Raw genomic sequence first — 113,264 nt, 5'->3', positions numbered from 1 at the left:
TGAGCTGGTTATCACTTATAAGAATATCAATATTGACCCAAACCTTACCAATATCGTTGCTAAAACCATGTTTAAAACTGTTCTCTACAAAAGGCAGGATCAGCAAAGGCGCAATCTGAATGTGGCTGATAGCATTGAAAACATTCAGCGAAACGTCCAGCCGGTCTTCGTAACGGATCTTTTCCAGTGTAATGTAGTTTTCAATGTAATCAATTTCCTTTTGCAGCGGCACAATCGTCTTGTTGCTGTCATGAAGCATATAGCTCAGCAGCTCTGAAAGCTTATGAACAATTTCAGGCGCCTTTTCCGACCTGGTAACCGTTAATGAGTACAGGTTGTTAAGTGTATTAAACAAAAAATGCGGATGGATCTGGGCCTTCAAAAGCTTCAATTCAGCTTCCAGTTTATCGTTTTTCAGCTGCTGTTTTTCCTGCTGGCTGCTGTACCACTGCTTTCCTACATGCAATACCACCACAATCGCCACCACCGAATAAACGCCAAACGTTTCGATAATGACTTTGGGCAGATACCAAACCGGCACGTCGAGCGCCTGCGGATAATATTTGGGGTAAATAAGGTGATAACTGACAACCCGCTGCATGAATCCAAAGAAAATGATAGACGCTAATAAATAGGCATAGAATCTGACCGGCCTGCTTTTGTCATGATACGCGGTCGTCATCAGATAGAGTGTAAAGTAGGTAGCCGCGATCTTGACCGGCATAGCAATGCCCGCGATCACAATGCGCGACAACGGATCAGCCTCGATGATGGAGGAGATTGGGCCGTCGTACAAATAGTAGGCGATCCAGAACAAAAGATGCCGTAACAACCTTTTGAATTGACCGTAACCTGTTGAGGAACTGAACATAGCCATATTACCCTTGAACCCTGCAAGATAACGCATTACGAAAATCCGTCAGGCTAAATTCGACGAACGACAATTTAGCCTGACGGAATCACAGCTATCACTGACTATTTCCTGCGACAGATAAATTCGCCGTTGCCAATCGGCACGGTGAGACAGTCAAACCTGGGATCTTTGAGCGCATTGTTGATCATGGGTTTCAAAGCCTGAAATTGGTCTGTTGCATTATCGGCCACGATCAAACCATTTCTGACCATCTTTCCCGCTATCGCATCGAAGCAGGGCTGATAGATTTTTTTCTCTGCGTCGAGGAAACAAAAAGCAATGTCGGCGAGGCGATCTACCTCTTTCAGGAAATCGTTGTGGATCAAATCAATGTGGTCTTCCAGCTGCGCAATCCGAAACGTCTCCCGGGCTAATGCGACTTTTTCCGCCGACACTTCGAATGTTTTTACTTTTCTGCCCGTTTCCTTCGCTGCAAAAGCCAGCCACAATGTGGAATAACCGGCGCTCGTACCAATTTCGATGATATCACCGGCGGGCGCATTGACCAGCAGCAACGATAAAAATTGTCCGGTTTCCCGTGTAATCTGCCTCAGACGCTGGTCCCGCCCGGTCCCGTCCGTGCGGTCTTGCCGGTCTATGGTTTCCAGCAAACGCATTCTTTCTTCAAGTTCCTCTGAAAATTCGCTGAACATACCCGATGTTATTGGTTTTGACAATATGCTTTAAATGCATTCAGAATTTTTGGCCAGCCCTGCTCCGAATCCATCGCCTCGGCATAGCCGGACGCACCGTCGCCGTGGTTTTCGAAATTACTGTGGATCAATGTAATATCGGTTGATTCATACGAGGACTCTGTAAAAAGGACGCTTACCAAACTCGCTTTGTCCGGATCCGGTTCAGGAATCCGCGTTGGGCTGATCTGCCAGGTGAAGCTTAATTTCACGCTTTGCTTAAATTCTGTGACCCTTCCCCAATCGCATCGAAAACCGAATGGTCCGATCTCGGTACACAAACCGTTGACCTGTGGGTTAATCCTGATCTCGACCAGCTTGTCCCCCGACCAGGTATATTGTTTGGGCCACCACGCATGGAGCTTGTAAATAAAATGCTCGAAGGCAGCATCAGGCCTTATGTCAACGGCGATTTTAGTTGTTATTTTCATGGTTTTATTGTCAAGTCTGTATATTCTTTATTTTGTGACAAATTATTTGATGAAGACACGATATTCTGGAAGGATTTGGAACTTCTGAAGTGATTCTTGTCAGCTGATGTTGAAGTGACCTTTCAAGAATGCGCATGTGCGTCCAGCAATTGCTGTTCTAGATTGCCTAATATGCATTGACCGAATTTACAGCCTGCTTTGCACCAGTAACTCTTCCGGCGACGGCATTCCACCGGCTGGGCTCGCATTCTCTTCCGGTCGTGAATTCTGCTCTTTTACTATCAACCATAATCCGTAAGTAAATCGGCACAGGCCCTTTTTGATAGTTTTTCGGCTTCTTCAAATAGAAAAGCAGACTGATCTTTGTTTTCATACCCTTTTTTAGGTTAAAAAGTTGAACAAAAGTAGTCTTGCAAGCCTAATCAGCACAAGATGTTTATGTGGTAAACAGGTTGTTATACTATACCAGGTTGTTATACAATGAGTTACAGCGATTCTGGTGAGTGAAATTTGCAGATTTGTTGAACTCACCGGATTACTCACCAAAAATTTGGGGAAAATTGAATATTTTGGGATAACCGGAAAAGAAAATAGCCTGCTAATCTGTTGATTAGCAGGCTTTTGATGCTCTTTGTTATTTCTTGAAGTGATCCCGCTGGGATTCGAACCGCCCGGCGGCCCGGCCAGGACCCATACATTAAAAGTGTAGGTCTAAAACAAAAAAAGCGCCCTTTTGAGGCGCCTTAGTGATCCCGCTGGGATTCGAACCCAGGACCCATACATTAAAAGTGTATTGCTCTACCAGCTGAGCTACGGAATCCTACTTGGTGATTTTTGACTGTTCAACCCCAGTTTTGCTTTTCTTGTAGAAGCCCCAGGACCCATACATTAAAAGCGGACGCCGCGCGGTGTCGGTTCGCCGACGCGATTGCTCTACCAGCTGAGCTACGGAATCGCTTTTGCAACTTTTTTAATTAATTGGATTTGCACGAGGCGTTTCCGTAATTGCGATGCAAAAGTAGAATTCTAAAAAGTATAATGCAAGCCCTGAGTAAGAAATACCTGTTATTTTGGATTTTTTTGGGAACCTTCCTGACTTCCAAAACAGCTTTATCAGCCAATAAAAAAGAGCTAAAAACGGCTGATTCTCTGTTCGCTATGGCCAGGTATCCGGAGTCGCTGGTGCTCTATAAAAAAAATTTCAGCGAGGACGAAAAAAATAACCAAAGCCTGCTGCTGAAACTTGCCTTTCTGGCCGAAAAGACCAATAACTACACGGACTGCCTCTTTTATCTTAGCAAACTTGCCCTCACAAATCCTTCCCGCCGACTTTTTGAAAAGATGGATAAGCTGGCGGCTGAGCAAAATCTAACCGGCTATGAATTCGATGATTACAACTATTTTATAATTTTTTATAGAAGATATGGTGATTACATTCCAATATTGCTTCTAACTTTGGGGACGTACATTGTCGTTATAATGGTGACAAAAGTTCGCAGGGGCGAGCCGATCCTGCAAATACATAAACTATCCATTGTCGTGTATCTGCTTGTATTACTGGGCATCCTCAATGTGCCTTCCCTTTACCGAACGTGCATCATTGTGAATGAAAACACATTTTTGAGGGACGAACCGTCGTCGGCGGCACTGGTAGTCGATCGGGTAGGAAAGGGGCATAAACTGACTATTGTGGGCTCCGTGGATCATTGGAACCGGGTGATATGGAACAACCGGATTGTGTATATACGCAAAAGTGACCTCTGGAATATTTAGCGAGGCGATGCGGGTATCATTTTTGTAACGAGATAAGTTTATATATATTTAAGGGTTAAATTTTTTTAAATTAATGATGTATGAAAAAGCCAATGAAACGTTTTTTACTATTGATCGCAGGAGTTGTAATGTTAGGTTTTGTGTCGTCTTGCAAAGAGGAAGGCCCTCACAAAGATGACATTGTGAAGTTCTCCGCAGTAATAAATAGTAGTGCTACTGTTCCAAAAGCTACTTCTGCTGGTCAGGGCACAGGTGTTTTTGAATACAACAAAAATACTATGGAGTTGAAATACAACATTAATTATCAAAATGTTACGCCAACTTCTGTGAATATTCACAGCGCTAACCCTTCCTGGGAAGCGGGTCCATTGTTGTTCACTTACCCGGCGACTGGTAACCAGGTTCAGGGAACGCAGAAGCTGAACACAGAACAACAAACCATGTTGATCCTGGGGATGCTTTATGTGAACATTCCTACTAAGGAGAACATTTACGGCGAAATTCGCGGACAGATCATCGCGGACAAATTTGAAGAGTAAAAATAGCATCAAGATCATATCAAAAAGGCTCGCAGCGAACACTGCGAGCCTTTTTTGTAATTTCTGCTAAGCTATTTCTTCTTCTTTTTCCTTTTTGCGGTCTCGTATTCCTCAACTTCTTTCATTAAGGATTTTAAATCGTCTTTCGTATCGGCTGTGAAGTCGATGGTTTGCGAGTAATCTGTTGAACTAATGTTGAGCACGTCGATAGGTTTGTCCAGGTAAGTTTGAATTTCTTCTAACATCGGCTTTTCTTCGGCGCTGCAAAATGAAACGGCGCGGCCTTTCTGTGTGCCACGACCTGTCCGCCCGACCCTGTGCACGTAATTTTCGGCCTGCTCGGGAAGGTCATAATTCACGACATAATCGACATTGGCGATGTCAATTCCCCTTGCGCTGACGTCCGTAGCGATCAGCACTTTTACATTGCCTTTCTTGAATTCGTTCAGTGCGGTGAGCCGGTCGGCTTGTTCCTTGTCTCCGTGAATGGTCAGGCTTTGGATCTCCATTCTTTCCAAAGCATTGAAAACCCTTTCGGCGCGCACTTTTGTACGAACGAAAACGAGGATCTTACTATCTGGATTTTCTTTGATAACACGTTCCAAAAAGAACCTTTTGTCATCCATCGCCACAAAAGCCACGGAATGCGTGATATTTTTTGCAACCCGGTCATTAGGAGAAATCTGAATGCGGATGGCATTTCTTACCAGCGAGTAGGCCAGTTTTTTGATCTTTTCATTGATCGTAGCTGAGAAAAACAGCGTTTGTCTGCTTTTTGGAAGAAACTTGATCAGGTCTTGAATGTCTTTGATAAATCCCAGATCCAGCATGTGATCCGCCTCATCGAGGATCAAAACTTCAATGCGATCGAGCTTAATGTGGCCCTGGCTTACCAGGTCAAACATTCTCCCTGGCGTGGAAACCAGCACGTCGATGCCTTTTTCCAATTGCGCGATCTGCGGACCTTGTTCTACGCCGCCGAAAACGCTGAATGCTTTTACCCTCGTATGCTGCGCAAGTTTGGCAAAAACCTCCGTAATCTGAATTGCCAGCTCACGGGTAGGAACCATTACTACACATTTAATACCTTCTGAGCGACTGGAAACCTTTTGTTTGTGTAGCTTATCAATAACCGGAATAGCAAACGCGGCAGTTTTTCCTGTGCCTGTCTGCGCAATAGCCAGCACATCCTCGCCCTTCATGATCGCAGGAATGGCCTTGAATTGAATGTCGGTCGGCTTTTTAAATCCGGCTGTGTCCAGGCTTCGTTTGATCTCAGGGGCAATGTGGTAATCTTCGAATTTCATAAAAATTGGATTGGTAAGGCGGCTAAAAACGGTCGCCGCCTTTTAAAAAACTCCTCAAAGATACGCCGTTATCCCAGACGTCACGATTAATTATTGTCGGGGCGGCGCACACGACGCACTCGCAAAGGGCCCGTCACAATTCCGTTTCCTCTTGCTTAAAGGCTTCCGCGATCAATTGTTTTTGTTGCTCGGTCAGATTTACAGGAATTTTTATGTCAAACGTAACATACAGATCTCCAAAGCTTTCTGCTTTTTTATAAACCGGAAAACCTTTGCCTTTTAATCTGACAACACTTCCGTTTTGCGTTTCCGGCTTGATCGGAAGCTTCACTTTCCCGCTCAGCGTTTCAATGACCAGCTCGCCACCCAGCAATGCTGTTTTAAGGTCCAGTTCCACTTTTTGATGAATATTATTGCCGTCCCGTCGTAATTTGTCGTCCGTGGCAATGTTGAATGTAATAAAAAGATCACCATTCTGACCTCCGTTTGAGCCCGGTCCGCCGTGGCCTGCTATCTTGATCGTTTGCCCGTTTTGAATGCCAGCCGGAACGGTAATGCGGATATTCTTGCCGTTTACAGTGATGGTTTTCTTTTGTGTCTGATAGGCTTCTTGTAGTGTCAGGTGTAATTCCGCCTGATAATCCTGCCCGCGCAATGTGCGTTGCCTTCCACCGCCAAAGCCACTTGCGGAGCCGAACATGGATTCGAAAAAGTCTGAAAAATCATTGCCGCCGGTTTGCCATTGTCCCTGCTGGCGTGCAGAATTGGCGCGGGACTGGCGCGCTCTTTCAAACTCATCACTATGCTGCCAGTCTTTTCCGTACTGGTCATATTTTTTCCGCTTTTCAGGATCACTCAGCACTTCATTTGCTTCATTCAGTTCCTGAAATTTTTTCTCGGCTTCCTTGTTGTCCGGATTGACATCGGGGTGATATTTCCTGGCCAGTTTCCGGTAAGCGTTCTTTATTTCCTTTTCCGGCGCATTTTTGTCTACGCCAAGGATCTGATAATAATCTACAAATGGCATAACTAAAAAATTAGATCGATTTAGGTTGATAGATACACATAAAAAATTGCGCTAACGTCATTTTCGTTCGAGCATTTTCAAATACAGGTCTTCTACTTTTTTTCTTGCCCATGGTGTTTTCCTTAAAAACTTCAAACTGGATTTTACACTCGGCTCAAATTGGAAACTATTAATATTTATGTGATAACCCATTTGTTCCCAGCCGTAATATTCAACCAGTTCATTCAAAATTGCTTCCAGGGTTTTGCCGTGAAGCGGATTATTGGGTTGTCCTTCCATGTTTTAAAAAGAATGTTGCCTTTGTTTTAAAGTAGATTTATCCAATTAAATAATTATTATGCTTGACGATTAGTTCAAACATTAAATCCTGCTTATGGATCAGATAAAATGGGGCATCATTGGCTGCGGCAATGTTACCGAAGTCAAAAGCGGCCCGGCTTTTAACAAAGTTGCCAATTCCAGCCTGGTTGCCGTGATGCGCCGTGATGCTGAAAAAGCGGCAGATTATGCACAGCGTCACAATGTTCCTAAGTGGTATGCCAATGCTGACGAGCTCATAAACGATCCGGAAATTAACGCGATATACATCGCAACGCCGCCAGACGCACATGAAGAACTGGCAGTAAAAGCTATGAAGGTAGGAAAGCCTGTTTACATCGAAAAACCCATGGCGCTTGATGGCGCGGAATGTGACCGGATCAATGCATTCAGCAGAGAAAGCGGCGTTCCGGTTTTCGTTGCATTTTACCGCCGGTCACTTGACTATTTTTTGAAAGTCAAAGAACTCGTTGAGAGTAACGTTATTGGCGACGTGAGATTTGTGAACATTTGCTTACAATGGCAGCCTTATGAAGAAGAAACCGGCCCTGATCCGAAGCCCCGCTGGCGGGTCGATCCCAAAATTTCAGGCGGCGGGCATTTTCATGATTTGGCTTCACATCAGTTCGACCTGCTTGAATTTGTGTTTGGCCCCGTAAAATATGCGTCGGGAATTGCGCGTAACCAGGCGGGATTGTATGAGGCCGACGACATTGTAGTGGCCAATTACGAGTTTGAATCGGGTGTTTTAGGCAACGGGAGCTGGTGCTACACCATTAATAAGGAACAACGCGAGGATCAGGCGCAGATCATCGGCTCCAAAGGCAGGATCACTTTTTCGTTTTTTGAAAAATTTGACATTAAAGTCGAAACGGAATCAGGAACCGAGACTTTCAACATTCCTTATCCGCAACATGTGCAACAGCCTTTAATCGATTCGATTGTGAAAGAGTTGCGTGGGGAAGGCAAATGTCCAAGCACCGGAGAGTCGGGCGCGAGAGCTAACCATATCATGGACTGGATTACAAAAAAGTAATTTTTTTATAGTTTTACAGTTATTCAATCATCTTAAACTCAAAAATTCAATAGTCATGGCCAAAGGTAAAAATCTTGATAAGGGAAGCACTAAAAAGGAGCCTGAAAAGAACCTGAAAGAGAAACGTGCTGAAAAAAAGGCAAAAAAAGATAGTAAGAAGGACTACTAGCAAAATGCTCCCTCACTTGTCAGCCTGACCGGACCGGGCCGCCGGGCGGTCGAAGGCGTGTTACCGGGGAGTAGCGCGCCTTCGACCGCCCGGCGGCCCGGTCCGCTCAGGCTGACTAGGTCTCAATAAATCTCCCGGATCGTCTTGTATTTGGCGAGCCTTTTTTTTCGATCGGACAATTTTAAAATTAAAAATATGAATATGTGAGTGCAGTCATTTTGCGCAAGTTTCAGGTTGGGCAACTGCGGATAGGAAGCCAATTTTGTATAACAAATTATTAATCCAATGAACCAGGAAACTTATAATTACGACAAAATTGCAAAAGCCATCGAATTTATCGTTGCCAACGCAAAAGACCAGCCTTCTTTATTCGAAGTAGCTGAGGAAGTGAGCATTAGCCAGTTTCATTTCCAGCGTGTTTTTACAGAATGGGCAGGTGTAAGCCCTAAAAAATTCCTTCAATTTATCACTGCGGGTTACCTTAAAGAAAAGATCCGGGAATCTTCAAATTTGGTTGAGCTGGCCGAACTCGCGGGTCTGTCGAGCCAGAGCAGGGTTTACGATCATTTTATCAGCATCGAGGCGGTCACACCACAGGAATTCAAAACTTCGGGCAAAGGACTGGATATCAGCTATGGCATTCACCCCTCACCATTCGGCGACTGTTTTATCGCGGTAACGGACCGCGGAATTTGCGCAATGGCGTTTATTGATGAGACCGGACGGGAAGCAGAACTGATCGCGTTGGCAAAGAAATGGCATTACGCCAACATCCGGCATGATCAGGTTTTAACTGAAAGTTTTGTGAACCGCATTTTCCAGCCCGCTTCGGGATCATTGGAAAAATTGCCCATTCTTGTTCAGGGGACCAATTTCCAGCTCAAAGTATGGGAAGCATTGCTCAGCATCCCAAAAGGCGCGGTGACCACTTACCAGCAAATTGCCCAAAGCATCGGACACCCGGCCGCCGTTAGGGCGGTAGGAAGTGCGGTTGGCGACAATCCGATCGCCTATCTCATCCCATGCCACCGCGTGATACGCAAGGAAGGTTTACTGGGAGAATATCGCTGGGGAAGTTTGCGTAAAAAAGCATTGATAGGGTGGGAGGCGGCCCGCTCAGCCTGATACGCCGTTTTTTGCCCTGTATTTTCCCGAAAATCACTCTTTTGAGGAATAATTTTCACAGTAATGAATGCATTGTAAATAGAATAATTGTGATGACGGCTAGTCGTAATTAACTAGTAATAAGTGAGGAAATGTGAATTACAATGCGATTTTTCTGCTATGGACTGATATTGGCAATGCAGATTGCATTATTAAATCAGTAACCATTATTAGTTATGAAAAAGCAAGTATTTAGATCGTTGGCTGCGGCGGCATTTTTCCTGACCATCAGCTCTGTGGGTTATGCCCAGTTTTCACTTGGTTTGCAAGGCGGCATCGCCAAGTCCAATGTGGAAGATTCTAAAACCGTCGCGGGCGGCGGCGTGAATTTAAGAGTTTTTACGTCTCCCAATTTTGCGTTTGGTGTTGCCGGGAAGATCTATGCCGATGGAAGTGATTATACAATAGCCGGGCAAACGCTCAGCTCAACCGGCCGGTTAATGCCTGTAACAGGAACGGTTGATTACTTTTTTACCGAAGGCGTGATCAGACCATACATTGGTGGGGACGCAGGTGTTTATTTCTCAAAGTATGACGCCAAATTCAACGGCAATACAATCGTTGAATCCTCCAAGCACAGCAACTTTGGTGCGGCGCCACGGGCAGGTTTGATCTTTGCTTTTGGAAACGTAGGTATTCAGGTTGAAGGGATTTACCACTTCGTTTTTGGTAATAAAAACCATGATACAACCACGGGATCTGCCAACAACATTGATTTTGAATCAACTTCTAATTTCGGTGGGGTTAATGTCGGTGTGATCTTCGGGTTGGGTGGAAAGTAAATTCCTGATCAATCAAATATGTCGCAAAACGCGCTCATTGAGCGCGTTTTTTTGTTACTAAGTAATTCTGCGGCTAACTTGCTGCCCTATGCCAACTCCGCTGCCACCGATCCAAATGTCTTCTTTTCAGGAACAGGTCTGTAAATGGCTGACTGAAACGCGATTGCAGTTCGAAGTGACGCATCTTGAATATTTTACAACGCGGATTGCTGTTTTAAGGGACAAGGCTCCGACATTGACCCTTGCGCTGATTTCGCTAGAAAACTGGCTTGAAGCGGGTTCTCCTGACAGGTGGCAAGATGAAATAAATGCGATGCGCGCAACGCGGGAAAAAAGTTTAAAATGTGTTGTAATATGGGAAGATTATTGGATTAGAAAGGAGTCAATCGTCAAATCCAGGCTGAATGCAATGCTCGGGAATTCGCAAAAGATAGCGGCCAGGTTAACGCAAGTCCGACGGATCGATCAGGAAAGTTCCGTGCAGTTTTTGGAGAAAAATCATCTCAATGGTTCTGTAACTTCAAAAACCAGATACGGGTTATTTTTACCAAAACGTTATTTCCGGGTTTTGAACGAGGCTTTTGAATATGACCGCCAATTGGAAGAGTTACTCGTAGCAGTTTCCACATTCAGTGCGCCGCGCGTATTCACTCGCGATGATGGACCATTCAGGTCTTTTGAAATGTTGCGTTTTGCGAGCTTACTGCATACCAATGTTTCCGGAGGTCTGGATAAATTGTTAACAGCATTTGCAAGAGAGAAAAATCCGGACGATATCATGACTTATGCCGATCTGGAATGGTCAGATGGAGCTGGTTATGCGAAGCTCGGGTTTGAAAGGATTTCAGAAACGCCGCCTATGCCAGTTTATTTGTCAAAAAATGAAATGATGAGGTCGACAAAGCGAACTGCTGATGACATCGCTATCTATAATGCAGGCAGTACTAAGTTTGTGAAGACGTATAAATCGCCGAACTGAATGTCTGACACGAAAGCCACCGTTCCGCTGCTCGTCATATTGGGGCCTACCGCTTCCGGCAAAACACATTTGGCGGTGAAAGTGGCGGCCATGTTAGGGGGTGAGATCATTAGCGCAGATTCCCGGCAGGTTTACCGTGATATGGACATCGGGACAGGAAAGGATCTTGCTGAGTATGAGTCGGATGGCAGAAAGATCCGATATCATTTGATAGACATTCGGGACGCGGGCGAACAATACAATGTAAATGAGTTTCAAAAGGATTTTGAAACCGCATATGAAAAGGTCGGAGCCCACGAAAATGTACCTATTCTCTGCGGAGGAACGGGTTTTTATATTCTTTCGTTGCTTAAAGGTCATGCATATGCATCCATTCCCGTGAATGTGACACTTCGCTCAGAGCTGGAAGACATTCCTAAAGAATTGTTACTGGCGCGATTTGGAAGTTATGATACGGCTTATCAGCACATCGCGGACACGTCAACTCGGAAAAGATTGATCAGGGCCATTGAAATATCGGAATTCCTCACGCATCAAGCAGGCACTGAAACATTCCCGAACAAGCAGCCTTATCCATACATTGTTTTTGGGTTGAATCCTGCGGTCGAAATCCGGCGCGAACGGATCAGTAACCGGCTGGCGACGAGATTAAAAAGTGGTCTGATTGATGAAGTAGAAGGTTTGCTGGCGCGCGGGCTTACAGCTGAGCAATTGATTTACTATGGTCTGGAATACAAATGGATCACCCTTTATCTCACTGGTGAGCTGCCATACGAGGAAATGGTCACACGCCTGGAAACGGAGATCCATCGGTTTGCAAAGCGGCAGATGACCTTTTTCAGGAAAATGGAAAAAGATGGAATTGATATCCATTGGCTTGATAATGAAAATAATGCTGAGCAACAGGCGCAGATGATAACATTGAAATATCAGCAGTTTTTACAAAACAACTCAGAGTAATTTACCCTAAAAGACGTCACATAAAATGAATAAAAAAGTTAGCAGCCTTTTGCTGCTTTTGGTCCTGAGTGTTACCGACGCCTATTTGCTTGCACATCCCAATCTTATCGGAAAGCTCGGTGTGATGGTGTATAAGCACGTTTACATACGCAATTTTCCACGAGCATTATTGACGGTCTTGCTTGTAGTAGGGATTTCGCTGGCTATCTGTGAACTGATCAGGCTATTTGCAGACCGCAAACCGGCAACCATATTTTACAGCTGGTTACTGGGGATCGCGGTGTTTTGGTTTGGCTATGTTTATCTCACATTTTCAACCTTCTCATACAGGATCACAGGGAAGGCATTTATTTACGGTGCGCATCTGTTGCCAGTCATTCTGGCGGGATTGTTTGGAAGATATCTGATCAAGCAAATACTTAGCAAACCGAGGTATGTGGAGGTTGATCCGAAAGAAAATGTGTCAAGGGACACACCGTCCTGAGGCGGGTCAAACGGAAGTTTTTTTACATTTTTTGCACTCAATAGAATATTATTATAATTACTTAAAATTGTGAAATATTATTGCCTGAGTCCCGATTTTTCACAAATAAAACATGGATAATAATAGAAAGTACACAGTTTTTTAGGATATTGCGGCTTGTGTCGAATCGGGAAATGGTTACTCTCGCGTTCAATTAACACAAAATTAATTTGTTGGATAAGTAAATCAGCAGCACAGAAAATCTTTGGATTGAATTGGCCTGATTTGTCTTTATCTTGTCATTAACCTTTTTAATTTTATTCTCATTAATATGTCCCAAATAGCTGAATTAACCCTTGAAGGTAAAAAGTACGAGTTCCCCATTATTGAAGGAAGTGAACAGGAGAAAGCGATAGATATTGCCAAGTTACGTGACCAGACAGGGTATATTACAATTGATGCAGGTTATAAAAATACAGGTGCTACAAAAAGCGCTATAACATTTCTGGATGGAGAAGAGGGGATACTGAATTACCGAGGTTATTCAATTGAGGATCTGGCTGAAAAGTCGTCATTTTTGGAAGTGGCTTACCTGCTTATTTACGGAGAGCTTCCTACTGAAAAACAATTTGCGGATTTCGAGCACGCGATCAGAACGCACACCCTTGTGAACGAGGACATGCGCAAGATATTTGAAGGGTTTCCCGTGAATGCGCATCCTATGGGCGTGCTTTCTTCACTGGTGAGCGCGATGAGTGCTTTTTATCCTGAAACTTTTGATACAAATACAGAGGAAATTACGGAACTTCATATCATTCGTTTGCTCTCCAAATTGCCAACTATTGCAACGTGGTCTTACAAAAAGTCGCAGGGGCATCCGGTAAATTATCCGCAGAATGACCTGGATTATTGTTCCAATTTCCTGAATATGATGTTTTCGTTACCCGTAGCGAAATACAATGTTGATCCCGTTGTTTCTGCAGCATTGAACAAATTACTGATTTTACATGCAGATCACGAACAAAACTGTTCTACTTCTACGGTAAGGCTTGTTGGTTCTTCTCACGCGAACATTTACTCTTCGATTTCATCCGGGATAAGCGCACTTTGGGGCCCGCTTCACGGTGGTGCAAACCAGGAAGTGATCGAAATGCTGGAAGCCATTAAAAACGACGGTGGCGACACGCAGAAATACATTAATATGGCCAAAGACAAATCAAGCGGCTTCCGTTTGTTTGGTTTTGGACACCGTGTTTACAAGAACTTCGATCCGCGCGCCCGCATTATCAAAAAGGCAGCAGACGATGTTTTGAACAAACTGGGAATTAATGATCCTGTTTTGGAAATTGCACAGAAACTGGAAAAAGCAGCTTTGGAAGATGAGTATTTTGTATCAAGAAAGCTTTATCCAAATGTGGATTTCTATTCCGGCATCATTTACCGTGCGCTGGGAATTCCGACCAACATGTTTACAGTAATGTTCGCTATTGGCCGTCTTCCCGGATGGATTGCACAGTGGAAAGAAATGCGCGCCAACAAAGAACCGATCGGTCGTCCGCGCCAGATTTATACAGGCGCTCCTAAGAGAGAGTTTGTTCCAATGAGCGAACGCTAGTCAATTTAAAAATAACACTTTCAATATCAAGAGATTGCTTGTAAATAGCAGTCTCTTTTTTGTTAAATAAAAAACAATGTTAATAAAGCAAAAACACCTCGAAGGCATCCTTTCCGGCAACATTACGCTGGCTTTTCGCAAATGGAAGAACTTGTCTGTTAAGAAGGACAGCCTGCTTAAAACGAGTATCGGGGTGGTGAAGATTACCGATATAACCGAGACTGACTTAGCTCAAATTTCCGAAGAAGACGCAAAGCAAGCCGGATATGATCATGTGCAGGCTTTGACCAGCGAATTAGAAAAAACGGTGAACGGTGTCGTTTACAAAATCCAGCTGAGTTACCACCAGCCGGATCCGCGCATTGACCTGCGACAAAAAAAGCAGATCAGCGAAGAGGAGCTGGGAGAGTTGAAAGACAAGTTATTGAAGCTGGATAAATTCAGCAACCAGGGAAAGTGGACTACGAAAGTGTTGAACGCCATCCAGGAGAACCCAAGATTGCCCGCGGCGGAGCTTGCGCCCAAGGTCAATAAGGAAAAGGAATGGCTCAAAGTGAATATCAGAAAGCTAAAAAACCTGGGTCTGACGATCAGTCATGAACCAGGTTATACACTTTCGCCACTTGGCGAATATGTTTTGAAGATGCTTCCTGAGAAGCCGCAAAAAAATTCAGGGATATAATCGCTCAATTTCCCAGCTGCCTTCATTCGATTGTTCATACACAAGCCGGTCGTGAAGGCGGCTTCGTCTTCCCTGCCAGAATTCGAAATAATGCGGAATTACCCGGTAACCACCCCAATGCGGAGGACGTGGCACTTCTGAACCTGCAAATTGCTCTTCCAATAGCCTGGTTCGTTCTTCCAGTTCGGCCCGGTTCTCCAGATGCCGGCTTTGCGCCGATGCCCACGCTCCGATTTGGCTTCCGCGCGGCCTTACCGCAAAGTATTCAGCTGATTCCTGATCGGTCGTTTTCTCTACTTTTCCCTCTATACGAACCTGCCTTTCCAGCTCTTTCCAAAGAAAAGTAAGCGCCACAAATGGATTTGATTCTAATTCCTTTGCTTTTTTGCTTTCGTAATTGGTAAAGAACGTAAATCCCGTCTGATCCAGGTCTTTCAGAAGCACAATTCTGCCGGATGGACGGCCGTTTGAAACTGTGCTTAAATGCATGGCATTTGGCTCAATTACAGATGCAGAAAGCGCTTCATCAAACCATAATTTAAACTGTGTGAATGGATTAGGGTTCAAATCTTGCTCATGTAAACCCTTCAAATTATAATCCTGTCGTAATTTGGCAATATTATGGTCCATTGGATGCTAATATGTTCAATGTTAAGAAACCAAAAGTAGCCATTTCAGAGGAAAGATTATTAGATTTGTAATCCATAAGAGACGTACGTACGAAACCAGAATCACGATGGCACAAGAACAACAAGAAGGGGTCAAAAGCGAGGAGCGGGAAGACCTGACACAAAAGACTATTGACACCCTTGAGATTGATCTTAACAATGAGTTGACGGAAGAACATGAGGAGGAAGTGCCAGACGTGGATTATAGCCAACTGTCTAAGGAACAGCTTGTCAATATTTTGGAAAATGAGTTGGCGTCTATCACTGCGGAAGGTTCTAAACCCGCTGCACTGAAAAAAGCGGAATCTGTTGCGAGAGAAATCCGTCCGGTCCTTGATTCGATCAAACAAAAGGAAAAAGAAACTGCCCTGGCAGCATTTGTCGCTGAAAACGGCGGTGAAGAGGGGTTTGAATATAAATATGATGCAGAAACCCAGAAAATAGACTCGTTAAGCCGCGAGATCCGTGGTTTGAAAAACAGCTATTACCAGGGTCAGGAAAAAGAGAAGGAAAAGAATTTCAATGTTAAAACGACCCTTCTGCAGCGTCTGCGTACATTACTGGAAGACGAAGGCAACCGGGAAACCGATGCTTCCGGGCTGAAATCGAGCTGGGAAGAGTTCAAGAAGATCCAGGACGAGTGGAAACAAGCCGGCAACATTGCTTCACCGCACAACGGCACGCTCTGGGCAACGTATAATGCGTTGATCGACCGCTATTTCAGCAACCGCAACATTTATTTTGAGTTAAAGGAGCTGGACAGACGCCGGAACTCGGAGCTTAAAGCGGAACTGTGTGAAAAAGTGGAGGAATTAGGCAAATCACTGGAAACGCGCCCGATGACGCGTGAGATCCTGAATGAGGCCAACCATATTTTTGAAGAATACAAACATCTTGGCCCTGCTCCGAAAGAAGACCAGGAAAAGTTGTGGCAGCGGTTTAAAGAGGCGTTGGATGTGCTTTATGACGCACAACGCGGTCAATTCGCCGAGCAGAAAAAGTCGATGCAGGAAAATTACGAGCAGAAGCTTAAAATCTACGAAGCAATAACGCCTTTCACTACCTACAATTCCGGCAGCATTAAGGAATGGAATGCCAAGACAAAGGAAATAATGGCTTTTCAGGACCAGTGGGTTGCATTGAAAGGCATCATGCCGCGTGAGGAAGGCAAGGACCTCAGCAAGAAATTCTGGGCAGCGCTGAAAACTTTCTTTAATAATAAAGGCGAGTTTTTCCGTCAGCTTGAATCGAAACGCGAACAGAACCTGGAAATGAAAAACCAGCTTTGTCTGGAAGCCGAGGCTATTTTGGAAACAGGCGAAGACAATCCTTCGACCACACAAAAGATCATTGAGCTGCAAAAAAGGTGGAAAGGCATTGGTCAGGTTCCTGAGAAATTTAAAGACACCATTTACGACCGTTTCAAAAAGGCCTGTGACGCATATTTTGACCAAAAACGCGCCAAAAACAAAGAGGTTGAAGAAGAATTTGAAAACAACCTGAAAAAGAAAACGGATCTGATCGAGAGGATCGAAGCCGCTGCGAACAATAAAGACGAGTCGACATTGAACCTGCTAAGCGCATTCAAGAGTGAATGGACGTCTGTCGGATTTGTTCCTAAAAAGGACATGCAGGCGATTCAGAAACGCTACATTGCCGCAATCAACACGTATGTGAGCGCGATTGGGCAGCTTTCAAGCAAGGAGAAAGAGCAGGCGGTTTTGGAAAGCGAGGTGGAATTGGTGCGGGACGGGGAGAGCAGTCGTAATTTGTATAGAAAAGAAAGCGATATCCGCCGGAAGATCACGCAACTGGAAAACGACATTGCGCTTTGGCAGAACAATATTGAGTTTTTTGCCAAATCAAAAACTTCGGATCGTTTGAAAGCAGAATTTGAAAGGAAGATAAATAGTGCGTTGAGCCAGCTGAATGACTTGAAACACCAACTATCTATCATTCAGGAAGCTATATAATTTTTGAAAAAAAGTTCAAAAATATTAGCGTCAAAACTTGCGCTGTATAGCCTTTCCTACTACTTTTGCACCATGATAACGGAATAACAAACGCTATCAGAAAGTAAAAAAGAGGCCTCCATAGCTCAGCTGGTAGAGCAACTGACTTGTAATCAGTAGGTCGTTGGTTCGATCCCGACTGGGGGCTCTTGAAAATCAAGCACTTATAAGGTAAAACTTGTAAGTGCTTTTTTATTTGCAAACAATTTGCAAACATTTTCATAGATGTAAGGATCTGCCTGAAACCCATATATAATCCATCACCATTCAACTAGTGCAGTTTAACCTGCCAGTTAAAGCATTAAAGGGAAGAGTAATCGGAGGAGCCCAGAGTTTTGAGTTACAACCGTTTTCACATACACCCAGAAAAAAAATGGGAAGAAAATGCAATATCCTACGGGCCTGTTACCTAATTGCTATAAGTAGAATATCTTGGGAATAAACCGACCTAGCTGAATTCTGCTTTCACTGTCAAAAGGCTATCATGTAGTATTTCGGACAACCCACTGATCTTGCAGCTAAGGTATGGGAGAATGTGTAAGTCTCTAAATCAGTTCATCATTCTAAACTCACTCGGAGTAATACCCACTTTTTGTTTAAAGAAGCGGGTAAAATGTTGCGGATATTTGAATCCAAGCTCGTAAGCGACTTCATTAACTGACTTATCGGGGTCAAACATCTTTTCTTTGGCTTCATCGATTAACCGCAACTGGATAAACTCTATGGCAGTTTTGCCAGTCTCTTTTTTTATTAGATCTCCAAAGTACTTCGTCGAAACATTCAGTCGTTGAGCGCAATAGCTGACTGTCGGCAGACCTGAGGCCGTTAACTGTTCGGATTGAAAATATGCATCCAGTACATTTTCAAATTTTGCGATGATTCCTGTGTTGACGTGCTGCCTTGTGATGAACTGACGATCATAAAACCGCATACAATAATCCAATAGCAGCTCAATTGTGCTTGCTATCAGCTTTTTGCTGTACCTATCAATGGGTCTGTGAAGTTCTATGTTGATCTTTGAAAAGCAATCCAGAACAACTTGCCGCTCAACTTCCGAAACATGTAAAGCCTCGTTGACATCATAGGAGAAAAACGTGTAATCCTTGATATGTTGGCCAATAGCAGTGCCGCGAATCAGGTCCGGATGAAATAACAAGGCATGGCCTGAGGGTTGATAATATTCGGGGTCTTCTTCAATACTTACGACTTGGCCGGGCGCAATAAATATCAATGTCCCCTCCTGGTAATCATACTGACGTCTTCCGTAACGGATCCTGCAACTCTGATCATTTTTAAAGAAAACAAGGTAAAACCCGAACTGTAAAGATGACACCTGCGTGTCCTTTTGTTTTGGAGTGCTGTTTGAAAAGTCAATTACACTTACCAGCGGATGAAGTGTAGGCTGGTCAGCAATCACATTGTATTCGCTGACGGTATCAAGAAACTTAACTGTTTTCATGTCAGGTGTCGTCTATATTCCTACTCAAAGCTATCATCTTCAAATACTAATTTCCAGCCATTCTAAATGAAACTGGAAAATGGGTAGTATTATCAGTAATCCAGGTAACCGCCTCATTTTCATATGTGGCTAATTTTGCACTGTCAACCCTGACTTAGGATTGACACTATCTACTTTATATAAAACCGCACCATGAAACAGATCATCCTGCTAATTACTCTCTTATCAATTTTTCAATTTTCTTCCAACGCACAAACCATGGACTATACAAACGAATTAAAAGAGCGGGCCTTGCTAAAAGAACTCGTCGATACATTCTCTAATCTGGCAGACACAAAGGAAGTTCATGCTCAGGTGCAGCTTTTCACGCCTAATGCAACATCAGAGACTTTTGTCAACGGCAGCTCGGTTTCCAAACTAACCGGCCGCGAAGAACTTGAAAAAGCATTTGGCGCTTTTCTAGCAAAATTTGAAACCGTTTACCATTTCAATGGCCAGCAAATATTCACCCTGAATGGTGATAAAGCATTAGGCACTTCTTACTGCATGGTGACATTGATCGGCACTGAAAATGGCAGAAAAATGAAAACGACGATTGGCGTAATCTATCAGGACGAATTTGTGCATGATAACGATAAATGGTTGATCGCTAAAAGGAAAGCAAACTTCAACTGGCAGGATAAGCAGCCTTTAAGTCAATAATTAGCCAGCACTAAGTTTAACACCTTTAATATCCTGATACGGTAAAATTGGTAGGGCTGGCAGTAATTGATATAATCTTTTAGAGATGTATAGTGCTGACTTTTGTACTATGAACAATATTTTTTGGATCGTGCTCTTGCTGGGTAGCATGGACGGTTCAACGCTTACTGAAAAAAAGATAATGCAGCAAAACACAACCAATGACCAAGCCGCGGTGCTTGATACAGTTAGGAAATTAGCTCAGCTTATGATTGCCCGAGATACGGCAGCAATGAACAATATTCTGGACGAGCATTATACACTGACCCACATGACAGGATATGTGCAGTCCAAATCAGAATGGTTCGGTGAAGTGCAGAAAGAAACCATGAAGTATTATTCTGCTCAGGAAGTCAGTCATAGTGTAAAAGTTACCGGAAACCAAGCCGAAGTAACGGTACAAAACAGGGTTGATGCCCGCATTTGGGGCAGCCGCAATACATGGCGTTTGCAGCAAAAAGTCCAACTGGAAAAGCGCAATGGAAAATGGATCATCTTGAAATCCGTTGCATCCACCTTTTAAAGGCGTAAAATTAATTTAATGACCTTTTTTTAAATCAGCAAGCTGGAAATGTTAATCCGGCTTGCTGATTCCCAGGTTTTCGTTTTGATGCAAAGCAGGATTCGCCACGATCTCTGCCACAAATGAAGCAATACTTTTTCGTGAAATAGCGCTGCCTGATTCAGGTTCGCCTTTTTGGGTTAGTGCATAGTCGATCTCATCACCAGTGGTAAACCAATCTGGTCTCAGGATAGTGTAGATAAGTCCCGAGTTTTCAACTAAGTCTGCTAATTTTCTATACGGCGCCAGAACCGGACGTAAAGGGTTTTGGTAAATGCCAATAGAGCTGATGGCGATAATGCGCTGTACCCCCGTTTCCTGCATTGCTTTAACAATATTGCCCCCCATCGTTTCCAGCTCACCTGCCAGGTTTACGTAGACAATGTCTTGTCCGCTGATTGCCTGGCGTACGCTGTGGAAATCCATAGCATCGCCTTCAATAACGGCCGTCCCTACTTCTGCACCTTTGTGCAATCTGCGCCGGTTTCTAACAAATAATGTCAGTCGGGTATCATCAAGCGCTTTAATCGCGTTGATTACAAACCGGGCCAAGCTTCCGCTTGCCCCGATTATGATTACTTTTTTCATTTTTGTTTGTTAAAAGTTGCTACTGCCTTGTATTGACGATGTATATTCCTATTTGTTCACCTGCTGCGCCGACTGACCGCTGTAACGGTCGCCTACGATCGTAATCTTATTGAGATCCGCAGTTAATTGACTGAGCTCGTCTGGCGTAAATTGATAATCCATTGCCCAAAGGTTCTCCTGCAAATGAGCAAGCTTGGTCGTTCCAGGAATGGGCACAATCCAGGGCTTTTGTGCCAGCAGCCACGCCAATGCAACTTGCGCAGCAGAAAGTCCCCGCTGGTCGCCGAAGGTTTTAAGCGTATCGATCATCACCCAGTTTGCTTTTATCGCATCGGCCTGATACCGTGGAAGCGTTGGACGGTTGTCATTGGCCGGGTTGTATTTGGTATGCTCTGTAACGTATCCGGAAAGAAAACCGCGGCTCAATGGGCTATAAGGAACAAAACCAATCCCAAGCTCCTGGCAAGTCTTGATCACATCTTGTTCCGGCTGGCGCGTCATCAGAGAATACTCGCTTTGCAGGGCGGTCAGTGGCTGCACGGCGTGGGCTTTACGGATGGTTTCTGCATTAGCCTCGCTCATCCCAAAATGCTTAACTTTCCCTTCCTTGATCAAATCTTTCACCGTTCCAGCCACATCTTCAATAGGCACTTTCGGGTCAACGCGGTGCTGGTAAAGCAGGTCTATATAATCCGTTTTCAGTCTTTTCAGCGATTGCTCGACCACCTGCCGGACGTGTTTTGGATCGCTATTGGTCCCGGCCAGCTTTCCATCCTGAATGTTGAAGCCGAATTTAGTGCAGAGCACAATGTCCTTGCGTCTGCCACCCAGCGCCTCACCCACCAATTCCTCATTTCGGTAAGGGCCATATGCTTCCGCTGTATCAAAGAAAGTCACGCCCATATCCAATGCTTTTTGAATCAGCGACACCATATATTTTTTGTCCGGAATAAAGCTCCGGTGATAGCTCATCCCCATACACCCCAAGCCAATTGACGATACCTCTAACTTATTCGTACCCGTACCTAGTGTCCGCACTTTAAGTTTGGTGGCATCATTGACCGGTTGTGCATTTGACTGAACCGACGGCACAAAAAGTCCAGCACTCAGCGCCGTGGTTGCTTTGATAAAATTTCTCCTGTTTTCCATTTGCTGCTTTCGATGAATTGATGATGCAAATTTCATCGTCCCGGGCGAATCCAATAGGATACATATTACGGTTTGAATTACCATTATTACCGATTTGAAGACCTGTGCTTTTTGATAGTAGATGGACTGCTTAACTTTATGTCAGTAAACAATAAAAGATTATGGAAGATATTGTTAAGCTTGACACCGTTGCCGCATATAATAATCTGCGTAGTGTAAAAACACAGCATCCGCTGGTCACCCTTTTGGACTTGTCCAAGGCAGAACCCATGCCGGCAAAGACCTTTAATTTTGGTCTTTATGCAGTGTATTTGAAAGAGCTGGATTGCGGAGAATTGAAATATGGCCGCAGTCACTACGATTATCAGGAAGGAACGCTGGTCTTTATTGCGCCAGGCCAGGTGATGGGTGTGCAGCCTGGCGTAAAAACCTTTGAGCCAAAAGGCTGGGCACTGCTTTTCCACCCTGATCTCATTAAGGGAACATCTCTGGGAAGGCACATTCAAGATTACTCGTTTTTTTCCTACGATGTCAATGAAGCCTTACACGTTTCTGACAAAGAGAGACAGATCATCCTCGATCTTTTCAGCAAAATCCAGCATGAGCTCGATCAGTCAATCGACAAACACAGCCGCAAGCTGATTTCTGCTAATATCGAGCTGCTCCTGGATTACTGCACACGCTTTTATGACCGTCAGTTTATTACCCGCGATCATTCAAACAACAGCATTATCGAGCGCTTCGAAAGCGTTTTGAATGGCTATTATTCCTCAGAAAAACCTTACGAAAACGGTCTGCCGTCGGTAGCTTGGTGTGCGGCCGAGCTGAACCTTTCGGCTAATTATTTTGGTGATGTCATCAAAAAAGAAACCGGCAAGACGGCCCAGGAATACATTCAAGCCAAAGTAATTGATATTGCCAAAGAACGGATCTTTGATTTGGAAAAATCCGTGGCACAGGTGGCTTATGACCTTGGCTTCAAGTATCCGCAGCATTTTACACGGCTTTTCAAGCAACGTGTGGGCTGCACGCCAAATGAGTACAGGGTGCTAAACTAAAAATAGAATGTGACACCGAAATGATATGAAAAGTTGTTTTTTAATGTCGATCATAGTGCTGTTAGCGGTGCTTTCATGTTCGAGTAGTGGACAGCCGGAAGTCATCAAAGAGCCGACAATCGCTTTATCTGCTGGTAAGATCCTGATCGTATACCTTTCCCGTACAAAAAACACAAAGGCAGTTGCTGAAATGATCCACCAGACGGTGGGCGGCGGGCTGGTTGCACTGGAATTGCAAAACCCGTATCCAGCAGATTACAGGACGACGGTCGATCAGGTTGCACGGGAAAACGCGTCTGGATTTTTGCCGCCACTGGCGACCAGGATGAGTGTACCACCTTCAGAGATCAGTTTAGTTACAAAGCTGTGACGCGCCACGTAGGTCGTTATCTCTTTTTCAATTTTAAGCTTCTCACCGATGCGCCGCATGTATTTGTTGATTTGCTTAACGAGCTGTTGCACCGCCCTTTTCACTTTTAATGAATCCATACTTTCGTCCAGCACGGGGAAAATATAATTTTCATCAATAGGTTCATTGCCCCATTCCTCGATAATCTGTTTCATTCTAGGCAACAAGTGCACTTCTATCAGCGTACTCTCCCGGTTGGTCCTTTTTGTTTTTTCACGTACAAAAACGACACGGTCAGACTTAAGATTGGCATATTTAAGCCGTGCCATATCGGTTGGGTTCATTCCGTTCCCCATGTACATGAAGAGCCAATATGCCAGGTACCGTTGTTCGAACTGGTCAGGTCGATAGTTGATGATTTTACGCAGATCTTCATTAGACAAAGCGCGTTTAGAATTCTTCTTCGTGGGGATTACATACCGGCGAGGGCCAAATGGATACTCCTCCATTTTTTGTTTGTCGCTATCGATCATAATATTGACCACAGCACGTAGGTTCCGCAAATAAAATCCCACCGTAGTCAACGTGGCCCCATTGTCAACCATCCACTTCTCGTAGGCCCGCAGAAAACGGACATTGATGCTTCCCAAAGAAAGCTTCTTTTTTGCGTGAAACTTCTTAAAACTAGTGAGGGCATTTTCGTAGGTGATCGCCGTTCCTATTCTGTCTTCGGATTTCAATGAAGCGATCTTTTCTTCGATCGCTTCGAATACATCGTCCGAATCAGTAGAAGGCCGGTGAGCCGCCCGGTCCTCAAAAAGATCGAAGCTAAAAACCTTCATCTGGGCGATGATTTGATTGGCGTCATTGACGTGCTTATTCAGATCCTTACTTACTGCTAAAAGCTGCGCGTACTCCTTTGTCCCAATGTATTTTTTCGCCCGCAGAAGCTCACAATCACGCTGTCTTACAAAATCTTCCTCAGTCATATCCTGACCTGTCGGGTAGTACTTGGATTCACGGCGGTACGTAATTCGAAGTTTTACCGGATACAATCCTTCTTTTTTTGCAAACCTTTTATCCAGGATGAGTGCCAATTTCGGGGCTGATGCTACCATACTGCAAGATTTTACCGTCAAAAATTTGCAAACAATTTGCAAACATTTTCAATAAATATAGGTAAACAGTAGTAAACTAAAAAATAAAAAACATTGAAATTAGCTCGTATGGGCACTTTAACTTATAGGCATTTACCGCCATTTACCACTTTTCGCTGACTTGTAATCAGTAGGTCGTTGGTTCGATCCCGACTGGGGGCTCTTGAAAATGCGGTCCGCCGCTCCGAAAGCACTTAGCATTAATTTGCTAGGTGCTTTTTGCTTTACTTGCAATGAAAGTTGCAATAGTTTTTTTTGGAAGCTGTCTCGGCGGAGCTAGTTGTACGCAAGGCAATACAATCACATTCCCGTTTGTGAGCTCGCCAAGGATCAGGTCAATGTTACGGTCGCGCTAGGAAACTTTTCCGGAGACTTTTTTCCGGACAAACTCAACTTTCCGTAAACTTTTATTGGTCAAGTGCAAGATGTTGGCTTTGTTCTTTCCCAAATCTTGGTGCAAGGTTGAGACACGTAAATAAGCACTATTTCGGGGCAATTTATATAATTAGGTGAAAACCTAATTTTCGAATTTAGTCTTGGCTTTGGAATGTAATCGAATCCTTATCAAGCAACAATATTTTAGCAAGTCATAAGGATTACAGTAAATTAATGCTGATATTCTAGAATATCACCTGGTTGACAATCAAGTTCTTTACATAGTGATTCAAGTGTCGAAAATCTGATGGCTTTTCCTTTTCCATTTTTTAGTATAGAAATATTTGCCATAGTTATTCCTATCCGCTCTGATAATTCAGTAACTGACATTTTTCTTTTAGCCAACATAACATCAACGTTTACTATGATTGGCAGCAGTATAAGGCTTTACTTATTACTGGTGATCCAGCAAGTGGCTGGTCTTGCTTTTATTACGCTACACCTCAAGAATTGAAAATGGTCGCGGACCGCAAGATATCATGCGATAGTATGAAGCCTCCCTTTCTTCCAGCTGCTGGTCTGCATCTGGCGCAGATTGGTCAATACCATAATCGTCTTCGGTATTTTGCTGAAAATTGTCGTTGGCATTTCTGCCAGATGCGAGCGCCTTCTTGACCGCTTCATCCTTTACAGGAGTAGGATCGTTTTGATTTTTCGTTTCCATGATGGCCATTTTTATTAATGATGCGCGATATACATAAATATCGTTCCTGCGATTTTGCAGGAAGAATTACTCTTACAAACGTCGATTATTATTTGTCTTGAACAATGGCCGGTTTTGATCAATACTTTGCCGGATCTGGTGAGGGTTAGGGTAGGAAACGTCCATGAGCAGGTCATACTTGTCTTGTGAAAACACGTGCCAGATGTCACGCATGAGCAATTCGCCGTTGGCATAGTTTTTATTAAACATAGCCGATTTTCAACTTAAACCTTTGTATTTATGAAACTGCGGTTATTACTATTCGTTTTTATGTTTTCGGCCGCCATCGTGGCTTTCTCCGACCGTTTTGAAAAGGATTCTCCCGATAAGGCATTTGTGCTTGCTGCTGCTGACGGTGGAATGCTGGAAGTAAAGCTGGGAGAGCTGGCGACGAAAAATGCTTCCATGGCCAAATGCAAAGAATTTGGGGAAATGATGATTAAGGACCATACCAAGGTAAACGATGAGCTTAAAGCATTAGCAAGCAAAAAACAGATAGCCATTCCTGGCAAGCTGACCACGGCCAAACAGCAGATGTACGATAGCCTGTCTGCCCAGACCGGTGAGAAGTTTGATATGCTGTATATGAACATGATGATTGCCTCTCACGAAGAAACGATCGGGCTTTTTCAGACTGAGTCAAATAAAGGCAAGGATCCGGACTTTAAAAAGTGGGCGGACGCCAAAATCCCCGCTTTGAAGCACCATTTGGAAATGGCTAAGGGGCTGTTCCCGGCAGCGTCAAAAGGCACAGGCAACTAAGCAGATTACATTTTTTGTACCAATCATTCCGCTGCATGAACAAGGGCAACGCACTTTATTCACTGATACTAATGCTCAATGTCTTCGCCTGTGGCGGACGCAATACCTCGTCCAACGTGGAAGCGCCCGGAGAGGAAAAAACTGCGAAAGACAAAATACTGACTGCCGGTGCTAATGTCATGCAATCAGAAGCGCCGCTGAAGCAGTTTAGCACCTACCTGGACGGTTTTCATTTTTACAATGGGAACATGAAGGCCCAAATGGAAGCACATCATTATGTGAGCCAGCTTAATGAGGACATCTACCAAGCCATCATTTTTGACGGAAACGGCAAAGACGCAAAGATCATGGGGATAGAATATATTGTTACGGCGCGAGTGTTCGAAACGCTGACTACGGAAGAAAAGCGGCTTTGGCACAGTCACGGATTCGAAGTAAGTTCCGGCTCACTCATTGCGCCGGGCATTCCTGAATTGGCTGAACATGAACTGATGGAAAAGCTGATATCAACTTATGGAAAAACGATTCATACGTGGCATACGGACCAGGAAAGGACATTACCCGTCGGCGCGCCGATGATCATGATGGGATTCACAAAACAAGGGCAGCTGCATCAAAGGTTGTTGACAGACCGGGACAAAAGGTTTGGCATTTCCACAGAGAAGAAAAAAGTGAACCGACAAGATATTGTTATGCCAAACCCCGACCCGGATGCCAATGCCTGGGAAAAAGGACAAGTACGGCAATTGGTAATTTCAAGCAAGCCAGATTCGGCAATGCACAAGCGTCACTAAATGGACTTTCCGAAATAGAAATCTTATGAAAATTGGAGAGAAGCTACTTAAAAAGCTCACAAAAAAATACGGGCCGGAGCAGATGGTACATCAGAAATTTGAGCGTTACGACATCAGCTTTAAAACCGATGAAGAAGGTAATCCGGTATTATTGTTTATAGGTACCCGGCGAGAGGACGGCCAGATTAAAGGTGAACGGTTCGGCCGTGTTCTGATCCGCGACAAGGATGGTAAAATTTTGAAAGATCACTGGGATAACAAGGGAAAAAGCTGAGAACCTGTATAAAATACTTTGGCAGTGCAGTTTGGCTCACAGCTCTGATTCATCCGCTGGCACGGTATTTAGAAAAACAGCCCGACCTCTAGAAACAATATTTATAATTCATGGCAACTCAAACCACATTACCCAAAGAAACCAGGCGCTTGAAAATTCTCGTAATTGACGACAACCGGGATGCTGCCGACACCATCTCTATGATGCTTAGGTTGAAAGGGTACGAGACCCAAGCACGATACGACAGCCGGGAAGCAGTTGCGGCGGGAGAAGGGTTTCTACCTGATATTGCGATACTGGACATCGAAATGCCCTGGCTCGATGGTTACCAAATATGTAGATTGATCCGTCAGCAGCCCTGGGGACATGGGATGAAGATAATCGCATTGACGGGCAACGACCGACCAGAGGATTTTCGCAGTAGTGCCGAGGCAGGATTTGACTACCATTTACTTAAGCCAGTTGACCTGGCCCAACTTATGGAGCACATCGGAAACACGGTTTGAACATTTAGGATCCAGGGAAAACATTATGTTAGCAAATTTTAAGTAAGTGTTACTGTTAAATCATAATATTCATTTTGTACCCATCACAATTCAATGAAAAATCTTGTTTTCTCTACCAAAGTTGTTCTGGATGGAATGCCTGACGGCTTCTCCGGCAGATTTAAAATGTTGCATCTCGAGACCGGTCAGTTGTACAACTATCGGGTCCACATTCCCAAGCACATATATGTAGGTACCCAGATACCAGGTATGGGTAGCCGTGAAGAAGACCTAAAATGGTGGCAGTGCATGTTTTATTCATTGACCCGTTTCATCGAGGCGTTTAATTCCGAATACGGACACCTTCCTACGGATATAAATAAATATCAGGATCGCCGTTCTTATACGTCTGACTGCGAACCTTTTGGCAAGAAAATCATCTTTGTTGTCGATCCTCGCAGGCTCAGATCGTTAGAAGACAGTCAACTGGTAATTATAGATCATGCAGATGCGGTTCTAAGCCAGGCCTACTCTAAAACCTATGGCAAGAACGCGGAGGATGTGAAATCGAGTGGCGATTTTAGATAAAAAGTTGGATTTCAAGCTACAAACCGGCTTGCCATGAATATTGCCAACATACCCACGATTACCGTAGAAAATTCCTTCGCAATCTCATCCTGCTTTCCGCTTTTGAAATGCTCTGCAACTTTGGCGAGCAACATGGTCGTTTTTTCCAATGGTGCTTGCGAGAGCGGCGTGGGTGACGGACACTTGCGGGGAATTATCCGGTTCAATTGTTGTCTCTATATTTATACTTTAAAAAAAGCATGGCCACATTCAGGCAGATCGTAAAAATGTTCGTCGCTATAATCGGGACGTCCTTTTTGTCAATGCCATAATAAACCCACAGCGCATTTCCAGTAAGCAATACGACAAACATAACCGTGGAAACCTCACTGGCCTTTTTCTTTTTGATCGTGGTCACCAGCTGGGGTACTACCGCTGAGGATGTGCATATCCCGGCAACCAGGCCGAGCCCTTCTATAAAGTCCATTGGGTGATGTTTTTGAATGCTGAAACGAGTTGACTTTCAATTGGCAAATGGGTAGTAAATTCTCTTTAATCAATGATAAACGGATTGGCCTTTGGAAACCTGCTTCAACTGGTTGAATGCATCCACCAGCGCTTCGTAGGGCCGGAAGCCGGTCATAATCAAGCCTTTCCCTGATTTGGTAAAGGTTAAGGTAGGAAACCGGCCAATGCGGTTATAAGCAACCTGCCGCAGATCGCTACGAAATGCTTCGCGGCTCTGAGAGGCATCATAATCACCAACGAACCGGTCATAATCTAAAATTCCAGGATGAAGCAGGCTGGTGCCACGGGCCACTTCAAGCAACACATCTTTTTTTGAAATATTCAATGCGTCCACCATGACTGCTTTCCATACCGCCTGCATATAGCGTTCCGATGCTTCAAAACTTTGCAGACACGCTGTTTTAATAGCGATGCAGGCAGGATAGGAGGAGGATGGGGGTTCTTCCTGGCTCCATATCATATCATTTATTTTAGCGCCTGTCCGATGCTGCGCTTCCATCCAAATTGGGCCCATTTGCGCAGGCCTGCTCACGGCGTTGAACGGATCACTGTATTTAGTCCAGTCCGGGATCATTCCGCTGAGGCAATAGGAATAGGTGATCTGGTCTTTAAATTCTTCAATAAAGCGTTGCCAGTGGGGTTGAAGCGCCCAGCTCCAGCAACAGAGCGGATCGGTGTAAAAAACTATTTTTACCCGATCCGCCTGATGGTTTGATAATTCCAATTCAGCGATGATTATAGTTCATTGATAATTCCTCCTGATTTGTCATAAGTGCTCCATTGCGCATCGATCTCGGCGGTAGCACTCATAATTTCCTCACTGCGCTGCTTGCCAAGTTGCTCGTTCAGCGTTTGTACAGATTTTTGAGTACGGTCTGTTCCGGTTGGCTCCAGTGTGGTCAGTCCGTTTGTGTCTAGTACTTGCTGCAACGGATCTTCAATGTACTGCCATGTCTCACCCAGCTGTGTACTGTTGCCTTCGTTCCACGGTCCGCGCGCCTCCATTCCGCTGGACATGTTGTAATAAAGATTGCTGAAACGTGGGTCGCCTTGCAGGATACCAGGGGGAAAATTAGGCTGGATGGTTGCCAAAGCAGCCTCGAACATTTGATAATGAGCAATTTCGCGGGTCATCAGAAAGCTGAGCGTTTCCTTTACAGAAGGATCGTCCGTGAATTTCATCAGATACTCATAGACAATTTTTGCCCTGGACTCAGCAGCAATGTTTGAGCGCAGGTCAACGGTCAAATCGCCGTTTGCAGTTACGTAAGCAGCTGTCCAGGGTATACCGTTACTGTCTGTAAGTGCGGGGCTTCCTCCGGTCAATACACCAAAATGCGGATTGACGATGGCTTCATGGATGAAATCTTCCTTAGCGGCCTTGCCGTCCAGCAATTTCATGATCTCGGATTCCTCTGAGGCGTTTTTCAATTCGCCATTAACGCCGCCCAGCAGCATTTGAATGGTGGCGCCTACGATTTCAAGGTGGCTGAATTCTTCGGTAGCAATGTCCATGAGCAGGTCATACTTGTCGGGGTACGGATTCCTTGCGCTGAATGCCTGCACAAAATACTGCATGGCTGCTTTGAGCTCTCCATTGCTTCCGCCGAATTGTTCCAGCAGCAATCTTGCAAACTTAGGGTCGGGTTTGGAAACCCTGGCGTTGAATTGTAATTCCTTAACGTGGTAGAACATAGTATTTCTGGTTTAGTTGTTGAAATTTAAAAGCCGAGCCATCGTAAAAACACGTGCCAGAAGTCATGCATGGCAGTTCGCTGTTGGCATAATTTTTACTAGCCATAGCCGATTTTCAACTTAAACCTCTGTAATTTATTAAAGTGCAGTTCTTACTATTCACGTTTATGCTGCCGGCCGCCACCGTGGCTTTTGGGAATAATGTCCGATCGGATTGCAATAACATGGCATACTTGCAGCACCCAAGGAGAAATTTGGGGTAGCCTGGTTGGATTATATTTTGTTCTTTCAGACCGGTGTGGCCATCTGCTCACACACCTGAGCACAGTTGCGACAAGCTTGAGCGCACTCACGGCAATGATCCATACCCATTTGCGCATGCTGCTCACATTCCTGCGCGCAGGCGTAACAAGCGTCTGCACAAATCCGGCATAAATGTTCGCTGAACTGACTTCCCAGGCTCATCACTTCGGCGGCGCTACGACAGACGGCAGCACATTCAAGATCCAGCTGTATGCATCTGGCTAACTTTTCCGGACTTTCTTCTTTTAAACATTCAGTTGCACAATAGCTGCATGCCACCGCACAAGCTACACAAGCGTCAATACAGTCTTTAAATTGTTGATTTGCCATAATTTCCAAGGTTTAAAGCAGATTTTGATTTTATCAGATTGTGATCCTGCCACCAGTCACGGGCAGGGTTGCACCGGAAGCTGATAGCTTTTCCGATTGGGATTTTGATACAAAAACGATTCCAGAAGGAATTGCTTGAAAATAAAGTATCTATTAGGATATAATCGCCATCGCGTTGTACGGGTATGCTTTTTTTTGCAAAAATGCCTTTCTAGTACGTCAGATTAGAGGCTGCAAATTATTTATTTGTGTTGTTTCCATTCTAACTTGCCGGATTAATGTGGCATAAGCCTTTAAGATTGAAAACAACGCCTATGAAAAAGGACAAAACCGTCTTACTAGTAGATGACGACGAAGATGATCGTTTGCTGCTCTCTGATGCATTGACAGAGCTGATCGAAAACATCGAGGTTATCGAGATGGGTAGTGGGAAAGAATTGCTATCAATTTTGCTGTCTGGAGAAACTGAGCGAATTATACCTGATTTGATTTTATTGGATATGAATATGCCAGAACTGAATGGTCTGGAAATTCTCAGCAAGATTAAAGAGGATCGAAGTTTACGAGAGATCCCGACCGTTATGCTTTCCACTGCCTCGCATAAGGACCTGATCGCTCAGGCTTATCGCGCCGGCGTTAATGCTTTTATGGTTAAGCCTATCACTGCTTCCGAATATGAGATGGTTGCCAGTGCGGTCAACATTTGTTTCCTGAATAACCTTGCTCCGGGACACCTGGATGCTGTTTTCAAAAGCCACAAAGATTCAAACATTGTTGTCATTGAAGACAATGACGATCATTGGAACCTGTTGAACTTTTCTATTAAACAGAGTATGCCAAGAGTAAATATGATCCGGCTCCGGGACCAGCGAGGCGCAATGGAATATTTTGAAAGCAGCTTAAAAAGCGTAGATTCCTTGCCTGACATGATTCTTTTAGATCTCTACCTTCCTGTGAGAGATGCCGGGCTTGCCCTTTTGGAGCATATCCGATATCGTATCGAGATCAACAAACTTCCCCCAGTACCCATCATAGTCCTTAGTTATTCCGACAATAGGGAGGATGTGAAAGCGAGTTATGCAAGACAGGCCAATTCTTATATGATTAAACCTCTTGATCCAAACAACTGGCCGGTCTATTTCAAAAATCTTACCCATTTTTGGTCTAAAACAATCAGTCTTCCTAAACAGTGATTGCAATTTTTGAATACCATTTGCACCTCCTCCTTCCGAGTACCCGCAAAAAAAATGGTATATGGCAATATGACTAAGTTTACAGCCGGAAAAAGAGTTCGGAATCAAAATACTGAGCGTCCCAAATCCATAGCAGTCTGTAAGCAACTTTTACATTTCGTTAACCTTCTTTTACCGGTCATTAACAGACCAGAGGATACAAACTTTTAGCTTTGTTGGAAATCCATTCCGAACAAAACATCCATGAAAAGCCAACGCCTCTTTTTGATTCTTTCCTTTCTATTAGTTGTATTTCACATTCAGGCGGATGATCTGGACGATTTTATCCGGAGCCAAATGCAGAAGCGGCGTATTCCCGGTTTGTCCCTGGCTATCATTCAGGACGGAAAAATCTTGAAGGTTCAGTCATATGGATTTATTGATAAGGATGGAATGATGCCTGTCACGACGAGCACCTTGTTTCAGGCAGGCTCGGTTAGTAAATCGGTTGCGGCGATGGGCGCTCTGTATCTTGTTGAACAGAATAAACTTCTTCTGGATGAGGATGTTAATGTAAAACTGAAAAGTTGGAGAGTTCCTGATAATGAATTTACAACTGACAAAAAGGTGACATTGCGCGGCATACTCAGTCATACCACCGGTCTTACCGTGCACGGATTCCCGGGATACGCAGTAGGCGCGAAGATCCCTTCGGTCGTTCAGATTCTGGATGGGACAGCGCCGGCCAATACACCACCGGTCCGCGTGGACTTTGTTCCGGGCTCCCGTTGGAGGTATTCAGGTGGTGGTTATACCGTCATGCAACAACTGATGGCGGATGTGACTGGCGCTGATTTTCCGGAATTCATGAAAAATAATGTGCTTTCGCCACTGGGCATGAAGAATAGCACGTACCAACAACCTTTACCTCCGGAACTGGCAAAATTAACCGCAACCGGTCACTACAACAATCGAAGTTTAGTCGAAGGTCGCTGGCATATTTATCCTGAGATGGCGGCAGCCGGATTATGGACTACGCCGTCTGATCTGGCCCGGTTCGCGATGAGTATTCAGAATGCTCATGCTGGAAAATCAGGAAGCGTTTTATCCCAGTCCATGACCCGCCAGATGTTGACAGATCAGAAAAACAGGGATGGACTTGGGGTTTTTCTGCAGGGTGACAGTACTACGCTCCGCTTCGGTCACAATGGCCGTGACGAGGGTTTTGATGCGTTACTCACCGCTAGTGTGGACAAAGGACAAGGCATTGTGATCATGATCAATGCGAATGATAACTCGCATATGATGGGCAGGATCGTTGATTTTATCGCTGACTATTACCACTGGGATGGATTTCCTGTAAAGACTAAACCGGTCGCGGTGGATGTGGATTCTAAAACTTTAAAGGCTTTCGAAGGTCGATACGAATTATTTAATAATCGAATTGTGACTTTTGTAGCTGAGAGTCAGCGACTCGTTACCTTGGAAGATGGTTTTGTTGATGAAGAATTTGTGCCCGTCACTGCTAATAGGTTTACATCGGCTGACCGCAATGTGTCTGTGGTCTTTAATCCCGATGCCAATGGAAATGTGACCGGCTTTACGCTTGAAGACAATGAGCAACACTATCAGCGAAAAGTACCCCGCATCGGTCCGCTTGCCCATGCCCTTAAAACCAATGCTGATCCTGATCCGTCACGCACTCCCAAAATCATGGCGGCTTTGCAGGCTATGGTAAAAGGTGGTAAAATAGTAGAAGAAGCATCAGGTCTTACTTTGGGAGCCAAGCGAGATTTTGCAGGAGGAATGCCAGAGCCGCAAACTCTGAAATCACTGGCTTTTATTCATTCGGAAAAGGTGGCAGGCCGGGGAATCCAACGCCATGACAGCGACGTAAGTGAAATAGTAACTTACCAATTGAAGTCCAACCAGCCTGACACTTATATAATTGTCCATCTGACCTCCGACGGCTTGGTTACAGATTGCGATCTCGTTGAAAAATAATAGCTATCTGAAGTGAATTATATAGTATAGAAAATCGTAGCGAAAAATAACATCTGAATCCACTAAACTTCAATTAGATCAAGTGTTGTAATCACTCAGATTTTCACTTTTGAAAAAACAAAGAGCGTTTCTGTTGCGATCTGTTTACAACGTTCGTCGTATTTGGCTGTCTCTTGAGCAGTGCCATCAAAGGCTTTCGGGTCATCATAAGGTACGGCAACCCTTGCAGCCGCGCCTTTCACCACAGGGCACGCTTCATCAGCCTGGGAACAAGTCATGATAGCGCAAAAATTGCTTTGAGGGTTGCTAGCGTCATCGTACTTCTTTGAAAATGCTTTCACTGGCTCGCTGCCAGCCCCGTAGCTTACACGATATACCGGGTTTTTGCCCTCCGACGTTTTTGTGATATCAAAACCGGCCCGCTCACAGGAAGCAACCGCCCGCTCATTGAATGCGCTGGTCTCAGTGCCGCCAGAGTATGTTTTCACATTAGGGATACCATAGTAAGCAGCAGCAGTTGCGCCCCAGATTTGACCGAAATGGCTGCGCCTGGAATTGTGTGTGCAGATGTAAGTCAACTGTACAGGCTGGCCAGCTTCAACTTGCTTCTGGATAAATGCGGCAATTTTTTCAAGCTCTTCTCTTCGGTCGTCTGGAATTTTTGAGAAGTCGTCTTTGATAGTGTTGATGTAGGAAGAAAGCTTTGGATTAACTGCTTTTTTAGTGTCGGAGTTGCTAAATGGCATCATTGCGGCGGTAGTAAAAACGGTTATAAGTAACAGATTGATCAGGCTCATATTCTATCAGGTAAGTTGTAGTCCAATCGTAAAGATACGATAGATTTTGATCCGGCAGCAAACTTGCCTGTTCCATCTGACGAGCCGGATGTTAGATCTGAGATTTCAATCTTTTACGCGCATCAATTATGGCTTCATGTGCTCTGCTGAGCAGAGTAGGATTTCCCTTGGTCAGGTTACGAAGTATTTGTTGGTATTCTTTCAGGAGTACGGCCGCAAAGTTCTTATCATTTTCGGCAACGTCAGCGCTATTGTCTATGATGTCGGCGTATTTCACCGTTTGTGCATTTGCAGATATTCCTGTCAAACGTTCCAGTTCCCTGGCCTTGCGCGTTCTTCGGTTCCAATTCGGATAATCCTTTTTAATGTAGACGTCGGTGAGCTCTTTCACATATTGCAGCGTTTGCTTTGCATCGGACTGGTCCATGACCATTTGCAGAAAATTGCCTAATTCCGCCTCCGATACTTCTGTGTCTTCAAGCACGTCGTGCAAGAGCGCCGACGCCAGCAGACGGTGGTCCGACGTAAACTGTGCGCAGGTATGCATGACCCTTTCGGGGTGCCTTATGTAATCTTCATATGCATACTTTCGGGTCTGTCCTTCATGGGCTTTCGCTGCGAAGTCATAGACCTTTGTAAGTAATTCGTTCGTCATCGGAGCTTGATTTTAAGGATCTATTTTGCAAATCTATGAAACAAAAGGTAGGCTTTTTTTACCGATCCGGATGAAAATTCAATTGTATTGTTTATCGGCTTTGCGGTGATGGAACGATTTTTAAAGAAGCCCAAAACATTTAAAATTATCCATCAACAAAAAAAGGAAATGGTATGTTAGCAATGAATTATCGCGGGCCTTACCGGGTACGGGCGGATCGCAACAAACCAATGCCACGGATTGAGCATTCCGGCGACGCGATCGTCCGCGTCACACGGTCCTGCATTTGCGGATCTGATCTTCATTTGTATCATGGTATGGTGCCCGACACCAGGGTTGGCACCACATTTGGTCATGAATTTATCGGGGTGGTTGAAGGAATTGGTGATTCGGTGCAAAATCTGAAAGTGGGAGACAATGTGCTGGTGCCTTTCAATATCGCCTGCGGCAAATGTGTTTTCTGCGAACAGCAGCTTTATGGAAACTGTCATGAATCCAATCCCCAGGCGACCGCAGTAGGCGGGATTTTCGGCTATTCGCACACCGCGGGAGGCTTTGACGGCGGACAGGCCGAATATGTGCGGGTACCTTACGCGGACATCGGTCCAACGGTGATCCCCGAAGATATGGACCACGACGACGCCGTACTGCTCACGGACGTTCTGCCGACCGGTTATCAGGCTGCGGAAATGGGTGGCATTAAGCCAGGCGACACCGTTGTCGTTTTTGGCGCCGGGCCGGTTGGTATCATGGCTGCCAAATGTGCATGGCTATTTGGAGCAGGCAGGGTGATCGTAATTGATCATATTGAGTACCGGCTTGAATTTGTAAAAAACTATGCGCAGTGCGAAGCCTACAATTTCCGCTCACTTGAAGATCCTGTTCTATTTCTCAAGAAAACCACCGACTGGATCGGGGCTGACGTCTGCATTGACGCGGTAGGTTGTGAGGCAGCAGGAGATGCAATGCAAACCATCACCGGGCGAAAGCTGATGCTGCAGGCTGGATCCGCAACTGCTTTACATTGGGCTATTAATTCAGTGAAAAAAGGTGGTATTGTCTCAATTGTCGGGGTGTACGGCCCTACCGGAAACATCATTCCGATCGGAAACGTGGTCAATAAAGGCATCACGATGAGGGCGAACCAGGCATCTGTAAAGCGACTGTTACCCCGTCTTATCGAGCACGTTCAGGCTGGCAGGATTGATCCGAAGGCTATTGTAACCCACCGGGTCCCGCTTGAAGAAGTAGCCGATGCTTACCATATCTTCTCTGCGAAGCTCGATAATTGCATCAAAACAATTCTTATTCCGCCATCAGCAAGAAAATAAAAACAGTTATGAAAAAGACAGCAGAAGATTACTCGCATATCAACGGTTGGGGAATAGACGCGGATCCATTGGACGTGCCTGCCTACCCGATGAAAAGAAGAACCGAGAACGATAACAAAGGGATGATCCGGGAAAGGCCTACACAACAGCCCGAACTAGTAGAAATACTGCATTCCAATGAGCGCCCGGGTGTTTCGGCCGTATTCGGCACACCTAATCCCCCCAAAGGTTTGAGCGGGCAGATCAGGAGATTTGCCTTCCGTTACAGTGAATCCAACTGGATACATTGGCTCGCACTTTTGGCCGCAGACAGGGTTGACATGATGGAGGGCCTTCGTGATGATATCAAGAGCGGACATATCCCCGACCTGTTTACTGAACACGGTGGGAAGTCGGAATTGCAATACAATAAGGCTGGTCTTGCCCGGAAGGTAATTACCGGGGCGGCAGTCATAACGCTGGGAGTCTTATTTATTAAGCTTTGTAGAAGTGATGATAAATGAAATCTCATGTCTGGCGCTTACGACAAAAATGGCGGGTGCAAACGCATCATGGGGATATTTTATACCTTTCAGCCAAGGTGCTGGGATCAAAGAGCTCGACAGAACCCGAAACCCAGGCTTGCTGCGTATGTTTCAACAATTCTTAACGAATTTGCGTATACGATCTCGAAGATGAAATATTTTCCTGACAACCTCATTCCGGCGGATCATGATGAAACGAATCCTTTCCTTTGTTTTAATGAATGTAATCGTTGCTTCATGCAGCCAGGTTGAAAAACCTGTTGAAAAGGCAAAAAATGCTGTTCGATACGGGTCAAATAATGGCAAATATTTAACAATCCATAATAAGAAGATTTATTACGAGGAATATGGCCAGGGCGTTCCTTTGCTTCTCCTGCACCAAGGGCTGGGCTCGATAGAAAACCTAGCCGGCATAATACCAGAATTGTCAAAACATTTCAGAGTGATTGCACCTGATGCTCCGGGACACGGCCGTTCCGAGCATGCAGACAGTCTAAGCGGCGAACTGATAGCCGAATATTATTCGCAACTTATCGATCAGCTAAATCTGGATAGCGCTTATGTGATGGGGTGGAGTATGGGTGGCAACACTTCGCTGCTGCTTGCAGCAAACAGGCCCGATAAAATTAAGAAGGTGGTGAGCGGTGCTTCAAATTCAAAAGCAAGCGGATTGACGGAAGAAGGGCGCAGTTTATTAAAAGAATATACTGTCGAAGCTGTTAAGGAAGATAAGGATTGGTTGGAAAACTATCAGCAGATGAACCCCGAACCGAAAAAATGGATCAAGTTCTGGGAAGACAACCAAAGAATGTGGGCAAGGGAAATCAAAATTCCTGATGAAAAACTGGCCGCCATCAATGTACCGGTGTTATTGATCCGCGGTGACCGAGATATGATTAAACTGGATCATACCATAGCGATTTTTGAAGCACTCCAACATGGCCAGCTATGCGTATATCCAAACGTGGGACACGAAATGCCCGAAGAAAAAGGGGAGATGCTGTGCAGGATAGCCATCGAATTTCTGAGTGAAGGCTCTCCCAAGTAACGTCCGTGCTATGCGACGACCCGGATGGTAAGAGTAGGAACATTCGAATTGAAAGCGAAAAAGGGCGGTTCGGGAGAACCGCCCTTTAAATGGCGTTTAGCAGGGAGGGCAACTTGATGATATCACACGTCCTGATAGCTTAGTAAATTTCCGTAGATGACTGTTCCGTTATTGAGTATGGCATAGGCGCGGTAGGAAAACTGATTGGAGCATACGCCGGAATTTTTCTTTTTGTTGCCGGTTGAAAAAGGTGGATCAAAAACGAGTTTCGTATGCGTTCCAACGGTTGGCGTGTCCGAAGCCTGGCCTAAAAAACCAAAACCTGCTATTACCACGCCAAACTCTGTCACAGGCATATTGCCCGTGTCGACAACATTAAGGTTAAAGGCAATTTCACATCTTATTGCCCCTGGAGAAACTTCAAGGGTAACCAGAGAAGGCGGTACTCCCGGGATTTCATGATCCTGGCAGGAGTAGCTAAAAAGAAAAAGGGATAAAAAGATAATCCCGAAAACCGATAAACGCTTGCCCATTGGTATCAGTGTTTAAGTTGTATCTATAAATATCACAAAAAAAACTTCAAATAACTATTTACTTTTAGGCAACGGTTCCGTGAATTTTTTGCGCGATCCCACGCAGATTTTAAACCAAAAGTGTTTTTAGCATTATGAAAATGGACATTCCTAATCCTGTCACTGGCTACTCAGAAGTCAACGGTCTCAAAATGTATTATGAAATACACGGCGCGGGAAAACCAATTGTGCTGATACATGGCGGCGGATCTACGATCGACACTACATTTGGGAGAATTTTGGAAAAATTGGCTGTAAATCATCAGGTCATCGCGATTGAAATGGAGGCGCATGGTCGTACCGGCAACAGAGGTAAGCCGCTCAGTTTTGAAAGCGATGCGGACGATGTAGCTGGGCTGATGAAAAATCTGGATATTTCCAAAGCCGACATTTTTGGTTTCAGTAACGGAGGAACAACTGCTTTTCAAATCGCTATCCGCCATCCCGCAGTTGTGGATAAAATGATAATCGCTTCGGCTATTTTCAAAAAAGACGGAGCGCCACAAATGATCTGGGATTTCATCCGGAACGGGAATTTGGAAACCATGCCGCAACCATTAAAAGATGCTTTCAGGGCCGTTAACCAAAACGAACAGGATCTCCGTACGATGTTCACACGCGATCAGGAGCGGATGAATACATTCAAGAATATTCCCGAAGGCGCTATTGCTGGCATTAAAGCGAAAACGTTGATCCTGGCAGGTGACAATGACGTCACAAAGCCGGAACACGCATTGGAAATGCATCGCCTGATCGCCGGTTCCGAGCTAATGATCATCCCCGGCGGCCACGGCGACTATATGGGAGAAATCACCACATTAGGAAATGGCCCGGAAGCATACAGCCACGTTGCCGGGCTGATCGAGCGGTTCTTATCGGCTTGACCTCAAAACATAACGCAGTCCGAAACGTGAGGATAAATTGGCTTTGAGATAGGGGTTTCCCATTTCCCAGCCCTTGGTTTTGCCGTTGACGGAAACTGCCAGCGCGATGTTTTTTGTAATGTTGTAACGGGCGTCCAGTTGAATGGCTGCGCCGGTGTGTTTAACATCATTATAGAAGCTTTCTGGCTGATCCCAAATTCGTAAAGTAAGATCCGTTTCCAGGCGTTTCGTTATTTTTTTGTTAAATAATCCCAGATCCAGTCCGTAGCCTTCGGATTTGAAATTGCTGAATTTATGAATGCCCAGGAGCAAGTCCGTGTTGTGATATTGTATGGGAAGTGTGATAGAGATGTCATTCCCGAAATGCGCAGGCGCATATTGCATGAAGAAATTGAACGATGCGCGTTTGCCTAGCGGGATGCGGTTAATGAAAAATATGGCCGGATTTACGAAGTTTAGCAGCGATAATTTTTTCTGTTTTAATAAATATTGCTGTGCATCCGGCGACAAATCCGAGTATCCAACTCGCCGGTTTACACCTTCGCCATTTGGAAACTTGTCCCGAGCCGTGTAAGGTTTATCAGGGTTGAACATGTCATAAGCCCAGGCAGTAAGGTCCGCCCCTGCGAAATCTCGCTGCTTTGGATCAGGATTTTCATTTTTAGCACCCCATATCTTCACAGAATCCGTCACCGGACTAGCAGAAAATTTGAAATAATCCCAGACATACCATGCGTTATAAAGTATCAGTGCATTTTTAGACAATGTTCGTTTTTTGTAAAAATCCTCAACAGAAATCTTCCTGTTCAATAACACTTCCGAATGCACGCCTGCGACATATGCGTAAAGTAATTGATCGGGGTGTTTGCTTTTGAGTTCGGTCAGATCCTGGTCCGCGACCCCGTACACCGTTCCGTCCCACCGGTGCGGAAACCAGTTTCCGTTTTTCGAATTTATATTGTTGACACCCAAAACGGCTCGGTGAAACTCCTCGTGCGCCCAAACACCCAGTGGAATTGGCAGCTCACTTCCATATTTGACAAAAGCTGCGCTGAGCAGATATTTAAATCCTGCATTCAACATCTTTCTTCCCTTTGTATACTCCTTTGTCTTAGGTCTCAAAAGCACATTGCCGATTTTGTCAATCCCCAGATAGCCCAGTTCATAAAAGTCAGCCGAAAATTCCAGCGCCTGGTTCATGGATGGGTGTCGATAAGGCAGATCCCTGTTTTGCGGCAGGTCGATCACGGGAACTGACAGGCGCAGTTGGTAACGCGCAGAATCCTGCGCGCTTGTAAATCCGATTGAAAGCCAAAAGGACATAAGTAAAACGGATAATTTTTTCATGGCTATTGATTTGTGATTGGTTAGCACAAAAGTGAAAACCTTATCCCGGGAGAGGAACAGCAACATTTTGTAGTGTAAATAATCCTTGCTGAATGCTTGAATTTCCTCCGCGAAGTGTATTCCGAGCCGGGAACTAAGGGCGCTGTGGTTGCTTCCCAACTTATAGAATATTCCAGCAAGTGGTAATGTTGTGATTTTGAGGATTTTGGCAAGATTATTTAGATTTAAGCCTTAATGTTATTATTAATCATCAACAGACAAAAAAATGAAAGGGACGATCGTTTTTATACATGGAATGTTTCAAAATCCCAAAAGCTGGGACAAATGGGTTGCCTATTTTAGCCAGCAGGGATTTAAATGTGTCGTGCCGGCCTGGCCCGATCACGAAGGGGAGCCTGCTGCGCTGAGAAGCAACCCACCGGCAACATTGGGCGACCTGATGCTGGATGATGTCATTGAGGCAATGGAGCGGGTTGTCATTGAAGCAGGCGGTAATAATCCTGCGCCCGAAGATAAGCCCATCATTATCGGACATTCGGTTGGCGGGCTGCTTACGCAAATCTTTGTTAACAAAAATCTGGCATGTCTGGGCGTGCCGGTGAGTTCCGTAGCGCCAAACATGATGATGACGCTTGACTGGCCATTTTTTAAGAATGTGGCTACCATTACCAATCCTTTCAAAGGTGACGAGCCATTCTTTCAGACTCCTGAAAGTTTCCACGAGAGTTTTTGCAATACTTTGAGTGAAGATCAGGCATTACAGGCATTCGAAAGTACGGCCACGCATGACAGTCGCAATATATTAAGAGGCTGTCTCGGATCATCGGCACACATTGATCTTGACCTGCCGCATGTGCCATTGCTATTTATCAGTGGCAGAGAAGACCAGATTGTACCAACAGAATTGGTCGAAAAAAATAGCAAAGCATATGAAGAAACTGCCGGAGTGACTACTTATAAAGAGTTCGAAGGCCGTTCACATTACATTTGCGGCGAGCCAGGTGTGGAAGAAGTCATGGATTTTGTGAACCAATGGGTGGACTTGTACAGGGTTCAAATGGTATAGAAACTGCTGTATAAGTACAGAAGCCCGGCCAAATTGACCGGGCTTCTGTTTTTGAATTGTGGCTACTTGTAAGCGGGTTGATCCCAAACGCCGGTTTCAATAGTTTTTTGAACAAATTCACTAAAATCCGTTGGCTTTCTGCCCAATGCTTCTTCCACACCGTCAGATAAATATTCGTTCCGCCCGTCCATTACTTCCGTAAACAGATAATTCAATAGCGAAATGACATCGGAAGGAACGTGATATTTCATGAGCATGGCCTCATATTCATCAGCCGTTACTTCCTGATATACAATTTTCCTGTCAGTTGCTCTCGCAATTTCCTGAACAGCTTCACCAAAAGTAATAAGCCTCGGTCCCGTTACTTCATAAATTTTGCGGCTGTGCTTTGCTTCGGTCAGTGCAGCAACGGCTACGTCCGCAATGTCGTCGGTATCGATGAAGGGTTCGCGTATCCCACCCACAGGTAACATAACGTATCCGGCAGCGATGGAGTCAACCAGAAAACTCTCGCTGAAATTTTGATTAAAAAAACTGGCTCGTACAAGGGTCCAATCCAGGCCCGACGCCATGACGATCTGCTCACAATGCTGCGCCTCTTCTTCTCCACGGCCAGAAAGTAAGACCAGTTTTTTGACGCCCGCGTCCACTGCTGCTTTTGTAAATGCACTTATTTCGGCTGGGGCACCGGGGGCAGCCAGGTCAGGTTGAAAGGTGATGTAGACCTGATCCGTCCCTTCAAGTGCACCGTTCCAGGTTGACTTGTCTTCCCAGTCAAAAGCAGGCGAAGCGGAACGCGATCCGATTCTGACGTCTGCATTCAGGCTCTTCAATTTTTCGGCAACTTTGCGGCCCGTTTTGCCGGTTCCTCCTAATACTAAGGTTTTCATGAGCTAATTGTTTTGATCCAACATTAATTTTGATCAAAACTACTGCTGCGGTAAACCCTAAACTTGGATGAAACCGTCAAGTGACTCATTTTCTGAAACTCTTTTCGACTGGTAGGCGCGCGGGGTAATGCTGGTGAATTCTTTGAAGTTTCTCACAAAGTGCGACTGGTCGGAATATCCGTTCTCGTAGGCAACATCTGATAATTTCTCGTATTTACCCTTGTCCATTTGCCTGATAGAAGAATGAAAACGGATGATCTTCGAGAATAATTTTGGCGGCACACCCACCTGTTTCGCAAATTTCCGCTCGAATGTGCGCTCCGACATTTCCGTGGTCTCCTGCAAATCTTTGACAGCATATGTGCCATTTGAATTCATAATAAATGTCGTCATATGCTGAATTTGCAGGTCAGCATTGGCGGAGCTGGCCTGGTTCGAGAGAAATGTTTCCATGATCCCGACTTGTTCTTCGGTAGAAACGGCTTGCCTTATATTGGTTTCCACTTCTTTCGAAAGAGCCGAATAAGTGCGCATATCAAGGCATGTATCCGTTAATTCACTGGCATTAAGGCCAAACAGTGCATGAACTGCATAGGGATACAGTACAAAAACGATCATTTTGTAGCTGCCGGAACATTTCATTTCAATTGGTTTAACCGTTTGGCCATATAATAGGAAGCTGGATAATTCTTTATCCCCGATGAAGACGCCCGACTCCGTTTGCTGAAACATCAGGCCGGAACAGCCGTCTGCAAAGAATTTAAGGGAATGATCGGTTTTCTCAATATCATGGTTTTCCAAAATCCAAATGTTCTTAATGTACTTATTAAGGGCTGATTTTCTGATAATTGGCTTCATGGCTAGGTGATAAAGTTTAGATGTGCTGGCAGTTGACGGCAGTACAATGCTTGGTCGCAGTAAAGATAAGATCTGGCTTTCCGGAAAAATTGTACGAAACCGACATTTTCCCGCTGATTTACCGATTACTAATTGAACCCCACCAGTCAATCAACGGCTTTGAGAACAAATTACTATTAACGTTTATTTGTAACGGCTTAATAAAGTTCTGGTACACACACTATATTTTACTATGCACACACTTATACTTTTTCCGGGATATCACAGCAACGAGCACTATCCCATTTATCCCGAGGCGCCGAGCGCTTGTTACAACATTAATGCTGCTCGGCAATTTGGATCAGGTTTCCGCAGGTGTCTTCGAAAACGGCGATAGTGACGTCACCCATTTTTTTAGGCTCTCCCTTAAATTTCACCCCGAGCTCCATAAGCTTTTCGTAGGTCTCCTGAATATTGTCAACCCCAAACATTGTCGCCGGAATGTTGGCGTCAAATAATTGTTTCTGGTAAACCTTTGCAGGACCAAAAGCCATCGGTTCTAGCAGCAGCTCTACGCTGTGTTCGTCCTCTGGTGAAACAACCGTCAGCCACTTGTATTCTCCCACGGGAACATCAGATTTCACTTTGAAGCCTAACTTTTCTGTATAAAAGGCTCTTGCTTTTTCCTGGTCATCGACCATTACACTCGTTACGATAATTTTCATTCTGATTAATCGGTTGGTTAAGTATTAAAGAAATGGCTAATTAAATTGCAGGCAACGGTTGCGACGGTTTCTTTTTCAGGATCAGTGCGGATAACAATGAAACAACGAGCCCAACCGGCAGAATTTCTGCATAAGTAAAAAGAATGATCATCAACGGGCTTTTGTACATTTCGCGATAGCCTTCCATTTCTAAGGATTTTTCCTGCAACTCCTGCGCAGTTGCCCCTTCTCGCTGCAATTCACGCATAACGTGTGTTGTGTAGCGCTCCATAAATTCGGGAACAAACAAGTAATAATCAATCAGCCAGACAATTACATATACTGTTGAGGCAATTAATGTTATGAGTAGGCCGATTTGAAATGCTTTCCCGAATGTCACGGAACCGCCGCTATACTTGTCCCGGAAATTTTTCACGCCGACAAAGATCAATGAAAATGAGAGTAGCATTGCCGCATAGCCAAGCAGCATATTTCCCTCAAAATCACTGCTGGAATAGCATGCGGCGATGGATGAAACCATGAACACGGAAACAATGATCCCGGAGATCAATCCGCAGACCAGAATAATTTTTTTCATAATGCGACTAATTATTAGGTTATGCAGCAAAATTGAGGAGGCGCTCGCTAATTTAACTCATACTTTCGGGTGATTTTAGTGTAAACCCACTTTTTTCACTCCTTAGTATGACGCATGTTAGGGGATGAGGCTCAGCCTTTTCGCTTTCTCAACGGCTTGTGTGCGGCTCTTAACTTCCATCTTTTCGAATAATCTGGAAGAATGCGTTTTCACTGTGTTGAGGGAAACGAATAGCTGCGCTGCAATTTCTTGGTTGCTGAGGCCTTCGGAAATCAGACCGAGGACTTCGAGTTCTCTTTTGCTTAAACCAAGTCGGGCCTGTTCCTGGGCATTGAAGCGGAATTCTTTGGTATCGATAAACACTTCTTTTTCGACAATCACTGTCTCAACTTTCGGCTTCGTCAATTTGAGCGCGAGCCAAATTCCAAGGCCGGTAAAGAGCAGTGCAATAGCGCCCGCATAAATTTCAAAGATATGATTGATAACGATGAAGCGAAGTTCCAGCCACTTCAATAAAAACAACAGCAGGGCAAGTGAAATGCCGTAAAGAATCGTTGGTCTGTGTTTATGGAATATTGCCCAGGTCATTCGCGGTTAAGTTGTTGCCGGGTGATAGCGCGTCAAAAATAACATTAAAGCTCATTTTCCTGAATTATTTAATTACCGCTTTTTAAAAGTTTTTGCGGTAAGCACATTGTAAGTGGCTTCGTCGACTATGCTTATTTATTTATATAGTACATTTTATATGTTTAATAATTATTATCAATATAAAAAGATTAAAAAGTTTTTATACAAAAAAGGCCTCGCAATTTGCGAGGCCTGAGCGTTGTAGTCGGACTAGTTTACTTTGAAACAAACTTATTAAAACGGCTTTCTTTCCCGTCTGCTGTTTCTGTTTGATGCAGGAATTGAAGATTTCCTTCGTCAAACTTCTGAAAGAACTCGTCCCAGCTTATTTCTTGTAATGTGTCTTCACCCGAATATCCGGGAAAGTCGATTCTCAGGATTCCGGTATCAGCTTTCTTTTTGCCGGTTCCTTTTACCATTGCCGGTTTCCCGCCTCGCTGTTCTACCCAAGCCCGGATCTCATCGTGATTAGTAGTTGTGTTTGACTTGGAATCGGAATCGCTGCCTTTTTTGGCAGTGCTTTTAGGAGCTGCTTTGGTTGCGGTCTTAGCCGTCGTTTTGGTGGCCGTCTTTGCAGCTGTTTTAGTCTCTGCTTTATCAGCAGTCGTTTTTTTTGCAGCCGTTTTAGTCTCACTTTTTGCGGCGGTTGATTTAGACGCCGTTTTAGTTGCCGCTTTTGGCGCCGTTTTCTTTGTATTGGTTTTTGCTGTTGCAGTAGCCATGATTTTTATTTGTTGATTGATATCAATCTTATTAAAAAAGCATGCCGCGCGACAACAAAAAAAGGGTGCATCCAAATGAATGGATACACCCCGTAAAAAGAAGAGGATCATGTAATTAGTTTGAAGAAGATCCGCCCTGGATATCGGCTAATTTTGCTTCGTCATCCGCAATTCTTCTTTTTAATGACTCAATGTCTTTTTTAAGATCGTCGAGATGGTCGGCCGCTTTTCTGGCGCGTTTGGCATCCTTTCTGGCACCGCTCGCGCTGTTTCCGGCTCTTCTGGCCAATTTTTTGTCCTGTGGGTCGCTGCCCAATTTTTCAGCATTCTTTTGGTTATCATCCGCTGATCGCTGCGCTTGCTCAGCCGTCTTTTCCATTTCGCGCGTTGCGCCATCCAGTTCGTTTTCCAGCTTGGCAAGCTCCATTTTACGCTCGTTCAATTTTTTGCTGACTTCAAGGTTTGCCTTTTGCTCTTTCAGCATGTTCAAAGAATCCTTTGAAACAACCTGGGCAGTCAGCGGCATTGTGATAGAGAGGAATCCCAGCAATCCGAGCATTCCGATAGTTTTTATTTTCATAACATATTAGAGTAAGATTAACAGCACATTGCAATAATCGTGCCTTAAAATATTGCCTTATTACTGTCAGAACGGGCATTTTTCGGAATTATAACGCAACGTTTATGGTTACCTGATCATTGCAACCAAAATTAGCCATATCTTGAAAGATTCTCCAAAAGCCCTTTTGCTCGCTTTGGGAATGACTTTAACAGCCTGTGAAGGCATATTTCAGTACAATCCCAATCAGGTCATTTTTAAAGAGAGCGAAACTAATTTAAATCAGAAAAATATTGAGCGCATTCAGGCCATTCCTTTAAAGGACACGGTCAGGTTTATCCTTATGGGAGATACGCAGCGCTGGTACGATGAAACGGACGCTTTCATAAAAAGCGCCAACAGTCAGAAAGACGCGGCCTTTGTGCTGCATGCAGGTGATATTTCCGACTTCGGGCTTTCCCAGGAATTTAAATGGGTGAATGAGATCATGGTTAAGCTGAAATGTCCTTACCTGACCGTTATTGGCAATCACGACCTGGTTGCGAACGGACCGGCGGCTTACCGGAAAATTTACGGCCCTATGGATTACTCATTTGAATATGGGGATAACAAATTCATTTTTATCAATACAAACTCACGGGAATACATTTTCAATGGTGAGGTTCCCAATTTGAACTGGCTTCAATCCCAGCTTGCCGACAACCGCGATAATAAAAACGCGATTGTTGTTGCGCATATTCCGCCTTTCGATGGTGATTTCGATCCCAAATTACAGGACGGTTATGCCGGACTTTTGGCCAATGACCCGAATGTCAAATTCACGCTCTACGGTCACCAGCACACATTCAGGGACGGGGACTTTTACAAGGATGGTGTTCATTATTACCTTACCACCAGCATGGGAGAACGCGGTTACTGGCTTTTTACAACCTGGAAAGGCGGTTACAAAGCAGAAAGGGTTACATACTAATCGCCATGAAAAAAATAGCTTTACTACTGTTCCTTTTTACACCGTTTTTCGCAGTTGCTCAGATCGAGGATGAGCTGGATGCCAAACGGAAATGGTATTTTCCCGATCATTTGAAATTACAGTTCGCTGGCAACATCGGGTTTTTATCCGGTGGGCCTGGCTACATTTCCAATAACAAAACATTGGAAACAGATTTACTTTTTGGTTTCCTTCCGCAGAAGTTTGGCGGCGACGCGCTGATCAGCACAACATTAAAGACCACCTATTCGCCATGGAGTATTCCACTGAAAAACAGTTATTATATCAAGCCCTTTTCCATCGGATTTTATCTCAGCTACACTTTCGGGAAGCAGTTTGATACAAAGTTGCCGTCTCACTATCCTGTCGGATACTATTGGTGGGCTACGTCATTCAGGCCGGGAGCTTATATCGGGGGCAAGTTGGGCAAAGATCTGGTGATAAATAACCGGCAGAGGTCGCTGGAAATGTATTATGAACTAGGCACATATGACCTCTTACTGATCAGTTATGTGCAAAATACGGGTTATCTCAAACCCTCCGACATTGTGAATCTGGCAATAGGGCTGAGGTTTGGATTTTAAATGTGGATTAATCAGTCTTTCCTGAAATATCCCGGATAACCTCGTCTAATTCTTTCGCCGACAACAGCAAATGATCGAGCAGCTCATTCTTCTCAATGTCGGTATGCGGATAGTTTTTGATCAGATCAACAATGCCCATCAGGCGGGCGAGTGGTGCACGGACCACGTGTGACTGTAAATAAGCGATTTCCTGTAATTTAAGCGCTTCCCGTCTTTGCCGCGACCTGCTGGAAATGATGATCTCGGTGTATTTTTTGTTTTCGAAAATGATTTTCAAAATCGCAACAGCACGGTCTATCACTTTTACCTCGTCCTCATTTGGCGTTTTGATATGGTCGTAATAAATAGCAAAAGTCGCAGCCACATTACCGTCAGAATCCAGGATCGGGTGTGACCAGCAGGAATACAGCTTGTGCGGAAGCGCGAGGTGCGCATAGTTTGCCCATCGTGTATCATTTGCAATGTCGCTTACGATCACTTTTTCTTTGAAATAGGCAGCTGTGCCGCACGATCCGCCATCAGGCCCGATCGGCAATCCTTCAAGAGCCTTAATATAAGACGCCGGTAAGCTGGGAGAGGACAAGTTGCTTAATTTCCCGTCGACAATGCCAACGATGGAGCATTTCATATGCGGGTACAGCTGCTCAATGCCCAGCAAATACTGCGACAGCACATTTTTTAGAGAATGTTCTTTCGTTGAATTTAATTCAAGGACAGTTTTTTCCAAATCTTCAAGAATTTCGAACCGTTTCGTCTCGGTAACATCCACCATTACACCACGCAAAAGGGTAGGGACGCCGTCCGTTTTGATGACAGATACAATGTCTTTAAGCCAGACAATGTTGCCGTCGGCCGAAATCATCCGGTAGTCAAAAATGTGGTTTTTCCCTTCGCGTGTTTGGCGGTGACAGTAGCCGATCGCGTGGTCGCGGTCGTCCGGATGAATGTGGCTTTGCCAGAAATCCTTGTTATTTATCCATTCTTCGGGCCGGTAACCCAAGATTCGCAGTGATTGGTCACTCACAAATGAAAATTCCAAGGTAGCCACATTTGCTTCCCAGACAATGCCGTCAACCGTCTGAAGGAGCGATTCAAATCGATCACGCGTCTCAAGCAATTGCTTTTCGGCCCGTGCAATGCGTTGCGTTTCGCCCATGGTCTTTTCGTCGACCATACCGTTAACCAGGCTCAAATCCATGTTTGTGAATTTAGTTCTATGGGTACGTATTGTAGGTAAACGCAGAGTATAAAGACAATTTATATCTTAAATGTCGATTTTTCACGCATTTCGGACATGTGTTAGCAAGATTTTTTTCTGAATGCAAGCGTGGTCGTTCACACGCGGCAAAAAGTCACTTCGCTTCTGCCTCGATTTTTCCAATGGCGGCTTCAAGGTCAATGCCTTTTCCCAACACCGGTTTGAACAAATCACCTTCCTGTTGCAGCCGGTCCATCGCATTCAAAATGGTGAAATCACGTAATTGCAAACCTATCTTCACTTCTTCCCAATGCAACGGCATCGAAACAGTCGCGCCTGGTTTTGGTCTGATGGAGTACGGAGCGGCCAATGTTGCCTTAGGACGGTTTTGTAGATAGTCAATATATAGCTTCCCTTTGCGGTTTTTGGTCATGCGCTCAATGCTGGTGAAGCTGGACAATTCCTGTTGCACCTGGCTGGCGATCCATTGCGCGAAAAGCTGGCATTGATCATATGAATATTTTGCGCCGAGAGGAATATAAATGTGTAGTCCGGTGGAGCCCGAAGTTTTGCAATAGCCTTTGATATCCAATGAATCCAGTAATTGCTTGATGGCGAGCGCCGTTTCGATCACCTGTTCGAAAGTATTGGTGGTGTCCGGATCCAGATCGAGCAGGCACCAGTCGGGATTATCCGGTTTATCGGTGCGGCTGTTCCATGGGTTCATGTCAATGCAGCCCAGATTGGCCATATACAGTAATGCTGCCTCGTCATTGCAAACCATAAAGTTCTTCTGCTGGTCTTCATCGTTGGAAGTGTAAGGGAATGTTTCAACCCAGGATGGCACTTTCCCGGTTACGTCTTTCTGGTAAAAGCTCTTTCCATCAATGCCATTCGGGAACCGGTTCAACGACAAGGGCCTGCTTTCCAGGTAAGGCAAAATGAACGGCGCGACCTGATAGTAATAATTGATCACATCGCGTTTCGTGATTTTTTCCTGATGCCAGAAAATCTTGCTGAGATTGGAAAATTTAACCTCATTACCATTGATCTTTCTGACCTGCGTTTCGTCAGTCGGATTAAGCAGTGTTTTCCGCTTGGTCTTGGCAGGTTTTGCAATGATCTCTTCCTTCTTAGCGGTCGTTTTCTCTTCTTTTTCCGATTTTTTTTCTTCCTCAATAACCTGATCTGTTGGCTGCTCGATCTCGCGGACAACGTCTTTGGCTTTCTTATCCTCACGCATTCCCTCAAAAGACGGGTGGCGGAAAACGCCGTCCGAAGTCACTTCCGTGAAGCTCACCTCGCACACCAGCTCCGGTTTGAGCCAGGTTGCGTTCGCTTTTGGCGGATTAGGCCGGAAGCGCGAAGGTTTGTTATAGTCCGGCGTTTCTTTGAACGGACTGTTTTTTGTTTCTAATGGCTTAAATAATTCCAGCATTTCCTTTTGCTGCTTGTCTTTAAAGCCCGTTCCGACTTTGCCCACATATTGCAGCACGCCCTGGTCATACGCGGCAAGAAGCAGCGCACTGAAATGTTTCGAAGTGCCCGCATTTCGCGTATATCCCGCAATGATAACTTCCTGACGTTTATGGATTTTAATTTTCAACCAATCATTCGTCCGCAAGCCAGCGTGATAAGTGCTATCCGACCTCTTTGCAATGATCCCTTCCAATCCCATTTCGCCCGCAGCATTAAAAAACGCCGTTCCTTCAGACGCTATGCTATAACCGATCCTGACCGGACTGTCCTCATTAACAATGCTTTGTAATATGGCCTTTCGCTCGGTTAAAGGCAGATCCAGCAAACTTTTCCCTTCATACCAGAGTATATCAAACACGTAATAAACCAGCTCACCGTCTGCTTCGCTGCGCCAGTTTTGCAAAGCACCGAAATCCGAGTGGCCTTTGTCATTGATAACCACCACTTCACCATCCAGCACCGCATTGATTTTCCAGTCACACAAGCCTTCATAGATAGGATAAAATTTATCGTTGAACGACTTTTTATTGCGCGATTTCAGCTCAGTAATGCCTTTGTTCATGTAAGCAATGGCTCGGTAACCATCCCACTTGACCTCATATTCCCAACCCGGATCGTCAAACGGTTCGTCCACCAGCGTTGCGAGCATAGGGACAATGTCATCCGGGAATTTTGCCTTTTTTGCCTTTTTTAAAAGCGTAGCAGCACTTTTTTGATCCGATTTATCGTCTTTTTCCTTCTCTATATATTCATCAATTGGCGCTTCTTCATCCTCACTTTTTTTCTTTTTAGCCTTTCCCTCTTTTCCCTCATCTTTACTTTCTCCGTAAATATTGTCCGAGGTGGCTTTTATCCCGTCCAATGTCTTATTTGAAATCACGGATTTGTCCTTTTTAGTAATGTCCGTGTCGGAGGCGAATTTGTCCCTGTGCTTAATGAGCAACCAGGAATTCTCAGACATGCCTTTTGTTTTCACCAATGCAAATTCGCCTTTCAGCTTTTTGCCTTTCATGCGGATCTTTACTGATCCGGACGCCAGTTCTTTTAGCAATATTTTTTCCTTTTCTTTTTTTGTTTTCGCTTCTTCTAATGGCTCATATGTGCCTTCATCCCAGACCATTACAGTCCCGGCGCCATAGTTGCCCTTGGGTATAATGCCTTCAAAATCTTTATAATCATAAGGGTGGTCTTCCACCATCATGGCAAGCCGCTTTGTTGCCGGATCCAGGGAAGGGCCTTTTGGGACTGCCCAGCTTTTTAAAACTCCATCCATTTCCAGCCTGAAATCATAATGCAGCCGCGAAGCGTGGTGTTTCTGGATCACAAAGATGAGTTCTTCCGAATCCGCTTTTCCCCCTTTTGGTTCAGGGGTTTTTTCAAAGGAACGTTTCTCGTTGTATTTGGTCAAGCTCATGATTTTGAATGTTTTAATGAAGTGTTAGTCTGTCAGCTCGGCAACATATTGTTTAAGTTTGGCGCCATTATGGAGTGCGTGACCGCCAACGTCGTTGTTAAAAAAAGCCCACACATGATGGCCTTGTTTGACCCAGTCTCTAAACTTTAATGCATATTCCTTTAACGTTTCATCCGGATAAGAAGAACTGTAAAGCGAACCGGGGCCATGAAAACGGACAAAAATGTCCTTTGCAGTGATTTCTTCGTAGTAAGGAAATTTCTCGGACTGTGCAAAAACGAGGGTTACCTTATGTTTTTTCATCAATTTGAGACTTTCCTCAGAATACCAGGATTCGTCCCGAACTTCCATCGCGAAACGGTAATCGCCGTAATCACTTTGCAGGAGTTCGTAGAAAGGTTTGACAACAGCCTCGTTAAACTTCACATTGTCGGGCAGCTGAACCAGCACTGGTCCTAAATGTTCTTTTATGGGTTCAAATATGTTGAAGAAGCGCTGCAAAGGCTCTTCCGGGTCATGCAGCTTCTTCATATGGCTCAAATAGCGGCTCATTTTAGGACAAAACAGAAACCCATCGGGCACCATTGTTACCCATTTCAGAACCGTTTTCTGTGTAGGCAATTTGTAAAAACTTCCGTTCAGCTCGGAAACCGAGAAATGATCCGCATAAAAAGTAATGTAGTCGGCCGGGTTCATTTCGGCGGGATAAAAGATTTCTTTCCAGTGTTTGTAGCTCCATCCGGAAGTTCCAATATGTATGCGGTCCGTTGCTTTCATAACGCGTTAATGTGGCAACGGATGGATAAAATAATCATACCGCATTGATACCGAGCCCCTGGCAGGAATGGTTTTTTGATTGTTCTGGGCTTACCAATCGGATTTACAATGAGTATTATCGATATTCTGGGTGAACAGGAAGAGACTTTGGGGACTGCGGAAGACCTTCGCGAGGAGATCATTGTAGAAAGTATGCAGGAAGAACTTTCGGGGAGTTTGGTTAAGATTGAATTTGAGACTTCCATAGGGCTTTGCCGCGGTTATTACCATTCGGGAGAGCTTGGACACGAGGAAATTAATATGGATGAGGAATCCATGGGCACTTTAAAGATGCTCTTTCCTGCCTGTAATGGTGTGTTTGTGCATCAGACCAACCGGGATTGGGTCGAGATCAGTCTTGCCGAACATATCAGCGGGTTTCCGGAATACAAAATATACAACCGCGTTGTCACGGGAGGGGCTGCTTGAAATTTCATCGCCTAATTCGGCGGGTTTGGGTAAAAAAATGTCAGCCAAATGATCAAATATTTCGAAATTGGGACATTATGTTACGCCAAGCCATTATTTCATGAAGGATATAACAGTAGCAGATTTAAAGTCGATCAAAGTTTTTCAGGATGTGCCTGATGATCAGTTACAATGGATGATCGATAGGAGCAGGCATTACGAACTGCCTGAGGGCGAAATGATGACATCGCCCGGTGAGCCGCTGAAAGGCACGCACGTGATTATTTCCGGCCGGATCGAATTATACCGCATTCAAAACAATGCAAAGTTGTTCATCGCCGAGCTGCTTCCCGGCACCGTTACGGGTGTCTTGCCTTTTTCGAGAGGGAAAGTTGGCGTTGCTTACGGCCAATGTACAGCGCTTACACAGATCATGACTTTTCCGGTCGAGCTCATGCGCGAACTGATCATCTCACATTACGAGCTTACACAGGCGCTGGTGATCGTAATGACTTCCCGTGTTCGCGAGTTTACAGAACTGGAGCAGCAAAATGAGAAAATGATGGCGCTGGGAAAACTATCCGCCGGCCTTGCGCACGAGTTGAATAATCCCGCCGCTGCCATCGTGCGGGGCTCTGTTTCTTTGAAAAAACACCTGTTATTACAGCCCGGCGCATTCAAAAAGCTCATTTCCATTCATCTATCTCCCGATGAGATCGAACTGATCAATGCAAAGATGACAGAGATCATGGCGAACACTTCACGCCCTGTGCTCAGCATGATGCAGCGCTCAGAACGCGAGGACGAAATTCTGGATTGGCTGGATGTGAACAGCATTGGGGAATGCGACGATATTGCGGAAAATATTGTAGAATTTGGCATCACCGAGGCTGATCTGGAAGAATTGAAAAGCAAGATCAATAAAGACGATTTTTCACCGATTCTGCTTTGGATCAATAATAACCTGACCACCGAGCGCATGGTGGCGGACATTCAGGAAGCTTCAAAAAGGATTGCCGATCTGGTGGGTTCAGTAAAGACGTTCACCCATATGGACAGGGGCGGGGAGAAGGAAGTCATCGACATTCACGTTGGTATCAAAAATACCCTTACGATGCTGAATTATAAGCTGAAAAAGGCTAATATTAAGGTTACGGAAGAATTTGATCTTACGCTGCCGCACGTTAAAGTAATGGTAGGAGAGCTTAATCAGGTGTGGACAAACCTGATTGACAATGCGATAGATGCACTGGAAAACCAGCCGGACCCTGAGTTGCGGATCATCACACACAGAGATAAGGAGTTTGTAAAAGTGTCCGTTTGCGACAATGGCCCGGGAATTCCGGTTGAAATTAAAAACAAAATTTTCGATCCGTTCTTCACGACCAAGGCAATCGGAAAAGGCACTGGACTGGGCCTGGATGTGGTTATGCGCATAATTAAACAACATCACGGCACTGTAACTTTGCACACCGAACCGGGCAAAACGGAATTTTTGGTATGTTTTCCGATCAATGGTTAATTTGAATTTCTTTACCCTAAAACATCATCATTACTATGGGTTTGCCCATTATATTTTCAATTGACGACGATCCGCAGGTGCTCAGGGCCATCAGCCGCGACCTGAAAGCGCAATACCGGGACAGATATCGCGTGCTTAGCACTTCCTCCGTGAGCGAAGCCATGGAGAGTTTGTTAGAACTGCAAAATAAAGGAGAGGAAGTGGCTATCTTCATTTCAGACCAGCGTATGCCAGAAATGCAGGGCGTGGATTTCCTGGAAAAAGCAATGGCCATTTTTCCTTTTGCAAAAAGGGTGTTGCTTACGGCTTATTCAGACACGGATGCTGCCATTAAGGCGATCAATGACGTGCAGTTGGATTACTATCTCATGAAACCGTGGGACCCGCCCGAGGAAAAACTCTACCCGGCCATTGACGAACTGCTGCATGACTGGCAAGCCAACTATCGCCCCGATTTCAAAGGCATTAAAGTGATAGGTTATCAGTTTTCACCTAAATCCCACGAAATCAAGGATTTTCTGGCTGGTAATTTGGTGCCATATCAATGGATGGATGCTAATTCAAGTGACGTGGGCAAGCAGATCATTAAAACAAATGGATTATGCCCAACGGATTTTCCGACGGTTATTTTTGAAGATGGCACATTATTGAAAACACCTTCCTTACTGGATGTGGCTTCCCATATCGGGCTGAATGCGAAGGTCAAATTGCAGGTTTACGATGTGGTTATTATCGGTGCCGGTCCGGCTGGGCTGGCTGCTTCGGTTTACGGAGCGTCAGAAGGTTTAAGTACTTTACTGATCGAGCGCAAAGCACCTGGTGGCCAGGCTGGTACGAGTTCGAGGATCGAGAATTATCTAGGCTTTCCGGCAGGTTTGAGTGGCTCCGAACTGACGAGAAGGGCTATCACGCAAGCCACGCGTTTCGGGACAGAATTCCTGTCGCCGCAGTCGGTAAAAGAGATTAAATTGAAAGACCAGTATAAAACCATTGTGCTGGAAGATGATACGGAAATCAATGCACGCGCGGTGGTTATCACAACGGGCGTTGATTACCGGAAGCTGGAAACCAAAGGGATTGCAGACTTCACAGGCAAGGGAATTTATTATGGTGCAGCCAGCACAGAAGCAAGTTCTTGCGGCAATAAGGATGTGTATGTGCTTGGCGGCGGCAATTCAGCCGGCCAGGCAGCAATGTATTTGTCCAAATTTGCAAGAAACGTCTACATTATCGTTCGCAAAAATGATCTGACTTCCTCCATGTCGTCCTACCTGATCGACCAGATCAAAAACACGGATAATGTGACGATCCTGGGTTGCACAGAAATCATAGAAGCCAAAGGAAACGAACATTTGGAAGGCTTAAGACTGGTTGATCTCAACTCTGCCGAGGAACGCGATGTGCCTGCTGATGCGCTTTTCATATTTATCGGTGCCAGGCCTTACACGGACTGGGTAGGGTTGCAGATCATCAAGAATAACAAAGGATTCATCGAAACGGGACGTGATATGAAGAGTCATGAGAACTTCCGGCAGGTTTGGAAAATGCAGCGGGATCCTTATTTGCTGGAAACCAGTTCCCCTGGTATTTTTGCTGCGGGAGACGTGAGAGCCGGTGCCATGAACCGTGTTACATCAGCGGTTGGGGAAGGTTCAATGTCAATCAGTTTTGTTCACCAATATTTAAGTGAAGTATAATGGATCAGGTTTGTCAGCACATTAGTGAAATAACAGAGATCAAGAAAGCGGCTGCGTATGAGTGCGAGGAATGCGTGAAAGTGGATGGAAGATGGATGCACTTACGCACCTGCCAGACCTGCGGCGCAACTTTGTGCTGCGACAGCTCACCCGCAAAGCATATGACCCAGCATTATCACCAAACCGGCCATCCGGTTGCGAGTTCTGCTGAACCGGGCGAGCAGTGGCTCTGGTGTTATAAAGATGAAGCATTTGTTGAATACGACTGAATTTAAATTCCCGGATTGAATTTTGTAACTTTGTTTATGGAGAAACCGACCTCAATCCCGGAATTTTATAAAGATACTTCACAGTTGATCCCGGAGCCGGTTAAGAAGGAGATCGGTCATTTCAACATTTTCAGGACCGAGGATCTTTTCCGGGATTCCAAACCCAAAGCTTTGCCTTACAACCGGCGGGCTTATTACAAGATCAGCCTCATTATTGGTAAAAACCAGGCCGAATACGCGGACAAAGTCGTTCATATTGAGCACAATGCACTGCTATTTGCCACGCCACAGATTCCCTATAACTGGAAGCCGCTGGACGATAAGCAGTCGGGCATGTTCTGTATTTTTTCGGAGGATTTTCTTACCCAGAACAACAGCGGGATATTATTAAAGAACCTGCCCGTTTTTAAACCCGGTAATGTTCCGATATTTTTCCTGAATGACGAGCAGATTGAGGATATCAGGCATATTTTCAATAAGATGTTCAGGGAAATTTCTTCTGCTTATGCCTTTAAATATGATCTTCTTCGAAATTACGTGCTCGAACTGATCCATAATGGCCAGAAATTACAGCCCGCCACGGCACTTTTCAATGAAACCAATGCGCATAAGCGTGTGTCCTCGCTTTTTATAGAATTGCTGGAACGCCAGTTTCCCATTGAGCCTCCCCATCAAAAACTTGTTTTCCGGTCGGCAAAGGACTACGCCGACCAGCTGGCGATCCATGTAAACTATCTGAATAAGGTTTTAAAGCTCGTTACCGGTAAAACCACCACCGAGCTGATCATTGAGCGTATTATCAAGGAATCCAAGATACTTCTCAAACACACGGACTGGAATGTTTCGGAGATCGCATATAGTCTGGGATTTGAAGAACCCTCGCATTTTAATAACCTTTTCAAAAAGCATACAACATTAAGTCCGCGTGCTTTCAGAACGGAGATTTGATATTTGTAAGTTTTGATTTGAAACTGACAAATTTTCCCTTCCGACCTGGCATACCTTTGTTTCATCAAATAATAAAAAAAGAACATGGAACAAGGGAATAAAATAGCATTGGTTACTGGCGCCAGCAGGGGACTGGGAAAAAATATGGCGCTAAATCTGGCCGAACAGGGAACAGACATTATCGTTATATATCGCAGCAAGGAGCAGGAAGCACAGGAAGTGGTGGAAGCGATTGAAGCAATGGGCAGAAAATCCGTTGCAATTCAGTTGGATACAGCAAATACCAAAAATTTCGACGCTTTCTTTAATGCACTTGAAACGGTGCTGGAAACAAAATGGAACCGCAAAACATTTGATTTTCTGATCAACAATGCCGGGATCGACGCCAACTCTAAATTCACAGACACAACCGAAGACGATTTTGACGCACTGATGAATGTGCATTTCAAAGGCGTTTATTTCCTGACCCAGAAAGCACTGCCATACATTGCAGATAATGGGCGCATTATTAACCTTTCCACCGGCTTAACACGCTTTGCAACGCCTGGTTACGCCGCGTATGCATCCATGAAAGGAGCTATTGAAGTGCTGACCAAATATCTGGCAAAGGAACTGGGCCACAGGGGCATTACTGTCAATATAGTTGCACCAGGCATTATTCATACCGATTTTACTAAAAAAGCATTTGCGGCCCATTCCGGAATGGAAGATCACATTAACTCCATAACAGCGTTAGGTCGAGTTGGTGAACCTCAGGATATTGGCGCGGTTGTGGCGTTTCTATGCACCGAAGGCGCCCGCTGGATCAATGCCCAGCGGATCGAGGCCTCGGGTGGGATGAACCTTTAATATTATAACTTATTGCCGGCGAGCTTCAAATGCAGGTCAATTTCGTTTTTGATCACTGCATCGTCGGGCAGGGCAGGATCAGTGGCGTAGGTGATACCCCATTTGGTCCTGTCTATTTTTAGCTTACCCTCCACCTTCAAATTTGAACCATTTACCTCAATTCTGGCCGGAAACGAGATGGAATGTGTGATTCCTAACATCGTTAAATTTCCGTTCACCAGCTGGTTTGCCCCGGCTATGACTCCTTCACCTGTTCCTGTGTAAGGCGCCACGCCTGTAATGTTGAATTTCACTTCCGGATGCAGCGCCATATTGAAGAAATCGGCACTCTGCAAATGATGGACAAGTGTCTGTTTCAATTCCTCCGTTGGAAGATTAAAATTCACAATGGACGCTATCGGAATGGTGAAAGAACCGCTTTGGACTTTTCCGTCTCGAATAATAAGGCTTTCGCTTTTGATGGCAATAGAACCTTCATTAAAATACTCGTTTCTGAGATAACCTTTCCATTCAGCAATAGAGATGGCTTCGTCCAGTTTGTAGTTGGTGGTTTCAACATCGTGATCTGTGCAGCTGAAACCTATTGAAATCAAGGCTAATAGAGTAAGAAGTTGCTTTTTCATTTTCTTGTTTTTGTTTTTTTGTAAATCATGGCTTTAATGATGATGCAAAACTAAGGCACGTTCGTACGGGTAAGCCCACGCAAAACGGACGAAAACCTACGCAAAAGGAATTATTCGTAATCGCTTTTTGAATAGGTATTCGTTCGAATAAATGTGATATTTACACAGGAAGTAGAAACCAAAAACTTTAAAATGTCATTAAAAGGACCAATCATTTCGATTGAAGACGATTCCGATGATCAGTTTTTGATTAAAAGCGTCGTGGAGGAATTACAGATTCCGAACCAGCTGATTTTCTTCTCGAACGGGCTCGAAGCATTGCTTTTTCTGGAAACTACTAAGGAACAGCCGTTTGTCATTTTGTGCGACATCAACATGCCCGTAATGAATGGATTGGAGCTGCGCTTGCGGATTGAGCAGAACGAGTATTTGAAGAAAAAATCCATTCCCTTCGTTTTTTTAAGTACAGCAGATAATCCGCACATTATCTCAGCGGCCTACGACGCAACAATCCAGGGTTTTTTTAAAAAAGAAAACAGCTTTGAGGATCTTAAAAAAAGGATCAAGATAATCTTCGATTACTGGCAAAGCTGCCTGCACCCGAATAATTACGCATAGTTTGTGAAGAAGATACTGATCATCGACGACGAGGAAAAGCTTAGAAGTCTGATAGCCAGGGTCATTACGCTCGAAGGCTTCGAAGTTTTGGAAGCAGGAGATATCAAATCGGCCGTTAAAAAGCTGGATCAGAGTGAAATAGACGTTGTATTGTGCGACGTTAAACTGCCGGACGGCAACGGTGTGGATTTTCTCAAAACAATCCGCGAAAAATATCCGCTACTCGAAACAATCCTGCTGACTGCCTACGGCAACATTCCTGATGGTGTGCAAGCCATCAAAAACGGAGCTTTTGATTACATTACCAAAGGTGACGACAATAACAAGATAATCCCGCTCATTTACAGGGCTCTCGAAAAAGCCGAACTCAACAAAAGAGTTCTTTCGCTTGAAAAACAGCTGGGCGAAAAACATTCTTTTGAAGCCATTATAGGCAAATCAAAAAAGCTGCTCGCCTGTATCGAGCTCGCACGCCGAGTTGCGCCTACGGACACGACCGTTTTACTTCTGGGCGAAACAGGAACCGGAAAAGAGGTTTTTGCACAATCTATCCACCAGGCCAGCGCACGATCCAAAAAGTCGTTTGTCGCTATAAACTGTTCCGCATTTGGGAAGGATCTGCTTGAAAGCGAGATGTTTGGACATAAAGCAGGCGCATTTACGGGAGCAACGAAAGATAAAAAAGGGCTTTTTGAAGAAGCACACAACGGCACCATTTTTCTGGACGAAATTGGAGAACTCGCGCTGGATTTGCAGGCTAAGTTGCTGCGTGTGTTAGAATCGGGAGCGTTTATCAAGGTGGGGGATACGCAGCCGACGAAGGTAAATGTGCGCATCATCGCCGCCACTAACCGCGACCTGCAAAAGGAAATAGCATCAGGGGATTTCAGAAGTGACCTTTTTTATCGCATATCCGTCTTTCAGATTACGATTCCTGCATTGCGGGAACGCGCCGGGGATATTGAAGCGCTCGCAGAAACATTTGCGGCTCAGTATGCGCTGAAAACCAATAAAAAGATCAAGTCGCTGTCGACCGACTACGTAAAAGCACTTGAAAAGAATGTCTGGAACGGGAATATCCGGGAACTGAAAAATGTGATCGAGCGAAGTGTCATACTCACCGATGGTGCCGTGCTCGACGTTGAAAGCCTGCCATTTGAACTGTCATTAGCTCGAAATGATGGGAATGATAACTTATCCGCGTTTTCGTTGGCGAGCGCGGAAAAGCTTCACTTTCAGAAGGTTCTAAATTATACCAATGGCAATAAAGCAGAAGCCGCGCGCTTGCTGGAAGTGGGAATCGCTACACTTTACCGGAAGATTGAGGAGTATAAGTTGTGAAGAGGCACATTATCCAAGCTTTTCTGGACGGCCGATCAACTGATAAAAGTTTTCCCGGTAAGTAAGTGAAACGGGAATGATACACTTCTGAATTGTTATCCTGTCCCGCTCCACAGACTCAATTTTATCCACTGCAACAAGGTATGATTTGTGAACGCGGCAAAATTGTGTGGAAGGTAATTGCTGTTCCAGCTGACCAAATGTTTCCAGCGTCATGATTTTTTCGTTCTTCAGGCAAATCCGCCGGTAGTCCCGCATCCCTTCGATGTAAAGGATGTCTTCAAACAGAATTTTCAGGAGCCGATATTCCGATTTGACAAATAAGTAGGTTTTGGGATCATCGGTTCGCGCCGCAGGACTCATTTCCTGCACCCGGATCACGGATTGCAGGAAACGGTCAAATGTGTACGGCTTTAATAAATAGTCTGAGACTTTAAGATCGAACGCTTTTAGCGCATATTGATCAAAGGCGGTTGTAAGTATCACTGGCGGGCGGGTTGGAACAGCATCAAGTAACTGGATTCCAGACATATCATCCATTTCCACATCCAGAAAAACAAGGTCTATCTTTTCATTTTTGAGGATTGCAAGCGCTTCCCAGCCATTGTCCACAGCGTGGGCTAAATGAAGGAACGGCACGCGTCGTACATATTCGCTAAGCCTTAGCATGGCCAGCGGCTCATCTTCAATAAGCAGACAATTCATGCATTTTTATTGGTAAAATGAGGTTCACAGCATATTCATTAATATTCTCTTGCAATGTCAGTTGATGCGCATCTTTGTATATTAATGACAGTCTTTGCTTTAACAAACTGTTACCCAGCCCGCTCGGCTTTTCTGTGGAAGCCGAAAGTTTTCTTCCAGCTGCATTAATGCACTGAAACTGAACCTGATCGTCCGTGACGCGAACCGAGATCCGGATTGCGCCGGGATTTCTTTTGTTTGCTGCGTGCTTAAAAGCGTTTTCAATGAAAGGGACAAAGATCATGGGAGCGATGTTGATCCCGTCTATCGGCCCGATAATCTCAAAAGTGACAAACTCATCGTTGTTAGTCCTGATTTTTTGCAGATCAATGTATTTTTTGATGTATTCCAATTCTCTGGAAAGAGGGATCCAGTCTGCCTGTATCTCATACAAAATGTAACGCAGCAGGTCAGAAAGTTTATTCAGATAAACAGAAGCAGTGCCCGGATCGTGCTCGATAAGGATATCGATATTATTTAATGTGTTAAACAGAAAATGCGGGTTAATCTGTGCTTTCAATAGTGCCAGTTCCGTTCGTAATTTGCTGCTAATGAGTGCTTCTTTTTCTTTTCTGTCTTCGTACCAGGTAATAAATCCCCGGAAAACGGTGCCTATGAAAGCGTTGGCCACCGCAAGTAAAGCAAAGCCGGAAATCAACCAAATGTTGTCTTTGAACGTGAACAGGAAAAAGTCGAGCTTTTCAAAAAGAATGTAAATGATCAAAGTAAAAAGTAATGATACAATGACCGTAGCAACGGAGGCTAAACCAATGATGGCGAGCAACCCTGAACGCACGAATGTGCTTATTCTTCCGGCTGTCAGATAACGAGGCATGAGCCACGAATAGAATGTGTAAAAGCTGGCGCCGCCCGTAATTGTTGCAATGGTTAACAGTGTAAGCCAATCGTCCCAATCGTTTAAATCCGCGGAAGAAGCGTTTCTGGATAACATGAAGATAAATGTGAACAGGCATTGATAAAGAAGCCAGTAGCCTGCATGCAGAAGTTGAATGACTGACTTTTTCATAGCTTAACAGTGTTAGATGTGTTGGAAGCTGCAAGTGGTTTTTTCATGATACATTTCCTGTTAAAGTGGTGTATCAAAAGTCAGCATTAGCAATCTGGCGCAAAAAACGAATCTGCCAAATGGCTTAACATGCCTGCAAAACAACATTACTCAACCACCTGCACGCCCACATAAGATGAACTTTCCCCTGAAAGGTAAATTCTGTGTCTCGCCTTTTGAAAATCCTGTTCTTCTGCTTTGTAAATGTTGACGAACTTCTGCGGATTGCGGTCAACGAGTGGAAACCAGGAACTCTGAATCTGTATCATGATTTTATGACCTTTTTTGAAACGGTGCGCTGCGTCCTGCATATCAAATTTCACTTCCTCAATCTTGTCCGGCGTCAGAGGAACAGGATCGGAGAAGCTCTTTCGAAACTTTGCCCGCATCACTTCCCCGCGGACCAGAAGCTGAAAACCGCCCATTTTCATGTTCGGGTTGACCGGGCTGTCATTTGGTGCGTCGCCCGGGTAAACGTCGATCAACTTGACAACGAAGTCGGCGTCGGTGCCCGTCGATGAGACAAATAAATCTGCAAAAACATTACCCGAAATGGTAACATCCTCATTTAGCACTTCTGACTGATAAACAAGCACGTCGGGGCGGGACGCTGCAAAGCGCTGATCCTCGTACATGAAGTCGCTTCCCCGGATAATGCGGATTTCCGATGTGTAGGGGACCGGTTTGTCGGGATCGCTTTCATATTCATCAAAAGAAGGTTTCGCGCCGACTTGCATGATCATCATGGTTTGCGAGAACGATAATGTGCCATCCGGATGCATGTAAAGTTTTTTAGGCACCGCATTCTTTGGCGGCCATTGATCATATTTTCTCCATTCATTTGCACCTGTTTCGAAAATATAGGCCTTTGGAAGTGCTGGCTGTGGCTGGTCTTTTAAATGATGGTTGAAGAAAGGAAATTCAATTTCTTTTTGGTAAAATGAGCTTGTTTTGGATCCAAAGCGAATGTTACCCAACGATTCACCCGTTCCGCGCGCCCAGCCGCCATGAATCCATGGACCCATCACGAGCAAGTTAGGGGACTTGGGTTTGTTACTTTCTATCCCCTGATAAGTTTTCAAGGGGCCGTAAAGATCCTCCTGGTCAAACCAGCCGCCAACCACCATTACGGCCGGTTTAATGTTTTTCAAATGCGGCACAGGCGTCCGTGCTTTCCAGAAGTCGTTATAGGTTTCATTCTCCATCATCTGGTTCCAGATGCGGTTTTGGTTCTTGAAGATCTTCTCATTTACATTCTTTAACGGACCAAGATTTTTATAGAACTCGTAAGAATCGGGCGTTCCGTAAGCGGAGAAGGCGGGCGTTCCCGTTGGTGTGGGCTCGGGCCGTGGCGCTCCGTAGGAAGACAGAAATGCAAAAGTGCCCATCAGAAAGAAAGCGCCGTTGTGATGGCGGTCATCTCCCATAAACCAATCGGTAACAGGTGCTTGCGGAGAGGCGACTTTCAAAGCCGGATGTGCTTCGACGGCCGTCATGGTTGTGTAATATCCCGGCGCAGAAATGCCCCAGCTTCCGACTTTGCCTGTGTTTCCTTCAATATTCTTGATCAGCCATTCAATTGTGTCATACGTGTCGGAACTTTCGTCCGTATCCGTTTTATTTTTCTTTTGGGGGATAAACGGCCGGTAAGCTTCGAAATCGCCTTCGGACATATATTTCCCGCGAACATCTTGATATACAACAATATAACCGTCACGCGCGAAATGCATGCTCGGCCCAAGAGACGTTTTGTACAATGTTTCTCCATAAGGCGCCGACGAATATGGCGTGCGGTTCAGGAGGATCGGATATTTTTTTGAAGCAGAAATATCCTTGGGTAAATAGATGGAAGTGAATAGCTTAACGCCATCCCGCATCGGGATCATCCGTTCGATTTTCGTGTAGTTTTGCCGGATATAAAGCGAATCTTCATTCACCTTGGGCTGCGCCAAGCTTTTGATCGCTCCGAAAAGTATCATCGCATTGATGGCGGAAAAGCTTAAAAAAAGAGACAGCTGCCATCTCACGGCGCGGGTGGGCTTCTTCAAATTGATCGGCGTTTAGGAGTTGTATTTAGCTAAAATAACAATTTCAACGCAAATCCTCGCAGCCTCACTCTTTCACCCAAAGACTATCCGTAAAATAATGCTTGCAATCCAGGAAGTGTTCGAGGACTTTGTATCCATTTGTTTCGGCCACTTCTTCGATTTCCTTTAATGTGTACTTTTTGGATAACTCTGTGCGGATCAGTTCGTTTTGCTCAAAATAATAACATTTGTCCATGCGTTGCAGATGGATTTTCTGAGTAACCAGGCTCACCAGATAACTTCTGACTTCTCCATTTATCGGGTTGTAATGTGAGTAAAAGTCAAATTGACTGGTTTTGATATTACCGCCGAGTTCGCGGTTAATCCGGTGCAGCAGGTTCATATTGAACGCTTTGGTAATGCCTTGCGGATCGTCGTAGGCGAAGCGTATGGTTGCAGGATTTTTCTGTAAGTCAAAGCCAGTGAGTAGTTTATCGCCAGGCTTCATGCTTTGATTAAAGCTTTTCAGCAGATCATTAACTTCGTCTTTTTCGTAATTTCCAATGTTACCACCCAAAAATAAAAACAAGCTGGGCGTCTCGGAAGTAGCCAGTTCTTCGATCATCGAAAAGTAGTTGCCGATCATCGGTTTGATCTGTAAATCAGGCAGATGATCGAGCATGTTGGCTTCGAGCTCTTCAATCGCTTTTTTTGAAATATCAATGGGCACATAGGAAAATTCCACACCGGTTTCGACGAGCGTTTTAAGCAACTGGCGCGTCTTAATGCCGTCGCCGGCACCAAATTCGACAATATTGAATGGTTGATCGAAATTGAGTTTATCAACGATTTGCTGCCCTTGCAGTGATAAAATCTCGAATTCACAGGCAGTTGGATAATATTCCGGCATTTTCATAATATCCTGAAAAATGCCGCTGCCGATGTCGTCGTAAAAATATTTTGAAGAAATGTGCTTTAATGGTGCGGAAAGACCTTTATGTATATCTTTTGCAAATGTGTTGTCTGACATAATGTTCTATTAATCAATTACTTCACCAGCCTTATGCCGGTGTATTGCCAGCGCTCGTGTGCGTGAAAAAAGTTGCGGTAAGTGTTGCGGCTATGTCCGGGAGAAGTGGCGACGGAGGCGCCGCGAAGCACCATTTGATTGATCATGAATTTCCCATTGTATTCTCCAACAGCGCCGGGAGCCTTGGAAAAGCCGGGATAAGGCAGATAGGCGCTGTTGGTCCATTCCCAACGCTTTCCCCAGCCAAACTGCTGCGAAGCAATTTCCCACTCGGATTCAGTTGGTAATCGCATCCCTTTCCATTGCGCGAAAGCCGAAGCTTCGAAAAAATTAATGTGGCTCAAAATGGCTTGCGGATTTACCTCCTGCAATCCGTCCAGGGTGTAATAATGCCACGCACCGTTTATTTTATGCCAATACATGGGAGAATTAATAGCATTGGCATTAACCCAAGACCAGCCTTCGTCCAGCCATAAATTAAAGTCCTCATAGCAGCCACTTTCCATAAACTGGATAAATTCAGCGTTGGTAACCAGCGCTTTGGAAATTTCAAAGTCATGCAAATACACTTTATGCCGTCCCAGCTCATTGTCAAAGCAAAAACCTTCACCCTGAAACCCAACTTCATAGACGCCTTCCGGGATATGGGCGAAACCAGTTTCATCATTTGAATCATTAACCAGGTTATGACCCGATTTGTAAACAGGAAACAATGGATTATGGCCGAGAATATATTTGATATCTGTAACGAGCAGTTCCTGATGCTGCTGCTCGTGATGCAGCCCAAGCTCCACCAGCGATAGCGCTTCGGGGTCAGCTAATGTTTCTAGCAGATCGGACATATGTCGATCCACATGTTGCCGGTAAGCATACACATTTTTGGTCGTCGGCCGTGTAACATTTCCCCTGTCAGTGCGCAGGGTGCGTTCGCCGACATTGTTGTAATAGCTGTTGAAAAGGTAATTGTAGTCGGTGTCGAAAACCTGGTAGCCAGGCAGAAACGGTTTGATGATAAACGTTTCAAAAAACCATGTTGAATGCGCCAGGTGCCACTTTGGCGGACTTACGAATGGAACGGGCTGTGGCACATAGTCTTCGGTTTCAAGCGGTTCACATATTGTTTCTGAATGCTGTCTGACACGATTATATGCTTCACTAATGGCGGTGGTTGTCAGTGGATACATAATCTTTTAAATCTGTAATAGTTCTTATATTCAAGGATTGTGCCTGCTCTTTTCGCATCATCAGGGCATAGGCATTATTGAAACCGATCGGTTTGAGCCATTGCAGGTTATACTGCTCGTCAAAACCTTTTTGAACATAATTGAAAACTTTTTCACGACTGCCGGACAGCGCTGCCAGATCGTTCTTCGTAGGTTTCAAAATTACCAAAAGGCCCGTTCCCGTGTATTCAGGATACATATCGATCTCATTATTGGTTAATGCATCAAAACAAATCTTCGTTCCGCCAAGTCCTGTTTTTGTTTCAACTTTTAATTCCGTGTTCCCTTCGATAAGCGCTTTATAGATATTGATCAGAATATATTGTTCTGCGAATATCTTGGAGCCGAGGCGGATAACGCCCTTATTTCCGTTTTTTGATTTTTTGTAAAGATCATTGGCCAGAATAAAATCCTGCGCCACCTTTTCAGGGCTTTGTTTCAGATAATCGACGCGGTAATTCAAGTCGGTCATGATCGAGTCATTGATCTTTCCTGACAGTAAATTTATTGCGGCTTCCAGCTCAGGATATTTTGTCAAAACATCTTTTCTAACCAATGGAGAAGCATAGTAGGGAGGAAAAATGCTTTTGTCATCTTCCAGTGTGATGAGGTTGTAGGCTTTAAGCCGCCCATCTGTGCTATATCCGCTGATGACGTCAATTTTCTTCTCGTAAGCCGCCTTATACATGACCGCGTCGCTTATTACAACAGTCGGCATGTTCAGTTGATATTTTGATTTCAATCCCAGATAGCCATCTTCCCGTCCCATAAATTCGGGGGTAAAGCCGCCGAGCATTTTGGCGTCGGCGTAGGGAAAAATATAGAATGAAGATAGCAAAAGGAGTAAAATGGGCAGCACAAGCGAAACCTTGCGCATTTTCCTGACATTCGCTTTTTGAACCAATGAAAGCAGCAGATCGAAAAATATGGCCAGCAGAGCCGCAGGGATTGCGCCTGCGAGGATCATATTTGAATTGTTCAATGCAATGCCGCCGAAAATAAATTCACCTAAACCACCCGCTGCAATGTAGGCCGCAAGCGTAGCCACGCCCACGTTAATGACCGTTGCCGTGCGGATACCAGCCAGGATTACGGGCATCGCAAGAGGAAGTTCAACATTAAATAGCACCTGCCACCGGCTCATGCCCATCCCACGCGCCGACTCTGTAACCGCCGGATTCACGCCCCGGATTCCTGTATAAGTGTTCCTGATAATGGGAAGCAATGCGTACAAAAACAGCGCAGTGATGGCTGGCAGCGCGCCTATTCCCAGCAACGGGATCATAAAACCAAGTAATGCAATGCTGGGAATGGTCTGCAAAACACCTGCAATGCCCAGCACGAGCCACGCTGCCTTGTTGCGCTGTGCGATCCAGATCCCGAGCGGAAGCCCTATCACAACGGCAATGAGGAGCGAGATGCAGGTGAGGCCAATGTGGGCAAGTGTCTGGCTCAACAGCTTGTCAGATTGCTGCGCCATGAATTCCCATAAACTTTGCTGCACTTCCATTAGTTATGCTGTTTTAGGATCCTGTAAGCTTCTTGAATAGAAGATGTTGTATAGATTTTCGATATGTTTAATGTATCGTTTCTCACGATCAGCGCATCTTTGCTAGAAGCGGAAAGTATTTCCATGCCTGCCCATAAGCTAGCCTTTGCACTGATTTCAGGAAGCGAAGCATTGTCGGCGTTGTTTTGAAAAGCGGAATCAGCATCAGCAATGTTCAAAATATCCTGAAAAGTAAGTGCGCTTAGTTCCAGGAACAGCCGTTGATGATCGAAAAAGTTTCGGGCAAATGCATTAGCGGGTTTCAGGATCAGGTCTTTTGCATTTCCTGCCTGGACAATCTTGCCTTTATCCATCAGACAAATGTGATCGCCGAGCTCGAATGCCTCTTGCACATCGTGCGTTACGAGCACGATGGTCTTTTGCTTCAATTCGGGCAACTCTAAAAATTCCTTTCGAACGCCTGCGCGTGTAATCGGGTCCAGAGCGCCAAACGGTTCGTCCATCAACAGCACAGGCGGATTGGAAATGAGTGCACGGGCAATCGCAACACGCTGCTGCTGTCCACCGCTTAGTTCGTCGGGATATTTGTGGCCAAATTCTTCCAAAGGCAGTTTAAGCTGTTCAAGTAATTCCTGTGCTCTATTCCGGGTTTTTGATTTGTCCCATTTCAATAATTTTGGAACCACCGAAACATTCTCTTCCACGGAATAATGCGGGAAAAGACCATTGCTTTGGGAAACGTAGCCGATTGTACGTCTTAATATTTCTGGCTGCTGGTCAAAAATATTTTTGCCGTCAATGGAAATAGAACCGCCGGAAGCGTCAATCAAACGGTTCAGCATTTTGAGGGTTGTGGTTTTCCCGCAACCGCTTGTGCCCAGCAAAACCATGGTTTCACCTTCCTTTACTTCAAAAGAAATGTCGTCAACTGCCTTGATATCATTAAAAATTTTGCTGATGTGTTCGGCAATGATCATGATGTTACTGTTCCAGGGACATGAAAAGGTTGTTCAGCGATTCCGCATAGGTCGGGTGCGCAAATACGCCGTTCATAATGCGGTCGTAAGTTACATTGCCCATCATTGCCATTTGCAAAATAGTAACAATTTCACCGCCCTGTTCCGCCAGGACCGAGGCACCCAGGATTTGTTTGGTTTTGGCATCTATCACCGCTTTCATCATGCCCCTTTCATCGCCGGTTTCAATAGACCTGGCCACGCTGTCATTTTTTATCGTAGCCACTAGTATATCCAGTCCCTGATCGCGTGCTTCCTGTTCGGTAATGCCTACACGGCCAAGCTGCGGATCGATGAACATGCAGTAGGGGACTAGCCTGTCTTTGATAGAAGCGTTTCCCTTCTCAATAACATTCTCGCTAATAATCCGGTAGTCGTCGTAGGAAATATGCGTAAATGCCGGGCCACCTTTCACATCACCCAGCGCGTAAATGTCCGCCGCCGTCGTTTCGAGCCTATCATTAACTTTGATATAACCTTTTTCATCCGTTTCCACGCCGGTTTTTTCAAGCGACAGCGCTTTGGTTTGCGGTTTTCTGCCGGTTGCGATAAGTATATGAGAGCAGTTGAGCTGACTTTGCTTACCATCTTTATCAACGGTTACTATAATCTTTCCACCGTTTTTTGAAACAGAAAGTGCTTTCGTTTTAGTCAAAATTTCAATATCCTCTTCCGCCAATATTTTCACTACTTCGTCTGCAATGTCTTGATCTTCTTTTTTAAGAATACGCTCTGAGGGTTCCAGAATCGTCACTTTACTTCCGAACCGCTTAAACATTTGTCCAAATTCAAGCCCGATATAGCCGCTGCCCAGCACAAGCAGGTGTTCGGGAATGCTATCCAGCTCCATGATGCTGGTCGATGTGAGATAGTCTATGTTTTCAATGCCTTCAATCTTGGGGATCGAGGGCTTTTCTCCTGTATTGATGAAAAATTTGTCAGCCGAAAGGGTAAGTGATCCGCCGTCATTCAATGTGACCGTGATTTCTTTGTCGCCTGAAAATGTTGCGGTTCCGTAATGCAGATCAAGGTTTTTGCTTTCTTGAATGCTTTTCTCGGAATTGCTGCGCATGCGGTGTACAATGTCGTTTTTGCGTTGTGTGATGGCAGAGAAGTCTACATAAAAGTGATCTGTAATGATGCCCAGGCTTTTATTGTGGTAAACAGACCAAGCTGCTTTTGCCGAAGCGATCATGGCCTTGGTAGGGGAGCAGCCGTCGTTTACGCAAGTCCCTCCAATCCACCGTTTTTCTATTAATGCTGTCTTCAGGCCGGATTCGGCTAATTTTTTTGAAAGAGGCGTTCCGGCTTGCCCGGAACCGATTACTATAGCATCGTAATGTTGCATAGAGGCGGTGTATTAGTTGGTTGTAAAGATTGAGAATGCAATTACACCAAATAACAATAAAAGCGTGCCGGTCTGGACACGCTTTTTGTAATATATGACGGTATATTTTAAGAAAAGTAAGCCAGAGAATTCTCTTTATCAATGTTGATCTGGCGCACCAGCATATCCAGATTTTCAAACTTCTGCTCCGGACGGAGATAATGAAGCAGTTCGAGTTTCAAATCTTCACCGTAAATTTCCTTGTCAAAGTCAAATAAATTGGCTTCGATCGTCCGCATTGTGCCGTCCACGGTTGGCCTGACGCCTATGTTCAGCATTCCCTTGAATTGCTCCCCGCTATAAGTAACATGGATAACGTAAACGCCATTCATCGGGATTAATTTGTACGATTCATGCAAATGCACATTCGCAGTAGGAAATCCAATGGTACGGCCCAGTTGCTTGCCTTTTACGACTGTGCCGGAAAGCGTGTAAGGTCGGCCCAGCAAACCGTTTGCTTCGCCTACATGTCCGGTGATCAATGCCTTGCGTATCCTTGAAGAGCTGATCGCCATGTCTTCGATGTCCTCGCGAGGGATTTCTTCCACTTCGAAGCCATAGGAAGCGCAATTTTCCTGTAAAAATTCAAAGCTTCCTTCACGGTTGCGCCCGAAACGATGGTCATAGCCGATCACCAGTTTCTTCGTGCCTATCTTTTCAACAAGGATCTCTTTGATATATTCATGGCACGACAATTCGGAAAACGCCCGCGTAAAGGGGACGATCAGCAAATGATGAATGCCCAGTTGAGAGAACAGTTCGATCTTTTCGTCAATGGTCGAGAGCAATTGCAAACCCTGGCTATCTTCCGAAACAACCATGCGCGGATGCGGCCAGAAAGTAAGTACAACGGTTTCTCCGCCAGACTGTTCACTGATTTCCCGAAGCCGGGAAAGTATTTTTTTATGTCCAAGATGCACCCCGTCAAAAGTGCCACTTGTTACGACGCCATATTCCAGTTTTTGAAAGGAATCCAGGCTGTGATAAATATTCATTCGTCCACTTCTAACTTCAATTCGAGTCTTTTTTGCTGAATGAAATCGGTAAGATTCCACGCATTTTTTAGTTCAAACGCTCCAATCCGTGTCCTGCACAGTGCGCTTAAATACGCACCGCTGCCTGTCAGCTGACCAAAATCGCGAACCATACTGCGAATATAAGTACCTTTTGAACAAATGATCCTAAAATCAACCGATGGAAAGTGCGTAGCATCAATTTCAAAAAGGGAAATTTCGACATTGCGCTTTTTGATCTCCACCTCTTCGCCGCGGCGCGCTTTCTTGTAAAGCCGCTCGCCGTCCACGCGTAATGCGGAATATATCGGCGGTGTTTGTGTAATGCTGCCGGTTAGCGCGAGCCTTGCGCTCTCCATGATTTCTGGCGTAATATGATCGGTTGGATATTCAGCGTCGAATTCCGTTTCAAGGTCAATGGAGGGGGTGGTTTTTCCTAGCACCAGTGTGCCGGTGTATTCCTTTTCCTGCGCCTGATAAGTGTCGATTTGCTTGGTTTTCTTTCCTGTACACAATATTAGCAGGCCCGTAGCGAGGGGGTCTAATGTGCCAGCGTGACCGATTTTCTTGAATTTGCAAGCTCTTTTCAGCTTGTTGGCGACATCAAATGAAGTCCAGGTCAAAGGCTTGTCGATCAGGATGACTTCGCCTTCGTCCGGTATGTTGTTTTCGTTATTCAAATTGCGGTATGCGTATTAAATGAAGCGCTTAGACAATGTCCAGCTTGTAGCCCGAAGCAAGCAACCCTAAAAGGATCAGCCCCAGAATGATGCGGTAATAACCGAACACTTTAAAACCATATTTGGTCAAAAAGGTGATAAAGAACTTGATAGCAAGCATTGCGACTACAAATGCAACCAGATTTCCGATCAAGAGCACCTTAATGTCTTCTGCCTGGATCGTGTCGTAGGTTTTGAGTAATTTATAGCCACCGGCTGCGGCCATTGTGGGAACGGCAAGGAAAAAGCTGAATTCAGCGGCCTGCTTGCGCGAAAGTCCCTGTAACATGCCACCGATGATGGTAGAGGCTGATCTCGAAACGCCCGGGATCATGGCTATGCACTGAAAAAAGCCGATTTTAAGCGCGTCAAAATAAGAAATTTCCCTGTCACGGGTGTTGTCGTTGGCAATACGGTCGATGAAGATCAGGATAATCCCGCCGACTAGCAGTGAAACGGCAACTACAATTACATTTTCCAGCATGGCGTCAATAAAATCATTCAGTAAAAAACCAATGACAGCGGCAGGCAGAAATGCGACAAATAATTTGAAATAAAAGTCAGTACTTTGGAAAAAACGCTTCCAGTAAAGGACTAAAACGGACAATATCGCACCAAACTGGATATTAACCGTAAACATTTTAGTGAATTCCAGATGACTGATCCCCATGAACGAAGAAGCGATGATCATGTGGCCGGTAGACGAAACGGGCAAAAACTCGGTAATCCCTTCAACAATTGCTAAAATAATGGCTTGCCAAATACTCATGAATTGCGGGGTTTACGTAAGATAGCCCAGAACTCAATGATGAAGCCGGTAATGGTAACCAGCGGGCCTAATGTCAGCCCCAGGAAACCGAAACCGAATTCGGTGCTGTCAAATGTCATGATGAGGAAGCCGGCGAGGATCACCGCGATGCCGATTAACATCGTCGTATAGTTCGATGTCGAAAATGGAAGTTCGTTTTTTGTGTTACTCATCATTTTGAGATTTTCTATGTTCTAAACTTTTATTTTTGGCTGCAAATGGCTCAGTAAAGATCGTCCAGCGCCATTCTCAGGTAACGCGCCAGTGACTGGTAAGTGCTTGAAATGCCGATAAGGATACCCAAAGCAAGTACTGAGCCAATTAGAATGATGATTTTATCATATTCCTGCAACATGCCCAAACCTTCTACATTGCGAACCGCTAATTGTTGTAATCCGATCAATAATGCTCCGGCCAGAACGCCGCCGATCAAACCCTGGATGGCGCCTCGCATGACATAGGGACGTTGTATAAACCCGTTCGTAGCACCCACAAGCTGCATACTGCGGATCAGGAAACGCTGCGAATAAATGGCAAGCTTGATGGTGTTATTAACCAGTAACACAATGATAATCAGCATAATCAGCGCGAAGCTGGCCAGCACGACGTAAATTTTGGTAACGTTCCTGTTAATGTTATCGGCAAGATCTTCCTGGTAAACAACTTCGTAAACACCCTTTATTTTTTCCAGATCTTTTTTGATCAGCTGTAATTTGGCTTCCTCAAAATAGTCTTCCTGAATTTTGACACGATAACTGTCTCGCAATGGATTTTCTCCTAAAAAAGTCACAAAATCTTCTTTCGTGCCTTCGATAAATTCTTTCGCTGCTTCTTCTTTTGAAACAAATGTGATGGGTTTCACCTCCGTTGAGACGAGCACGTAAGGTTTAGCATTGATAACGCTTAATATGGAATCCTGGCCGGCTTTTGTTTCTTCTTTATTCAAAAAGACGCGGACCTCAATGTTCTGGCGGATAATGGAAACCAGTTTTTTGGATTGGATTACAAGCAGCCCGCAAAAACCGATCAGGAACAATGCAGCCGTGAGGCTCATTACAATCATTGCATTGGGATAACTTCCAATCTTCTTTTTTTTAGGCATAAGAGCGTAAGGTTTCGCTTAGCGGTTGGCTCAAACCAATGTTTGAACGATGGCAAAAATAAGAATTATAATGTCATATGGGCGAAAAAGGCCGGTTTGTTAACTATTTTTAACTTACCCTGGCCCGCCGTATCAGTTTCTCCTGCCCATTTCATCGCGAATGCTCGCAGCTTTTTCGTAGTCTTCTTTTAAAAGCGCATCGTCCAGCATGCGCTGCAATTCGTCAAATGTGAGGTCACGCAGCTGATCTTTTGAACCTGTGGCTTTCAATGTTTCTTTCACCGCATCTTCATCATCTTCCTCGTCTTCGGTTAGGGAGCTCGAAACAATCCCTGCCTCTGAAAGAATCGCTTCATAAGTGAAAATCGGAATGTCAAAACGCAGACCGATAGCGATGGCGTCAGAGGGACGGGCATCGATTTCCACTTCCCTTAAATTATCCGTGCAGACGATCTTGGCATAAAAAATGCCCTCTTTCAGGTCGGAAATGACGATTTCTTTTAATGTATAATTCATTCCATCCGCAAACGACTTGAAGAGATCGTGGGTCATCGGGCGGTTTGGGACTATATTTTCAATTTGTACTGCAATGGCCTGCGCTTCGAACACACCAATTATAATGGGCAGGCGGCGGTTGCCCAGCTCTTCGCCAAGAACCAGTGCGAAGGAACCGGCCTGAGATTGGCTTGGGGACAGCCCGAGAATTTCTAACTTGATTTTTTTCACGTTTAAACTAAATGCGCAAGTTTGGTTGACAGTTGTGGTGAATATCTTGGATATTTATAATCGAAGTTGCAAAAATAATTAACCCGTACTGCATAAAAAAATGAAGTACGGGTTAAGAAGAGCCTCATTGACAGCCGGATGGAAATAAAGCAGCTTAATTATCTGATTTTTAAGCTATTTTTCTAATCTGACCAGGAGGTATTTATTACAATTAATTTAAATATGGGCTAAATGCGCAGTTTTAGAGATTTTTGGCCGCCTCGGTCAATTTGGGTAAAATTTCAAAAACATCGCCCACAATTCCGTAATCTGCTGCCTTGAAAAACGGCGCTTCGGGATCTTTGTTGATGACCACAATACATTTGGAGCCGTTAACACCTGCCAGGTGCTGGATTGCGCCGGAAATTCCGCAGGCGATGTAGAGATTTGGCGCAACTTTAATTCCGGTTTGACCAATGTGTTCATGGTGTGGACGCCAATCCAGGTCAGAAACGGGTTTTGAACATCCTGTTGCCGCACCAAGCGCTTTGGCAAGATCTACTAATGGTTGCCAATGCTCCGGCCCTTTCATTCCCCGGCCCCCGGAAACAATTATTTGCGCTTCAGTGAGTGACAACTCGGAGCTGGCTTTTTCAACATTGACAACCGAAGCCTGGAAATCGGCGTCGCGCAATTGTGGTGAGAAAGTTTCAACAACAGCGCTAGCGGAAGCCACATCGTTTTCGGTGATTTCAATCACATTCTTTTTCACAACCAGGATTTTGACATCCGATTTCATCTCAGTTGTTGCAAAAGCTTTTCCGGTGAAGATCCCACGGGTTACTTTAAAGGAACCATTGATCTCGGGCAATGCTGTAACGCCGGACACAACGCCTGCCTTCAACTTCGCAGCAGCCCGCGCCGCCATTGCGTCACCCAGGCCCGATTTGGAAAGAACAATGATCTTACTTCCTTCCTGCTCGACTGCCTGCGCCAGTGCATCTGCGTATGCGAGGCTGTTTTCGTGCGTCAGTTTTTCATCCGATGCGTGCAGCACTTTGGACGCGCCATAATTTCCTGCTATTTCAAGCGCAGACGAAGCTGCCGCTCCAATGGCCAGAACAACCGCTTTATCACCCGTTTTTTCTGCGACCTTTGCGCCGTAAGCCACTGCTTCCAGCGATGTTTTTTTGATGGAACCGTTATCCAGTTCTACATATATAAGGACTGACATTTGCTCTCAGTTTTGATTTATAAATTGATTCAAAAAGATCACAGCACTTTTGCTTCTGTTCGTAAAAGCCGGATCAATGTTTCTGCCTCACCTGCCGGGATCATCTTACAAGCACCCTTTGGAGCAGGCAGGAAGTATTTTTCTGGCACGGTCATTTCGTCGACTGAAACGGGCTCTACCACATTTAATGGCTTTGTACGTGCGGTCATTATGCCACGCATGTTGGGAATTTTCCACTCTGCAATCGGTTCCTGGCAGCCCAGCACGAGCGGCAGAGGTGCTTTGAGAATTTCTTTTCCACCGTCAATTTCCCTGCTTATCGTCGCTGAACCGCCTTCAATGTCGAGTTTCATTACGGGAGAGTAGGAGCCTATTCCCAACATTTCCCCAACTAAACCATGCACAACGCCACTATTATAATCTATGGATTCACGCCCCATCAGGATGAGATCGTAGTTATTTTGTTTAGCCACATTCGCAATTTGGACGGCCACGAAGTAAGAATCGAGCGGATCTGCATTGACCCGGATTGCATCGTCTGCACCGATGGCGAGCGCCTTACGGATCTGCGGGTCAGCATCCGCTTCTCCCACGTGCAGAACGGTTAAAGTGCCGCCTGATTGTTCTTTTAATTCAACACCTCTTGCCAATGCATAATCATCATACGGACCGATAATATACTGGATCCCATTTTTATTAAGTCTGGTGTCGTTGTCCGTAAATGTTATCTTAGCGGTTGTATCGGGCACATTGGATATACAAACGAGTATTTTCATGAGCTTTTATTTATAAATAATGTCTGGTATGAGAATAACTTTGTCCGGGCAAATTAAGGGAAATCTTAAATAGTATGCAAGCATAATAATATACAATGAACGGCACTTTACTCAGCAATTTGCTCAGCTTTTATGAAGAAGATCCCAGCGATCCCTTTAATGTTTACGCCCTCGCCATTGAGTATACCAAGTCGGATCCGGAAAAAGCTGCTGATTTTTTTGATATTCTTCTGACCACCCATCCGGATTACCTGCCTACATATTATCATGCTGGTTCATTTTTTGCTTCAAAAGAAGAAGTAGAAAAGGCGGAGGAAATTTATCGCAAAGGGGTGGCACTGGCGCTTTTACAAAAAAACACCAAAGCACATCAGGAGCTTTTAAGGGCCTATTACAATTTTATGGATGAGATGGACGACTAACTGATTGGGGTAAAAATTTGCTGATTAGGGCAAAAACCTGTACCTTTCATGATTAGTAAGAATACTACAATCCAGACTGCTTTCGGTAAAATACTTCCTCTGCTCAGTTTAGTTTGATTTTTATGGAGTTCCCTGGTTGACGGGAGAGAAAAAATTATTCATTTAATATTATGGAAAAGGAATTATTTATTCCACTTGTGGTAAAGTGGGCACAGGCGCATGGGTTTAAGGATATCCAGGCCAATATGGAAGGATTTGAAACACCGAAGTCCTACGAACGGGCCGCCGACAATGCCAAATTTACCCCGGATGTAACTGGCGTAAATATGTTCAACAGGCACTATCTTGAAGTGTCAATGAAAACAGATCAGCTACGCGGAAGCATTTCAAAATGGAAGTTGCTGAGCGAGCTTGCAGGCATGAAAGGTGCTAAATTATATCTGATGGCGCCACGAGGACATGTCAGGTTCACACGCGAAATCATAGATCAGTACAACATTCCGGCGGAGGTTGTGAAGATCGACTAAATGAAAAAGGGATTGTTAAAGCTAACAATCCCTTTTTCTTGCTTATGCCTGCGGATATTTCCATTCTCCCCGGTATTCTCTGCTCAAAAGCTTGTTTGCTTCCGGATCTCCCTCGATCGTTTCCTTTTCCCCGTCCCAGATAATGCTTCTGCCCAATTTGAGGGACAGCATTCCCAGTAACGCAACATTCGTTGAACGTTGCCCGATTTCTATCTCAGAGATCGGCGGCTTGTTCGTTTTGATGGATTCAATAAAGTTTGCCCAAAGTTCCTTAATGTTCTGATCATCCGGCTTGTTGAGCTGGGCGTCCTGGTGAATGACCGGTTTTTTGGGGTCTGTTGGGTAAAACGTCCAACCGTCAAGCCAGCCCATGTGGAACGTGCCTTCGGTTCCGTAGAAATAAACGCCTACTGCCTGTTGCGGATGTGTTTTTTCCGCATTATTAGCAGCAAAATTCCGGTGTTCCCATTCCAATGTAAAACCATCGAAATCGTAAACCGCAACCTGATGATCCGGAGCGTCCGTATTGTCCTGCCTGATCGCCCTGCCACCGGTCGAATAAACCTTTTTCGGATATTTCTGTTCCGACCACCACAAAACCTGATCAAGCCAGTGAATGCCCCAGTCGCCTAATGTTCCGTTTGCGAAATTGAGATAACCGCGAAATCCTCTCGGATGCATGGTTTTATTATATGGCAGCAACTGCGCCGGGCCACAGTAAAAATCCCAGTCCATGCCTTGCGGCGGTTCGGAGTCGGGTGTTTTCTGGCCCGGGCCGCCACCATAATGTACAAACGCCCGCGCCATCCCGACTTTCCCAGCCTTACCCGATTTCAAAAACTCCATTCCCGACACATTATGTGGAGAAACGCGCCTGTGCGTGCCCACTTGCACGATCTTTCCATGCTTGCGTGTCGCATTGACCATTGCCCTGCCTTCTTTGATCGTATGCGAAATAGGTTTCTCTACATACACGTGCGCGCCCGATTCAATGGCAGCAATGCAGCACAGCGCATGCCAGTGGTCCGGCGTAGCAACGATGACCACTTCCGGCTTTTCTTTGGCCAGCAATTCACGGAAATCCTTGTAAATCTTCGGCTTATCCGGCGTGAGCTTAGCCATCTCTGCGGCGCAAACTTTGAGCTGGTTATCGTCGACATCGCAAAGCGCAACCAACTTGTTTTCACCCGATTGCAATGCGCAGCGCAGGATGTTGGTTCCCCACCAGCCCGTTCCGATCAATGCCGTGCGGTAAGGAGCGGCGCGGCTTATTGCGCTCAAAAGTGGCAGTGATGAGAAGGCAGCACTCGAAAGTGCTGCTCCGGCAAGTGCCGACTTTTCAATAAAGTTTCTACGATCCATTTTTAATGTTTTTAAACTATTTTTTAGTCAGTTTTTCGATCAGCCAGTTGTTCATGATGTCCTTTTCTTCCTGGTAAGTCCAGTGGCCAGTGTCCAGGAACAGTTTCAGCTCTTTAGGCGCAGTGGTGACATTATAAGCCGCATACATGGAAGTAGGGGGGCAGGTTTCATCATTGTATCCCCAGATATAAAAACCAGGCACCTTAACCCTTCTGGCGAAATTCACTACGTCGTAATAAGCCACCGTTGCTACTTTCTCTTTGGTGTTGTTCCATTTTACACCGGTTTTGTCAAAGTAATGTGGCCAGCCGCCTGCGCGTCCGTGCAGGTAACCCGTTACATCACTCAATGCAGGATAAAAAGCGCCCAGCCATTTCACGCGCGGATCAAGACCAGCGGTGATGATCGACAATGCGCCGCCCTGGCTTCCGCCGGTTACCGCCAGATTTGTCCCGTCATATTGAGGCAGGCTTGTCAGGAAATCATTAGCGCGCACACAGCCGAGATAAACCCTTTTGTAATAAAATTTATCGCGGTCATCCATATTGTATGCAGGATAACCATTCAAAAGTCCCTGGCCCATATCGGTGTATACGGAAGGATCCATAATGACGGAAATGCCGTGAATCCCTATTTCGAGTGTGATAATGTCCTTTTCGGCCGTCACCACGTCGCCATAGTAGGCGCGCACCCCGGCACCGGGAACGCGCAGCAGCGCAGGATATTTTCCTTCATTTTTCGGGATGCTCAGGATGCCGTAAACGCGAACGCCTTTGCGGTTATTTTGAAGGTTCAGGTGATATACATTAACTTTTTCGGTGCAACGTTCGGGCAGGAGCGTCATTTTGGCGTCCATCGGAACGGCGGACAATTCCTGCTTGGCTGCGGCCCAGAATGTGTCGAAATCCTGTGGATTAGCCACAGTGGGTTCAATTTTTTGTGGATCAAAGCCTGCTGTTGCCAAGCCGCGATATTCGTTTCCATCCACGGTTACCCAGGCAATGCATCTTAAAAAACCGGGTGTTTTTAGCGTTCCGCCGTCAATGGTCAGTTTGCCATCAGCGGCTGTTTTTGTTTCCTTAATAGTAGGTTCCAGCTTTTCAAGCCCGATTTCGTAGCGTATCGAGGCATTTTTAACCAAATTCCCATTCCGCGTGACCGTTACCAGGAATTGAACTTTATCACCGGTTTTATAGGTCCAGTCGTCCCGGTCCGCCGTAACTACGATCTCTACGGGTCGCCTCGCAGGCTGTGCGGCTACGGTTAATAAAGAAAGCCAGAACAGAACGGCTAATGGTAAAAAACGATTTCTCATAAGGGATTAGATTCATTAATTGAATTGAAAATTTTTCAGCTTGTAACGTAAAAGTGACAACGTTCCGGAATCTTTAATAAAAACCGGATATTTTTTGCGAATTGCAGTAATTTGCTTTTCGATAGGAAAGCCATCACGGCTTAGCATAAGAATTAAAAAGCAGGATTTTGATCAGGATAAATAAATATATCAGCGAAACAGGCTTTTGTTCGCGGCGGGAAGCGGACAGGCTGGTGGAACAGGGCCGGGTAATGCTGAATGGCAGAAGGGCGGTTTTGGGAGACAAGGCCACGGCAGCCGATGAAGTGAAAATTGATGGCAAATTATTGAAGGTAAGGAAGGCGGCCGTATACATTGCATTTAACAAACCGGTTGGCATAACTTGTACGACGGAACGCGATGTGAAAGGAAATATCATTGATTATATCCGCCATCCCGAGCGTATTTTCCCGATCGGCAGGTTGGATAAACCCTCCGAAGGGCTCATTTTTCTGACCAGTGACGGCGACATTGTGAACAAAATCCTGAGAGCAGGAAATAATCACGAAAAGGAATATGTAGTTACAGTTGACAAGCAGATCACGCCTGAATTTGTGAATAAAATGGCATCGGGCGTTCCTGTTTTGGGCACCATCACCAAAAAGTGTTTCGTAAAAAAAGAAGCAAGCCACGTCTTTACAATTGTACTCACCCAGGGCCTTAACCGCCAGATCCGGCGCATGTGTGAGTATTTGGGCTACCATGTTACCAAGCTGAAACGTGTCAGGATCATGAATGTAACATTGGAAAATTTACCCACCGGAAAATGGCGGGACCTAACGGCGGAGGAAATGGAAACCATCAATGCCGCCATTGAAACGTCGGTTAAGACCGAAGAAGGCTCCTATATATCGGGCTGGGAAGAGTAGCTTATCAAAACATTCGGATTATGGTTCGGTTATTTACGGCGTGCATTTTGCTGAGTTGCATTTCCACTTTTTGCTTTGCGCAGGAAACGGATACATTGTTTCTGGAAAAGCTGCTCAGGAGCAAACCCGAGCTGTTTTCTGGTATTTTGAACCACCCCAAAAAGAACGAAGTGCAGATCCTGTACACACAGATCGATCGCGACAAGAACAATGTTCCGCATTTCAGAAGTTACAGCTATAACCTGAACGACCTGCATTATTTTTTTCCCGCAAGCACGGTTAAGCTGCCAACGGTAATTTTTGCACTCGAAAAGATCAACGAGCTCAATGTGCCTGGACTTACCGCCAAAAGTACAATGCTAACAGGATCTGCTTTTGCCCGGCAAACCGCTGTGGATAAGGACAGTTCTTCGGAAAACGGCCTTCCGTCTCTGGAACATTACATAAAAAAGATCCTGCTCGTTAGCGACAATGATGCCTACAACCGGCTTTACGAGTTTATCAGCAGGGCGGAAATAAACCAGAAATTGAAGAAATATGGCTTAACCACGAGTCGCATCCTCAACCGTTATGCAGTGAAGGACACGGACATTACTTCGCGAAATACGAATCCGGTTTCGTTTTATGATCGCGACAGCCTCGTTTATTATCAGCATGGTAAATTTGATCCGCTGGATTATCCGCTTGCATTGTCCAATACGAGCATGGGGAAGGCTTATATGGACAGTTCGGACCGGTTTGTAGCAAAGCCTTTTAATATGGCAAATAAGAATGCATTCAGTATAACAGATCAGCAGAAAGTGATGAAAAAGCTGCTTTTCCCCGAAACATTCCCTGAAAATGAGCGCTTTAATCTGACCCGGCAGGACTATAATCTGATTTACACTTACATGAGCAAGTATCCTTCTGAAAGCGATTTTCCGAAATACGATCCGAAGGAATTCTGGAATGTGTATGCCAAATTTTTATTCTATGGTGCTGATAAAGAGGTGATTCCGAGATCAAACATTCGGATTTTCAATAAGTATGGCGATTCCTATGGCTTCATCATTGACAATGCTTTCATCGTTGATTTTGAAAATAAGATCGAATTTATGCTGACAGCCGTTGTGCAATCCAATGAAGATGGCGTTTATAATGATGACAAATATGAGTATAAAGAGGTTTGCTACCCGTTCATGAAAAACCTTGGTCAGGCGATTTATGAATATGAATTGAAGAGAAAAAAGGAATATTTGCCCGATTTGTCTAAATTTATAATGAAATATTGAAAAAAACTTACCCTAACCCGTATAGCCATGAAGCGTTGGTTTTTGCTCATTGTCATGCTGATATCAGGAAACATTGTCCGTGCCCAGACCAATGACATTTACCGCGTGAAGAACGGCTCCGATGTCAACAAAGTGATTCCTTTTGAACAACGTTATCAGTTTAGCAAATTTCAGGATGGCCGGGTGCTGTTTCGCAACGGCAAAATTTCCAGAGCGCCGATGAATTACAGCCTCGTTCATGGCGAGGTATTATTTGTTGATGCCAAAAAGGATACATTGATGTTTATTGATAACGAGTATATCAACAAGATTTTCGTTGGGGACGCAATATACTATTACACAAAAGACCACGGACATGTTCATGCGATCAATGATTTTGATGGCGTAAAACTGGGGAATAAACAGTTTTTAGTCAGAATGGGAAATGAAAAATATGCTTCCTACGAACGGTATTCTTCAACCTCGGCCATTTCAAGTTATACCTCTTTTATTAATTCAAATGGCAATTTTCAGGATCTGGAAAGTAATGTGAAGGTCGTTTTGAAGCGGAGGTCTATTTTCTTCCTGATTGACCAAAACGATCGGGTGATGTTTGCTACACGTCCCAACCTGCTGAAAATCTATTCCAAAAACAAAAGAAAGCTCAGCGAATACTTAAAAGACAACCAAACAAGTTTCGAAAAAGAAGAAGACTTGAAAAATGCGCTGGAATTTGCCAGTCGACTGGAATAGGCGAGCTGAATAAGCACAGGACGTATAATGTGTATCGGCGTCTTGGAATGATTTTTTATATTTCCCTCGAAACATATTCTTCATGAAGGAAAGCGTCTCTAAGTTCTTAGTTTGGGTATTATTGATCATTGCAATTCCGGCCGGCCTGTATTTCGGCAAAACTTTCCTGGCGCCACTTGCCATCGGCGTCGTGTTATCCATGATGCTCATTCCGATTATGGACTGGCTCATGTCCAAAGGGTTTTCAAAAGGCTGGGCCGTAGCCGGGAGCACGGTAACATTGCTGATGTTTCTGGTATTTTTGGGATTGCTGATTACAATTCAGGTGAAAATGATCTCCCGGGACTGGGCCCAGATTGAAAAGCAATCAGTTCAATATCTGGAACATGCGCAAAAATTTATCGAAGCCAAGTCCGGCCTGGATCCGGACGAACAGCTTGCTCAGGCGAAAACAATGTTATCAAAACTCGGAACCGGCAGTCCTGCGGCAATCGGATCGGTAGGAGGGGCCATTGCCAATGTGATCCTGATTATCGTCTACGTAGTTTTGGTGCTGTCACAAAGAGCGCGTTTCAAAGAATTTATATTGCTCAATTTTCCCAAACAGGACCATATCCGCGTTCGGAAGGCATTAAAGGAGATCCGGAAAACATCGGGCGGCTATTTCTACGGAATGCTGAAAGCCATGATCATTCTGGCGATCCTTTACGGGACAGGTTTTATGATCGGCGGCGTTAAGTATGCTTTTCTGCTTGCCCTCATCGCCGCTGTATTTTCATTTATTCCCTACGTCGGCAATGCAATCGGCGGAAGTTTGGCGGCTATGCTGGCATTGGTCTCAGGCGGGCCTTCGAGTGTGCTGGTCGTGGTGATCGTCATGTTTGCCACACAAATGATCGACAACTACATTACGCAGCCTTATGTCGTGGGCAAAGAAGTTGATCTTAATCCATTTATGACCATCACTTCGGTGGTCGCTTTCGGCGTACTGTGGGGCATTGCAGGAGCGGTTATCGCCATTCCGATCACCGGCATTATCCGGGTTACATTCCAATATTTGCCTAACACCAAGTCACTGGCTTTCCTGATGGGAAATGAAAAGCCGGTGATGGATCTGGAACGGGTTAAGGAACAGGTTGACGAGCGAAACAGCGCCTAGGCAATTACATTAAAATGTTGTTGACGGCTTTTACCGGCGCGGGAATGTTCGCTTCGTCCAGCATTTCGCGGAGATCGATTTCAATGGTACGGCAAATGGCCGTCATCGGAATGTCGTTTATCGCGTTTTCAAAAGGATTTTCGCTCGTATCGCCAACAACTTCCATGGTGTAAAACACCCATCCGATGATCATGTAGCTGGGGATCGCGAGCCATAACATGCCGTCGCCGAGTTTTGCAAATTCACCAATAAGGCCGAATGGCAGGATCGCTAAAAACAGCCAGACGAAAACTTTGGAGAAAAATGCATACTGGCGTGGAAAAGGAAAATTTTTGATCCTTTCCGCTGCGCCCTGCTGATTATAAAATTCCTGAATCAACCCCATCATCTGGAAATAAAACAACTCATTGATCGCGCCTTTGCGGAAAACCGCGTCCAGCTGTTTGGCCTGGGCTTTCAAAATGTGCGTTGCAGGATTTTTTTTGGACAAAAAATATTCGGTTTCGCCAGGCAGCAGAAAATTATTTAATGTGTGCAAAAGAGGAAATTCATCCGGGTCCATCTGATCGGCGACTACATGATGGGCGATGGAATGTTTATCATCCCAGACACTCTTCGCGCGAAGTTGTAGACGCAGGGCATTAACATAAGCGATGTGCCTGTGTATGAGCTTGATACTGATTTCTTTCGCATTATGCTCAGGATCCGCGGGTAATGGCTGAATGTAAGTGGCTGCAAAGGTTCCCCATGAGCGGCTCGCGTTCACGATGGCTCCCCAGATGCGCCTGGCTTCCCAGAGCCTTTCGTAGGATGAATTGTTTTTAAAACCCACATAAAACGCCACCGCCGTACCAATCAGCCCGATTGGAACGAAGGATATGCCGAGCGTGATGCCTGAAACATAACTCAACGTGCAAAGGACGACGGCATAAATAAAGAAGATCATTATTGGCCTCCATGCGAAGGACATAACGATCCCTAGTTTGATTTCACGAGCGGTATACATTCAGTTTGATAGGAAAAGGTGCTGTTACAACTACCAAGATTTAACTTTTGAGTAAAAACAGAAGGTAACATTACGGTGAAGCAGATATTTTTAAACATTAAGCTTCCGAAACCGGAAGTGGAAATTTTATCATTCCAATGCAAAAGCTACATATTGGTTACCCTTCTTCGTCCCAAGCTTTGTGCCGCCGCATGCGATCACCACATACTGCTTGCCGTTCACGGCGTAAGTTGAAGGCGTGGCAAACCCGGCGGCGGGAAGCATTGTTTCCCAAAGCAGCTTTCCATTTTTTTTATCATAAACCCTGAATTTCCCGTCTTTGCTCGCGGCAATGAATAATAGGCCGCTGGCAGTAACCACAGGTCCGCCATAGTTTTCGGTTCCTGTTGTTGGGACGCCTTGCTTTTTCAGAGATTCAACTTCACCAAAAGGGATTCTCCACAGGAATTCGCCCGTGTTGAGGTTAATGGCATTTAATGTTCCCCAGGGCGGAGCAATGGCTGGAAGACCATTTGCATCGAGAAATTTGTTGTAGCCCGTGCTCTGATATGGCAGATACACTTTTTGGGAGGCCGTTGCACCGGAAGCAGCTTCCACCTTTTCGTCTCCGAACAAAAACGAGACAAGCGATTGCTTTTCGTCAGCTGTGAGCATGGTGAAACCGGGCATCATGCCTTTACCGGAGGTGATGATCTGGCTTACAAAAGCGCGGTCGCGGCGCGCGTCGATGTCGACGAGCGAAGGATAACCGCTTTTGGCGTTCCCTTTGCGCTGCGGGCCGTGGCAGGTGACGCAATACGTTGTATACACTTTTTCTCCGGGGCTGAGATTGGACATTTCACTGACTTTCGGAGTATCTTTCATGGTAAGTATCCATGCCATTTCGTTGCTGTTCACATATAATATGCCGTCCTCGGGGTCAGCAGCGGCGCCTCCCCATTCTGCTCCTCCGTCGAAGCCCGGCATGATCACCGTGCCTTCTTTACTGGGTGCTGCAAATAATGCTTTTTTATAACTTTTAAATTTAATCACAAGCGAATCGTGATCCGGCGCGTAACGGCTTATGTCTTTCTCCGTTAACGTGTAAGCTTGCCTTGCATACGAAGCGGGTTTGGTTGGGACTGGCTGTGTGGGCCACGGGAATTCTCCTGGCAATGCATCCTTTGGTGCGGTAACTTCCCTGATCGGAAACAATGGCTTGCCCGTAACACGGTCGAAAATAAAAACGTAACCCTGCTTGCTGACCTGCGCCACGGCATCGATTTTCCGGGGCTGACCGTCGGGACCTTTTTGCGTAACGGTAATTAAGTTAGGCGGCGCAGGCAGATCGCGGTCCCACATATCGTGGTGCATGGTTTGATAGTGCCACAAACGCTTGCCTGTCCGCGCGTCCAGCGCAATGAGGCAGTTGGCAAAAAGGTTTGTGCCTTTTCTTTTTCCGCCATAAAAATCATATCCCGCCGAGCCGGTAGGAACATACAAAATTCCCCGCCCGCGATCAATGGCCGTTCCCGCCCAGTTGTTGGCAGCTCCTGTGAATGTATTTTTGTACGCATCCGGCGGGAATGTTTCATAGCCAAATTCGCCTGGATAAGGGATTGTGTGGAATGTCCAGGCTAGCTTCCCCGTCCTGACATTGAATGCGCGCAAATCTCCCGGAGCCGCATCGGAATCTTCCGAAAGTCTTATCGGCATCACGATCAGATCCTCGAATATCGTCCCGGGCGTGTTGGAAACCATGTATTTATCTTTGGCTACGTCTGGTAAACCGGTGCGTAAGTCTATTTTCCCTTTGTCTCCGAAAGTCTCTATCGGCTTTCCGGTCTTCGCGTCCAAGGCATACAGGGATGAGCCCATGGCGTGCATAATGCGCTTGTCCTCGCCATCGCTCCAATAGGTGAGCCCGCGACTTGTGTTGGACCCGTTCTTTGATTTATCCCCAAAAATCCAGATCTGCTTGCCTGTTGCAGCGTCCAATGCAAAAGCCTGGACGGTATTGGTTACGCCGTACAAAACGCCGTCGACAATGATCGGATTCACTTGCGTCTGGCCAGAATCTGGCATAGCGTATGTCCAGGCGACTTTTAGCTTGTTCACATTCTCCCGGTTGATTTGCGTGAGCGGGGAATAATGGTTGCGGTCCGGGCCACCCAGATATTCCGGCCATTCTGTGTCCTCTGCTGGTTTGTTTTCAAATTCTTTTTGCTGAATGGCAACCAAAAGAAGTGCTGACGCAGCAATGCATACGGAAAGAGGTTTTAACATATAGAGGGATGAATAAAATGCTGGTTACTGAAATTTGCCATTGACTGAGCGGCCGGGCCAATCGTCGGTCCTGAAACTGCTGGCTGGAAAGCCGTCCGTGCTGAATAAATTAGCTTCTTCGGGCGCGTCCGACCAGGCATATCTTACAGAAACCGGTTTGGGTACTTTCGGATGCGAAACCTCAACCGTATTTCCCTTGATTTCCGCCTTTGCATAATAAAAAACTTTGTCGTCGCCGGCAATTTCAAAGCCTCTGAGATAACCGTAACGATCCTTCACAGTTAAACCATTTTCGGCGTGTTTAAATGTTACAACCCCCTTTCCATCATTGAATTGTGCTTTGTCATACAGAGGAGAAGAATAGGGGATGTTTTGTCTGTAATCGTTTTTGAGAGCCTGGGTCGCCAGCCTATGGGCGACGTCCTGTTTGTTTGTCGGGTGAATGTTATTGGGGTTGCCAACGTCCGTGGTCACGGCCATGCCTGTTTTCGGGAGGCTTAATGTCATATTTTGCGCTTCGCGTAACTCTGCCCAATAACTTCCTTTATTGCTATCCTCATCTTTTCCATAGCTTGAAAGCTGCACCCAGTAAAAAGAAAATTCATCATTCCATAGCCTGCGCCAATCATTGATCATCAGCGGGAACGACTTGCGATATTGGTAAGCCCTTCCCGTGTTAGCCTCGCCCTGATACCAAAGTGATCCGCGGATTGCGAACGGCAGCAGCGGAACGATCATTGCGTTGTAAATGCTCGTGCCGACATTGTTCATCAAGTGCGCATATTCGTGCTTTTCGGCAAATGAAGGCATAAGCAGCCAATCTTTGGCCAGACTGATTTGGACTGAGCCGTCTTCCACATAAATGTCATTTGCATTGCCCATCATTCCCGGCCCGAACCAGGGCGTGCTAATCATGTTTCCGAGATCTATAACCAGCTGGTTTTTGCCTTCTTTCCAGGAATTAGCCGGGATTTTTACTTTGCGAACGCCTTTCGCGGCAGTTTGGCCAATTAGTTTACCATTGATATAAATCTTGTTCGGACTGTCATTTTCGGCCAATGATAAAGTGGTTTCCTGCCCGATCAGATCGGCGGGGATCGCCACTTCTTTGGCCATATAACCCTTTCCGCGATAGCCCATTAAGCCTTTCCAATCCCATTGTCCAACGGGATCTACCGTCTTAAGCCAGGTTGAAAAATCAGCATTTCCACTCACATATTTTTTTTCGTCCTCAGGCGTGGGAGTGTAAGAATCACTTTTGAAAAGCGTTTTCCTGAGCTTGGCGTCCATCATCATATCGGCTTCCTGCCAGGATTCAGGCAGGTTTTGCGCGTAAGTTTTCAGCTCATCATCGCTTAGCATGCCTTCTTTACTTATCCAGCCTTCTATTTGTGATCCACCCCAGGAAGAATGTAGCAGGCCAATGGGAATGTTTAGCTTTTGATATAATTCACGCGCAAAGAAAAATCCCACAGCTGTAAAACCGCCCACCGTTTCCGATGAAGCGATTTGCCATTCACCGGCGGTCAGATCCATTTCCGGCTCCAACGTCACATTGTGCTCAACCTTGAAATGACGGATCTGGGGAAAATTTGCGTTTTGTTTTTCTATTGCAAAATCTTTCGCGGACGCTACGCTCCATTCCATATTGGATTGCCCGGAGCAAAGCCACACTTCGCCTATAAGGATATCATTTACAGTCGTTTGCCCTGATTTCGCTGACACGTTCAGCGTATGCGGCCCACCGGCTTCCAACGGAGTGAACCTGACCATCCATTTGCCGGAGGCGTCCGCTTTGGTTTGCAGTGTTTGCTGAGCGAGCATTACTTTCACCTTTTCACCGGCTTTTGCCCAGCCCCAGACCGGAATGGGTTTTTGTCTTTGTAAAACAACATGATCAGAAAACAGCCGGGCGAGTTTTACCTGTGCGAAAACCGATGTGTTGAGCAGCAGGAAAAGAAAAAGTAAAAAGCGTTTCATTGGTAGTGGAAAAAGTTTGTAACCCCTTTAAAATACCGCCAGGGTGCACTTTCTACTTAAAGCCCTAACTTTGCGAACCACTGCCTGTGTGTCGAAAGCAATTAATTTAAGCCCCATTACCCACAAATAATGATATCTGTAATCATCTGCTCCGCCAATCCCTTAGACCTGCAATTGGTGAAGGAGAATATTGGTGAAACCATTGGTGCCGCTCACGAGATTATCGCTTTTGATAACGGGAATGCTGAAAAGGGCATTTGCGAGCTTTACAATGAAGGAACGAAGCAGGCGAGATATGATATCCTGGTGTTTATGCATGAGGATATTGAAATGAAAACGGAGGACTGGGGAGCGAAAGTTTTGGAAATATTTGCTGCTGACCCGAACCTGGGATTAATGGGCGTTGCGGGTGGCGGATACAAGTCGGTGGTGCCTTCGAGCTGGTATAATGCAGATCTGGAAATAAATGGCGGGTTTTATTGTAATCTGATTCAGGGCTTCAAGTACTCGGGTAGGGAGTCATTTTTGGATTACCGTAATGCGAAAAATGAGAAACTCACCAAAGTAGCAAGCATTGACGGTTGCTGGATGGCGACCCGAAAGTCAATAGCACTTGCCAATCCTTTTGACCAAAATCTCTTGAAACATTTCCATGCATACGACATTGATTTTTCGCTTGCAGCAGGAAGGCAATATGATGTGGCGGTGACTTATGAAGTGCTCCTGAGCCATTTTTCAGAGGGGAATTTCAGTCACGATTGGGAAGGTGAAATCTTGAAAGTCCATAAAAAGTGGGGCGCCATATTACCCGTCAATGCAGACGGGCTGGATGAAAAAACGCTGCTTAGATATGAACGCCGGGCTTTCAAAATGTATTTTAAAAAGCAGCTGGACAAAGGTAAAACCTACAATGAGCTCATGAATATCTGCTGGAACGCAAGAAAATCCCGGATCTTTAAGGGATGGAAGTGGTATAAGTTGTTTGTAGATCTTTGGAGAGTGGTCAATGAGTGAATTTTGAATGAGTGAATGAGTGAATGTTTTATTTAATTCACTCATTCACTCATTCACTCATTCACTCATTCACTCATTCAAAACTATCTCATACCCAAGATCGCTCAATATGGGCTTCCAATACTTTAAATTATCAGCTGCGTCCCAGGCGTGGCAGCCGAAGGGCAGGCCCTTGTTGAACCTTACGCCGCGTTCCGGGTTGTTTTCTATGGAGAATTTATAAGCGGTTTTGAATGCGGGAATGCGCAAATGATGCCATTTCCTGTTCACTTCAATGCTCCAAAACACATCTTCGTGAAACTGGTGTTCGTGACGCTGATGATATTCCTTCACCTTATCCTGCATCCTGCTGGCGAGATTGAAGAACTTTTTAACCCGCCTGAGCGAAAAACCGCCATTTCCCACCACATTATCGAACTGCCGCTGAATGGGCAATCCGTCTTCGAATGTATTTTTCCAAATATGATACAGTGTGATGGCGCGTGTTTTAAATGCTTTCACAATGTCTGGTTCTTCCAAACGCTTCGGCCAGGGAGCGCCAATGTAGTCATAACCGCTGCTGCACCACTTCAAAAGTTCATCCTTAAAAACAAATGCGTCCAGCTGATAGATCAGAATGAACTCATAGCCAAGGAATTGCTGGTAAAAGTCGGGGCTTAGCATCAGCTTGTTATAACCCTGGACATTCTCAAAAAACGCGGGATCGAAACTGACAGACCCCGTAAAAATGTTGTCGCTGCCCAATTCCGATAAATCAAGTGTTTCCGGTTTCAGCGCAATGATCGGATGGCTGGAAAGCACTTTCCTGCATTGCTGAATGGAAATTTTCTCGTAGTCTGAAAGCTGCGTTTTGTAAACGGGAACAACAACAGCAACTTTTTGGGTGCTACTCATCTGGGACAAATTTCGGGGTGTAAGGAATCTGAAACCGGCCTTATTTTCGGTTATTAAGCGTTTCAACAAGCGATTCGAGGTGTTCCTGGAAGAAGAAATCAAAACCATCTTCACCTTCCGGCACTACATTGATCACATCGAATGAAGTTTCAAGGATCCGCGGAACCTTCAATCCCTCAGCAATCGAAAACGGGAAAGACTGGTTGCCAATGAAGAATTTAGCTCCCTTAATGATCCGCGCCATCTGCAAAAAGTCCTCAACCTGAACCCACTTAATGCCTGGGATGATCTTCTTAATGTCGTTGTACTCGCTTTCAACGCCTATGAAGACAATGTTAGGATATTTATTAAGAAACTTATAATTGATCGTGTAATTCCGGTAACGCTCGCTTCGTGCCATCACGATTGTGTCCGCGTAGTCAGGATCTGGTTCAACTGTGAGCCAGGATTTGTAAAGCGTTGGGTTAACGCCCGTCAGATAGCTGCACCAGCGTGCGATGTTGCCTTTGTCCAGCGGAATTCCGCCGGCACGGAAATAATCTAGGTCAATGTCAATCAATTGGTCAGTATGAACGCCAACGAAATCAATATAAGGCTGCGGCGCTAAAAGGGTTATCAGCATTTCGGCCATCCTTTCGTTTAACATTACATTTCCCAAAGGGTGCGTGTTGTAACCGGAAAGGATCAACGGCTGGCCGAGCCGTAAATACAATTCAATGCGCGCATTAGTCATCCGGCGCATGGCTTCAATCGTTGGTAAGGCGTAAATAATGTCACCCGCATTGCCGCTGTGGCTCAGGCGGATGCAACCCTTTTCCGCTGCGTATTCTTTGATCTTCGCCGGACTTGTAAGCTTGTCGGCGTCATTGATAAAATTGGCGAAGGCAAGTTGTTTCTGATTTTTTAACTCCCACTTATACTGCTTGTACCGTATTTTATCGGTGTGTTTAAGCCAGAGTCTCGAAACCAGATTTCTCTTTTTGAACATAGGAACTTTAATTAATACTAATCGTTGAAGGTTTGCATGTCAATCAGTCGCTTGTACAGCCCGTCGCGTGCAATGAGCTCCGAATGATTGCCTTGTTCTACAATTTGACCATCTTCCAAAACCACGATTGAATCCGCTTTCTGGATGGTGCTCAGCCTGTGTGCGATAACAAGGGAAGTCCTGTTTTGCATCAGGTTATTCAAAGCTTCCTGCACCAGTTTTTCTGATTCTGTGTCGAGTGCAGACGTCGCTTCATCCAGCAGCATGATCGGCGGGTTCTTCAAAACGGCCCTCGCAATACAAATACGCTGTTTTTGTCCACCCGACAACTTCATACCACGATCCCCAATGTTGCTTTGATAACCATTTTCAGTGTCCATAATGAAATCATGTGCATTGGCTACGCGTGCGGCTGCTTCTACTTTTTCGGGCGTTGCCGTATGGTTACCAAAGGCAATGTTGTTGTAGATCGTATCATTGAAAAGCATCGATTCCTGGTTTACTACCCCGAACAACGACCATAATGATTCCATTTTTACCTGCTTCACATTCAGGTCGTCGATGAACACACTGCCTTCCTGGGCATCGATGAAGCGGGGGAGGAGATCCATCAACGTAGATTTACCGCCGCCGGATGGCCCTACCAACGCAACTGTTTTGCCTTTTGGAATAGTGAGATTAATGGATTTGAGGACCGGTCTTGCCTGATAGGCGAAGGAAACGTTTTCAAGTTTCAGCGAATGATTGAATTCTTTCAGGTCAACTGCGTTCGGAGCATCCTGGATTTCAGGTTTTTCATCTATCAAGTCCAAAACCCTTTCACCAGCCGCAATTCCCGCATGAATGGTGCTGAATGAGTCTGTTAACGCTTTGGCCGGACGCATTACTTGGGAAAACAATGCGATATAGGCGACAAATTTTGAGACACTAAGGTCAGATTGATTGTCCAGGATCAGCGAACCGCCATAAAGCACGATAATGGCGACCATGGTTACGCCAAGGAATTCGGAAACGGGCCCGCTCAACTGCTGGCGACGTGCCATTTTGCGCCCCAGCTCGGAATAGCGAATATTTTCCTGATGAAATTTCTCCTTAATGTCTTCCGTAGCATTGAATGCTTTAATGATCTTGATCCCTGAAAGCGCTTCGTCCAGGTAGCTGATCATCAGACCAAACAGATGCTGCGCCATTGTAGCTTGTTCTTTCAGTCTTTTTACAATTTTGGAAATGATGAATGCAGAAATTGGGATAACCAAAATGGCAAAAAATGTAAGCTTGGCCGAGGTGGCAAAAAGCATGAAAACGTAGGCCAGCAACTGTAAAGGTTCTTTAAACACGACCTGCAATGTTCCCGTCACCGAAAACTGTACAACCTGCACATCCGAAGCGATCTTGGATATAATGTCTCCTTTGCGCTGGTTGCTGAAATAGCCCGTATGCAGGTTCATCACATTGTTAAAAACCGTTTTGCGCAGGTTAAGTAACGTGTGGATCCGGAGGTTTTCCATGACCCGCTGCGAGAAATACTTGAAAATGTTGGAAAGCAGAATGGATGTCACAATTACACCGCAGACAATTTGCAGGGCACCGTGCGGCCCGTACGTGTCATTTGCTTGCTGCGCGTAATAGTTGAGAAGACCGGTCACGTCCCAGTTATCAGGTCTTTGGATTACTTCGGCCCCATCCTTATTGTTATTGAACAGGGTGCTCATCAAAGGAGCAAGCAAGGCTAAATTTAGTGTGTTGAAAATAACCCCCAGAACGGTAAAAATAATATAGGGAACTGCAAATCGGGCAATGGGCTGGGCAAATGATAATAATCGGAAGTATGTTTTCATTATATGGAAATGGCATATTTAGCATACGCCTGAAAGTAAAACAGCCGGAAATTGTGAAATTTCCGGTTGAGGGTGCAAATTAATGCATATCGCGTTAAATCGCAGACAATAACTATAATTTTACGACCTGCTTGTATTTGAGCATCATTTTGATGTTTTCGATGACATCGTTAATCCCGATATTGGATTTATGATTTTTCATCTGTGTTTTGAACGCCGTTTTCTTTAAAGAAAGTTCGTTCATATTTCGCAGGAAGTCCAGATAGGCTTGTGCTTTGTAGAATTGAAGCGTGATGATGCTGGGGAGCACGTCGCTCAAAATAACTTGCATATGATACAGGTTCAGGTCGATGCCGTGCAAATGCAGATGATGCATGTAGTAACGGTTCCTGAAGTAGATCCTTTTGACAGAATAATTGTTCTTATGGCCTTTCGTGCTTGCCGAAACTTCGTGACGGCAAACTGCATTGTGCTCGTAATAACACTTCCAGCCAAGTCTCCACGCGCGGATTGACATTTCCTGATCTTCCCCGTAATAGGGATTGAACATTTCGTTGAAACCATTGATCGCTTTCAGCTTCCTGGTGTCCATTAAAGCAATGGCTCCGGAGAGATAGAATGTCGGCGTCAGGGTGTCAGAATCTTTCAGGTAAAAGAAATTGCTGGGTTTAATTTTTCTTCCCAAAATTTTTGGTGAACGTGCAGCATCAAGAATGTTGTCGTCTTCCATTCCTATAATGCGCCCCATTACACCGAATGTATCTTCGAGCTCGAAATATTTGTAAAGCTTTTCAAAATATCCTTCTTCCAGTGTGACATCCGTGTTCAGCAGAAAAATAAGGTCATTTGTTGCTTTCTGGATGCCCAGGTTACAGGTGTGGGAAAAACCGGAATTCTTCTCTTTTCGGATAATCGTTACATTTTTTCCGTAATGTTCTTCCAGATAAGCCACTGAATCGTCACTGGAAGCATCGTCAACAATAATGATCTGAACTTTTGTTCCTAATGCGTTGAGGATCTTATAGTTGTTTTCGAAGTATTTTTCGAATAAATGCCTTCCGTTGTAATTCGGAATTACTACCGAGATGCTTTTCATCAATCTTACAATTTAAGTGTAGAGTATATGGTGTACCCGATAGTTGTCTATTTAGTTTAACATCTTCCTTTTCCAGATTTACCGACCTCGATATTCAATTATTGAACCAGTGATCTGCTTTTGCCAGTCGCTCCGTTTTTTGCCTGCGGAAGCGGTCCTGTTTTAGTCAAACACAAAGAACCATCTGAGGACTTTGGTCCTGTTCATTTGCGTTTCCAAATTTTAAATGGGCGAAGAGGGAATAGTATGCAGTTGCAAATAGGAGAAAGCGATTTTTCAGTTAGCTTTTCCCGGCACTTTGCAAATAGTTAATGTGATTATTATCATTTCGTGTATCTATACACGCATTTTTCTCAGTTTGATGCAGGCAAGATATGTTTTTTCCAAGATCATTCATCGATTCCTTTGTTTTTATTTTCATGGCGGAAATATGGCTTACTTCGTTTCAAGCTCTGTTTTATACGACGTTGCAAGTTTAAAAATGGTTGGAAACAAAGTTTAAGAATTTGTCAAAAAAAGATATTCATTGTTTATCCAACGGTCGAAAAGGCCTCATACTCACCGTTAACTGTATCGTGATTTGGTCAAAAAAAATTTAGTTGTGTGAAAAAAAATACGCACTTCCTGAAACTCCAACTTTTTATAACTTCTCTTTGTTGCTATCTTAACTCAGCGTTCCGCTGCCTGCGGGCAACTGCCAGAAGAACGTCGGTAACAGTAAAAAATTTTAAGTAACCGCGCATGATAATTAATAACGTTGAAGCCGACACCCTTGCGGGAGATCCTGTTTTGGCCACCACATATAAAGCTGCGCGGGCCGTGGCAGGTCTTGTCGAAAGCCATTTTGAGCGCCACCACCTGTCTGTGCAAAGTCATTACGACCAGGAACTTGCACCGAAACCGGACGCCAAAACCATTGAAACTATCATTGATACTACATTTTGGGCCAGCCTGCGCCGGGAAGAAGGCCGGTCGCCGAAAGTTTCCATCGCTTATCTCCCGCCGGAATGTGCAGAAAACCCGCTGATTTTCAGCGAAAAACTTTCATTAACGGCGAACATCCTGACCAAGCTGGCACCCGCTGTTGAGCGCTCGGGAATACATTTGGGCGTGTGGCTGGAAGGAAATGAGCTGCGGATCTGGGGAACCACAAGGGTTATTCCTGGTCTTTGTTTCGTACTGGAGGTGGTGGAACCAGGTATGCTTGTCATCAAGCACCGCCGTGTGGATGGTTTTGGAAAGTTTGTCAACGTCGCCGTTTTAAAGGGTGATCAGGTTAAGATAGTGGACGAAAACAGCGGTAAGGCGCGAGATTGTCCTTCTGTGATCAATTCAATGATCGGTTTTACATCGTCGCGGTTGTGGAGCGATTCACTTAACCTGCTGGTACAGCTTGCGGTTTCCATGCGTGCCCACGAGCGGGGCGGTATTTTGCTGGTTGTGCCAAATGGAAAGGACGATTGGCGTAAATCCATCATTCATCCCATAACTTATCATGTGCAACCGGCATTTTCCGAGCTGGCAGACCTGAACAGGAGATACATTGAAGAACCTAACCCCATTGGCTGGCAGTTACAGTTAAGCTCTGCTATCAATGGCCTCGCCGGACTAACAGCCGTGGATGGTGCTACGATCATCAATGATAAGTACGAACTCCTGGCTTTCGGGGCCAAGATTGGTCGGGCAGCAGATGGCAAGCCGGTGGAAGAAATGCTGGTAACGGAGCCGGTTATAGGGGACGTTGGCGTGGTTGTGCATCCCGTGCAGCAAGGCGGAACGCGCCACCTGTCAGCTGCCCAGTTTGTGTTCGATCAGCGGGATGCCATTGCACTCGTAGCGTCACAGGACGGACGTTTTACCATTTTTTCATGGGCACCCTGCGAGGGAAAAGTGCAGGCGCATCGTGTGGACGCATTGCTGTTATAAAAGCGTATTCTTAATAAATATGGATTCGGGTTAGCCGAACAGTTCCAGCTGACCCGAATCTTTGGACCTTCTCGAACGAATTTCCAGCTCACCGAAATTCGAAAGTGAAATCCCGAGCAGTCGCACCGATTTCTCTTCCATATCGACCTTCGCCAGTAACTCTTTCGCTGTTTCGAGTATAATTTCCAGATCGCCAACAGGGGAACCAAATGAATGGTTTCTGGTAATTTGGGTAAAATCGCTGTATTTAATTTTCAATGTTATGGTCCTCCCTTTAAGCTGTTTTTTTTGCAAACGGTTAAAAACGGTCACACCGATCTTGTCAAGTTCTTTGTGCATTTCCTCGATGGTGGACAGGTCGTACATAAATGTATCCTCTGCACCGAGTGATTTGGTTTCTCTTTCCGTTTGCACCTCCCGGTTATCAATTCCCCTCACGATCTTGTAAAAGAAGTGACCTGTTTTTCCAAAATGTTTGACCAGATCATTTTCCGAAAGTTTTTTGAGATCTGCACCGGTGAAAAGCTGCATCCGCTTCATTTTATCCGCGGTCACTTTGCCGACGCCAAAAAATTTTTCAACAGGAAGCGCATTGATAAAAGCCTCTACTTTGGAAGGCCCTATGAAGGTGAGTCCATCCGGTTTATTAATGTCGGACGCGATTTTTGCTACAAATTTATTGACTGAGATTCCCGCTGAGGCAGTCAGGTTCAGTTCTGTTTTAATGGCGGTTTTGATTTGTTCCGCAATTTGCAATGCAGAACCTATTTCCAGTTTGTCCTCCGTCACGTCAAGAAATGCTTCATCCAGGGAAAGCGGCTCAATCAGATCTGTATACCGCGAGAAAATCTCCCTGATATGCGTAGAAACGGCTTTATAAACTTCAAAACGGGGACGGACAAATATAATGTGCGGGCATAACTGGAGCGCCTTACGTGAAGACATGGCAGAACGAACGCCAAACTTCCGCGCCTCGTAACTCGCTGTCGCCACCACGCCGCGACCAGTAGGAGAGCCCCCGACCGCGAGCGGCTTGCCCCGGTATTCCGGGAAGTCACGCTGTTCCACGGACGCGTAAAATGCATCCATATCGATATGGATGACCTTGCGTGTTGGCGAAACATGAGGTTCGTTCATGACCAAAAAAACTGGGTATGATTTTAAGATAAACAAATTAAATAATTAAGAATTCGCATCACTTGGTGGTTTTTTTACGTAAGTACACTTAAAACCGGCGGTGCTGTAAATACAAACCAGTTTTTTTAACATAATCTGTTTCCCGGAATTCCATAATGCGATACTCTTTACTGAACCTGAAATATCTTTTTGCCAGCCTTCTGATCTTACTTTTCCTTACGCAAAGCGCTTATGTACGCGCGCAGGACAGGTGCGGAACAATGGATCTCCTTAATCTTCGGTTTACAAAGCAGCCGACGCTCAAAATCATGTTCGACCAACGTGAGCTGCGTCTTAAACAAGCGATCCAGGCGAGAAGCATCTTGGGCAAAACATTAAAAACCACGGCAGATGTTACTATTCCGGTTGTATTTCATGTTGTTTCCAACCGCCAATCGCTGATTACGGATGCACAGATCCTGGCGCAACTCGACACGATCAACAGAGATTATGCGGGCACAAATGCCAGCGCAAGCCGCGTTCCGGCACATTTCAGGGCATTATTCGGACAGTCGGGCACTCAGTTCTGCCTCGCGCAACGCACCCCGGACGAGAAGCCAACAACAGGGATTGAGCGCTATAACACTTCACGGGCGAATTTTGACTATACTACCAATCTGGTAAAACATTCTGAAACAGGCGGCGCAGATGCGTGGGACCCAACCCGTTATCTGAATATCTGGATCTGTGACCTGTCTGGCGGAACATTGGGATATGCAACATTCCCCGACGATGGCGTGCCTGATGAGCAGGGCGTCGTGATTGATTTTGGAAGCTTGCCCGGCGGAAGTGTGGCAGGCTATAATGCCGGAAAGACGCTCACGCATGAATTGGGGCATTTTTTTAACCTTTATCACATTTGGGGCGATGATGACGGCCGATGCACCGGGAGCGACGAAGTGGAAGACACCCCTAACCAGACCAACAGCACCGGCGCTTGTCCGACAGGTATCAAAACAGATAACTGCACGCCGACCGCACCCGGGATCATGTATCAGAATTACATGGATTACACTTCCGACAACTGCCTGATCATGTTTACAAAGGGCCAGGTGGCACGGATGGATGCGTCATTTCAATTGTCGAGATTAACGCTTGCCAGTTCGGATGCCTGCACACCTTTAAACCTGAAAAATAAAGACGCTTCGCTGAAAACGATCACACGGCCCGACCAGCGGATATGCGCCAATACACTGACGCCGCAGGTGGTCCTGGTTAACCGGGGAAGCGAGACACTGACTGCTGTAACAATTAATGCGGTGATCGACGACGGCACAATTCAGACGTTCCGGTGGACAGGCTCACTCGCTACGTTTGCAGAAACGACGGTTAATTTGCCTGCACTTTCAACCGTAGAAGGAAATCATGCTCTTACTATTTATACGTCCAATCCGAATGGGGCGGCAGATGAAAACCCGGTAAATGATGAATTGAGCATTTCGTTCATCTATTATGAACCGTTCGCGGCACCTGTTATGGAGAGCTTCGAAAGCCTTTTCCCGCCACAAGGCTGGGACATTGTAAATGAAGATGGCGGCACAACCTGGGAAAAAACGACGACCGCAGCGAAGACCGGCTCTGCTTCGGTTAAGATTTCCAACTTTGGCAATGAAGCAGTAGGAGAGCGGGATTACCTCAGGACCCCAACCGTTAACATCGCAGGCACCGATTCTGCATTTGTATCATTCCAGCTGGCTGCTGCCACTTATACCAACTCAACAGTCCAGGGCAATGTCTGGGATACATTGCAGGTTATGATCAGCACCGACTGCGGCCAAACTTACACCAGTATTTACAAAAAATGGGGGCCTTCGCTGATTACCCGCAATGCGGCCACCCGCACAGCCTTCACACCCAATTTGAACGAATGGCGGAACGAACAGATAAACATCAGCAATTACATTAACCAGGGTGAAGTGCTCATTGCGTTTTTAAATACAAATGGAAATGAGAATGATATATTCCTGGATGACATTAATATCCGGACGGTAACAATCAACCCTAACCTGAAAGAAGCCGGGTTCCTGGTGACGCCCAATCCAACGAGCGGACAAGTTTCTGTGCAGTTTTACCCGCATCCGGAGGGGCTGAAATCTGTTTCCATTTACAATGTTTCAGGGCAGAAAATCGCGGAGCAAAAAATTACCGGAGAAGTAAGCACCAATGTATACGATTTCGATCTGACGAATTTTGCCAGCGGATTATACATTGTTAAAGCAGAATTTGAAGACCGTGTGCTGACAAAAAAGATTGTTAAAAATTAGAAAGTCAGGCACAAAAAAATCGGCTTGAACAACTTTCTTCAAGTGGTCAAGCCGATTTTTTTGATTTGATATTTAATAAATTCTCTTTACAACGACTTTGCTGTTTGTTTGCGCTATGGCAAATTCTTTTGCGTTCTCGTTAGGCGGGGAAATGAAAATCTGCTTTTTCTTTTTGCCGTCTGTGCTTACCCAGTTGGCGGAATATATTTCGGGCAATGTTCCGGCATAGATCGGATGGTTATCGGAGTACATGAATACTTCCTCTTCTTCGTATGCCAGTTCCAGGTCGCTCCCCTCTATTACATCACAGATAATTTTCAATTTGCCAAAGTCATCATCTACCAAACCTTTGATCCTCGCTTTTCCGAAAAAAGGATCCTCTTCAAAATCCCAGCGGATATAATATTCGATTACATTTCCTATCTGAGAATCAATATAATCAGCGGTCAGCAGTTGTTCCTGGCTCATGGTTGTATTTAGTTTCTTGCACTCCTCTTAACAAAGCAAATCTCAATCCCAGGAGTTATGGGCATTTTGACAAATGTAATCTTAACATGCATGTTTCCAAAAATAATCACTTCTGATTGAGGATTAATTTGGAAAATAAAAAATTACCATAGCGTGAAATCCGGAAGAAATTTTGTAACCGATGCTTACATATACATGCAAAGGTTAGCCCCTCGGAACGCCTCTTTATCACCGATAGAAACATAACGGTACGATTTTTGCCGGTCGCTATACTTAATCATTTTTTCGGGACATAGTCCTATCACCTAGCCAAACGATAAATATGCAAACAACTCAACGATTAAGTGAGGTGGAGCCTTGCATGGGCAATCTCATTTTTCAGAGGGGACGGATGTTGCTTTTATTCTGCTTGCTCGCTTTTACACGCACTTATGCGCAGCAAACAACTCCCGATTCCACTAGGAAAGATTCTCTGCCCACGCCCGCAACAACCCCGGCCCAGCCCGTCCCGACTACACAGAAGCCGGCTCCCGATACTCTCCCGAAAGTAAAAACCACAACTGATACTGCTACTTCATCGCCGTTGGTAAAACCAACACAAAATTTTGATCCGCTGGTTAAGCCGGCGACAAAACAGGATTCAGCTGCTCAGCCTCAGACTAGCCCGGCAGCAGCGGCTAAGCCTGACAGCACAAAACCACAGCAATCACCGACCGGAAATGTTCCGGTACAACAGCCCGCGGCTACACAGCCCGCTACGACAGCACCGGCTGCCGCAGCACCGGCTGCCGCAGCGCCGGCTGCCGCAACTCCTGCGCAGCCTGACTCTGCAAACCTCAATACAAATCCGCAGGCTGGCCCGCAGCTGGGAGCCGACGCCAAGACGGTTTCCGGGAAGGTTGTCGATGAAAAAGGATTAGGTTTACCAGGTGTGAGAGTGTTGGTAAAGGGCACCGAAATTGTGTCTGAAACCACTGCTGAGGGCACATTTCAAATGAAAGTCCCTGCAAAAGGATCAATTCTCGAATTCACTTTTGTTGGTTTTGCAGCCAAAGAAGTTCCGGTCGGAAACCAGACTACGTTCAATGTACAGCTGGTGCCGGAAGCGAAGGCCTTGAAAGAAGTTGTCGTGGTTGGTTATGGCGCGCAAAGCAAACGCGACCTGGCGAGTTCCACTTCCAGGGTTTCGTCTCAGGAGTATAAATCTGCCGTTGTGAATACGGTAGACCAGGCCTTACAAGGCCGGACAACCGGTGTTTCAGTGGTAGAATCTTCGGGTGAGCCGGGGGCTTCGTCGGTGGTCAGGATACGCGGTAACAACTCATTAAGTGGTAATAACGAGCCGCTTTATGTGATCGACGGCTTTCCAATGCCTCCCTATCGCGAAGCAGGTGCCAACTTTACGGGCGCGTATTCCCAGAACGGATTATACGGGATCAACCCGAACGACATTGAAAGCATGGAAATCCTGAAAGATGCGTCAGCAACTGCCATTTACGGTTCCAGAGGTGCCAATGGTGTTGTTTTGATCACAACAAAATCGGGTAAGCGCGGAGAAGGAAGGGTCGAACTGGTGAACAAAACCTCTTTTGGGACCATATCCAATCCAATCAAAATGATGAATTCCCAGCAGTATGCAGAAACGATTAATGAAAGTTATCTGATCTCTGGCCGGAATGCCCCATTTGAAAACCTGGATAGTACATTAACAAACACAGATTGGGTTGAGGCAGTGACGCAGCCGAGTTTTCGGGAAGACATTACATTAAGCCTTTCCGGCGGCAGTCCGAAATCGTCCTATTATATCTCAGGTAATTATCTTAAAGAGAAAGGAACGATCATTAATTCCAATAACCAAAGGGCCAGTTTGCGCGTCAATCTAAACAATGAGATCAATAACTGGTATACTGTGAAAGGGCAGGTTGCTTTCACGAGACAAAAATCCAACCGTGCGGTGACGGCTTCGCGTGCGTGGCCGAATTCCGGTGGGTTAATGGACGGGCTTCGTGCTGCACCAACATTGGAAGAGGATTATCTGGGCAATAACAGCTTGGGTATTCCCAATTATCAGGGCTACTATTTTGCCAATCCGGTCAATGAATTGATGGCAAAGACAGACGTAACGCAAAATGACTATTCTGTTTTGAACATTGAAAATTACTTTAAACTTGTCGACGGTTTACAGCTGGTCGTTAGCTTGGGCGGTAACCAGAACTTGACCCGAAGAAATGCCTTCCTGCCGCCAAGCACAGCAGAGGGAAGCCAGGTCAAAGGGCGCGGAAGCAACAACACTTCCAATACATACAGTTATAATGTGAATGCTTACTTCCAGTATGAGAAGACATTCAAGAAAAACCACTATCTGAATTCAACATTAGGTGTGGAATATAACGACCAGATTGTTGAATTCGTCAGCACAAACTATACCGGCTTCGATGTTCCGTTTTTTGGGGTGGACAACATTGGAAGCGCGCAGTCACAGGCGATCGGTTCGTTTAAGGAGCAGCGGATTTTACAGTCGGCGTTCCTTCGGGCCAACTATTCTTTCAAAGGAAAATATGTGTTGAATACTTCGGTCCGGATTGACGGTGCATCGGCATTTGCCGCGAATAATAAATATGGCATATTCCCTTCCGTTGCACTTGCATGGAACCTCGAACAGGAGGAATTCATGAAAGGAGTCAAATTTATTTCCAACACAAAACTTCGCGCATCCTATGGAGAAACAGGAAGCCAGGCGATCGGGCCTTACTCATCATTATCCCAATACACCAGTGGATTTTATGAAATGGGCCCTGGCGGAGACGGAAGCGTGATCAACACGGGCATTTTTCCAAATACCGTTGCTAACCCTAACTTGTCTTGGGAACGAACACGCCAGTTTAATGTCGGAGCGGATTTCAATGCGGCAAACGACAGACTTGTTTTCAGCTTTGATTACTACAATAAGGTAACCTCCGATCTGCTTCAACCGAGAAAAGTGCCTACGCAATCGGGCGTCGGAACCATTATCGACAACTACGGAACCATGCGCAACCGGGGAGTGGAGTTAAGCATTCAGGCGAACATTATTCAGAAAAAGAATGTGACTTTCTCGTCCAGAATCAACCTTTCCCGCAATGTGAATACACTGATAGATTTAGGCGAAAGGACGCAATCGGACTATGTGAGCATCAATGGAAACTTGCTCGGAGGTGTTTCGGGAATTTTAACACCGGGTGAGGAAGTGGGACGTTTCTTTGGATACCGAGTTTCGGGCCTGACCCAGACCACATCCTTCGATAGCGATGGCAACCCGCTTTTTGCCACATTCGAAGGGCCGAGGCCTCCGGGTTCAAAAGGCACTCCGCTGTATGGAGCCTGGATTTATGAGGATACCAATGGGGACGACATTATCACAGCCGATGACCGGGTAGTTTTAGGTAAATCCACACCTGACTTTACATTCGGATGGAGTAATGACCTTACCTGGAGAAATTTCTCTGTGAATGCGCTCTTCACCGGTTCGGTGGGGAACGATGTGCTGAACCTGACCAATTTTTACATTAATAATGGTGTGGTGGATTATGGCGGCGTAGGTTTCAATCAATCGGAAGATTGGTATAACAACCGCTACACCGAATCCAGACCACATAATAATCCAAAATATCCAGGCATTCAGCGAGGCATTGCCTCTGGCGACATCAACTCAACCATGCTCGAAGACGGAAGTTTCATGCGCTTGAAAATGCTGAGTCTTTCTTATACTTTTCCAAGGCTGGGACCGATCCAGAATCCGAGATTATTTGTGACCGGGACCAATTTGTGGACCCTGACCAAATACACCGGTTTTGATCCTGAGGTGAGTTCTTACGCTCAATCGCTTCTTCAACAGGGGATTGACTATGGCGCATATCCATCGCAACGTTCGTACACAATAGGCATTTCCTGCAATTTCTAATTCAGACCAACGCATTACAAATATGAAATACCATATAAAAATTTCTGCAATGCTCATCCTGGCGTTAGGCATTGTTTCCTGCAAAGACAATCTGGAAGAATCACCTTATTCGTCTCTTAGCAAGGAAGTTGTATTCAAGGACGAAGACGGCCTTAATCAGGCCACGATAGGTGTTTACCAAGCCTGGACGGCGCCTGACTTTGTGGACATTTCGAGCCGTTTTATCTTGACGGAATCGGGCCACCGATACGCAACGGCGGGCATTCTGGGCTCTGGCGCTGATCCTTATTATCGTTTTGGCCATGTCTCTACTTCAGGCGCATTCGAGGCAGTTTGGTCGAGGTTTTATAAAATCATTTTCCGAGCCAACACCGTGATTGCCAATGCGAAGCTGGCTGTTCCGGGGGAGGAGGAGGAAGCCGATCCGTATGTTGCCGAAGCACGTTTTTTAAGAGGTTATGCCTATTTCAATCTCGTTCGCTTGTTCGGCGGGGTGCCTTTGATATTAACAGAAGTGACGTCGTTATCCGACGAGGACATTATTTTTGCTCCCAGGGAAACGGATGTAGCTGTATATGATGCTATTATCGCTGATCTGAACTTTGCAGAAGCCAATTTGCCTGATTCCCGGGGCGGGGCTGAGCTGGGCCGAGTTTCTGCCGGCAGCGCGAAAGCCATGCTGGGCAAAGTTTATCTGACAATGGCTGGAAAACCTTTGAACAAAACTGAAAATTATCAGAAAGCAGTGGACAAATTCGCTGAGATCGTTGGACCGGTGAATGAAGAGAAATATGATTTTGAACTGATCCCGAACTTCGCAGATGTGTTTTCACTGGATAATGAGCGTAACCGTGAAATTGTCTTATCATTCGGTTATTTCGTCAATTCTTCTAATCCCAATGGAAACATTCTGCCCTTCAACTTATTCCCCGCTGGACTGGTAAATGGCGACGAGCAGACGAATTATGGCTTAACCTATGATTTCTACAAACTTTTTGAAAAAACCGATACGCGCAGGCCATTTACATTGGTTGACAGATATGTTTTTACCGGTGGCGCAAGGGCAGGAGCGCAGGAAGGCGATAGCATCATTTACAATCCTACAATTGGTAACTACATTATCAAACGTACCAATGCGTCCCTGGCGCACGACGATTTCAAGTACGGCATTGCTTACGGGAAATTGGCGCGGGTGCCGCGTCCTGCGGGCGCTGCGGTGCAGGGTTACAGCGCGGATCTCATCGAAATGCGTTTTTCGGATGTACTGCTGAGTTACGCAGAAGCATTAGTGGAAACAGGTAAAACGGCTTTGGCATTACCCTTATTGAACCGCGTTCGCGCCAGGGCAAAAGCAACGCCTTCGAAAGCCACGGCTGCGGCAGCACTACGGACTGCCATCCGTGCTGAACGCCGGTTGGAGCTTACGGGTGAAATGACGACCGTTTTCGACATCCGCCGCTGGGGAACATTGCAGCAGGAAATCGCCGCCATGTCCGAAGACCAGATCGTGGATAATGTGCTCATTCCATATTCGCCGAGATTGGAATTATATCCGATCCCGCAATCACAGATTGATGCGAACCCGAACCTGAGACAAAACGACGGCTGGTAAGCCCGGTAATACGGACATTTTCAGACTTCCCAAGTGCAGGCGAACCTTAACCGCTAACACTTGGGAAGTCTTTTTTTAGCAAAATCCTCGCTATTTTTGCATACGCAACAAACTAGCATTATGACCTTTTCTTCCCGGCAATTCTATTATCTGGCATGGATTGCAGCCATTGCTTTCTGCACTTCCTGTCAGAGGCATTTGGCCATAACAAAAAATGAATACAAACAATACGGGATTGATGCTGAGGCCGGTGAAGATTCATCCATCGTCAAATATTATCTTCCTTATAAAGAGAAAATGCAGGCGGAAATGAGCAAAGTGATCGGCCAGACTGATCAGGAGCTTACAAAGCCTGCCATTCCTGAAACCTTAATGGGCAATTATTTTGCAGATGCAATGCTCACAGAAGGTTTGAAAAAAGATCGGACAATACAATTCACACTATCGACAAAAGGCGGGTTAAGGACCACATTTCCCAAAGGCGATATTACAGTTTCCAATGTTTTTGAACTCATGCCTTTTGAAAATGAAATGGTTACACTGAAACTATCCGGCGAGAAGGTGCAGCAGGTCATTGATTTTATTGCCAAAAAGGATGGTGAGCCGATTTCCGGGATGCGCATGAAAATCAGGAACGGCATTGCTTATGACGTTACCATTGCCGGTCAGCCGTTTGATATAACAAAAACCTATAATCTGCTGACCTACGATTATCTGGCCGACGGCGGCGATGAGCTGGAATGCTTACGGAAACCCATTGAAAGAAAAGAAATTAACAAAAAAGTGCGTGAAGCGCTTTTGGATAACATTAATGATCTGACCCGTCAGGGAAAAAAAATAACCGCTCAGCTCGATGGAAGAATTGTCATTGTTAAAGAATAACCGCAGGGATTTCTTAAAGAAAAGCGCAGGAACGACGGCCTTGCTTGCACTGGGCGGTTTTCCGTATGAAGCGCTCGCCCGCGACTCGGCAGTTCAGCTGACCATTTTGCATACAAATGATGTGCATAGCCGGATTGAGCCGTTTCCGATGGACGGTTCCAGAAACCAGGGATTAGGCGGGGTTGCGCGCCGGGCGGCCCTGGTGAAGAAGATCAGGCAGGAGCAGAAGAATGTGCTTTTGCTGGACGCTGGTGACATCTTTCAGGGAACGCCGTATTTCAATTTATATGGCGGCGAGCTCGAATTACAAATCATGAGCGATATGGGTTATGATGCCGCGACAATGGGGAATCATGATTTTGACAATGGTGTTGCCGGTTTTGCAAAACAGCTTCCGCACGCAAATTTCCCTATCCTGGTCAGCAATTATAATTTTGCCAATACCGAGCTAAAAGGCAAAACACAGCCGCACAAGATCTTTGAAAAGCAGGGATTAAAGATTGGTGTTTTCGGTCTGGGTATCGAGCTGCATGGATTGGTCAACAAAAAGAATTATGGAGAAACGCAGTATCTGGATCCGATCGCAAAGGCTAACGAGGCGGCATCATTTCTCAAAAATGAAAAACATTGCGATCTGGTTATCTGTCTCTCACATCTTGGCTATAAATACAAAGAACAAAAGGTTTCTGACCAGATCCTGGCCAAATCGACCCGGAATATTGACCTCATCATAGGCGGGCACACACATACATTCATGAAGCTTCCCGAAGACGTAATGAATCTGGACGGTAAAATTACGACCATTAATCAGGTCGGTTTTGCGGGCATTAACCTGGGAAGGCTGGATTATTTTTTTGACAGGGAATCCAAACACGGAAAAATGGTTGCGGCGGTTTACCCGGTGCATGGGCTGGTGTAATGCGCCTTTTATCTTACATATAATTTTATTCCGTTCGTGGATTTCAGAACGATTTGCGGATGCATGCCAACTGCATGTGCGGGATCGGCCTCAAAGTCAAATCTTTTAATCAGTGCAGCCAGGATCAGCTGCATTTCCATCATCGCAAACTGCTGCCCGATGCAGATCCGAGGGCCCGCTCCAAAAGGAAGATAATTGAATTTCGGCCGCTCCTTCACGTTTTCAGGACTGAAATTTTCCGGGTTGAATGTCAGCGGATCTTTCCAGAGGTTCGGATTGCGGTGAAGTTCGAAAACTGAAAGGAACACGGAAGTGCCGGATTTGACATCGAAACCTTCTATTTCCTGATCAACCGTTGCCTCGCGCGTCATCGTCCACGCAGGCGGGTAAAGTCGGAGCCCTTCTTCCACAACCTGCCGGGTATAAGGCATTTGCATAAGATGTTCAAATGTAGGCACATTGTCAAAGATGGCGCTTTCCTGCCTGATCCGGGCCACAATTTCTGGTTGTTTGGATAGTTCCAGAAGCAGCCAGCTTAGTCCCGTTGCAGACGTTTCGTGACCTGCGGCGAACATTGTGATAGCTTCGTCCCGGATCTGCTGATCGTTCATTTGTTCGCCGGTTTCCTCATCAATGCTGTCCAGCAGAAGTTGCAGGAGGTCATTCGGCCTTTCACCTGAAATGCGTCTTTGGTGTATAAATTCAAATACCAGTTTATTGAAATAAGCCAGATCCGTTTGAAAACGCCGGTTTTCACCATTAATGGCCATGATTGGCAGTCGATAGGGCTTTCGGACCCTTGTTACCAAGTATTTTTGCGTCCGGCTTACCTGCTGATAAATGCGTGCTTTGTCCTCGGTAGTCATATTTCCAAACAGCGTTTTCAGCGCGATATCGGATGTAATGCTCATCATTTTGGCATCAATGTCCACGGCATCTTTCCCCCTGAAACTTTCCATTTCATCTAAAAAAGAGGCCGTCAGAAGGCCCATTGCAAGAAAGAGTTCCTGCAATCTCTCGCGGTGAAATGCGGGCTGCACCAGCCTTCTTTGTCTTAACCAAAAATCGCCATCGCTCGTCACCAGCCCGTTGCCAAGCACAGGACGCAGCATCTTGGATGAGCTCCCTTTTTTGAAATTCCGGTTGTGCTGTTGTAAAACATGACGGAAAAAACCAGGATCGCGACTCACTACAAATTCGCGGAACAGCTTCATCTGAAATGTATCCCCGCAGGTTTCAAATCCCTGATGAAGGAAATGCAAAGGGTTTTTGGCAAATTTAAAAGGAGCCAATATGCCCAGTCTTCCAAACTTATAAACGGGAATGTTACGCATTGTCGATCATGATAGAGAATTTCTGCAAATAAGTCATTAAGGCATAAAAAAACCATCCTTGTTCGGGATGGTTTTTCAATATTCGTTTAGCCGGGTCGTTCCAGCTTATTTTTTACCTGCAAATGAGCGAAGCATCCAGGTGTTTTTCTCTTTAAACTGCATGAAGCGGTTGACCATATCATTGGTGCCATCATCGCTGGCCTCGTCACTGGCGATCAGGATTTCACGTTCCAATTCGATGAGCTTCGCCATATCGTCCAGAATTGCGTCCACCATAGCAAGATCATTTAGTCCAATGGTGTTTATTTCCTGAATGCTGGATTCACTGATATAGTCGGCGAAACGGCTGTGTGGTGGCTTGCCCAGTGTAAGTACACGTTCCGCAATCTCATCAATGGTCAGCTGTGCATTCGTGTAAAGCTCCTCAAATTTCACATGAAGGGTGAAGAAGTTTTGGCCCTTGATATTCCAATGGCATCCCCTCAGCTTTTGATAATGGATGTGGTAGTTGGCCAGGTAATCGTTCAGAAGGTCAACCACAGGTTTCACCTCTTTTTCATTCAGGCTTATCGCTTCGGCATTCATGATTTTTTGGATTAATGTTTATTGTGATTTATTAACAAAACCATACCACGATCATTTAGTTTCATCAATATACGTAAAAGCCGGATTAAGGGCAAAAAATATGTAACATCACCGCATAACGATGTTTTTTGGGCCACAGGCACGATAGTTGAATGTTAGACGTTTAATACGCGTCAAACGGAAATGACCGTTATACGATCCACAATTTAATTACAAATATGATTACGAAAAATCTCAGATTACTCAGCATCCTGGCAGTAATGTTCATGTTGGCAGGAAGCGTTACCAGTGTTCAGGCACAGGGAAAAGAGGAGGACAAAATCAGGGCGGCTGTTTCGGTTTTAAATGATTTCAGCAGCATGCAGGAAAGTATTCCGGCGCAGTTGCTGGACATTTCGAAAGGCATCATTATCGTCCCTAAACTGATCAACGCCGGCCTGATGGTTGGCGGAAAGCATGGA

The 113,264-nt window shown here is 45.3% G+C and carries 114 protein-coding genes and 2 tRNA genes (2 of these 116 running past the window's edge); 51 read left to right on the top strand and 65 right to left on the bottom strand.

What is annotated here, in order from left to right; all coding sequences use genetic code 11:
- From B5X68_RS13440 to B5X68_RS13420, 5 genes are all read right to left on the bottom strand, one after another.
- Window positions 1-907, bottom strand: partial view of a sensor histidine kinase gene (locus tag B5X68_RS13440; protein ID WP_082215170.1) — the 5' portion only. It extends 200 nt beyond the left edge of the window; the window shows 907 of its 1,107 coding nt (coding positions 1-907); it begins with the start codon at window positions 905-907; its stop codon lies off the left edge, out of view.
- 68 nt (window positions 908-975) lie between these two features.
- Complete coding sequence (locus tag B5X68_RS13435; protein ID WP_082215169.1) at window positions 976-1,566, bottom strand: O-methyltransferase; 591 nt, start codon at window positions 1,564-1,566, stop codon at window positions 976-978.
- An 8-nt stretch (window positions 1,567-1,574) separates the two neighbouring features.
- Complete coding sequence (locus B5X68_RS13430) at window positions 1,575-2,036, bottom strand: SRPBCC family protein (protein ID WP_082215168.1); 462 nt, start codon at window positions 2,034-2,036, stop codon at window positions 1,575-1,577.
- A 166-nt stretch (window positions 2,037-2,202) separates the two neighbouring features.
- Window positions 2,203-2,409, bottom strand: coding sequence for an Arm DNA-binding domain-containing protein (locus B5X68_RS13425; RefSeq protein WP_229208395.1), 207 nt, complete (start codon window positions 2,407-2,409; stop codon window positions 2,203-2,205).
- A gap of 374 nt (window positions 2,410-2,783) precedes the next feature.
- Window positions 2,784-2,856: transfer RNA gene (locus B5X68_RS13420), tRNA-Lys, on the bottom strand.
- 218 nt (window positions 2,857-3,074) lie between these two features.
- On the opposite strand from B5X68_RS13420, the gene B5X68_RS13415 reads away from it, so the two are divergent.
- Together B5X68_RS13415 and B5X68_RS13410 are read left to right on the top strand one after the other, a co-directional pair.
- Window positions 3,075-3,809, top strand: coding sequence for an SH3 domain-containing protein (locus B5X68_RS13415; RefSeq protein ID WP_082215167.1), 735 nt, complete (start codon window positions 3,075-3,077; stop codon window positions 3,807-3,809).
- Between the two features lie 80 nt (window positions 3,810-3,889).
- Window positions 3,890-4,348 (top strand): CHRD domain-containing protein, encoded by a 459-nt coding sequence (locus B5X68_RS13410; protein WP_141110279.1) that lies wholly within the window; start codon window positions 3,890-3,892, stop codon window positions 4,346-4,348.
- 71 nt (window positions 4,349-4,419) lie between these two features.
- Here the strand turns inward: B5X68_RS13410 and B5X68_RS13405 are convergent, their stop codons facing one another.
- The 3 genes from B5X68_RS13405 to B5X68_RS13395 all read right to left on the bottom strand — a co-directional run bounded on the left by B5X68_RS13405 (window position 4,420) and on the right by B5X68_RS13395 (window position 6,961).
- Window positions 4,420-5,655 carry a DEAD/DEAH box helicase gene (locus B5X68_RS13405; RefSeq protein WP_082215166.1) on the bottom strand — a complete coding sequence of 412 codons (1,236 nt, stop codon included), beginning with the start codon at window positions 5,653-5,655 and terminating at the stop codon, window positions 4,420-4,422.
- Between the two features lie 133 nt (window positions 5,656-5,788).
- A complete protein-coding gene (locus tag B5X68_RS13400) occupies window positions 5,789-6,682 on the bottom strand; it encodes a DnaJ C-terminal domain-containing protein (protein WP_082215165.1) in 894 nt (297 codons plus the stop codon).
- A 57-nt stretch (window positions 6,683-6,739) separates the two neighbouring features.
- Window positions 6,740-6,961 carry a VF530 family protein gene (locus B5X68_RS13395; protein WP_082215164.1) on the bottom strand — a complete coding sequence of 74 codons (222 nt, stop codon included), beginning with the start codon at window positions 6,959-6,961 and terminating at the stop codon, window positions 6,740-6,742.
- A gap of 94 nt (window positions 6,962-7,055) precedes the next feature.
- Between B5X68_RS13395 and B5X68_RS13390 the strand changes: the two genes are divergently transcribed.
- From B5X68_RS13390 to B5X68_RS13355, 8 genes are all read left to right on the top strand, one after another.
- Window positions 7,056-8,036, top strand: a complete 981-nt coding sequence (locus B5X68_RS13390; RefSeq protein ID WP_082215163.1) for a Gfo/Idh/MocA family protein — start codon at window positions 7,056-7,058, stop codon at window positions 8,034-8,036.
- Window positions 8,037-8,490: 454 nt separating this feature from the next.
- Window positions 8,491-9,330, top strand: coding sequence for a methylated-DNA--[protein]-cysteine S-methyltransferase (locus B5X68_RS13385; protein ID WP_082215162.1), 840 nt, complete (start codon window positions 8,491-8,493; stop codon window positions 9,328-9,330).
- Between the two features lie 215 nt (window positions 9,331-9,545).
- Entirely contained in the window at window positions 9,546-10,151 is a 606-nt protein-coding gene (locus B5X68_RS13380; RefSeq protein WP_082215161.1) for a hypothetical protein, read from the top strand.
- Window positions 10,152-10,239: 88 nt separating this feature from the next.
- Window positions 10,240-11,130 carry a hypothetical protein gene (locus B5X68_RS13375; protein ID WP_082215160.1) on the top strand — a complete coding sequence of 297 codons (891 nt, stop codon included), beginning with the start codon at window positions 10,240-10,242 and terminating at the stop codon, window positions 11,128-11,130.
- Entirely contained in the window at window positions 11,131-12,090 is a 960-nt protein-coding gene (gene miaA / locus B5X68_RS13370) for a tRNA (adenosine(37)-N6)-dimethylallyltransferase MiaA (protein ID WP_082215159.1), read from the top strand.
- Window positions 12,091-12,115: 25 nt separating this feature from the next.
- Window positions 12,116-12,574 carry a hypothetical protein gene (locus B5X68_RS13365; protein WP_082215158.1) on the top strand — a complete coding sequence of 153 codons (459 nt, stop codon included), beginning with the start codon at window positions 12,116-12,118 and terminating at the stop codon, window positions 12,572-12,574.
- A gap of 310 nt (window positions 12,575-12,884) precedes the next feature.
- Complete coding sequence (locus B5X68_RS13360) at window positions 12,885-14,168, top strand: citrate synthase (RefSeq protein ID WP_082215157.1); 1,284 nt, start codon at window positions 12,885-12,887, stop codon at window positions 14,166-14,168.
- Window positions 14,169-14,244: 76 nt separating this feature from the next.
- Window positions 14,245-14,850, top strand: a complete 606-nt coding sequence (locus tag B5X68_RS13355; protein WP_082215156.1) for an ASCH domain-containing protein — start codon at window positions 14,245-14,247, stop codon at window positions 14,848-14,850.
- Here the strand turns inward: B5X68_RS13355 and pdxH are convergent.
- Window positions 14,839-15,480, bottom strand: a complete 642-nt coding sequence (gene pdxH, locus B5X68_RS13350; RefSeq protein ID WP_082215155.1) for a pyridoxamine 5'-phosphate oxidase — start codon at window positions 15,478-15,480, stop codon at window positions 14,839-14,841. The genes B5X68_RS13355 and pdxH overlap by 12 nt on opposite strands.
- 106 nt (window positions 15,481-15,586) lie before the next feature.
- Here pdxH and B5X68_RS13345 point away from each other — a divergent pair, with 106 nt between their 5' ends.
- Window positions 15,587-17,491 carry a DUF349 domain-containing protein gene (locus B5X68_RS13345; RefSeq protein WP_082215154.1) on the top strand — a complete coding sequence of 635 codons (1,905 nt, stop codon included), beginning with the start codon at window positions 15,587-15,589 and terminating at the stop codon, window positions 17,489-17,491.
- A gap of 114 nt (window positions 17,492-17,605) precedes the next feature.
- A tRNA-Thr gene (locus B5X68_RS13340) sits at window positions 17,606-17,678 on the top strand.
- 402 nt (window positions 17,679-18,080) lie between these two features.
- Here the strand turns inward: B5X68_RS13340 and B5X68_RS13335 are convergent.
- Complete coding sequence (locus B5X68_RS13335) at window positions 18,081-18,989, bottom strand: helix-turn-helix domain-containing protein (RefSeq protein WP_082215153.1); 909 nt, start codon at window positions 18,987-18,989, stop codon at window positions 18,081-18,083.
- 258 nt (window positions 18,990-19,247) lie between these two features.
- On the opposite strand from B5X68_RS13335, the gene B5X68_RS13330 reads away from it, so the two are divergent.
- Both B5X68_RS13330 and B5X68_RS13325 read left to right on the top strand, forming a co-directional pair.
- Window positions 19,248-19,691 carry a nuclear transport factor 2 family protein gene (locus B5X68_RS13330; RefSeq protein ID WP_229208394.1) on the top strand — a complete coding sequence of 148 codons (444 nt, stop codon included), beginning with the start codon at window positions 19,248-19,250 and terminating at the stop codon, window positions 19,689-19,691.
- Between the two features lie 109 nt (window positions 19,692-19,800).
- Complete coding sequence (locus B5X68_RS13325; protein ID WP_212567999.1) at window positions 19,801-20,253, top strand: nuclear transport factor 2 family protein; 453 nt, start codon at window positions 19,801-19,803, stop codon at window positions 20,251-20,253.
- Between the two features lie 51 nt (window positions 20,254-20,304).
- Here the strand turns inward: B5X68_RS13325 and B5X68_RS13320 are convergent, their stop codons facing one another.
- Together B5X68_RS13320 and B5X68_RS13315 are read right to left on the bottom strand one after the other, a co-directional pair.
- Window positions 20,305-20,880 (bottom strand): NAD(P)H-binding protein, encoded by a 576-nt coding sequence (locus B5X68_RS13320; protein WP_082215151.1) that lies wholly within the window; start codon window positions 20,878-20,880, stop codon window positions 20,305-20,307.
- Window positions 20,881-20,928: 48 nt separating this feature from the next.
- Window positions 20,929-22,029 carry an aldo/keto reductase gene (locus B5X68_RS13315; protein WP_082215358.1) on the bottom strand — a complete coding sequence of 367 codons (1,101 nt, stop codon included), beginning with the start codon at window positions 22,027-22,029 and terminating at the stop codon, window positions 20,929-20,931.
- 161 nt (window positions 22,030-22,190) lie between these two features.
- Between B5X68_RS13315 and B5X68_RS13310 the strand changes: the two genes are divergently transcribed.
- Complete coding sequence (locus B5X68_RS13310) at window positions 22,191-23,087, top strand: helix-turn-helix domain-containing protein (protein ID WP_082215150.1); 897 nt, start codon at window positions 22,191-22,193, stop codon at window positions 23,085-23,087.
- A 273-nt stretch (window positions 23,088-23,360) separates the two neighbouring features.
- Here the strand turns inward: B5X68_RS13310 and B5X68_RS13300 are convergent, their stop codons facing one another.
- The 4 genes from B5X68_RS13300 to B5X68_RS28920 all read right to left on the bottom strand — a co-directional run bounded on the left by B5X68_RS13300 (window position 23,361) and on the right by B5X68_RS28920 (window position 25,941).
- Complete coding sequence (locus tag B5X68_RS13300; RefSeq protein WP_082215149.1) at window positions 23,361-24,554, bottom strand: tyrosine-type recombinase/integrase; 1,194 nt, start codon at window positions 24,552-24,554, stop codon at window positions 23,361-23,363.
- A 645-nt stretch (window positions 24,555-25,199) separates the two neighbouring features.
- Window positions 25,200-25,403 carry a helix-turn-helix domain-containing protein gene (locus B5X68_RS13295; RefSeq protein ID WP_082215148.1) on the bottom strand — a complete coding sequence of 68 codons (204 nt, stop codon included), beginning with the start codon at window positions 25,401-25,403 and terminating at the stop codon, window positions 25,200-25,202.
- Between the two features lie 61 nt (window positions 25,404-25,464).
- The gene (locus B5X68_RS13290) at window positions 25,465-25,692 is read right to left on the bottom strand and encodes a hypothetical protein (RefSeq protein WP_141110278.1); all 228 of its coding nucleotides are present in this window, start codon (window positions 25,690-25,692) and stop codon (window positions 25,465-25,467) included.
- Between the two features lie 72 nt (window positions 25,693-25,764).
- Complete coding sequence (locus tag B5X68_RS28920) at window positions 25,765-25,941, bottom strand: hypothetical protein (RefSeq protein ID WP_170916639.1); 177 nt, start codon at window positions 25,939-25,941, stop codon at window positions 25,765-25,767.
- Window positions 25,942-25,971: 30 nt separating this feature from the next.
- Here B5X68_RS28920 and B5X68_RS13285 point away from each other — a divergent pair, with 30 nt between their 5' ends.
- The 5 genes from B5X68_RS13285 to B5X68_RS13265 all read left to right on the top strand — a co-directional run bounded on the left by B5X68_RS13285 (window position 25,972) and on the right by B5X68_RS13265 (window position 28,634).
- Window positions 25,972-26,493: a DUF4142 domain-containing protein gene (locus tag B5X68_RS13285; protein WP_082215143.1), complete on the top strand. Its 522-nt coding sequence runs from the start codon at window positions 25,972-25,974 to the stop codon at window positions 26,491-26,493.
- A gap of 35 nt (window positions 26,494-26,528) precedes the next feature.
- Window positions 26,529-27,287, top strand: a complete 759-nt coding sequence (locus B5X68_RS13280) for an OBAP family protein (protein WP_082215142.1) — start codon at window positions 26,529-26,531, stop codon at window positions 27,285-27,287.
- A gap of 25 nt (window positions 27,288-27,312) precedes the next feature.
- Window positions 27,313-27,561 (top strand): hypothetical protein, encoded by a 249-nt coding sequence (locus tag B5X68_RS13275; RefSeq protein ID WP_082215140.1) that lies wholly within the window; start codon window positions 27,313-27,315, stop codon window positions 27,559-27,561.
- A 110-nt stretch (window positions 27,562-27,671) separates the two neighbouring features.
- Window positions 27,672-28,067: a response regulator gene (locus B5X68_RS13270; RefSeq protein ID WP_082215138.1), complete on the top strand. Its 396-nt coding sequence runs from the start codon at window positions 27,672-27,674 to the stop codon at window positions 28,065-28,067.
- A 93-nt stretch (window positions 28,068-28,160) separates the two neighbouring features.
- Window positions 28,161-28,634 carry a hypothetical protein gene (locus B5X68_RS13265; RefSeq protein ID WP_082215137.1) on the top strand — a complete coding sequence of 158 codons (474 nt, stop codon included), beginning with the start codon at window positions 28,161-28,163 and terminating at the stop codon, window positions 28,632-28,634.
- Window positions 28,635-28,645: 11 nt separating this feature from the next.
- On the opposite strand, the gene B5X68_RS13260 is transcribed toward B5X68_RS13265, so the two are convergent.
- The 5 genes from B5X68_RS13260 to B5X68_RS29565 form a co-directional block, all read right to left on the bottom strand.
- Window positions 28,646-28,840, bottom strand: coding sequence for a hypothetical protein (locus tag B5X68_RS13260; protein WP_082215136.1), 195 nt, complete (start codon window positions 28,838-28,840; stop codon window positions 28,646-28,648).
- Complete coding sequence (locus B5X68_RS13255; protein WP_082215134.1) at window positions 28,837-29,100, bottom strand: SWEET family sugar transporter; 264 nt, start codon at window positions 29,098-29,100, stop codon at window positions 28,837-28,839. Before B5X68_RS13255 ends, B5X68_RS13260 begins: the two co-directional genes overlap by 4 nt.
- 69 nt (window positions 29,101-29,169) lie before the next feature.
- Entirely contained in the window at window positions 29,170-29,865 is a 696-nt protein-coding gene (locus B5X68_RS13250; protein WP_170916638.1) for a DsbA family oxidoreductase, read from the bottom strand.
- Window positions 29,866-29,876: 11 nt separating this feature from the next.
- Window positions 29,877-30,836, bottom strand: coding sequence for a manganese catalase family protein (locus B5X68_RS13245; RefSeq protein WP_082215132.1), 960 nt, complete (start codon window positions 30,834-30,836; stop codon window positions 29,877-29,879).
- Between the two features lie 288 nt (window positions 30,837-31,124).
- Entirely contained in the window at window positions 31,125-31,469 is a 345-nt protein-coding gene (locus B5X68_RS29565) for a four-helix bundle copper-binding protein (RefSeq protein WP_082215131.1), read from the bottom strand.
- 314 nt (window positions 31,470-31,783) lie between these two features.
- On the opposite strand from B5X68_RS29565, the gene B5X68_RS13235 reads away from it, so the two are divergent.
- Window positions 31,784-32,662, top strand: coding sequence for a response regulator (locus B5X68_RS13235; protein ID WP_170916637.1), 879 nt, complete (start codon window positions 31,784-31,786; stop codon window positions 32,660-32,662).
- Between the two features lie 243 nt (window positions 32,663-32,905).
- Window positions 32,906-34,645: a serine hydrolase domain-containing protein gene (locus tag B5X68_RS13230; protein ID WP_082215129.1), complete on the top strand. Its 1,740-nt coding sequence runs from the start codon at window positions 32,906-32,908 to the stop codon at window positions 34,643-34,645.
- 95 nt (window positions 34,646-34,740) lie between these two features.
- Here the strand turns inward: B5X68_RS13230 and B5X68_RS13225 are convergent, their stop codons facing one another.
- Together B5X68_RS13225 and B5X68_RS13220 are read right to left on the bottom strand one after the other, a co-directional pair.
- Window positions 34,741-35,442: a low molecular weight phosphatase family protein gene (locus B5X68_RS13225; RefSeq protein ID WP_141110277.1), complete on the bottom strand. Its 702-nt coding sequence runs from the start codon at window positions 35,440-35,442 to the stop codon at window positions 34,741-34,743.
- A gap of 91 nt (window positions 35,443-35,533) precedes the next feature.
- The gene (locus B5X68_RS13220; RefSeq protein WP_082215128.1) at window positions 35,534-36,097 is read right to left on the bottom strand and encodes an HD domain-containing protein; all 564 of its coding nucleotides are present in this window, start codon (window positions 36,095-36,097) and stop codon (window positions 35,534-35,536) included.
- Between the two features lie 173 nt (window positions 36,098-36,270).
- On the opposite strand from B5X68_RS13220, the gene B5X68_RS13215 reads away from it, so the two are divergent.
- From B5X68_RS13215 to B5X68_RS13205, 3 genes are all read left to right on the top strand, one after another.
- Window positions 36,271-37,428, top strand: a complete 1,158-nt coding sequence (locus B5X68_RS13215) for a zinc-dependent alcohol dehydrogenase (RefSeq protein WP_082215127.1) — start codon at window positions 36,271-36,273, stop codon at window positions 37,426-37,428.
- An 8-nt stretch (window positions 37,429-37,436) separates the two neighbouring features.
- Window positions 37,437-37,931, top strand: a complete 495-nt coding sequence (locus tag B5X68_RS13210; protein ID WP_082215126.1) for a hypothetical protein — start codon at window positions 37,437-37,439, stop codon at window positions 37,929-37,931.
- A gap of 208 nt (window positions 37,932-38,139) precedes the next feature.
- The gene (locus tag B5X68_RS13205; protein WP_229208393.1) at window positions 38,140-39,000 is read left to right on the top strand and encodes an alpha/beta fold hydrolase; all 861 of its coding nucleotides are present in this window, start codon (window positions 38,140-38,142) and stop codon (window positions 38,998-39,000) included.
- A 122-nt stretch (window positions 39,001-39,122) separates the two neighbouring features.
- Here B5X68_RS13205 and B5X68_RS13200 read toward each other — a convergent pair whose 3' ends face one another.
- Window positions 39,123-39,533, bottom strand: a complete 411-nt coding sequence (locus B5X68_RS13200) for a hypothetical protein (protein WP_082215125.1) — start codon at window positions 39,531-39,533, stop codon at window positions 39,123-39,125.
- A gap of 134 nt (window positions 39,534-39,667) precedes the next feature.
- On the opposite strand from B5X68_RS13200, the gene B5X68_RS13195 reads away from it, so the two are divergent.
- Window positions 39,668-40,456, top strand: coding sequence for an alpha/beta fold hydrolase (locus B5X68_RS13195; RefSeq protein ID WP_229208392.1), 789 nt, complete (start codon window positions 39,668-39,670; stop codon window positions 40,454-40,456).
- On the opposite strand, the gene B5X68_RS13190 is transcribed toward B5X68_RS13195, so the two are convergent.
- The gene (locus B5X68_RS13190; RefSeq protein WP_141110276.1) at window positions 40,445-41,803 is read right to left on the bottom strand and encodes a hypothetical protein; all 1,359 of its coding nucleotides are present in this window, start codon (window positions 41,801-41,803) and stop codon (window positions 40,445-40,447) included. The genes B5X68_RS13195 and B5X68_RS13190 overlap by 12 nt on opposite strands.
- Window positions 41,804-42,068: 265 nt before the next feature.
- On the opposite strand from B5X68_RS13190, the gene B5X68_RS13185 reads away from it, so the two are divergent.
- Window positions 42,069-42,869, top strand: coding sequence for an alpha/beta hydrolase (locus B5X68_RS13185; protein WP_082215123.1), 801 nt, complete (start codon window positions 42,069-42,071; stop codon window positions 42,867-42,869).
- Window positions 42,870-42,931: 62 nt separating this feature from the next.
- Here the strand turns inward: B5X68_RS13185 and B5X68_RS13180 are convergent, their stop codons facing one another.
- The 7 genes from B5X68_RS13180 to B5X68_RS13150 all read right to left on the bottom strand — a co-directional run bounded on the left by B5X68_RS13180 (window position 42,932) and on the right by B5X68_RS13150 (window position 47,827).
- A complete protein-coding gene (locus tag B5X68_RS13180; RefSeq protein ID WP_082215122.1) occupies window positions 42,932-43,759 on the bottom strand; it encodes an NAD(P)H-binding protein in 828 nt (275 codons plus the stop codon).
- Between the two features lie 57 nt (window positions 43,760-43,816).
- Window positions 43,817-44,617, bottom strand: coding sequence for a helix-turn-helix domain-containing protein (locus B5X68_RS13175; RefSeq protein WP_082215121.1), 801 nt, complete (start codon window positions 44,615-44,617; stop codon window positions 43,817-43,819).
- A gap of 317 nt (window positions 44,618-44,934) precedes the next feature.
- Window positions 44,935-45,321 (bottom strand): VOC family protein, encoded by a 387-nt coding sequence (locus B5X68_RS13170; protein ID WP_082215120.1) that lies wholly within the window; start codon window positions 45,319-45,321, stop codon window positions 44,935-44,937.
- A gap of 40 nt (window positions 45,322-45,361) precedes the next feature.
- A complete protein-coding gene (locus tag B5X68_RS13165; protein ID WP_082215119.1) occupies window positions 45,362-45,898 on the bottom strand; it encodes a DUF4199 domain-containing protein in 537 nt (178 codons plus the stop codon).
- Between the two features lie 117 nt (window positions 45,899-46,015).
- Window positions 46,016-46,486 (bottom strand): response regulator transcription factor, encoded by a 471-nt coding sequence (locus B5X68_RS13160; RefSeq protein WP_082215118.1) that lies wholly within the window; start codon window positions 46,484-46,486, stop codon window positions 46,016-46,018.
- Window positions 46,487-46,740: 254 nt separating this feature from the next.
- A complete protein-coding gene (locus B5X68_RS29205) occupies window positions 46,741-47,247 on the bottom strand; it encodes a hypothetical protein (RefSeq protein ID WP_229208391.1) in 507 nt (168 codons plus the stop codon).
- Window positions 47,248-47,362: 115 nt separating this feature from the next.
- Window positions 47,363-47,827 carry a hypothetical protein gene (locus B5X68_RS13150; RefSeq protein WP_082215117.1) on the bottom strand — a complete coding sequence of 155 codons (465 nt, stop codon included), beginning with the start codon at window positions 47,825-47,827 and terminating at the stop codon, window positions 47,363-47,365.
- A 142-nt stretch (window positions 47,828-47,969) separates the two neighbouring features.
- Here B5X68_RS13150 and B5X68_RS13145 point away from each other — a divergent pair, with 142 nt between their 5' ends.
- Window positions 47,970-48,776 carry a metallophosphoesterase family protein gene (locus B5X68_RS13145; protein ID WP_229208390.1) on the top strand — a complete coding sequence of 269 codons (807 nt, stop codon included), beginning with the start codon at window positions 47,970-47,972 and terminating at the stop codon, window positions 48,774-48,776.
- Between the two features lie 5 nt (window positions 48,777-48,781).
- The gene (locus B5X68_RS13140) at window positions 48,782-49,378 is read left to right on the top strand and encodes a hypothetical protein (RefSeq protein ID WP_082215116.1); all 597 of its coding nucleotides are present in this window, start codon (window positions 48,782-48,784) and stop codon (window positions 49,376-49,378) included.
- Window positions 49,379-49,385: 7 nt separating this feature from the next.
- On the opposite strand, the gene B5X68_RS13135 is transcribed toward B5X68_RS13140, so the two are convergent.
- The 3 genes from B5X68_RS13135 to B5X68_RS13125 all read right to left on the bottom strand — a co-directional run bounded on the left by B5X68_RS13135 (window position 49,386) and on the right by B5X68_RS13125 (window position 54,246).
- Complete coding sequence (locus B5X68_RS13135) at window positions 49,386-50,576, bottom strand: PAS domain-containing protein (RefSeq protein ID WP_082215115.1); 1,191 nt, start codon at window positions 50,574-50,576, stop codon at window positions 49,386-49,388.
- A gap of 154 nt (window positions 50,577-50,730) precedes the next feature.
- The gene (gene ligD, locus B5X68_RS13130) at window positions 50,731-53,469 is read right to left on the bottom strand and encodes a DNA ligase D (protein WP_082215114.1); all 2,739 of its coding nucleotides are present in this window, start codon (window positions 53,467-53,469) and stop codon (window positions 50,731-50,733) included.
- Between the two features lie 24 nt (window positions 53,470-53,493).
- The gene (locus B5X68_RS13125) at window positions 53,494-54,246 is read right to left on the bottom strand and encodes a DUF72 domain-containing protein (protein ID WP_082215113.1); all 753 of its coding nucleotides are present in this window, start codon (window positions 54,244-54,246) and stop codon (window positions 53,494-53,496) included.
- A 108-nt stretch (window positions 54,247-54,354) separates the two neighbouring features.
- Here B5X68_RS13125 and B5X68_RS13120 point away from each other — a divergent pair, with 108 nt between their 5' ends.
- The 6 genes from B5X68_RS13120 (at window position 54,355) to B5X68_RS13095 (ending at window position 59,978) form a co-directional block, all read left to right on the top strand.
- Complete coding sequence (locus B5X68_RS13120; RefSeq protein ID WP_082215112.1) at window positions 54,355-54,714, top strand: hypothetical protein; 360 nt, start codon at window positions 54,355-54,357, stop codon at window positions 54,712-54,714.
- Between the two features lie 100 nt (window positions 54,715-54,814).
- Window positions 54,815-56,215: an ATP-binding protein gene (locus tag B5X68_RS13115; RefSeq protein ID WP_082215111.1), complete on the top strand. Its 1,401-nt coding sequence runs from the start codon at window positions 54,815-54,817 to the stop codon at window positions 56,213-56,215.
- Between the two features lie 35 nt (window positions 56,216-56,250).
- Entirely contained in the window at window positions 56,251-57,912 is a 1,662-nt protein-coding gene (locus tag B5X68_RS13110) for a response regulator (RefSeq protein ID WP_082215110.1), read from the top strand.
- Window positions 57,912-58,181, top strand: coding sequence for a UBP-type zinc finger domain-containing protein (locus tag B5X68_RS13105; RefSeq protein ID WP_082215109.1), 270 nt, complete (start codon window positions 57,912-57,914; stop codon window positions 58,179-58,181). Before B5X68_RS13110 ends, B5X68_RS13105 begins: the two co-directional genes overlap by 1 nt.
- Window positions 58,182-58,217: 36 nt before the next feature.
- Complete coding sequence (locus tag B5X68_RS13100) at window positions 58,218-59,129, top strand: helix-turn-helix domain-containing protein (RefSeq protein ID WP_082215108.1); 912 nt, start codon at window positions 58,218-58,220, stop codon at window positions 59,127-59,129.
- Window positions 59,130-59,213: 84 nt separating this feature from the next.
- Window positions 59,214-59,978, top strand: coding sequence for an SDR family NAD(P)-dependent oxidoreductase (locus B5X68_RS13095; protein WP_082215107.1), 765 nt, complete (start codon window positions 59,214-59,216; stop codon window positions 59,976-59,978).
- 2 nt (window positions 59,979-59,980) lie between these two features.
- Here B5X68_RS13095 and B5X68_RS13090 read toward each other — a convergent pair whose 3' ends face one another.
- Entirely contained in the window at window positions 59,981-60,601 is a 621-nt protein-coding gene (locus tag B5X68_RS13090) for a YceI family protein (RefSeq protein ID WP_082215106.1), read from the bottom strand.
- Window positions 60,602-60,793: 192 nt separating this feature from the next.
- On the opposite strand from B5X68_RS13090, the gene B5X68_RS13085 reads away from it, so the two are divergent.
- Both B5X68_RS13085 and B5X68_RS13080 read left to right on the top strand, forming a co-directional pair.
- Window positions 60,794-61,219 (top strand): response regulator, encoded by a 426-nt coding sequence (locus B5X68_RS13085; protein ID WP_082215352.1) that lies wholly within the window; start codon window positions 60,794-60,796, stop codon window positions 61,217-61,219.
- Window positions 61,220-61,222: 3 nt separating this feature from the next.
- A complete protein-coding gene (locus B5X68_RS13080) occupies window positions 61,223-62,560 on the top strand; it encodes a sigma-54-dependent transcriptional regulator (protein WP_082215105.1) in 1,338 nt (445 codons plus the stop codon).
- A 9-nt stretch (window positions 62,561-62,569) separates the two neighbouring features.
- On the opposite strand, the gene B5X68_RS13075 is transcribed toward B5X68_RS13080, so the two are convergent.
- The 16 genes from B5X68_RS13075 to B5X68_RS13000 all read right to left on the bottom strand — a co-directional run bounded on the left by B5X68_RS13075 (window position 62,570) and on the right by B5X68_RS13000 (window position 78,920).
- A complete protein-coding gene (locus B5X68_RS13075) occupies window positions 62,570-63,265 on the bottom strand; it encodes a LytR/AlgR family response regulator transcription factor (RefSeq protein WP_082215104.1) in 696 nt (231 codons plus the stop codon).
- Window positions 63,246-64,331: a sensor histidine kinase gene (locus B5X68_RS13070; protein WP_082215103.1), complete on the bottom strand. Its 1,086-nt coding sequence runs from the start codon at window positions 64,329-64,331 to the stop codon at window positions 63,246-63,248. Before B5X68_RS13070 ends, B5X68_RS13075 begins: the two co-directional genes overlap by 20 nt.
- Window positions 64,332-64,477: 146 nt before the next feature.
- Window positions 64,478-66,418 carry a CocE/NonD family hydrolase gene (locus B5X68_RS13065; RefSeq protein WP_229208389.1) on the bottom strand — a complete coding sequence of 647 codons (1,941 nt, stop codon included), beginning with the start codon at window positions 66,416-66,418 and terminating at the stop codon, window positions 64,478-64,480.
- 64 nt (window positions 66,419-66,482) lie between these two features.
- Entirely contained in the window at window positions 66,483-67,427 is a 945-nt protein-coding gene (locus B5X68_RS13060; protein WP_082215102.1) for an L-histidine N(alpha)-methyltransferase, read from the bottom strand.
- A 17-nt stretch (window positions 67,428-67,444) separates the two neighbouring features.
- The gene (egtB, locus tag B5X68_RS13055) at window positions 67,445-68,611 is read right to left on the bottom strand and encodes an ergothioneine biosynthesis protein EgtB (RefSeq protein ID WP_082215101.1); all 1,167 of its coding nucleotides are present in this window, start codon (window positions 68,609-68,611) and stop codon (window positions 67,445-67,447) included.
- Entirely contained in the window at window positions 68,583-70,160 is a 1,578-nt protein-coding gene (locus B5X68_RS13050) for an ABC transporter permease/substrate-binding protein (protein WP_082215100.1), read from the bottom strand. Before B5X68_RS13050 ends, egtB begins: the two co-directional genes overlap by 29 nt.
- Window positions 70,160-71,137 (bottom strand): ABC transporter ATP-binding protein, encoded by a 978-nt coding sequence (locus B5X68_RS13045; RefSeq protein WP_082215099.1) that lies wholly within the window; start codon window positions 71,135-71,137, stop codon window positions 70,160-70,162. The genes B5X68_RS13050 and B5X68_RS13045 overlap by 1 nt, the downstream gene beginning before the upstream one ends.
- Before the next feature lie 4 nt (window positions 71,138-71,141).
- Window positions 71,142-72,524 (bottom strand): mercuric reductase, encoded by a 1,383-nt coding sequence (locus B5X68_RS13040; RefSeq protein WP_082215098.1) that lies wholly within the window; start codon window positions 72,522-72,524, stop codon window positions 71,142-71,144.
- Between the two features lie 107 nt (window positions 72,525-72,631).
- Entirely contained in the window at window positions 72,632-73,558 is a 927-nt protein-coding gene (locus B5X68_RS13035; protein ID WP_082215097.1) for a bifunctional riboflavin kinase/FAD synthetase, read from the bottom strand.
- On the bottom strand, window positions 73,555-74,256 hold the full coding sequence (truB, locus tag B5X68_RS13030) for a tRNA pseudouridine(55) synthase TruB (protein WP_082215096.1): 702 nt from the start codon (window positions 74,254-74,256) through the stop codon (window positions 73,555-73,557). Before truB ends, B5X68_RS13035 begins: the two co-directional genes overlap by 4 nt.
- A 28-nt stretch (window positions 74,257-74,284) precedes the next feature.
- Window positions 74,285-75,064, bottom strand: coding sequence for an undecaprenyl-diphosphate phosphatase (locus B5X68_RS13025; protein WP_082215095.1), 780 nt, complete (start codon window positions 75,062-75,064; stop codon window positions 74,285-74,287).
- Window positions 75,061-75,279 carry a DUF3098 domain-containing protein gene (locus B5X68_RS13020; RefSeq protein WP_229208388.1) on the bottom strand — a complete coding sequence of 73 codons (219 nt, stop codon included), beginning with the start codon at window positions 75,277-75,279 and terminating at the stop codon, window positions 75,061-75,063. The genes B5X68_RS13025 and B5X68_RS13020 overlap by 4 nt, the downstream gene beginning before the upstream one ends.
- 47 nt (window positions 75,280-75,326) lie before the next feature.
- Window positions 75,327-76,205, bottom strand: coding sequence for a cell division protein FtsX (locus tag B5X68_RS13015; protein ID WP_082215093.1), 879 nt, complete (start codon window positions 76,203-76,205; stop codon window positions 75,327-75,329).
- A 132-nt stretch (window positions 76,206-76,337) separates the two neighbouring features.
- Window positions 76,338-76,931 (bottom strand): bifunctional nuclease domain-containing protein, encoded by a 594-nt coding sequence (locus B5X68_RS13010; protein ID WP_082215092.1) that lies wholly within the window; start codon window positions 76,929-76,931, stop codon window positions 76,338-76,340.
- A 241-nt stretch (window positions 76,932-77,172) separates the two neighbouring features.
- Complete coding sequence (locus B5X68_RS13005; RefSeq protein ID WP_082215091.1) at window positions 77,173-78,144, bottom strand: electron transfer flavoprotein subunit alpha/FixB family protein; 972 nt, start codon at window positions 78,142-78,144, stop codon at window positions 77,173-77,175.
- A gap of 38 nt (window positions 78,145-78,182) precedes the next feature.
- Entirely contained in the window at window positions 78,183-78,920 is a 738-nt protein-coding gene (locus B5X68_RS13000; protein WP_082215090.1) for an electron transfer flavoprotein subunit beta/FixA family protein, read from the bottom strand.
- A 95-nt stretch (window positions 78,921-79,015) separates the two neighbouring features.
- Here B5X68_RS13000 and B5X68_RS12995 point away from each other — a divergent pair, with 95 nt between their 5' ends.
- Window positions 79,016-79,342 (top strand): tetratricopeptide repeat protein, encoded by a 327-nt coding sequence (locus tag B5X68_RS12995; RefSeq protein ID WP_082215089.1) that lies wholly within the window; start codon window positions 79,016-79,018, stop codon window positions 79,340-79,342.
- Between the two features lie 170 nt (window positions 79,343-79,512).
- On the top strand, window positions 79,513-79,869 hold the full coding sequence (locus tag B5X68_RS12990; RefSeq protein WP_026632110.1) for a hypothetical protein: 357 nt from the start codon (window positions 79,513-79,515) through the stop codon (window positions 79,867-79,869).
- A 42-nt stretch (window positions 79,870-79,911) separates the two neighbouring features.
- On the opposite strand, the gene B5X68_RS12985 is transcribed toward B5X68_RS12990, so the two are convergent.
- Both B5X68_RS12985 and B5X68_RS12980 read right to left on the bottom strand, forming a co-directional pair.
- Window positions 79,912-81,231: a Gfo/Idh/MocA family protein gene (locus B5X68_RS12985; protein WP_082215088.1), complete on the bottom strand. Its 1,320-nt coding sequence runs from the start codon at window positions 81,229-81,231 to the stop codon at window positions 79,912-79,914.
- Window positions 81,232-81,247: 16 nt separating this feature from the next.
- Window positions 81,248-82,546, bottom strand: a complete 1,299-nt coding sequence (locus tag B5X68_RS12980; RefSeq protein ID WP_082215087.1) for an acetylxylan esterase — start codon at window positions 82,544-82,546, stop codon at window positions 81,248-81,250.
- Between the two features lie 167 nt (window positions 82,547-82,713).
- Here B5X68_RS12980 and rluF point away from each other — a divergent pair, with 167 nt between their 5' ends.
- The 4 genes from rluF to B5X68_RS12960 all read left to right on the top strand — a co-directional run bounded on the left by rluF (window position 82,714) and on the right by B5X68_RS12960 (window position 86,616).
- Window positions 82,714-83,454 carry a 23S rRNA pseudouridine(2604) synthase RluF gene (gene rluF / locus B5X68_RS12975; RefSeq protein ID WP_229208387.1) on the top strand — a complete coding sequence of 247 codons (741 nt, stop codon included), beginning with the start codon at window positions 82,714-82,716 and terminating at the stop codon, window positions 83,452-83,454.
- 20 nt (window positions 83,455-83,474) lie between these two features.
- Window positions 83,475-84,725, top strand: a complete 1,251-nt coding sequence (locus B5X68_RS12970; RefSeq protein ID WP_082215086.1) for a serine hydrolase — start codon at window positions 83,475-83,477, stop codon at window positions 84,723-84,725.
- 27 nt (window positions 84,726-84,752) lie between these two features.
- Window positions 84,753-85,457 (top strand): hypothetical protein, encoded by a 705-nt coding sequence (locus B5X68_RS12965; protein ID WP_082215085.1) that lies wholly within the window; start codon window positions 84,753-84,755, stop codon window positions 85,455-85,457.
- Window positions 85,458-85,539: 82 nt separating this feature from the next.
- Window positions 85,540-86,616, top strand: a complete 1,077-nt coding sequence (locus B5X68_RS12960) for an AI-2E family transporter (protein WP_082215084.1) — start codon at window positions 85,540-85,542, stop codon at window positions 86,614-86,616.
- A gap of 4 nt (window positions 86,617-86,620) precedes the next feature.
- Here the strand turns inward: B5X68_RS12960 and B5X68_RS12955 are convergent, their stop codons facing one another.
- From B5X68_RS12955 to B5X68_RS12945, 3 genes are all read right to left on the bottom strand, one after another.
- Window positions 86,621-87,586: a bestrophin family protein gene (locus tag B5X68_RS12955; protein WP_262485865.1), complete on the bottom strand. Its 966-nt coding sequence runs from the start codon at window positions 87,584-87,586 to the stop codon at window positions 86,621-86,623.
- A 165-nt stretch (window positions 87,587-87,751) separates the two neighbouring features.
- Window positions 87,752-89,887, bottom strand: coding sequence for an outer membrane protein assembly factor BamB family protein (locus B5X68_RS12950; protein WP_082215082.1), 2,136 nt, complete (start codon window positions 89,885-89,887; stop codon window positions 87,752-87,754).
- 24 nt (window positions 89,888-89,911) lie between these two features.
- Window positions 89,912-91,867: a sialate O-acetylesterase gene (locus B5X68_RS12945; protein WP_082215081.1), complete on the bottom strand. Its 1,956-nt coding sequence runs from the start codon at window positions 91,865-91,867 to the stop codon at window positions 89,912-89,914.
- 129 nt (window positions 91,868-91,996) lie between these two features.
- Between B5X68_RS12945 and B5X68_RS12940 the strand changes: the two genes are divergently transcribed.
- Window positions 91,997-92,881, top strand: coding sequence for a glycosyltransferase (locus B5X68_RS12940; protein ID WP_082215080.1), 885 nt, complete (start codon window positions 91,997-91,999; stop codon window positions 92,879-92,881).
- 69 nt (window positions 92,882-92,950) lie between these two features.
- Here the strand turns inward: B5X68_RS12940 and B5X68_RS12935 are convergent, their stop codons facing one another.
- The 4 genes from B5X68_RS12935 to B5X68_RS12920 form a co-directional block, all read right to left on the bottom strand.
- Window positions 92,951-93,775, bottom strand: a complete 825-nt coding sequence (locus B5X68_RS12935; protein ID WP_082215079.1) for a DUF5672 family protein — start codon at window positions 93,773-93,775, stop codon at window positions 92,951-92,953.
- Between the two features lie 40 nt (window positions 93,776-93,815).
- Window positions 93,816-94,763 (bottom strand): hypothetical protein, encoded by a 948-nt coding sequence (locus tag B5X68_RS12930; protein WP_082215078.1) that lies wholly within the window; start codon window positions 94,761-94,763, stop codon window positions 93,816-93,818.
- A gap of 17 nt (window positions 94,764-94,780) precedes the next feature.
- The gene (locus tag B5X68_RS12925; RefSeq protein ID WP_082215077.1) at window positions 94,781-96,601 is read right to left on the bottom strand and encodes an ABC transporter ATP-binding protein; all 1,821 of its coding nucleotides are present in this window, start codon (window positions 96,599-96,601) and stop codon (window positions 94,781-94,783) included.
- A gap of 112 nt (window positions 96,602-96,713) precedes the next feature.
- A complete protein-coding gene (locus tag B5X68_RS12920; RefSeq protein WP_082215076.1) occupies window positions 96,714-97,697 on the bottom strand; it encodes a glycosyltransferase family 2 protein in 984 nt (327 codons plus the stop codon).
- A 741-nt stretch (window positions 97,698-98,438) separates the two neighbouring features.
- Here B5X68_RS12920 and B5X68_RS12915 point away from each other — a divergent pair.
- Window positions 98,439-99,623, top strand: coding sequence for a putative sensor domain DACNV-containing protein (locus B5X68_RS12915; protein ID WP_082215075.1), 1,185 nt, complete (start codon window positions 98,439-98,441; stop codon window positions 99,621-99,623).
- A 30-nt stretch (window positions 99,624-99,653) separates the two neighbouring features.
- Here the strand turns inward: B5X68_RS12915 and dinB are convergent, their stop codons facing one another.
- The gene (dinB, locus tag B5X68_RS12910; protein WP_082215074.1) at window positions 99,654-100,760 is read right to left on the bottom strand and encodes a DNA polymerase IV; all 1,107 of its coding nucleotides are present in this window, start codon (window positions 100,758-100,760) and stop codon (window positions 99,654-99,656) included.
- A 155-nt stretch (window positions 100,761-100,915) separates the two neighbouring features.
- Between dinB and B5X68_RS12905 the strand changes: the two genes are divergently transcribed.
- The gene (locus B5X68_RS12905; protein ID WP_082215073.1) at window positions 100,916-103,063 is read left to right on the top strand and encodes a M43 family zinc metalloprotease; all 2,148 of its coding nucleotides are present in this window, start codon (window positions 100,916-100,918) and stop codon (window positions 103,061-103,063) included.
- Window positions 103,064-103,135: 72 nt separating this feature from the next.
- Here B5X68_RS12905 and B5X68_RS12900 read toward each other — a convergent pair whose 3' ends face one another.
- Window positions 103,136-103,531 (bottom strand): hypothetical protein, encoded by a 396-nt coding sequence (locus B5X68_RS12900; RefSeq protein WP_082215072.1) that lies wholly within the window; start codon window positions 103,529-103,531, stop codon window positions 103,136-103,138.
- 322 nt (window positions 103,532-103,853) lie between these two features.
- On the opposite strand from B5X68_RS12900, the gene B5X68_RS12895 reads away from it, so the two are divergent.
- The 4 genes from B5X68_RS12895 (at window position 103,854) to B5X68_RS12880 (ending at window position 110,884) form a co-directional block, all read left to right on the top strand.
- Window positions 103,854-107,471 (top strand): SusC/RagA family TonB-linked outer membrane protein, encoded by a 3,618-nt coding sequence (locus B5X68_RS12895; protein WP_082215071.1) that lies wholly within the window; start codon window positions 103,854-103,856, stop codon window positions 107,469-107,471.
- A 22-nt stretch (window positions 107,472-107,493) separates the two neighbouring features.
- Window positions 107,494-109,083 carry a RagB/SusD family nutrient uptake outer membrane protein gene (locus tag B5X68_RS12890; RefSeq protein WP_082215070.1) on the top strand — a complete coding sequence of 530 codons (1,590 nt, stop codon included), beginning with the start codon at window positions 107,494-107,496 and terminating at the stop codon, window positions 109,081-109,083.
- 120 nt (window positions 109,084-109,203) lie between these two features.
- Window positions 109,204-109,965: a 5'-nucleotidase C-terminal domain-containing protein gene (locus B5X68_RS12885; RefSeq protein WP_082215069.1), complete on the top strand. Its 762-nt coding sequence runs from the start codon at window positions 109,204-109,206 to the stop codon at window positions 109,963-109,965.
- Window positions 109,937-110,884: a metallophosphoesterase gene (locus tag B5X68_RS12880; protein WP_082215068.1), complete on the top strand. Its 948-nt coding sequence runs from the start codon at window positions 109,937-109,939 to the stop codon at window positions 110,882-110,884. Before B5X68_RS12885 ends, B5X68_RS12880 begins: the two co-directional genes overlap by 29 nt.
- 8 nt (window positions 110,885-110,892) lie before the next feature.
- Here B5X68_RS12880 and B5X68_RS12875 read toward each other — a convergent pair whose 3' ends face one another.
- Together B5X68_RS12875 and B5X68_RS12870 are read right to left on the bottom strand one after the other, a co-directional pair.
- Window positions 110,893-112,218: a cytochrome P450 gene (locus B5X68_RS12875; RefSeq protein WP_082215067.1), complete on the bottom strand. Its 1,326-nt coding sequence runs from the start codon at window positions 112,216-112,218 to the stop codon at window positions 110,893-110,895.
- 105 nt (window positions 112,219-112,323) lie between these two features.
- Window positions 112,324-112,803, bottom strand: a complete 480-nt coding sequence (locus B5X68_RS12870) for a Dps family protein (protein WP_082215066.1) — start codon at window positions 112,801-112,803, stop codon at window positions 112,324-112,326.
- A gap of 218 nt (window positions 112,804-113,021) precedes the next feature.
- On the opposite strand from B5X68_RS12870, the gene B5X68_RS12865 reads away from it, so the two are divergent.
- On the top strand, window positions 113,022-113,264 hold the 5' portion of the coding sequence (locus tag B5X68_RS12865) for a lipid-binding SYLF domain-containing protein (protein WP_082215065.1). It continues 441 nt past the right edge of the window; 243 of the gene's 684 nt are visible here — the first part of the coding sequence; it begins with the start codon at window positions 113,022-113,024; the stop codon falls past the right edge of the window.

The organism is Dyadobacter psychrophilus (genome assembly GCF_900167945.1).
In the GTDB taxonomy this organism is placed as follows: Bacteria; Bacteroidota; Bacteroidia; order Cytophagales; family Spirosomataceae; genus Dyadobacter; species Dyadobacter psychrophilus.
Note: the sequence above shows the minus strand (reverse complement) of the source record. Positions and strands in the feature narration are given on the sequence as shown.

What these genes read in the sequence shown, in the direction of transcription:
- B5X68_RS13435 (WP_082215169.1), bottom strand. Translation starts at nt 1,566, where the DNA reads ATGTTCAGCGAATTTTCAGAGGAACTTGAAGAAAGAATGCGTTTGCTG.
- B5X68_RS13430 (WP_082215168.1), bottom strand. Translation starts at nt 2,036, where the DNA reads ATGAAAATAACAACTAAAATCGCCGTTGACATAAGGCCTGATGCTGCC.
- B5X68_RS13425 (WP_229208395.1), bottom strand. Translation starts at nt 2,409, where the DNA reads ATGAAAACAAAGATCAGTCTGCTTTTCTATTTGAAGAAGCCGAAAAAC.
- B5X68_RS13415 (WP_082215167.1), top strand. Translation starts at nt 3,075, where the DNA reads ATGCAAGCCCTGAGTAAGAAATACCTGTTATTTTGGATTTTTTTGGGA.
- B5X68_RS13410 (WP_141110279.1), top strand. Translation starts at nt 3,890, where the DNA reads ATGAAAAAGCCAATGAAACGTTTTTTACTATTGATCGCAGGAGTTGTA.
- B5X68_RS13405 (WP_082215166.1), bottom strand. Translation starts at nt 5,655, where the DNA reads ATGAAATTCGAAGATTACCACATTGCCCCTGAGATCAAACGAAGCCTG.
- B5X68_RS13400 (WP_082215165.1), bottom strand. Translation starts at nt 6,682, where the DNA reads ATGCCATTTGTAGATTATTATCAGATCCTTGGCGTAGACAAAAATGCG.
- B5X68_RS13395 (WP_082215164.1), bottom strand. Translation starts at nt 6,961, where the DNA reads ATGGAAGGACAACCCAATAATCCGCTTCACGGCAAAACCCTGGAAGCA.
- B5X68_RS13390 (WP_082215163.1), top strand. Translation starts at nt 7,056, where the DNA reads ATGGATCAGATAAAATGGGGCATCATTGGCTGCGGCAATGTTACCGAA.
- B5X68_RS13385 (WP_082215162.1), top strand. Translation starts at nt 8,491, where the DNA reads ATGAACCAGGAAACTTATAATTACGACAAAATTGCAAAAGCCATCGAA.
- B5X68_RS13380 (WP_082215161.1), top strand. Translation starts at nt 9,546, where the DNA reads ATGAAAAAGCAAGTATTTAGATCGTTGGCTGCGGCGGCATTTTTCCTG.
- B5X68_RS13375 (WP_082215160.1), top strand. Translation starts at nt 10,240, where the DNA reads ATGCCAACTCCGCTGCCACCGATCCAAATGTCTTCTTTTCAGGAACAG.
- miaA (WP_082215159.1), top strand. Translation starts at nt 11,131, where the DNA reads ATGTCTGACACGAAAGCCACCGTTCCGCTGCTCGTCATATTGGGGCCT.
- B5X68_RS13365 (WP_082215158.1), top strand. Translation starts at nt 12,116, where the DNA reads ATGAATAAAAAAGTTAGCAGCCTTTTGCTGCTTTTGGTCCTGAGTGTT.
- B5X68_RS13360 (WP_082215157.1), top strand. Translation starts at nt 12,885, where the DNA reads ATGTCCCAAATAGCTGAATTAACCCTTGAAGGTAAAAAGTACGAGTTC.
- B5X68_RS13355 (WP_082215156.1), top strand. Translation starts at nt 14,245, where the DNA reads ATGTTAATAAAGCAAAAACACCTCGAAGGCATCCTTTCCGGCAACATT.
- pdxH (WP_082215155.1), bottom strand. Translation starts at nt 15,480, where the DNA reads ATGGACCATAATATTGCCAAATTACGACAGGATTATAATTTGAAGGGT.
- B5X68_RS13345 (WP_082215154.1), top strand. Translation starts at nt 15,587, where the DNA reads ATGGCACAAGAACAACAAGAAGGGGTCAAAAGCGAGGAGCGGGAAGAC.
- B5X68_RS13335 (WP_082215153.1), bottom strand. Translation starts at nt 18,989, where the DNA reads ATGAAAACAGTTAAGTTTCTTGATACCGTCAGCGAATACAATGTGATT.
- B5X68_RS13330 (WP_229208394.1), top strand. Translation starts at nt 19,248, where the DNA reads ATGGACTATACAAACGAATTAAAAGAGCGGGCCTTGCTAAAAGAACTC.
- B5X68_RS13325 (WP_212567999.1), top strand. Translation starts at nt 19,801, where the DNA reads ATGAACAATATTTTTTGGATCGTGCTCTTGCTGGGTAGCATGGACGGT.
- B5X68_RS13320 (WP_082215151.1), bottom strand. Translation starts at nt 20,880, where the DNA reads ATGAAAAAAGTAATCATAATCGGGGCAAGCGGAAGCTTGGCCCGGTTT.
- B5X68_RS13315 (WP_082215358.1), bottom strand. Translation starts at nt 22,029, where the DNA reads ATGGAAAACAGGAGAAATTTTATCAAAGCAACCACGGCGCTGAGTGCT.
- B5X68_RS13310 (WP_082215150.1), top strand. Translation starts at nt 22,191, where the DNA reads ATGGAAGATATTGTTAAGCTTGACACCGTTGCCGCATATAATAATCTG.
- B5X68_RS13300 (WP_082215149.1), bottom strand. Translation starts at nt 24,554, where the DNA reads ATGGTAGCATCAGCCCCGAAATTGGCACTCATCCTGGATAAAAGGTTT.
- B5X68_RS13290 (WP_141110278.1), bottom strand. Translation starts at nt 25,692, where the DNA reads ATGGAAACGAAAAATCAAAACGATCCTACTCCTGTAAAGGATGAAGCG.
- B5X68_RS28920 (WP_170916639.1), bottom strand. Translation starts at nt 25,941, where the DNA reads ATGTTTAATAAAAACTATGCCAACGGCGAATTGCTCATGCGTGACATC.
- B5X68_RS13285 (WP_082215143.1), top strand. Translation starts at nt 25,972, where the DNA reads ATGAAACTGCGGTTATTACTATTCGTTTTTATGTTTTCGGCCGCCATC.
- B5X68_RS13280 (WP_082215142.1), top strand. Translation starts at nt 26,529, where the DNA reads ATGAACAAGGGCAACGCACTTTATTCACTGATACTAATGCTCAATGTC.
- B5X68_RS13275 (WP_082215140.1), top strand. Translation starts at nt 27,313, where the DNA reads ATGAAAATTGGAGAGAAGCTACTTAAAAAGCTCACAAAAAAATACGGG.
- B5X68_RS13270 (WP_082215138.1), top strand. Translation starts at nt 27,672, where the DNA reads ATGGCAACTCAAACCACATTACCCAAAGAAACCAGGCGCTTGAAAATT.
- B5X68_RS13265 (WP_082215137.1), top strand. Translation starts at nt 28,161, where the DNA reads ATGAAAAATCTTGTTTTCTCTACCAAAGTTGTTCTGGATGGAATGCCT.
- B5X68_RS13255 (WP_082215134.1), bottom strand. Translation starts at nt 29,100, where the DNA reads ATGGACTTTATAGAAGGGCTCGGCCTGGTTGCCGGGATATGCACATCC.
- B5X68_RS13245 (WP_082215132.1), bottom strand. Translation starts at nt 30,836, where the DNA reads ATGTTCTACCACGTTAAGGAATTACAATTCAACGCCAGGGTTTCCAAA.
- B5X68_RS29565 (WP_082215131.1), bottom strand. Translation starts at nt 31,469, where the DNA reads ATGGCAAATCAACAATTTAAAGACTGTATTGACGCTTGTGTAGCTTGT.
- B5X68_RS13235 (WP_170916637.1), top strand. Translation starts at nt 31,784, where the DNA reads ATGAAAAAGGACAAAACCGTCTTACTAGTAGATGACGACGAAGATGAT.
- B5X68_RS13230 (WP_082215129.1), top strand. Translation starts at nt 32,906, where the DNA reads ATGAAAAGCCAACGCCTCTTTTTGATTCTTTCCTTTCTATTAGTTGTA.
- B5X68_RS13225 (WP_141110277.1), bottom strand. Translation starts at nt 35,442, where the DNA reads ATGAGCCTGATCAATCTGTTACTTATAACCGTTTTTACTACCGCCGCA.
- B5X68_RS13220 (WP_082215128.1), bottom strand. Translation starts at nt 36,097, where the DNA reads ATGACGAACGAATTACTTACAAAGGTCTATGACTTCGCAGCGAAAGCC.
- B5X68_RS13215 (WP_082215127.1), top strand. Translation starts at nt 36,271, where the DNA reads ATGTTAGCAATGAATTATCGCGGGCCTTACCGGGTACGGGCGGATCGC.
- B5X68_RS13210 (WP_082215126.1), top strand. Translation starts at nt 37,437, where the DNA reads ATGAAAAAGACAGCAGAAGATTACTCGCATATCAACGGTTGGGGAATA.
- B5X68_RS13205 (WP_229208393.1), top strand. Translation starts at nt 38,140, where the DNA reads ATGATGAAACGAATCCTTTCCTTTGTTTTAATGAATGTAATCGTTGCT.
- B5X68_RS13200 (WP_082215125.1), bottom strand. Translation starts at nt 39,533, where the DNA reads ATGGGCAAGCGTTTATCGGTTTTCGGGATTATCTTTTTATCCCTTTTT.
- B5X68_RS13195 (WP_229208392.1), top strand. Translation starts at nt 39,668, where the DNA reads ATGAAAATGGACATTCCTAATCCTGTCACTGGCTACTCAGAAGTCAAC.
- B5X68_RS13190 (WP_141110276.1), bottom strand. Translation starts at nt 41,803, where the DNA reads ATGAAAAAATTATCCGTTTTACTTATGTCCTTTTGGCTTTCAATCGGA.
- B5X68_RS13185 (WP_082215123.1), top strand. Translation starts at nt 42,069, where the DNA reads ATGAAAGGGACGATCGTTTTTATACATGGAATGTTTCAAAATCCCAAA.
- B5X68_RS13180 (WP_082215122.1), bottom strand. Translation starts at nt 43,759, where the DNA reads ATGAAAACCTTAGTATTAGGAGGAACCGGCAAAACGGGCCGCAAAGTT.
- B5X68_RS13175 (WP_082215121.1), bottom strand. Translation starts at nt 44,617, where the DNA reads ATGAAGCCAATTATCAGAAAATCAGCCCTTAATAAGTACATTAAGAAC.
- B5X68_RS13170 (WP_082215120.1), bottom strand. Translation starts at nt 45,321, where the DNA reads ATGAAAATTATCGTAACGAGTGTAATGGTCGATGACCAGGAAAAAGCA.
- B5X68_RS13165 (WP_082215119.1), bottom strand. Translation starts at nt 45,898, where the DNA reads ATGAAAAAAATTATTCTGGTCTGCGGATTGATCTCCGGGATCATTGTT.
- B5X68_RS13160 (WP_082215118.1), bottom strand. Translation starts at nt 46,486, where the DNA reads ATGACCTGGGCAATATTCCATAAACACAGACCAACGATTCTTTACGGC.
- B5X68_RS29205 (WP_229208391.1), bottom strand. Translation starts at nt 47,247, where the DNA reads ATGGCTACTGCAACAGCAAAAACCAATACAAAGAAAACGGCGCCAAAA.
- B5X68_RS13150 (WP_082215117.1), bottom strand. Translation starts at nt 47,827, where the DNA reads ATGAAAATAAAAACTATCGGAATGCTCGGATTGCTGGGATTCCTCTCT.
- B5X68_RS13140 (WP_082215116.1), top strand. Translation starts at nt 48,782, where the DNA reads ATGAAAAAAATAGCTTTACTACTGTTCCTTTTTACACCGTTTTTCGCA.
- B5X68_RS13135 (WP_082215115.1), bottom strand. Translation starts at nt 50,576, where the DNA reads ATGGATTTGAGCCTGGTTAACGGTATGGTCGACGAAAAGACCATGGGC.
- ligD (WP_082215114.1), bottom strand. Translation starts at nt 53,469, where the DNA reads ATGAGCTTGACCAAATACAACGAGAAACGTTCCTTTGAAAAAACCCCT.
- B5X68_RS13125 (WP_082215113.1), bottom strand. Translation starts at nt 54,246, where the DNA reads ATGAAAGCAACGGACCGCATACATATTGGAACTTCCGGATGGAGCTAC.
- B5X68_RS13120 (WP_082215112.1), top strand. Translation starts at nt 54,355, where the DNA reads ATGAGTATTATCGATATTCTGGGTGAACAGGAAGAGACTTTGGGGACT.
- B5X68_RS13115 (WP_082215111.1), top strand. Translation starts at nt 54,815, where the DNA reads ATGAAGGATATAACAGTAGCAGATTTAAAGTCGATCAAAGTTTTTCAG.
- B5X68_RS13110 (WP_082215110.1), top strand. Translation starts at nt 56,251, where the DNA reads ATGGGTTTGCCCATTATATTTTCAATTGACGACGATCCGCAGGTGCTC.
- B5X68_RS13105 (WP_082215109.1), top strand. Translation starts at nt 57,912, where the DNA reads ATGGATCAGGTTTGTCAGCACATTAGTGAAATAACAGAGATCAAGAAA.
- B5X68_RS13100 (WP_082215108.1), top strand. Translation starts at nt 58,218, where the DNA reads ATGGAGAAACCGACCTCAATCCCGGAATTTTATAAAGATACTTCACAG.
- B5X68_RS13095 (WP_082215107.1), top strand. Translation starts at nt 59,214, where the DNA reads ATGGAACAAGGGAATAAAATAGCATTGGTTACTGGCGCCAGCAGGGGA.
- B5X68_RS13090 (WP_082215106.1), bottom strand. Translation starts at nt 60,601, where the DNA reads ATGAAAAAGCAACTTCTTACTCTATTAGCCTTGATTTCAATAGGTTTC.
- B5X68_RS13085 (WP_082215352.1), top strand. Translation starts at nt 60,794, where the DNA reads ATGTCATTAAAAGGACCAATCATTTCGATTGAAGACGATTCCGATGAT.
- B5X68_RS13075 (WP_082215104.1), bottom strand. Translation starts at nt 63,265, where the DNA reads ATGAATTGTCTGCTTATTGAAGATGAGCCGCTGGCCATGCTAAGGCTT.
- B5X68_RS13070 (WP_082215103.1), bottom strand. Translation starts at nt 64,331, where the DNA reads ATGAAAAAGTCAGTCATTCAACTTCTGCATGCAGGCTACTGGCTTCTT.
- B5X68_RS13060 (WP_082215102.1), bottom strand. Translation starts at nt 67,427, where the DNA reads ATGTCAGACAACACATTTGCAAAAGATATACATAAAGGTCTTTCCGCA.
- egtB (WP_082215101.1), bottom strand. Translation starts at nt 68,611, where the DNA reads ATGTATCCACTGACAACCACCGCCATTAGTGAAGCATATAATCGTGTC.
- B5X68_RS13050 (WP_082215100.1), bottom strand. Translation starts at nt 70,160, where the DNA reads ATGGAAGTGCAGCAAAGTTTATGGGAATTCATGGCGCAGCAATCTGAC.
- B5X68_RS13045 (WP_082215099.1), bottom strand. Translation starts at nt 71,137, where the DNA reads ATGATCATTGCCGAACACATCAGCAAAATTTTTAATGATATCAAGGCA.
- B5X68_RS13040 (WP_082215098.1), bottom strand. Translation starts at nt 72,524, where the DNA reads ATGCAACATTACGATGCTATAGTAATCGGTTCCGGGCAAGCCGGAACG.
- B5X68_RS13035 (WP_082215097.1), bottom strand. Translation starts at nt 73,558, where the DNA reads ATGAATATTTATCACAGCCTGGATTCCTTTCAAAAACTGGAATATGGC.
- B5X68_RS13025 (WP_082215095.1), bottom strand. Translation starts at nt 75,064, where the DNA reads ATGAGTATTTGGCAAGCCATTATTTTAGCAATTGTTGAAGGGATTACC.
- B5X68_RS13020 (WP_229208388.1), bottom strand. Translation starts at nt 75,279, where the DNA reads ATGATGAGTAACACAAAAAACGAACTTCCATTTTCGACATCGAACTAT.
- B5X68_RS13015 (WP_082215093.1), bottom strand. Translation starts at nt 76,205, where the DNA reads ATGCCTAAAAAAAAGAAGATTGGAAGTTATCCCAATGCAATGATTGTA.
- B5X68_RS13005 (WP_082215091.1), bottom strand. Translation starts at nt 78,144, where the DNA reads ATGTCAGTCCTTATATATGTAGAACTGGATAACGGTTCCATCAAAAAA.
- B5X68_RS13000 (WP_082215090.1), bottom strand. Translation starts at nt 78,920, where the DNA reads ATGAAAATACTCGTTTGTATATCCAATGTGCCCGATACAACCGCTAAG.
- B5X68_RS12995 (WP_082215089.1), top strand. Translation starts at nt 79,016, where the DNA reads ATGAACGGCACTTTACTCAGCAATTTGCTCAGCTTTTATGAAGAAGAT.
- B5X68_RS12990 (WP_026632110.1), top strand. Translation starts at nt 79,513, where the DNA reads ATGGAAAAGGAATTATTTATTCCACTTGTGGTAAAGTGGGCACAGGCG.
- B5X68_RS12985 (WP_082215088.1), bottom strand. Translation starts at nt 81,231, where the DNA reads ATGGATCGTAGAAACTTTATTGAAAAGTCGGCACTTGCCGGAGCAGCA.
- B5X68_RS12980 (WP_082215087.1), bottom strand. Translation starts at nt 82,546, where the DNA reads ATGAGAAATCGTTTTTTACCATTAGCCGTTCTGTTCTGGCTTTCTTTA.
- B5X68_RS12970 (WP_082215086.1), top strand. Translation starts at nt 83,475, where the DNA reads ATGGTTCGGTTATTTACGGCGTGCATTTTGCTGAGTTGCATTTCCACT.
- B5X68_RS12965 (WP_082215085.1), top strand. Translation starts at nt 84,753, where the DNA reads ATGAAGCGTTGGTTTTTGCTCATTGTCATGCTGATATCAGGAAACATT.
- B5X68_RS12960 (WP_082215084.1), top strand. Translation starts at nt 85,540, where the DNA reads ATGAAGGAAAGCGTCTCTAAGTTCTTAGTTTGGGTATTATTGATCATT.
- B5X68_RS12955 (WP_262485865.1), bottom strand. Translation starts at nt 87,586, where the DNA reads ATGTCCTTCGCATGGAGGCCAATAATGATCTTCTTTATTTATGCCGTC.
- B5X68_RS12950 (WP_082215082.1), bottom strand. Translation starts at nt 89,887, where the DNA reads ATGTTAAAACCTCTTTCCGTATGCATTGCTGCGTCAGCACTTCTTTTG.
- B5X68_RS12945 (WP_082215081.1), bottom strand. Translation starts at nt 91,867, where the DNA reads ATGAAACGCTTTTTACTTTTTCTTTTCCTGCTGCTCAACACATCGGTT.
- B5X68_RS12940 (WP_082215080.1), top strand. Translation starts at nt 91,997, where the DNA reads ATGATATCTGTAATCATCTGCTCCGCCAATCCCTTAGACCTGCAATTG.
- B5X68_RS12935 (WP_082215079.1), bottom strand. Translation starts at nt 93,775, where the DNA reads ATGAGTAGCACCCAAAAAGTTGCTGTTGTTGTTCCCGTTTACAAAACG.
- B5X68_RS12930 (WP_082215078.1), bottom strand. Translation starts at nt 94,763, where the DNA reads ATGTTCAAAAAGAGAAATCTGGTTTCGAGACTCTGGCTTAAACACACC.
- B5X68_RS12925 (WP_082215077.1), bottom strand. Translation starts at nt 96,601, where the DNA reads ATGAAAACATACTTCCGATTATTATCATTTGCCCAGCCCATTGCCCGA.
- B5X68_RS12920 (WP_082215076.1), bottom strand. Translation starts at nt 97,697, where the DNA reads ATGAAAAGCATCTCGGTAGTAATTCCGAATTACAACGGAAGGCATTTA.
- B5X68_RS12915 (WP_082215075.1), top strand. Translation starts at nt 98,439, where the DNA reads ATGATAATTAATAACGTTGAAGCCGACACCCTTGCGGGAGATCCTGTT.
- dinB (WP_082215074.1), bottom strand. Translation starts at nt 100,760, where the DNA reads ATGAACGAACCTCATGTTTCGCCAACACGCAAGGTCATCCATATCGAT.
- B5X68_RS12905 (WP_082215073.1), top strand. Translation starts at nt 100,916, where the DNA reads ATGCGATACTCTTTACTGAACCTGAAATATCTTTTTGCCAGCCTTCTG.
- B5X68_RS12900 (WP_082215072.1), bottom strand. Translation starts at nt 103,531, where the DNA reads ATGAGCCAGGAACAACTGCTGACCGCTGATTATATTGATTCTCAGATA.
- B5X68_RS12895 (WP_082215071.1), top strand. Translation starts at nt 103,854, where the DNA reads ATGCAAACAACTCAACGATTAAGTGAGGTGGAGCCTTGCATGGGCAAT.
- B5X68_RS12890 (WP_082215070.1), top strand. Translation starts at nt 107,494, where the DNA reads ATGAAATACCATATAAAAATTTCTGCAATGCTCATCCTGGCGTTAGGC.
- B5X68_RS12885 (WP_082215069.1), top strand. Translation starts at nt 109,204, where the DNA reads ATGACCTTTTCTTCCCGGCAATTCTATTATCTGGCATGGATTGCAGCC.
- B5X68_RS12880 (WP_082215068.1), top strand. Translation starts at nt 109,937, where the DNA reads ATGGAAGAATTGTCATTGTTAAAGAATAACCGCAGGGATTTCTTAAAG.
- B5X68_RS12875 (WP_082215067.1), bottom strand. Translation starts at nt 112,218, where the DNA reads ATGCGTAACATTCCCGTTTATAAGTTTGGAAGACTGGGCATATTGGCT.
- B5X68_RS12870 (WP_082215066.1), bottom strand. Translation starts at nt 112,803, where the DNA reads ATGAATGCCGAAGCGATAAGCCTGAATGAAAAAGAGGTGAAACCTGTG.